The following is a 115343-nucleotide window of genomic DNA, read 5'->3' as shown; positions in this document are numbered from 1 at the left end:
TTTTGAAAAGGTGGTGCTCGCCAGGGCGACAGACGTGCAGTTTAACCAGCCAGTTAACGCCATCGCGCTGATGGCCGCCAGCCGGGCGCTGAATTTACATTGCTACCATTTCTGCATGGTGTTTGACGCCAGCAACGCGTTTCTGGGTTCCACGCCTGAACGCTTGTGGCGACGCCGGGGCGCACTGTTACGCACTGAGGCGCTGGCCGGGACGGTTGCCAGCCATGCTGAAGATAAACAGGCGCAGCGGCTGGGCGAATGGCTGATGAATGACGACAAAAACCAGCGCGAAAATATGCTGGTGGTAGAGGATATCTGCCAGCGTCTGCAACATCACACCCGGACGCTGGACGTTCTGCCCGCGCAGATTGTGCGTCTGCGCAAGGTGCAGCATTTGCGTCGATGTATCTGGACTGCGCTAAAACATACCGATGACGAACAATGCCTGCACGTATTGCAACCGACCGCCGCTGTGGCGGGGTTACCGCGTCAGGCGGCACGCGATTTTATCGAAAATAACGAACCGTTCGACAGAGAGTGGTATGCCGGCTCTGCCGGGTATTTATCACCCGGAAAAAGTGAGTTTTGTGTGGCGCTCCGCTCCGCACGGCTGCACAACGACGCGCTGAGGCTATATGCCGGGGCCGGAATTGTTAGCGGCTCTGACCCGGAGCAAGAGTGGCTGGAGATAGAAAATAAAGCCGCAGGGTTGCGCACTCTGCTCCTTAGGGATTAATACTGAGTCGCGCATTCCCGATTCATATCAAAATTCCATCTTTTTCTATTATTTATACTGTGTCGCAATATTGATACCGGACAATCTCATGTCAGTAAGTTCTTTTAACCGACGCTGGGCGACGGTGATCCTTGAAGCCCTGACCCGCCATGGTGTCAGGCACGTGTGTATTGCACCCGGTTCCCGCTCTACGCCGCTGACCCTTGCGGCAGCTGAAAACCGGACGTTTATTCATCACACCCATTTTGATGAGCGCGGTTTAGGCCACCTGGCGCTGGGGCTGGCAAAAGTCAGTAAAGAGCCCGTGGCGGTGATTGTTACATCCGGTACGGCGGTGGCTAACCTCTACCCGGCAATTATTGAAGCCGGGTTAACCGGTGAAAAATTGATCCTGCTAACCGCCGATCGCCCGCCAGAGCTTATTGACTGCGGCGCAAATCAGGCCATTCGTCAGCCGGGTATTTTTGCGTCTCATCCTTCGCAGAGTATTTCGTTGCCGCGCCCAACCCAGGACATCCCGGCAAGCTGGCTGGTATCGACGCTCGATCACGCGATGGGCACGCTGCGCGGTGGGGCATTGCATATCAACTGTCCGTTTGCCGAGCCGCTGTATGGCGAGCTGGATGACACTGGGCTTGAATGGCAGCAGACACTTGGCGACTGGTGGAACAGTGAAAAAACCTGGCTGCGCGAACAGACTCATCTGGAAAGCGCGAAGCAGCGTGACTGGTTCTTCTGGCGGCAAAAGCGCGGTGTGGTCATTGCCGGGCGCATGAGCGCGGCAGAAGGCAGGCAGGTGGCTGAATGGGCACAAACCCTCGGCTGGCCGCTGATTGGCGATGTCCTTTCACAAACCGGGCAGCCGCTGCCGTGCGCCGATCTCTGGCTGGGTAACGCAAAAGCGGTTACCGAGTTGGCGCAAGCGCAAATTGTCGTCCAGATTGGCTCCAGCCTCACGGGAAAACGCGTCTTGCAGTGGCAGGCCGCCTGTGAGCCGGAAGAGTACTGGCTGGTGGACCCGCTGGAAGGGCGGCTTGACCCGGCGCACCATCGTGGCCGTCGTCTGGTCAGCAGTATTGATACCTGGCTGGAACTTCACCCCGCAGAAAAACGTAAACCCTGGGCGGTGGAAATCCCCGAGCTTTCTCGCCAGGCGTGGGAGTTAACCAAATCACAGTGCGAAGGCTTTGGCGAAGCCGGGCTTGCGCATCGCATTCGTCAGTATCTGCCAGAGCAGGGGCAGCTGTTTGTCGGCAATAGCCTGGTGGTGCGCCTGATTGATGCATTCTCTAAGCTGCCTGCCGGATACCCGGTTTACAGCAACCGTGGCGCTAGCGGGATTGACGGGCTTATCTCTACGGCGGCGGGCGTGCAGCGCGCCAGCGCGAAATCGACTCTGGCGGTGGTGGGTGATCTCTCTGCACTTTACGATCTCAACGCGTTGGCGTTATTGCGCCAGGCTTCGGCTCCGTTTGTGCTGATTGTGGTGAACAACAATGGCGGGCAGATTTTCTCGTTACTGCCCACGCCGCAGAGTGAGCGCGAACAGTTCTATCTGATGCCGCAGAATGTGCAGTTTGAACACGCGGCGGCGATGTTCAGCCTGAAATATCACCGCCCGGAAAGCTGGTCAGAGCTGGAAACCGCGCTGAGTAGCGCATGGCGTCAGCCGGGTGCAACGTTGATTGAGCTGGTGGTGAATGATTCCGCCGGGGCACAGCAGCTGCAAAGTCTGTTGGCACAGGTAAGCCACCTGTGATCCTTGCGGGTGCGCAGCAGGCCGGAAAGCCAGGAACTCCCTGGCTGGTCTTTTTACATGGATTTTCAGGCGATTGCCGCGAGTGGCAGGCCGTCGGGGAATCGCTGTGCGACTCTCCCCGACTGTATCTTGATCTGCCCGGGCACGGGGGATCTGCGCATATCACTGTCTCTGGTTTTGAAGCGGTTAACGCGTTACTGGAAAATACCCTTCTTAGTTACAACATACTTAACTATTGGCTGGTGGGGTACTCTCTCGGCGGCCGCATTGCGATGTGCCATGCGGCTCAGCAACCTGCGGGGCTGTGTGGTTTGATTGTCGAAGGTGGGCATCCGGGGTTGCAAAATGCCGAAGAACGCAATGCCCGACGTCAGTCCGACGGGCGCTGGGCAACGCGTTTTCGCCAGCAGCCACTTGAGTCTGTTTTTGCCGACTGGTATCAACAGCCTGTCTTTGCGTCCCTCACTGACGCACAACGTCATGACCTGATTATGCTGCGCCGCCAGAACCGCGGTGCACAGCTGGCGGATATGCTTGAGGCAACCTCGCTTGCCGTCCAGCCCGATTTGCGAGCAGAACTTCGCGCCTGCGATGTCCCTTTTCACTATTTATATGGTGAACGTGATGAAAAGTTTGCCGCCATCGCGCGCGAACTGGATGCCGTTTGCCATGTGATCCCTAATGCCGGACACAACGCCCACCGGGAAAACCCGGCCGCGGTTGCTGCGAGTCTGGCTCAGATACTGCGTCTTCGAATAAAGGACTCTCTATGATCTATCCTGATGAACAAATGCTCTATACACCGGTTGAATGGCAAGACTGCTCCGAAGGCTACACCGACATTCGTTACCACAAATCCGCTGACGGCATTGCCAAAATCACGATTAATCGCCCGCAGGTACGTAACGCCTTCCGTCCGCTGACCGTCAAAGAGATGATTCAGGCGCTGGCCGATGCGCGCTATGACGACAATATCGGGGTAATCGTTCTGACCGGCGAAGGTGACAAAGCATTCTGCGCCGGTGGCGATCAGAAAGTGCGTGGCGACTACGGCGGATATCAGGATGATGCGGGTACGCATCACCTGAACGTGCTCGATTTCCAGCGTCAGATCCGCACCTGCCCGAAACCGGTTGTTGCGATGGTGGCGGGTTACTCCATCGGTGGCGGCCACGTGCTGCACATGATGTGCGACCTGACTATTGCCGCTGAAAACGCCATCTTCGGCCAGACTGGCCCGAAAGTCGGCTCTTTCGACGGTGGCTGGGGCGCCTCCTATATGGCGCGTATCGTTGGGCAGAAAAAAGCCCGTGAGATCTGGTTCCTGTGCCGTCAGTACAATGCCCAGGAAGCTCTCGATATGGGGCTGGTTAACACCGTTGTACCGAACGCTGACCTCGAAAAAGAGACTGTGCGCTGGTGCCGCGAGATGCTGCAAAACAGCCCAATGGCACTGCGTTGCCTGAAAGCCGCTCTGAACGCCGACTGCGACGGCCAGGCCGGTTTACAGGAGCTGGCGGGTAACGCCACCATGCTGTTCTACATGACCGAAGAAGGTCAGGAAGGACGCAACGCGTTTAACGAAAAACGCCAGCCAGACTTCAGCAAATACAAACGGAATCCATAATGCGTCGCGCGCAGGTTTATCGCTGGCAGATACCCATGGACGCGGGCGTGGTGCTGCGTGAACGGCGGTTAAAAACCCGTGACGGATTTTTCGTTTACTTACAGCAGGGCGACAATCACGGGTGGGGTGAAGTGTCACCGCTTCCGGGCTTTAGCCTGGAATCGCTGGATGACGCTCAGGCGGCGTTGCTGGCCTGGGTGAACGAATGGCGTGCGGGAGTTGATCCCGCGTTGCCTGACGTGCCTTCTGCGGCGTTCGGGATAAGCTGCACGCTGGCAGAGCTTGACGGCAGTCTGCCTGCCGATGCGGACTACCGCACAGCCCCCCTGTGTACCGGCGATCCTGATGAACTGTTTGCGCTACTCTCGGCCATGCCCGGCGAGAAAGTGGCGAAAATTAAAGTCGGATTATATGAAGCGGTGCGCGACGGAATGGTGGCTAACCTGCTGCTGGAAGCCATCCCCGACTTGCGTCTGCGTCTGGATGCCAATCGCGCCTGGACGCCGCTTAAGGCGCAGCAGTTTGCAAAGTACGTCAATCCTGCGTATCGCGACCGTATCGCCTTTCTGGAAGAACCGTGTAAAACCCGTGACGATTCGCGAGCCTTTGCCCAGGATACGGGGATCGCGATTGCCTGGGATGAAAGCCTGCGTGAGCCAGATTTTGTGTTTGCGGCGGAACCGGGCGTCAGCGCGGTGGTGATTAAGCCCATGCTGACCGGCAGCCTGGAAAAAGTACGCGAGCAGGTTTCTGCGGCACATGCCCTGGGAATGACGGCGGTGATCAGCTCGTCCATTGAATCCAGTCTTGGCCTGACGCAACTGGCGCGCATTGCCGCATGGTTAACGCCACACACCGTTCCCGGGCTGGATACGCTAAACCTGATGCAGGCGCAGCTTATCCGCCAGTGGCCTGGCAGCACGCTGCCGTGCCTGGGTGTTGAGGCGCTGGAGACGCTGCGATGAGTTTTAGTGACTGGCCGTGGCGGCACTGGCGTGCACAATTTGCCGATAAACCGGCGCTGCGCTTAGACGACAGCGTCCTCAGTTGGGCGATGTTGTGCGCGCGTATCGATAGCCTTGCAGCCGGCTTTCATCAGCAAGGGGTAAAAGGGGGCGATGGCGTCATGCTGCTCGCCCATAACCATCCGCAGACGTTACTGGCATGGCTGGCGCTGCTGCAATGCGGTGCCCGTATTCTGCCTGTTAATCCACAGTTGCCGCGCCCACTGCTGGATGTGTTGATCCCACAGATGACGCTTCGCTTTGCGCTGGTGCTGGACGCAACCTATGACGGACTTCCGCCACTACAGATGGAGGATAGGTCTGGCGACGATGCGGTGATGTGGCAGCCTGAGCGTCTGGCTTCCATGACGCTGACGTCTGGCTCCACCGGATTACCCAAAGCGGCGGTGCATACCTGTGCTGCCCATCTTGCCAGCGCACGTGGCGTGTTGTCGTTAATGCCGTATGGCGATGAGGACGACTGGCTGCTGTCGTTGCCGCTTTTTCATGTTTCCGGCCAGGGGATCTTGTGGCGCTGGTTGCTCTCAGGGGCGCGCTTAACCGTGCGGGAAAAACAGCCGCTGGAGCAGGCATTACAGGGGTGCACTCATGCTTCACTGGTGCCCACACAGCTCTGGCGTCTGCTCAATGTCCCGCATCATATTGCGCTGAAAGCAGTTTTACTCGGCGGGGCGGCAATCCCTGTTGAGCTGACGCATAAAGCGCGGGAGCAGGGGATCCGCACGTTCTGCGGCTACGGCCTGACCGAATTTGCCTCTACCGTTTGTGCTAAAGAGGCCGACGGTGAGCCGGATGTCGGTGTCGCCCTGCCGGGCAGGGACGTGCAGGTGGTGGAAGGTGAAGTCTGGGTCAGGGCGCAGAGTATGGCCGCAGGCTACTGGCGAGACGGCGCGCTGATCCCGCTCACCAACGGTCAGGGCTGGTTTGCCACCCGCGATCGTGGGGAGTTGCATAACGGCAGGCTGTCCATCCTTGGGCGTATGGATAATCTCTTTTTCAGCGGTGGTGAAGGGGTTCAGCCGGAATCACTGGAGCGTGTTATCGCCACCCATCCGCAGATAAGCCAGGTGTTTGTCGTCCCGCTGGATGACGCCGAATTTGGCCAGCGTCCGGTGGCGGTAGTGGAATGCGAGCCGGGCACGGATATTACGCTTTTCCCTGACTGGATAAGAGATAAGCTGGCGCGTTTCCAGCAGCCCGTGCGCTGGCTGGCGTTGCCTGCAGAGCTAAAAAATGGCGGCATTAAGGTTTCGCGCCGCGCATTGCAGCAGTGGGTCAATGCAACCTTAAAGGGATAGCCACACCTGCCAGAGTATCAAATAGTTACAATCTTCTTGTCTGGCGCACGCAGAGTGCTTGATCCCAGAGAGACTCGGTTTAAAATCTCGCGGTTTTGGGACATCTCTAATTAAACGGTGTGGGATCACGACAATGAAAAAAGTGGCATTACTGGGCCTCAGCGGCCTTATTTTTGTTTCTGCGGCGGCTAACGCCATCAGCTTTAACGGCTCGGCGGGTCAGGATTACACCCACCTGGGCTTTGGCCTGGGCACGGAAAGCTCCGGCCTGGCAATGACCGGCGGCTGGACGCATAACGACGACGATGGCGATGCGGCAAGCCTCGGCCTGGGTCTGAACATTCCTCTGGGACCATTCCTGGCGACCGTAGGCGGCAAAGGCGTTTACACCAATCCAAATGACGGTGATGAAGGCTACGCGGCGGCTGTGGGTGGCGGTTTGCAGTGGAAAATCGGCGACAGCTTCGGCCTGTTCGGCGAGTACTACTACTCTCCGGATTCGCTTTCCAGCGGCATTGAGAGCTATGAAGAAGCCAACGCCGGTGCGCGCTGGACTATCATGCGTCCGATCACGATTGAAGCAGGCTACCGTTACCTGAATCTGGCAGGTAAAGATGGCAATCGCGACAACGCCCTGGCCGATGGCCCGTATGTGGGTGTCAGCGCAGGCTTCTAATCTCTTTGGCGCGGTGTTCTGCCGCGCCAGTTTCTCTTCCCACCTATGCTCATTGCGTTATAGTGTTTTGACCATAGAAGTGGGAGAACACAATGATAAGCGTGGAAATGTTATCCACTGGCGACGAAGTGCTGCATGGACAAATTATTGATACCAATGCTGCCTGGCTGGCCGATTTATTCTTTGAGCAAGGATTACCGTTAACGCGCCGCAATACAGTGGGCGACAATCTTGAGTCACTGGTGAATATTCTGCGCGAACGCAGTGAACACGCCGATGTACTGATTGTGAACGGCGGGCTTGGCCCCACCAGTGATGATTTAAGCGCGCTGGCCGCCGCCACGGCCAAAGGCGAAGGCCTGGTGATGCATGAAGAGTGGCTCACTCAGATGGAGCGCTTCTTCACAGAACGCGGTAGGGTCATGGCCCCTAGCAACCGCAAGCAGGCTGAAATTCCCGCCAGCGCCGAACTGGTGGATAATCCGGTAGGCACCGCCTGCGGATTTGCCATCAAACTGAACCGTTGCCTGATGTTCTTCACACCGGGTGTCCCTTCTGAATTTAAAGTCATGGTGGAGCAGCAAATTCTGCCGCGCCTGCGCGAGCGCTTTACGCTGCCTGAACCGCCGCTGTGCTTGCGCCTGACCACCTTTGGCCGCTCTGAAAGCGATCTGGCGCAAAGCCTTGATCACCTGCAACTGCCGCCTGGCGTGTCGATGGGCTACCGCTCCTCAATGCCGATTATCGAGCTCAAACTGACGGGGCCGGCTACGCAAAAAGCGGCCATGCTGGCGCTGTGGCCAGAAGTACAGCGTGTGGCGGGTGAAAGCCTGATTTTTGAAGGGACAGAAGGGCTGCCCGCGCAAATTGCCCGCAGTCTGCAATCCCGCCAACTGAGCGTCACCTTAAGCGAACAGTTCACCGGCGGATTGCTGGCATTGCAGCTTTCCAGAGCCGAAGCACCGCTGCTGGCCAGCGAGGTTGTACCGTTCCAGCAAGAGACGCTGGCGCAAACGGCGCACTGGGCGTCTGAGCGCAGGGTGAATCATTTTGCCGGGCTGGCGCTTGCCATCGGCGGGATTGACGATGACCACCTTAACTTTGCGCTCGCCACCCCGGAAGGGGCGCACGCGCTGCGGGTGAAAATGAGCATTACCCGCCACAGTTTAGCCGTGCGTCAGGAGGTGTGCGCCATGATGGCGCTGAACATGCTGCGCCGCTGGCTGAACGGAAAAGAGGTAGCCAGCGAACACGGCTGGATCAACGTCGTCGAGTCGATGTTTATCGGGTAACACCTTTGCCGGGGTGAACGCACCCCGGCACTGTTTACCCCAGTGCTTTAGCCAACAAGGTAATAGGGTGTTCGCAACGTTTGCTGGTGGACATCTCAATCTGCCATTTACAGGTTTCGCAGTCGGTCACCACCAAATCCGCACCGCTCTCTTCAATCTGGCGGAACAAGGGCGCCCCAATCGCCTGCGATGTTTCGTAGTTTTCACTTTTGAACCCGTACGTTCCCGCGATACCACAACAACGTGAATCCAGCACCGTCAGTTCCAGTCCTGGGATCAGGCGCAACAGTTCGAGCGTATAGAGCGACCATCCCATTTTTTCCATGTGGCAGGGAGTGTGATAGACCACTTTCAGCGGTAATTTGCCCAGCGGCAGAGTCTGTCCGCTATCGAGCTTGCGCCACAGAAAACGGGTCGCCAGTTCGATGTGTTCACGCAGACCGCTGTTATCCACATCCAGCACGTGCGGATACTCATCGCGTAGCGTGAAGGTACAGGTGGAAGAGGTCGCCAGCACCGGAATACCTTTATCGACAATCGCCTCACGAAGCGACGTGACATTGCTTTTGGCCTGTTTACGTGCTTTATCGGTAAAACCGTTGGCAATCAACGGCACGCCGCAGCACTTCTCTTTGCTCAGCAGCTGCACGCCGGTGCCCATCGCATTCAGCACTTTCAGCAGATCTTTCCCCAGTTGCGGATGGTTGTAATTCACGTAGCAACCGTGGAAGAAGGCCACCTGTTCGGCAAACTGCGCCTGTTCTGCCGCCACGGATTTGTACCATCGCCGGAAAGTGCCGTGGGAATACTTCGGCAGGCTACGATGGTGATCGATCTTAAGCGTGGCATCCAGCAGCTGGCGCACCGGTTTGAGCGATGTGGCGGCATTTACCAGCGGAGCGAAAGGCGTTGAGACACTGCCCATCAGGTCGGTATGGCTGAGAATGGCATCGCGCAGCGTCGGCTTTTGCCGGCTGTAGCGCGCCCGCGCCCGCTGAATGATGTCGCCAATGTTGACATCTGACGGGCAGGCCACTTCACAGCGTTTGCAGTTGATACAGTACTTCAGCGCTTCATCGTACAGTGCACCATCTTTCAGGCGCAGGCGTTCACCGTCTGGCCCGGCCTGTTTTGGCCCCGGATAGGCAGGGTTAACGCCGCTTACCGGGCAAACCGTGGTGCAGACCGTACATTTAATGCAGCTTTCAAAATGGGTGTCGTTCATTGTTCCGCCTCCGCGCGCTGGCAAATCTGTTCTGCAACACTGAGCGCCGTAATGGCACAAACACCGCCGCCACAGCCCTGGGCGATGGGATCGTATCCGCCCAGAATGGAACCGATGGCGTAGAGATTATCGATGGACGCGCCTGACAACTGCGGGCGCAGGGTGTTATCGACAATGACGCCGAACTGCTGCCAGGGCTGTGGAGTGAAGAAATCGCTCTGATACCAGTCGGCACGGGACGTGCTTTGCCGGACATCCAGCCCCAGAATGGCTTCGCGGATGCCGGTGCGGCTGCTTAACAGCCCATTGCTGAAGAAACTCCCGCTGGCGAGTACGGCAAAACGGGTACGCAGGGGAATATCAGCATGGTTTCGGGTCCAGACTTCACTGACTGCGTCGTCTTTCAGGGTGATATTTTTCACCTCATCTCCCGCCATCCAGATACCGCCCTGGGCGATGAACTGGCGTTGCAACTGGTTATGCAAACGAATGCCAGGCACGGACGGAGGCAGTGTGGGAAGTAAACCAACAGGGCATGGGAGACGGTCCGACAGCCAGCGCCAGAGCCGGTTGTCCGTTAAGCCAAAGCAGGCGGGCATAAACAGAGTGTCGTATTTTTCGCTGAGGGGTTTAAGCGCTTCAAACAGCAGCGGCCATTTGTCTTCGTTATCAAGCAGCCTGGCGATGTTGACCGCCCGAAATTCGCTCGGGTTTTCCCGCAGAACATCCAGTTCGGGCAGCTCGATTTCCGCCGTGTCGGCGCTGATACCCTGCTGGTTAAGCGAGGCCGCAGCAAGATGCGGCTGGAAATCGAGAAAACCGCTGATACCCACCACCAGCACGAGTCTGGCTTTGAATGGCGCGACGGGAACCTCTTCCGGGCTAAGCCAGGCACTACGCAGCGTGCCGAGCGGCGTCACCCGCTGATGGTTGAGCTGGGCGCTGCCCTGTAAGCGCGCGCCGCAAGCCGCCAGCAGGGTTTCGGTTTGATGGGCAAAACGGGCAACATTTTGCGCGCCAATCAGGGTGTAAGGGTGTTCAGGCGGCAGATTGTCGAGGGCTTTTAGCGGCGTGTGGACCAGCGAGCCGTCAGGCAACGCGCCCAGCAGATCCAGAGAGCCTGAAGAGAAGTGCAGGGCACTTTGGCCGCGAGTAATAATCGCACAGCGCAGGCCCTGCTGTGTCAGCCGGATACCGCAAAGCACACCTGCCAGCCCGCCGCCAACGATAACCGTATCAAATTTCATCGTGTTGTTCCTTCTCCAGACCGCAAAGCCCCTGGTAGACCCAGCGGGTGAATTCGCTTTCGCGCAGGGCATCGCCCCAGGCAACAGGCTGAATGCCTTTCCAGCGTTCGTTTAAAAAATCGCTGAGCTGAGCAAGCGACTGGGTTGAGGTGGTGGCGTGAAAACGTTGCAGCAGCCCGGCCGCGCGGCAGGCGCAAAGCTCGCCCTGACAGGTCCCCATGCCGACGCGCGTGCGGCGGCGTAAATCGAGCAGGTTATTCACCGTCAGGTTTTCAACCGCGTACTGCACTTCACCAGCGGTCACCGCCTCGCACTCGCACACCAGGCTTCGGCTAAGTCGCCCCTCACCGAGCCACGCTGGTGTCCGGTCACCGTGGCGATAGACCGCAGACCCACGCAGTGGCGCGGGCAATGAGATGATTTTTTGCAGCGTTTTTTCGGTGGATTGCTGTGATCCAGGGAGGGGCCTCTCTGCGGTAACGCAGGGCTCAGTATTGCCCAGTTTGCGACACACGGCGTCTGTGGCCCACTGCGCCATCAGACGGTAGGTCATCAGTTTACCGCCGGTGATGGTAATAAAGCCTTCCATGCCGTCGCGCTGTGCGTGATCGAGCAGCACAATGCCACGGCTGACGTTACGACCGCTGGGGTCGTTATCACTGGCAACCAGTGGGCGTACACCAGCATAAGCACGAAGAATACGAGTGCGGGCCATTACCGGGGCCAGCTTTTCCCCTTCGCGCAGCAGAATATCGACCTCTTCGGCGGTCACCCGGTTGTAATCAATCTCGCTGTAGTCAACGTGGGTTGAGGTGGTGCCAATCAACGAGATTGTGTCACCCGGCACCAGAATATCGGCGTCAGACGGTTTACGGCAGCGGTTAATGACATGGTTATTGATGCGGTGATCGAGGATCAGCAGCGAGCCTTTGGCCGGGAACATGCGGATGGATAAGTCGGCATATTCTGCAATGCGCTGCCCCCAGATCCCCGCCGCATTGACCACCACGGGAGCATACAGTTCGCTGTATTCATTATATTGCGGGTCAAACACCCGCACGCCGCACACGCTATCTCCCTTGCGGATAAGGCCAGTGACTTCATGTCCGGTCAGGATGCGGGCGCCATGCTCACGGGCATCCAGCATATTGGCGGCCGTGAGACGAAACGGATCCACGGTGCCGTCGGGGACTTTAACAGCACCCATCAGCGCCGGGTTTACAGAAGGCTCAAGGCGACGCGCCATGGCGGGATCTATCGCTTCGGCGTGAATACCCGCGGCAGTACAGGCCGTAAGAAAGGTGTGCTGGAACGCGAGATCATCTTCGGGAAGGGTGATGAACAGGCCATCGGTCGGTTCAATACAGTGGCGGGCGATGCGTTTGAGGATCTGGTTTTCGGCAATACACTCGCGCGCAGATTCACCGTCTGTGACGGCATACCGCGCGCCGCTGTGCAGCAAACCATGATTACGCCCGGTTGCGCCCGTTGCGATATCGTGACGCTCGAGTAGCGTCACATTTAACCCTCGCAGGGCGCAGTCGCGTGCGATACCTGCACCTGTTGCCCCACCGCCAATGATAATCACATCGCTATAGCGGGGATCGTGAATTGTCATTGTCTTCCCTCATGTTCGTTTTTTTACCATTTAGCCACATCAATTCTGTGGTTTGTTTGATTTCGAACATAATCGAGCAAGAATCGAAAGTGAAGCGTGATTTCATGCGCTTTTTTGCGCATCCTGTTATATTTCTGTAACAATCTGTGCGTTGTTTCACAGTAACAATCACTGTGATTTTTTAACATCGCCGCCTCTCTGGAGTTAGGGGGTAGATAACCCTCTGAAAATTCAAATACGGCCACGGAGGCTATCATGCTCAGTATCTTCAAACCTGCCCCGCATCGGGCGCGTCTGCCAGAGGCAGAAATCGATCCGCTTTACCGTCGCCTGCGTTGGCAAATCTTCCTCGGGATTTTCTTCGGGTACGCGGCTTACTATCTGGTACGTAAGAACTTTGCGCTCGCCATGCCGTATCTGGTAGAGCAGGGCTTCTCGCGCGGTGACCTGGGGTTCGCGCTGTCCGGGATTTCAATTGCCTACGGTTTTTCTAAATTCATTATGGGGTCGGTGTCGGATCGCTCGAATCCGCGCGTTTTCTTGCCTGCCGGTCTGATTCTGGCGGCCGCAGTGATGTTGTTTATGGGCTTTGTGCCATGGGCGACGTCGAGCATTGCCGTTATGTTTGTGCTGCTGTTCCTGTGCGGCTGGTTCCAGGGGATGGGGTGGCCGCCGTGCGGACGTACCATGGTGCACTGGTGGTCGCAGAAAGAACGTGGCGGCATCGTGTCGGTGTGGAACTGTGCGCATAACGTGGGTGGCGGTATTCCGCCGCTGCTGTTCCTGCTGGGGATGGCCTGGTTCAACGACTGGAAAGCCGCGCTCTACATGCCTGCCTTTGGCGCAATTGTGGTAGCCATTTTTGCCTTCGCGCTGATGCGCGATACGCCGCAGTCCTGCGGTCTGCCAGCGATTGAAGAGTATAAAAATGACTACCCGGATGATTACAGCGAGCAACACGAAGAAGAGCTGACGGCGAAACAGATCTTCATGAAGTATGTGCTGCCCAATAAACTGCTGTGGTACATCGCAGTGGCGAACGTGTTTGTCTACCTGCTGCGTTACGGCATCCTCGACTGGTCGCCAACTTACCTGAAAGAGGTTAAGCACTTCGCGCTGGATAAATCTTCCTGGGCTTACTTCCTGTATGAATATGCCGGGATCCCAGGCACGCTGCTGTGTGGGTGGATGTCGGACAAAGTGTTCAGAGGCAACCGTGGTGCCACGGGCGTGTTCTTTATGACCCTGGTGACCATCGCTACCGTGGTTTACTGGCTCAACCCGCCGGGCAACCCGGGAGTGGATATGGCCTGTATGATCGTAATTGGCTTCCTGATTTATGGCCCGGTGATGCTGATTGGCCTTCACGCGCTGGAGCTGGCACCGAAAAAAGCGGCAGGGACGGCAGCAGGCTTTACCGGGCTGTTTGGTTATCTGGGCGGCTCGGTCGCGGCGAGCGCCATTGTGGGCTATACCGTTGACTTCTTCGGCTGGGATGGCGGCTTTATGGTGATGATTGGCGGTAGCGTGCTGGCAGTACTGCTGCTGATTGTTGTGATGATTGGTGAAAAACGTCACCACGCTGAAGTGCTGGCGCGTCGTCGATAAGGAATATTACGATGAAATTGACGCAACTTGCGACCGGCCTGTTGCTGGCCGGTCTGATAACAGGCTCCGCACTGGCAGCCGATAAGATTGTTATTGCCCACCGTGGCGCGAGCGGCTACCTGCCGGAACACACGCTGCCGGCGAAAGCGATGGCCTATGCGCAGGGCGCGGATTACCTGGAGCAGGATCTGGTGATGACGAAGGACGACCAACTGGTTGTCCTGCATGACCACTATCTTGACCGTGTGACAGATGTGGCCGAACGTTTCCCGGATCGCGCCCGTAAAGACGGGCGCTATTACGCCATCGACTTCACGCTGGCGGAGATTCGCTCGCTGAAATTTACCGAAGGCTTTGAGATTGAAAACGGCAAGAAAGTGCAGGTCTATCCGGGACGTTTCCCGATGGGCAAATCTGATTTCCGCATTCATACCTTCGAAGAGGAGATAGAGTTTGTTCAGGGGCTGAACCACTCGACGGGCAAAAACATTGGCATCTACCCGGAAATAAAAGCGCCGTGGTTCCATCATCAGGAAGGGAAGGACATTGCTGCCAGAACGCTGGAGGTACTGAAGAAGTACGGCTACACCAGCAAGCAGGACAAAGTCTATCTGCAATGTTTTGATGCCGCTGAACTGAAGCGCATTAAAACCGAGCTGGAGCCAAAAATGGGGATGAACCTCAATCTGGTGCAGCTGATTGCGTATACCGACTGGAATGAAACCCAGGAGAAACAGCCAGACGGGAAGTGGGTGAACTACAACTACGACTGGATGTTTAAGCCAGGTGCGATGAAGCAGATTGCGCAGTACGCCGACGGCATCGGGCCGGATTACCATATGCTGGTGGCTGAAGGTTCAACGCCGGGCCACGTGAAGCTGACGGCGATGGTGAAAGAATCACACGCCAGCAAGATGCAGGTACATCCGTATACGGTGCGTGCAGACCAGTTGCCAGAGTATGCGACGGACGTAAACCAGCTTTACGACGTGTTGTATAACCAGGCGGGTGTGGACGGGTTGTTTACGGATTTCCCGGATAAAGCAGTAACGTTCTTAAAATAGAAAAAGGGCCGTAAGGCCCTTTTTTTACATCTCGATTTCGATATCGCCTTTTGCCCGGCAGCAGCAGGGCAAAATTTCCCCTTCGTTGATAAAGGCCAGCGGTTCGGTCAGCCAGTCGACCTGGCCTGCGACCAGGCGGCAGCGGCAGGAGCCGCAATACCCGGCACGACACTGGTACTCTACCTCAACCTGATGCGCTTCAAGCGCCACCAGCAGAGAAGGGTGCTCTTCCTGGCACAGCACTTCTGTACCAGAAAGACTGAGCGTTACGCGTGTCATCAGAGCTGGAAGTTGCTCAGGTCGTCAGTATCCACTTCAGCGTCAATCTGACCGACAAGATAAGAACTCACTTCCACTTCCTGCGGCGCAACCTGCACGTTATCGGATACCAGCCAGGTGTTGATCCATGGGATCGGGTTGGAGCGGGTCTGGAACGGCAGATCAAGGCCAACAGCCTGCATACGGATGTTGGTAATGTACTCAACATACTGGCACAGAATGTCTTTGTTCAGGCCGATCATGGAGCCATCGCGGAACAGGTAATCTGCCCACTCTTTCTCTTGCTGTGCGGCCAGTACAAACAGGTCGTAGCACTCCTGTTTGCACTCTTCGGCGATTTCCGCCATTTCCGGGTCGTCCGCGCCGCTGCGCAGCAGGTTCAGCATATGCTGAGTGCCGGTCAGGTGCAGGGCTTCGTCACGGGCGATCAGACGGATGATTTTAGCGTTACCTTCCATCAGCTTGCGCTCAGCGAAAGCGAAGGAGCAGGCGAAGCTTACGTAGAAGCGAATGGCTTCCAGCGCGTTTACGCTCATCAGGCACAGGTACAGTTGCTTTTTCAGTGCGCGCAGGTTCACGGTAATGGTTTTGCCATTCACGTTGTGTGTGCCTTCGCCCAGCAGATGCCAGTAGCTGGTCATCTCGATAAGCTCATCGTAGTAGTGCGCAATACCTTCCGCACGTTTCTGGATCTGCTCGTTGGTGACGATATCGTCAAACACCACCGCAGGATCGTTAACGATATTGCGGATGATATGGGTGTAAGAGCGGGAGTGGATCGTCTCTGAGAACGCCCAGGTTTCAACCCAGGTTTCCAGCTCTGGAATCGAGATCAGCGGCAGCAGCGCTACGTTCGGGCTACGACCCTGAATAGAGTCCAGCAGCGTCTGGTACTTCAGGTTGCTGAGGAAGATATGCTTTTCGTGATCCGGCAGCGCCTGGAAATCAATACGATCGCGGGAAACGTCAACTTCTTCCGGGCGCCAGAAGAAGGAGAGTTGCTTTTCGATCAGCTTTTCGAAGATGTCATATTTTTGCTGATCGTAGCGTGCCACGTTGACCGGCTGGCCGAAGAACATCGGCTCTTTGAGCTGGTCGTTTTTCGTCTGTGAAAAGGTGGTATATGCCATGAATGTGTCCTGTGGTGTTATTTCCCCCTCACCCCGGCCCTCTCCCACAGGGAGAGGGGGAAAGAGTTCCCTCTCCCTGTGGGAGAGGGTTAGGGTGAGGGGATTTATTAGATCTTACATGCGCCGCTTTCGCAGCCATCGTCCTGAATTGACGGTACCATGTCGTCCTGGGCGTCTTCAGCACCATCACGGGTGTTGTGATAGTACAGGGTTTTCACGCCAAATTTATAGGCAGTGAGCAGGTCTTTCAGCAGTTGCTGCATCGGAACCTTGCCAGACGGGAAGCGCGTTGGGTCATAGTTGGTATTCGCAGAGATCGACTGGTCGATAAACTTCTGCATGATACCCACCAGCTGCAGGTAACCGTCGTTGTTTGGCATTTCCCACAGCAGCTCGTAGTTGTTGCCCAGCGTTTCGTAATCTGGCACCACCTGACGCAGAACGCCGTCTTTCGATGCTTTGATGCTCACATGGCCGCGTGGTGGCTCAATACCGTTGGTGGCGTTAGAGATCTGCGAAGAGGTCTCGGACGGCATCAGGGCAGAGAGCGTAGAGTTACGCAGGCCGTGCGTTTTGATGGACTCGCGCAAACCTTCCCAGTCGAGGTGCAGCGGTTCGCTGACGATCGCATCCAGGTCTTTCTTATAGGTGTCGATTGGCAGAATGCCTTTCGCGTAAGTGGTTTCGTTAAACCACGGACACGCACCTTGCTCTTTCGCCAGCTCGTTGGACGCTTTCATCAGGTAATACTGAATTGCTTCAAACGTCTGGTGGGTCAGGTTGTTGGCGCTGCCGTCAGAGTAACGCTTGCCGTTTTTCGCCAGCCAGTAGGCGAAGTTGATCACGCCAATACCCAGGGTACGACGACCCATTGCGCCACGTTTTGCCGCCGGGATTGGGTAATCCTGGTAATCCAGCAGGGCATCGAGTGCGCGTACAGCCAGCACAGCCAGCTCTTCCAGCTCGTCCAGGCTCTTAATGGCACCCAGGTTGAAAGCAGACAGCGTACACAGCGCAATTTCACCGTTTTCGTCGTTTACATCGTCCAGCGGTTTGGTTGGCAGGGCGATTTCCAGGCACAGGTTAGACTGGCGCACTGGCGCAACAGCCGGGTCGAACGGGCTGTGAGTGTTGCAGTGGTCAACGTTCTGAATGTAGATACGGCCAGTAGAGGCACGTTCCTGCATCATCAGAGAGAACAGGTCTACCGCTTTCACGCGTTGCTTACGGATGCTGTCGTCTTTTTCGTATTTGGTGTACAGACGCTCAAACTCATCCTGATCGGCGAAGAAGGCATCGTACAGGCCCGGGACGTCGGACGGGCTGAACAGGGTGATCTCTTCACCTTTCAGCAGACGGGTGTACATCAGTTTGTTGATCTGCACGCCGTAGTCCATGTGGCGCACGCGGTTGCCTTCAACACCACGGTTGTTTTTCAGTACCAGCAGGCTTTCAACTTCCAGATGCCACATTGGGTAGAACAGGGTTGCTGCACCACCACGCACGCCGCCCTGAGAGCAGGATTTCACTGCCGTCTGGAAGTGCTTATAGAACGGGATACAGCCGGTGTGGAACGCTTCGCCGCCGCGAATTGGGCTACCCAGGGCACGAATACGACCGGCGTTGATACCGATACCGGCACGCTGGGAGACGTATTTCACAATGGCGCTGGAGGTGGCGTTGATGGAATCCAGGCTGTCGCCACACTCGATCAGTACGCAGGAGCTGAACTGACGGGTAGGGGTGCGCACGCCAGACATGATTGGCGTTGGCAGAGAAATCTTGAACGTCGACACCGCATCGTAGAAACGCTTCACGTATTCCAGACGGGTATCACGCGGATAGTTAGAGAACAGGCAGGCAGCAACCAGAATATAGAGGAACTGGGCGCTCTCGTAGATTTCGCCGGTTACACGGTTCTGAACCAGGTATTTGCCTTCAAGCTGTTTCACTGCCGCATAGGAGAAGTTCATATCGCGCCAGTGATCGATAAACCCGTTCATCTGCTCGAACTCTTCTTCCGTGTAGTCTTCCAGCAGATGCGTGTCGTATTTGCCTAACTCAACCATTTTCACAACGTGGTCAAACAGCGCTGGCGGCTCAAACTGGCCGTAGGCTTTTTTACGCAGGTGGAAAATGGCCAGGCGTGCAGCCAGGTACTGATAATCCGGTGCTTCGCGGGAGATCAGATCTGCCGCTGCTTTGATGATGGTTTCGTGAATATCAGACGTTTTGATGCCGTCGTAGAACTGGATATGGGAACGCAGTTCAACCTGGGAAATAGATACGTTGTTCAGTCCTTCTGCTGCCCAGTCGAGAACTCGATGGATTTTGTCCAGATTGATACGCTCGGTAGTACCGTCGCGTTTTGTCACCAGCAGACTCTGATTCATGTGGGTTTTTACCTGTCCGTGAAATAAAAAAATATCCCCCGTTTATCCACAGGGCTGCCTTGTGACTAACTCTGTGGATAAATACTACATATAGGGGGTTTGCGATAAGAAAAACGCTATATGGTGAGTATTCTAGTATCGAATCATTTCAGCACAAGGGTTGATTTTGACGTTAAATTGAGGTTGTGAAAGGGTAAAAAAGCCTAAGTCCTCGTACCGTAAGGCCTGGAAGACATGTCAATAATTTAGAAAAAAAATTCAAAATTTGATCGAGTGCTGATTTCTTCAACGGGAGGTCAAAATTGCGCAACATGATGTCGCGCAATCTTTATAAGATTATTTGATGACGTTAGTCATTTTTGGCTGTTGTATGCAACATATAGTTAACATCAACACCCGGGGCGAGCTTGAATTTGTCTGTTAATGGATTGTAATGCAGACCCGTGATGTGCTGCTCTTTGAGCCATGTGTGATCCACCCAGCTCAGTAATTCAGCAGGCTTGATGAATTTCTTCACATCATGTGTCCCTTTCGGCACCATGCGCAGGACATATTCTGCACCGACCACGGCCATCAGCCAGGCTTTACCGTTACGGTTAATGGTGGAGAAAAACACCTGGCCGCCGGGTTTAACCAGTTTTGCACAGGCATTCACCACCGACTGTGGGTCGGGTACGTGTTCGAGCATCTCCATGCAGGTCACCACATCGTACTGATGGGCGTGCTTCGCTGCATGTTCCTCGACAGTTTCTTGCACATACTCGACCTGCACACCGGACTCCAGCGCGTGCAAGCGCGCAACCTGCAAAGGTTCAAACCCCATGTCCAGGCCGGTAACTGTTGCTCCTTCGCGTGCCATGCTTTCCGCCAGGATGCCGCCGCCACAACCAACATCGAGCACTTTTTTCCCGAACAGGCCGCCGGAACGCTCCGCGATATAGCCCAGACGCAGCGGGTTAATACGGTGCAGAGGTTTAAACTCACCTTCGAGATCCCACCAGCGGGACGCCACCGCTTCGAATTTGGCAATCTCTTCATGGTCAACGTTGTGAGCCACCGGGGATTTTTCGGCATTCATGGACGCTTTTACTCCGTAATTTAAAGACGGGGCAGTATATCAGGATAATAAACCAAATTGGTTTATAACCCTGTGGGTGTGTTATAATTTGCGACCTTTGAATCCGGGATACAGTAGAGGGATAGCGGTTAGATGAGCGACCTTGCGAGAGAAATTACACCGGTTAACATCGAGGAAGAGCTGAAGAGCTCCTATCTGGACTATGCGATGTCGGTCATTGTTGGCCGTGCGCTGCCGGACGTCCGCGATGGCCTTAAGCCGGTACACCGTCGCGTACTATACGCCATGAACGTATTGGGCAATGACTGGAATAAAGCCTATAAAAAATCTGCCCGTGTCGTGGGTGACGTTATCGGTAAATATCACCCGCATGGTGATACTGCCGTTTATGACACGATCGTCCGTATGGCGCAGCCATTCTCCCTGCGTTACATGCTGGTAGATGGACAGGGTAACTTTGGTTCGGTCGACGGCGACTCCGCCGCGGCGATGCGTTATACGGAAATCCGTATGTCGAAAATCGCCCATGAGCTGATGGCCGACCTGGAAAAAGAGACCGTTGATTTCGTCGATAACTACGACGGCACCGAACGCATCCCAGACGTCATGCCAACCAAGATCCCGAACCTGTTGGTTAACGGTTCGTCCGGTATCGCCGTCGGGATGGCAACCAACATCCCACCGCATAACATCACGGAAGTGATCAACGGCTGCCTGGCCTTTATCGACGATGAAGAGATCAGCATTGAAGGGCTGATGGAACACATCCCGGGGCCGGACTTCCCGACGGCGGCGATCATCAACGGTCGTCGTGGTATCGAAGAAGCGTATCGCACCGGTCGCGGCAAGATCTACATCCGTGCCCGCGCCGAAGTAGAAGCCGACGCCAAAACCGGCCGTGAAACCATTATTGTTCACGAGATCCCGTATCAGGTGAACAAGGCTCGTCTGATTGAGAAAATCGCCGAGCTGGTAAAAGAAAAACGTGTTGAAGGTATCAGCGCGCTGCGTGACGAGTCTGACAAAGACGGGATGCGCATCGTGATTGAAATCAAACGCGACGCGGTGGGTGAGGTTGTTCTGAACAACCTGTATTCCCAGACTCAGCTTCAGGTCTCCTTCGGTATCAACATGGTCGCACTGCACCATGGTCAGCCGAAGATCATGAACCTGAAAGAGATCCTGAGCGCGTTCGTGCGTCACCGCCGTGAAGTGGTGACTCGCCGTACTATTTTCGAACTGCGTAAAGCGCGCGATCGTGCGCACATCCTTGAAGCGCTGGCCGTTGCTCTGGCTAACATCGATCCGATCATCGAGTTGATCCGTCGTGCGCCGACGCCAGCTGAAGCGAAAGCCTCTCTGATTGCGCGTCCGTGGGAGCTGGGTAACGTATCGGCAATGCTGGAACGTGCGGGCGATGACGCTGCGCGTCCTGAGTGGCTGGAGCCAGAATTTGGCGTGCGTGACGGTCAGTATTACCTGACTGAACAGCAGGCCCAGGCCATTCTGGATCTGCGTTTGCAGAAACTGACCGGCCTTGAGCATGAAAAACTGCTCGACGAGTACAAAGAGCTGCTGGAGCAGATTGCTGAGCTGCTGCATATCCTGGGTAGCGCAGATCGCCTGATGGAAGTGATCCGTGAAGAGCTGGAGCTGGTCCGCGATCAGTTCGGCGATGAGCGTCGCACCGAAATCACCGCGAATACAGCGGACATCAACATCGAAGACCTGATCAACCAGGAAGACGTTGTTGTTACCCTGTCTCACCAGGGTTATGTGAAGTATCAGCCGTTGACCGACTACGAAGCACAGCGTCGTGGTGGTAAAGGTAAATCTGCGGCACGCATTAAAGAAGAAGACTTTATCGACCGCCTGCTGGTGGCCAACACCCATGACACGATCCTCTGCTTCTCCAGCCGTGGTCGTCTGTACTGGATGAAAGTGTATCAGTTGCCAGAAGCGAGCCGTGGCGCGCGTGGTCGTCCGATAGTCAACCTGCTGCCGCTGGAAGCGAACGAGCGTATCACCGCTATTCTGCCAGTACGTGAGTATGCGGAAGGCGTGAACGTCTTTATGGCGACTGCAAGCGGTACCGTGAAGAAAACCGCACTGACCGAGTTCAGCCGTCCACGTTCTGCCGGTATTATCGCGGTGAATCTGAACGAAGGCGATGAACTGATTGGCGTGGATCTGACCTCCGGTTCTGATGAAGTGATGCTGTTCTCCGCCGCCGGTAAGGTGGTGCGCTTTAAAGAGAACGCGGTACGTGCGATGGGTCGTACGGCGACCGGCGTTCGTGGGATCAAACTGGCGGGCGAAGACTCCGTGGTTTCCCTGATCGTTCCGCGCGGTGAAGGTGCAATCCTGACCGTGACGCAGAACGGCTATGGTAAACGTACAGCGGAAACTGAATATCCGACCAAGTCCCGTGGCACGCAGGGCGTTATCTCTATCAAAGTGACCGAGCGCAACGGTTCCGTTGTGGGCGCGGTTCAGGTAGATGATACCGACCAGATCATGATGATCACCGATGCCGGTACGCTGGTGCGTACACGTGTTTCCGAGATCAGCGTGGTTGGCCGTAACACCCAGGGCGTTATCCTCATCCGTACTGCGGAAGATGAAAACGTCGTGGGTCTGCAACGTGTGGCAGAGCCAGTGGATGACGAAGAGCTCGACTCTATCGACGGTAGCGCAGCTGAAGGCGATGATGAAATCGCGCCAGAAGCCGACACCGACGATGATGCAGCGGATGACGCTGAAGAGTAATGTCTCCTGATGCAAAAAGGGCCGGATTCCGGCCCTTTTCTTTTTCAGATGCAGACAAGTGAACGTTGCGACAAGGCGCGTTTACCGCTACCTTAAACCACATTCTTTTTGACCCCGACGGCGGAGCCTCGCCCCCTTGAAATACCTCGTTTCCTTTCGTACCACGCTAAAAGTTTCTCGCTATCTGTTCCGGGCGTTGGCGCTTTTGCTTTGGTTGCTGGTGGCCCTGTTCTCGGTGTTTTACATCGTAAACGCGCTACACCAGAAAGAATCTGAGATCCGCCAGGAGTTCAATCTCAGTTCCGATCAGGCTCAGCGTTATATTCAGCGCACCTCTGATGTGATGAAAGAGCTGAAGTACATCGCTGAAAACCGCCTGACGGCGGAAAACGGGGTGCTTGCCACGCGCGGGCGTAATGACAAAACGGAAGTGCCGGACTTCGAACCTTTGTTCCCGGACTCTGACTGCTCTGCAATGGGCAACACCTGGCGAGGGTCACTGGAATCACTGGCCTGGTTTATGCGCTACTGGCGCGATAATTTTTCTGCCGCCTATGATCTTAATCGCGTCTTCCTGATAGGCAGCGACAACCTGTGTATGGCTGATTTCGGTCTGCGTGATGTTCCGGTTGAGCGCGATGACGCTCTGAAAAGCTTGCATGAACGGATCGTGAAGTACCGTAATGCGCCGCAGGACGAGCGCGGCAACAATCTTTTCTGGATAAGCCAGGGGCCGCGTATGGGCGTGGGTTATTTCTATGCCCTGACGCCGGTCTATCTGGGGAATCGCTTACAGGCACTGCTGGGCATTGAACAAACCATCCGTATGGAGAACTTCTTCACTCCTGGCAGCCTGCCGATGGGCGTGACCGTTCTGGATGAAAATGGCCATGCCCTGATTTCACTGACCGGGCCGGAAAACCGGTTAAAAGTCGATTCCCACTGGATGCAGGAACGTTCCTGGTTTGGCTATACGTCTGGTTTTCGTGAGCTGGTGCTGAAGAAAAGTTTACCCCCGTCTTCGCTCAGCATTGTTTACTCCGTGCCAGTGGACATGGTGCTTGAGCGGATTCGAATCCTTATCCTCAACGCCATTATTCTTAATGTCCTGGTCGGGATTGCGCTGTTTACACTGGCGCGTATGTACGAGCGGAAAATCTTTATCCCGGCGGAAATTGACGCGCAGAGGCTGGAAGAGCACGAGCAATTTAACCGTAAGATTGTTGCTTCCGCCCCGGTGGGTATCTGTATTCTGCGCACCCAGGATGGTACGAACATCCTCAGTAACGAGCTGGCGCATAACTACCTGAACATGCTGACGCATGAAGACAGGCAACGGTTGACGCAGATTATCTGTGGGCAACAGGTTAACTTTGTGGATGTGCTGACCAGCACCCATACCAACCTGCAAATCAGTTTCGTCCATTCCCGCTATCGCAATGAAAACGTGGCGATTTGTGTACTGGTGGATGTTTCTGCCCGCGTGAAAATGGAAGAGTCATTGCAGGAGATGGCCCAGGCGGCAGAGCAGGCCAGCCAGTCGAAATCCATGTTCCTTGCGACAGTCAGCCATGAACTGCGAACCCCGCTGTACGGGATCATCGGTAACCTCGATCTTCTGCAAACCAAAGAGTTGCCAAACGGCGTTGAGCGCCTGGTGACGGCAATGAACAACTCGTCGAGCCTGCTGCTGAAAATCATCAGTGATATCCTCGACTTCTCCAAAATTGAATCTGAGCAACTGAAAATTGAGCCGCGCGAGTTCTCCCCGCGTGAAGTGATGAACCACATCAGCGCCAACTACATGCCGCTGGTGGTACGCAAACAGCTCGGACTTTACTGCTTTATCGAACCGGATGTGCCGCTGACGCTACAGGGCGATCCGATGCGTTTACAGCAGGTGATTTCTAACCTGCTGAGCAATGCCATTAAGTTTACCGACATCGGGTGTATTGTGCTGCATGTCGGCCACGATGGGGATTACCTGAGCATTCGCGTGCGTGATACGGGGGTGGGGATCCCGGCAAAGGAAGTCGTTCGCCTGTTTGACCCGTTCTTCCAGGTCGGTACCGGTGTGCAGCGTAACTTCCAGGGCACAGGGCTGGGGCTGGCGATTTGTGAAAAATTGATCAGCATGATGGACGGCGATATCTCCGTAGACACCGAACCCGGCATGGGGAGCCAGTTCACCATCCGTATTCCGCTCTATTCGGCGCAGTACCCGGTGAAATCAACGCTGGATGGGCTGAACGGCAAGCGCTGCTGGCTGTTCGTTCACAACGCCTCGTTGCATGATTTCCTGGTATCATTGCTGAGCAACAGCGGGATGCGGGTTTCTCGTTATGAAGGGCAAACGCCGGACGCTGACGATATACTGGTCACCGATGACGAGCTGGAACAGGCCTGGACGGGAAGAGGCGTGGTCACGTTCTGCCGTCGTCATATCGGCATCCCGCTTGAACGCGCTCCCGGGGAATGGATCCACAGTGTCGCCACGCCGCATGAAATTTTGGGGCTGCTGGCGCGTATTTACAGCGTTCAGCTGGAAGACAGCGAAGGGGCTGCGGCGCTGCCGTCACCAGAATCTCTGGCGTCTAAGAACGACGATATGATGATTCTGGTGGTGGACGATCACCCAATTAACCGTCGACTGCTTGCCGACCAGTTGGGCTCTCTGGGTTACCAGTGTAAAACCGCCAATGACGGCGTGGATGCCCTGAATGTCCTGAGTAAAAACCACATCGATATCGTGTTAAGCGACGTCAACATGCCGAACATGGACGGTTATCGCCTGACGCAGCGTATTCGCCAGCTTGGCCTGACTCTGCCGGTGGTGGGGGTGACGGCAAATGCGCTGGCGGAAGAGAAACAGCGCTGTCTGGAATCCGGCATGGATAGCTGTCTGTCGAAACCGGTGACGCTGGACGTGCTCAAGCAGACGTTGTCAATTTATGCAGATCGCGTGAGAAAAACGCGGAAATAAAAAAAGGCCCGTAAGGGCCTTTTTGTTTGTTCTCCCTCACCCACTGGGAGAGGGCATCAGGTCGCACACCCGCCGGGGATCAATCCTTGTCCGTCGCGCTCAGCGTAACGGAGGAGAGATAGTTCAGCAGTGCAATATCGTTATCCACACCCAGTTTCATCATGGCTGATTTCTTCTGGCTACTGATGGTTTTAATACTGCGGTTCAGCTTCTTGGCAATCTCGGTCACCAGGAAACCTTCAGCGAACAGGCGCAGAACTTCACTCTCTTTTGGCGACAGGCGTTTGTCACCGTAGCCACCCGCGCTAATTTTCTCCAGCAGACGGGAAACGCTTTCAGGGGTGAATTTCTTGCCTTTCTGCAACGCGGCCAGCGCTTTTGGCAGATCGGTCGGCGCGCCTTGTTTCAGCACAATCCCTTCGATATCCAGATCCAGCACGGCGCTTAAAATCGCCGGGTTGTTGTTCATGGTCAGAACGATAATCGAGATGTCCGGGAAATGGCGTTTAATGTATTTGATAAGCGTGATCCCATCACCGTACTTGTCCCCAGGCATGGAGAGATCGGTAATGAGCACGTGGGCATCAAGCTTTGGGAGGTTATTGATCAGTGCTGTGGAGTCTTCAAATTCACCGACTACATTCACCCACTCGATCTGTTCAAGTGATTTGCGAATACCGAACAGTACAATCGGATGGTCATCGGCAATAATTACGTTCATATTGTTCATGTATTAGGCTACCTTGCTACAGCAAGCTTTTGACGTAGGCGTCAATGTCGCTGATATATTTTTCAATGCCAGAGGCATCTTTCTCACGAATTAGATGTTCCAGCGTTTCACATAACTGCTTGCCGGGAACCAGATTAAGCATGGCAAACACCCCTTTAAGCCGGTGTGCTGTCTGCGCCAGCGCTGCAAAATCATTCGCAGCGGACTCAGTATACAACCGCTTAACATCATCTGGTACTGTATCAACAAAGAGTGAATAGTAGCCACTGGCATGGAGTTCGGCATTTTCGTCACCACCCAAAGGGGACTCCAGGATCTCTTCTTGCGCCAGCTGTTCTTCTATTAGTTGTAGTACAGCTTCCTGCATAGCATTGCTCATATTAAAGTTGACGCGCATCTGGCCTGGGCCGATTTTTCGCACGCCTGGCTCATCATCGCTTAAAAGCAAGCCGGAGGCTGTAAGATTAGACGGATTATCTGTTAAAAACAGATCAAATTCTTGACTCGTGAGCCTTTCATCAGGCGTGATGCACGCTGCTCCCCAGTTTTCTAACTGACGAACCACGATATTGCGGATCTCATTTGAGGTCACATCAACCATCACCGTCACTTCATCCAGCAGGCGTTCTTCATCTTCTTCTTGCGGATTCGCGGCCATTTTCACATGCAGAGAATAGCGGGTGCCGAGCGACTCCCGGGCTTTGATATTCAGATGCCCGCCAAGTTTGCGCGCCAGCTGATCGCACAGCCAGAAGGTCAGGGCATTGGCTTTGCCGTAGTGATCGTTCTGGGTATCGTTCAGGAACGGGAAGTGCAGATTATCAATTTCACTCGGGGTGACGCCTTCTCCGGTATCCAGAATACGGAACGTCAGCCTGTCGTCAGCCGATTCGTCGGTGCTGACCTCGAGCGTCACCTTGCCAATCTGGGTAGTGGTCACAGAATACTGAATCAGCATCAGCAGAATACGGCGCAGTGCTTCCCGATCGCCGTGGCGTTCGTCATTGGCAGGCAAGTGGTTGTTAATAAGCAGTTGCAGCCCTTTGCGTTTAATGACCGGCAGCACTTCAGGGACCACTTCGTCGATCAAATCCTGAATAGAGAAGAGGGTAGAGCTTCCTTTCCAGCTGTCATTTTCCAGCATATTCGCCAGCTGAATTTCATCCACCAGGCGAACCAGTGAATCCGCCTGGCTGGCTATCTGATGACCTTCAGGCGTGTTGATGCTGGCCACACCGCTCGCGAGGGCTTTCAATGGGCGTTTAAATGCCTCGCCAATATTCTGCATAAATGCCGCACGGCCCTGCTGGTTTTTCTCGTAAAGTCGCTGCGCCTGCTTGAGCTTCTTGTTGACCAGAACTTCACGATCCTGGTCGCGGATAATAAAGATTTGCGTGCGGGAAGCGACCTGGCTGCGGAACTGACGGATTTCATACAGTTCATTATTGATGGTGGCCTGAATCACACCCTGGTGCTGATCCGCCATGGTGGTGATGTTTTGCAGGTTAAGATGCGGCAGCAGGTGATCGGCAATCTTATTGCTCATCACCGTGCGGTTCGCCTCCTGGTCGTGAACCAGCACTCCAAGCGGCAGAACGGAAATAATCTCTTCATTCAACGCCCGCAGTACGCGCAGTTCATTACTGGTTCCCGCCGGGACAGACGCGGTTTCGCTCTGACGCCCGGGCTGGAAACGGAAAGTGCTGTAACCAAAAAGCGCCAGCGCCAGCAGACCAATGTTCAGCAGCAACGGCAGTAAAATGTTTTGCAGTGTATCAAGCAGCAAGGTTCCGAACGGTACTTGCCACACCAGGCGCATCCCGGTTGAATTCAGCGAGGAGGCTATCTCTATCTTCGACCCGTTGAAGGATATTGCGACACTTTCAGCGACTTCTTTATCCGGCGGCGTGCGCATGTTTTGCGTGTTGTTATCGGGGTCGAGACGGAAGCTGTCCAGCGGCATATCGGGTGGGATCAGGTCGTTGATAGGCAGATCAAATGCCACCACGGTTGCCAGATGTCCGGGCTGATTGAAGGTGGTACGAAGCGTAAAGTAGTGACCGTTTTGCCAGGCAAGGCGGCGTAATGAAGAGAAACTCTCGCGTTCATCAAGCGCGTTGGCTTGTTGCAGCATTTCCGCACGACGGGAATCCACAATGCTGCCCACCGTGGTTTCTTTAAACCCGGAGGAGAGATCTTTGAGCGGTAAGGTCGAAATCAGGATCATGCTGTTGTCCTGACCGTTCAGGTAGTACATCGACCACGGCACTGTTTCTGCACCCCAAAGGGTATCAAGGTACGAGGAGATACGCTGGGTCATCTCAAGCGTTGCGCTGTCGTGCGAACCGAAAATAAGCGCTTCTGTTTTACGCTGCGGTTTTTCCAGGTAGTAAACGTCCTGCTTCAGGCGCGTTTCCTGTAACCCTTCTCCGGATGACGTTGCGGGCGCAGCGGCAATATTGTCGTATATCTGCCAGGTGGCGTAGCGCCATGTATCGATGCGCTTATGCACCGCATGGGTGATATCCACGACCTGATAGCTTTTATCCTTCAGCCAGGCATTAACCGCACTCTGAACCATCACCCCCATCGTGACTAACAGCACGACGATCAACAAAAGAAAGAAACGGGTGATGCTCCCGGGAAGAAGGGAGAATTTGCTCGGGGCGGTGGTTTCAGACTGACTCATTGATATGTTAACCCGTGATGGCCGCGCTTTAAGGGGATAGGGCAGTATAAAGGGTAATAACTGAATTTCCAGCGCCGTAGTCTGTGAATAGATGACTTTTTCCGTGGCGATTATCCCTGCGCCACATTGCGTTAAAGGTGTACAACTCGCGAGTGTTTGTACAAATAAGGAACGACGAAGCTCAGAAAATAGCACGAATTAACAAGAAATTATGCTTTTCAGGAATGGCGAATACGGCGAAATGATTTCGGCTGAATTTAATTAATAGTCGTTATGATTTCATGGTGGTAGCACAACGAAAATATAATTACGTAAAGAAAGGTAAAAAAAAACCGAATGCTCGGCATTCGGCTCAATTAGGGATAAACAGACATTCAAAACTGAATGACGGTAATAAATAAAGTTAATGATGACAGCGCGGGTTATTTTAGTGATTTTGCTGTATTTTGTTTTGTCATTCAGTGCTGTAACATTTTTTCATGTAACTAATTGATTTTATATGGTGAAAATTTTCGTTTGATTATAAGTGCTATATTTTTAAGCTCTTCGTGCTTTGTAAAAGTTCCCTTGTTTTTACAAAATGAAACATCTTGGGTGAAAAATGAAACATCTTCAAAGTTTTCGTATCATATTCCCGTTGGATTATTCTGTAATTTTAAGGAGAATGAAATTGCCGACTGGTTAAGAGGGTTAATCAGTAAGCAGTGGTAATAATAAGGCATATAACAGAGGGTTAATAACATGAAAGTTAAAGTACTGTCCCTCCTGGTACCAGCACTGCTGGTAGCAGGCGCAGCAAATGCGGCTGAAATTTATAACAAAGACGGCAACAAATTAGATCTGTACGGTAAAGTCGACGGCCTGCACTATTTCTCCGACGACAAAGGTAACGATGGCGACCAGACCTACATGCGTATCGGCTTCAAAGGCGAAACTCAGGTTAACGATCAACTGACCGGTTACGGCCAATGGGAATACCAGATTCAGGGTAATACCTCTGAAAGCGACAACCAGTCCTGGACGCGTGTTGCGTTCGCAGGTCTGAAATTCGCCGATGCGGGTTCTTTCGATTACGGTCGTAACTACGGCGTAATCTACGACGTGACCTCGTGGACCGACGTTCTGCCAGAATTCGGCGGCGACACCTACGGCGCAGATAACTTCCTGCAATCCCGTGCTAACGGTGTAGCAACCTACCGTAACCAGGACTTCTTCGGTCTGGTTGATGGCCTGAACTTTGCTCTGCAGTATCAGGGCAAAAACGGCAGCGTAGACGGTGAGAACAACACCGGTCGTAGCACCCTGAAACAGAACGGTGACGGTTACGGTGCATCCCTGACCTACAACCTGGGTGAAGGCTTCAGCATCGGTGGTGCAATGTCTTCTTCCAAACGTACTTACGATCAGAACAACACCGAAGCACTGGGCAACGGCGATCACGCTGAAGTCTACTCTGGTGGTCTGAAATATGATGCGAACAACATCTATCTGGCCGCGCAGTACTCTCAGACCTATAACGCAACCCGTTTTGGTAACTCCCAGAACAACAGTGACGTTTACGGCTTTGCAAACAAAGCGCAGAACTTCGAAGTGGTTGCTCAGTACCAGTTCGACTTCGGCCTGCGTCCTTCCGTGGCTTACCTCCAGTCTAAAGGTAAGGACATCGAAGGTTACGGCGACGAAGATCTGCTGAAATATGTTGATGTTGGTGCGACTTACTACTTCAACAAAAACATGTCTACCTACGTGGACTACAAAATCAACCTGCTGGATGACAACAACTTCACCAAACAGGCTGGTATCGGTACTGATGACATCGTAGCGCTGGGTCTGGTTTACCAGTTCTAATCGCTTCTCAGTATTACAAAGGGGCCATCTGGCCCCTTTTTTCATACTTTTTTTGGGGTCTTACAAATGACCCTTTTTGGTGTACTCTTGCCGGCCTGGCATGAGGATAATAATGAATGGACATGACTTTTTTACGCGCCAGCTTTCTGGCTACCCTTTTTTTCCTGACAGCATGTGACTCTTCCACCCCCCCGGTGGCGAAAACAGACACCCCAGCGGCAACCGTTCTGGAAGGCAAAACGATGGGCACCTTCTGGCGTGTCAGCGTGATGCACCTCGATAGTGCACGTGCCGACGATCTGCGCGGTAAAATTCAGGCACAGCTTGATGCCGACGATCAACTGCTTTCCACATACAAAAATGACTCTGCGCTGATGCGCTTTAACCTCTCGAAAAGCACCTCGCTCTGGCCTGTAAGTGAAGCGATGGCTGATATCGTGACCGAGGCGATGCGCGTGGGTTATAAAACAAACGGCGCTATGGATGTCACAGTTGGGCCGCTGGTAAACCTGTGGGGATTTGGTCCGAATAAACAGCCGGTGACAACGCCCGATCAGGCGGCTATTGATGATGCGCGCGCCAGAACGGGTTTGCAGCATTTAACGGTGATTAATCAATACGGGCAGCAGTATCTGCAAAAAGACATTCCTGATTTGTTTGTCGATCTCTCAACGGTAGGAGAGGGCTATGCCGCCGATCACCTTGCGGTACTGATGACCCAGGAAGGGATCTCGCGTTATCTGGTGTCGGTAGGTGGAGCCTTAGTCAGCCGGGGGATGAACGCCACGGGCAAAGCGTGGCGCGTGGCCATTCAAAAACCGACCGATCAACAAAACGCCGTGCAGGCAATTGTAGATATCAACGGCCACGGGATCAGTACGTCCGGCAGCTACCGCAACTATTACGAGCTGGACGGCAAACGCATTTCACATGTTATCGATCCGCAAACGGGGCGTCCGATCGAACACAATCTGGTGTCCGTGACGGTGATCGCCCCGACCGCCCTGGAAGCCGATGCCTGGGACACCGGGTTAATGGTCCTTGGCCCGGAAAAGGCTAAAGAGGTGGTGCGTCAGGAAGGCCTTGCGGTGTACATGATAACCAAAGAGGGCGATGGGTTTAAAACCTGGAGCTCCCCGCAGTTTGAAAGTTTCCTCGTGAGCGAACAAAATTAAAAAGCAAGGTTACGGGTTTTTGTCCGGTGGCACTCAGGCAAGGTATGAGTATGCTTGTAAGAGGAGCCGATGATGAAAAACCTGACCTTTAAAACCGATGAGGATCGCTGGCAGGCCGTGCTCGCCCGCGATCCACGCGCCGATAATCAGTTTGTCTTTGCCGTGCAAACGACCGGTATCTTTTGCCGCCCGTCCTGCCGGGCACGCCATGCGCTGCGCAAAAATGTTCGCTTTTATCCTGATGCCCAACATGCGGGGCAGGATGGCTTTCGCCCCTGCAAGCGCTGTATGCCGGATAAACGTGACCCGCAGGAGCAGAAACTGGCAAAAGTCGAACAGGCCTGCCGTCTGCTGGAACAGGACTCGTCCATTACCCTTGAACTGCTTTCGCAGCAGGTGGCGATGAGTCCATTCCATTTCCATCGCCTGTTTAAATCCATCACCGGCATGACGCCCAAAGCCTGGCAGCAGGCAGCACGCGATCGTCGCCTGCGCAGTGCGCTGGCACAGGGCGATAAAATTACCGATGCCGTGCTGGCCGCAGGTTTTCCCGACAGCAGCAGTTATTATCGTAAAGCCGATAGCGCGTTGGGTATGACGGCAAAACAGTACCGTAAAGGTGACGTTGCGGTGCATTACGCGCTGAGTAACTGCACCTTAGGCCGCTGCCTGGTGGCGGAAAGCGAGCGAGGGATCTGCGCTATTTTGCTGGGTGACGACGACGCGACGTTAACGGATGAGCTGCATTCCCTGTTTCCCCATGCCCAGCCCGAGCCTGCGGACGGCGCTTTTGCGCTGCGGGTTCGCCAGGTTATCGCAAGCCTCGACAACCAAAATATCCCGTTAACGTTACCGCTGGATATTCGCGGCACCGCTTTCCAGCAGCAGGTCTGGCAGGCGTTGCGCGCCATCCCCTGCGGTGAAACGGCAAGCTATCAGCAGGTGGCGAAAACCATTGGGAAACCCGCCGCCGTGCGCGCCGTTGCCGGGGCATGTGCTGCCAATAAGCTGGCGATTGTGATCCCCTGTCATCGGGTGGTGCGCAACGATGGCGCACTTTCAGGCTACCGCTGGGGCACTGCGCGCAAGGCGCTGTTATTACAACGTGAAGCGAAAAACCGGGAGGGATAATGCTCGATCTGTTCGCAGAGGCTGAACCCTGGCAAGAGCCGCTGGCACCGGGCGCGGTGATCCTGCGTCGTTTTGCGCTATCCCGCGCGGCGGCGCTGTTAGACGGTATGAATACCGTCACGGCACGCTCGCCGTTTCGCCATATGGTGACGCCGGGCGGCTATACCATGTCAGTGGCGATGACCAACTGCGGCAGGTTAGGCTGGACGACGGACGATCGCGGTTATCTTTACGCCCCAGTAGATCCAATAACGGGTAACCACTGGCCAGCCATGCCCGATGCGTTTCTGGCGTTGTGCCATGATGCCGCCGTGGCTGCGGGTTATGCCGATTTTACCCCGGATGCCTGCCTGATTAACCGTTATGCCGTCGGCGCGAAGCTCTCGCTGCATCAGGATAAAGATGAGCCGGATTTACGGGCACCCATCGTCTCAGTCTCTTTAGGGCTGCCGGCGGTCTTTCAGTTTGGCGGATTGCGGCGTAACGATCCGCTGAAACGCCTGATGCTGGAGCACGGCGACGTGGTGGTGTGGGGCGGGGAATCGCGGCTCTACTACCACGGTATTCAGCCGCTTAAACCGGGTTTTCATCCGCAGACGCAAGCGTTCCGCTATAACCTGACCTTCCGTCAGGCAGCGTATAGCGAATAAAAATAAGAATTATTCTTGATGTGAGCACGGGGCAGTTTACACTGCTGGCTGATTTTTATTGCCTGGATTGCTCTGTATGCAACTACTTCTTCTTGTCTGGCGTCAGTACCGCTGGCCTTTTATGGCGGTGATGGCATTAAGCCTGGCCAGCGCGGCGTTAGGTATTGGCCTGATCGCGTTCATCAATGTGCGACTGATTGAAATGGTCGACACGTCATTGTCCGTTCTGCCAGAGTTTCTGGGTTTGCTGTTACTGTTGATGGCCGTGACGTTAGGCTCCCAGCTGGCGTTAACCGCGCTGGGCCACCACTTTGTATATCGCCTGCGTAGCGAGTTTATCAAGCGAATTCTGGACACCCAGGTAGAGCGCGTCGAGCAACTCGGCAGTGCTTCTCTGCTGGCGGGGCTGACCAGCGATGTGCGTGCCATTACCATCGCATTTGTGCGTCTGCCGGAGCTGGTGCAGGGGATTATTTTGACCTTTGGCTCGGCGGCTTATCTTGCCTGGCTCTCAACCAAAATGCTGGCAGTGACCGCGCTGTGGATTGTGGTCACCATCTGGGGCGGTTACCTGCTGGTGGCGCGTGTCTATAAACACATGGCGGTGTTGCGTGAAACGGAAGATAAGCTCTATAACGATTATCAGACGGTGCTGGAAGGGCGCAAAGAGCTGACGCTGAACCGCGAACGTGCCGAGCATATCTTTAATCATCTCTATATCCCGGATGCCCGCGAGTATCGCCATCACATTATCCGGGCGGATACCTTCCACCTGAGCGCGGTGAACTGGTCAAACATCATGATGCTGGGTGCCATTGGTCTGGTGTTCTGGATGGCAAACAGCCTGGGATGGGCTGGCACCAATGTTGCGGCGACCTACTCGCTGACGCTGCTGTTTTTGCGCACGCCGCTGCTTTCTGCCGTAGGGGCGCTGCCGACGCTGCTGAGCGCTCAGGTAGCTTTCAACAAACTGAAAAAATTCGACCTCGCACCGTTTAAGGCCGAGTTCCCACGTCCGCAAGCATTCCCGGACTGGAAAACCCTGGAACTGCGTAATGTGACGTTCCGCTACCAGGACAACGCGTTTTCGGTTGGTCCGGTTAATCTCACCATTCACCGGGGTGAGCTGCTTTTCCTGATTGGCGGTAACGGCAGCGGGAAATCCACGCTGGCAATGTTGCTCACTGGGCTTTACCAGCCGCAATCTGGCGAGATCCTGCTGGATGGCAAGGCGCTGAACGCAGAAAAACCGGAGGACTACCGCAAGCTGTTTTCAGCGGTGTTCACCGATGTCTGGCTGTTCGAGCAACTGCTGGGATCAGAGGGGCAGCAGGCGAATCCGGCTTTGGTGGAGAAGTGGCTTTCGCATCTGCAAATGTCGCATAAGCTGGAGCTGAAAGAGGGCAAGATCCTGAACCTCAAGCTGTCCAAAGGGCAGAAGAAACGCGTGGCGCTGCTTCTGGCGCTGGCGGAGGAGCGTGACATCATCCTGCTGGATGAGTGGGCCGCCGATCAGGATCCGCATTTCCGCCGCGAATTTTATCAGGTGCTGTTGCCGTTGATGCAGGAAATGGGCAAAACCATCTTTGCCATCAGCCACGACGATCACTACTTCATTCACGCCGATCGCCTGCTGGAGATGCGTGACGGACAGTTGAGTGAGTTGATAGGTGAAGAGCGCGATGCTGCGTCCCGTGATGCGGTGGCGCGTACGGCGTAAGAGTTTGTGTGCCGGGTGGCGGCTTCGCCTTACCCGGCCTACTTTTTATATTTCCTCGCTGCTTTTTTGCCCATCCCGTCCCGTTGTTTATTCTTATTTACATATCCCCGCGCTATGCTTGATGTCATCTCATTTCATGGATTAATGATTGATGTCGGTAATAAACAAAAACAGCGCAAGGCTGCGCGACCAGGAGCGTGCGCGGCTCATCTGGCTTCTCACGACCGATAAAGCGGTCACTTCAGCGTTATTAGGCAAACTGACCCTGGCTGAGCAATATGATGTCGGCACCTTATCCGACGATATTGCTGAGGTAGGTGCGCTGGTTGCTCATCTTCCGCCGCCTGACCTGGCGGATACTCTTGAAGCTCTCCCATCCGAAGAGCGTCACGCACTGTGGCGACTGGTTGAGGATCACGAACGTGGTCAGGTATTACTGGAAGCTTCCGAAAACGTCTGGGATGACCTCATTGATGAGATGAGTGACCGGGATATTCTCGATGCCGTGCAGACCCTGGATATCGATGAGCAGATTTACCTTGTTCAGCACCTGCCACGAAATTTGACCGGCCGACTGCTGGCGTCACTGCCAGCCGATGAGCGTGCCCGTGTACGCCAGGTGATGCATTACGAGAAAAACAGCGTCGGCGCGATTATGGAGTTTGGCGTCATCACGGTACGCCCGGACGTGACGCTTGGGGCGGTGCAGCGCTATCTGCGCCGCCTGGGCAAGATGCCGGACAACACCGATAAGCTGTTTGTGACCTCGCGTGATAAAACCCTGCTGGGTGAGCTTGAGCTGAAAACCATTCTGCTGAACAGTGCGCAGCGGCGGGTGAGTGAGGTGATGGAAACCGAGCCAATGGTCTTCTCACCTGAAGATGACGCCGAAAAAGCGGCACGAACCTTCGAACGTGACGACCTGGTCAGTGCGGCGGTGGTGGATTCCGTGGGCAAACTGATGGGGCGTCTGACCGTCGATGAGATTGTTGACGTGGTTTACGAAGAAACCGATAACGACCTGCGTGCTCTCGGGGGGTTGAGTGCGGAAGATGACGTACACGCCTCGGTGGGAAAAGCCGTTAAAACGCGCTGGGCATGGCTTGCCATTAACCTCTGTACCGCGTTCATTGCCTCCCGCGTGATTGATGGCTTTGAACACACGATTTCGCAACTGGTGGCGCTGGCCTCTCTGATGCCTATCGTCGCCGGGATTGGCGGGAACACCGGAAACCAGACCATTACTATGATTGTTCGCGCTCTGGCGCTGGAAAACATTCAGCCCGGTAACTTCGCGTTCCTCATCTTCAGGGAAATGGGGGTGGCACTGATTAACGGCCTGGTGTGGGGCGGGATCATGGGAGGGATAACATGGTGGCTGTACAGCGATATGGCACTAGGCGGTGTGATGATGCTGGCGATGGTGCTTAACCTGCTGATGGCCGCCATGATGGGGGTGATTATCCCAATGACGATGACCAGGCTTGGGCGCGACCCCGCGGTGGGGTCGAGCGTGATGATCACCGCCATTACCGATACCGGCGGTTTCTTTATTTTTCTTGGGCTGGCGACGATTTTTCTGATGTAAGTTCGTGCCTGCGCTTAATACGCCCAGGGAGGATCGCCATCACAATAATCCCGCCGAGCACGCCAATGGCCAGATTACCGGTCGATACCGTCGCGGCTACGGTGACCAGCATCACCACCGTTTCTGCGATGGGGGCGCCTTTCACCGTCGCGGGCTGAATGCTGTGCCAGCTGAAGGTTTTGATGGCGACAATCGCCATAATCCCGGCCAGAACTGCCATAGGGATGTTGGCCATCACTTCGCTCAGCGCGGTGACCAGCACCAGCAGCACAATGCCTGCAGCGAGGGTCGAAATGCGGCTACGGCCTTTACCCATCTCCACGTTGACGATGGTTTGCCCAATCATGGCACAACCGGCAATGCCCCCGTAAAGACCGGCCATGATATTACCGATGCCCAGGCCAATGCTTTCGCGGCGTTTGTCCGATGGCGTAACCGTCAGTTCATCCACCAGTTTTGCCGTCAGCAATGATTCCAGCAGGCCGACAAACGCGATACTTAACGCACAGGGCCAGATAATGCTCAGGGTTTCCAGATTCAGGGGGACAAGTAACTGAGTCAGCCCGGGAAGACCGCCACTCATTGAGCCTTCATCACCTACGGTAGGCAGGATTTGTCCGGTGGTCACCGTGAACAGGGTTAATACCACAATGGCAATCAGCGGAGAGGGAATGCTTTTTATATAGCGCGGAACCCACAGTACAATCAGCAGCGTCAGCACGAACAGGCCAAGAATTAGCGGGCTTCTGCTCCAGAAATGGGGCACCTGAGCAAAGAAAATCAAAATCCCGAGCGCGTTAACGAACCCGGTCATCACCGACTGCGGTATGAAACGCATCAACCGCGCCATCCCGAGCGCGCCAAACAGGATCTGAATCCCCCCTGCCATAATCACCGCAGGCAAAATGTACTGCACGCCGTGCTGATGCACCATCGGGCCGATAACCAGCGCCACTGAGCCCGCCGCAGCCGTGACCATGGCCGGGCGACCACCGAGTACCGAGAGTGCAAGACAGAGCACCACAGAGGCGATCAGGCTGACTTTCGGGTCAACGCCCGCAACCACGGAGAAGGAGATGACTTCAGGGATCAGTGCCAGCGCGGTAATCACCCCGGCCAGTGTTTCACGGATGAAGAGCGTCGGGGATCGCAGCACAACAGCAATGCGGCCCTCATCGGGCAGAGAAGAGTGTGGTAATGACATAACAATTCGCAGGTTAGGGCAGGCTTCCGTGCGCGCGATCACAAAGTGCAGCATAGTAGCCAGAAAAACAGCGTTTTGCCAGTTGAACCCCCAATCCCCTACAAACAATCCATCATTAAATTTCACAATTACAATAATTTCGTAACCTTTAAACAATATTTAAAAGTTGTTACCGTTCCCCCCGCAGCTTTTTTCACCTGCAATTTCCACGCATAAAGCACTATTACTCTAAGGCATAAATTATGAAAAAAATGACTGCCATGCTCTTTTCTCTGGCTATGGGGCTGAATAGCGTCTCGATGGTGGCTAACGCTGCCGCGCCAAAAGAGCAGGAAACGGACGTCCTTTTAATTGGTGGTGGCATCATGAGCGCCACGCTGGGAACCTATCTGCAAGAATTAGAGCCGGACTGGTCGATGACCATGGTCGAACGTCTTGATGGTGTGGCTCAGGAGAGCTCTAACGGCTGGAACAACGCCGGCACCGGGCACTCGGCACTCATGGAACTGAACTACACACCGCAGAAAAAGGACGGTTCCATTAGTATCGAGAAGGCGGTAGAGATCAACGAAGCGTTCCAGATCTCCCGCCAGTTCTGGTCACACCAGGTAAACAGCGGTGTGATGCACGATCCGCACGCCTTCATCAATACCGTGCCGCACATGAGCTTTGTGTGGGGCGATCAGAACGTCAACTTCCTGCGCGCGCGTTACGCGGCCTTACAGCAGAGCACGCTGTTCCGCGGTATGAAGTACTCAGAAGACCACGCGCAGATTAAAGAGTGGGCTCCGCTGGTAATGGAAGGCCGTGATCCAAACCAGAAAGTAGCCGCCACCCGCACTGAAATCGGTACGGACGTCAACTACGGCGAAATTACCCGTCAGCTGGTGGGCTCTCTGAAGAAAAAAGAGAACTTCAACCTGCAACTGAGCACCGAAGTGCGCGGCTTCAAGCGTAACGCGGATAACAGCTGGAGCGTGACGGTTGCCGATCTGAAAAACAACGACGCTGAACATGTAATTAAAGCGAAGTTTGTCTTTATCGGTGCGGGCGGTGCAGCGCTGAAACTGCTTCAGGAATCAGGCATTCCTGAAGCTGACGACTATGCTGGCTTCCCGGTAGGTGGGCAGTTCCTGGTGTCGGATAACCCGGAAGTGGTGAACCGTCATCTGGCGAAAGTGTACGGTCAGGCTTCTGTAGGGGCGCCGCCGATGTCCGTTCCGCACATCGATACCCGTATTCTTGACGGTAAGCGCGTAGTGCTGTTCGGGCCATTCGCGACCTTCTCTACCAAATTCCTGAAAAACGGTTCTCTGCTCGATCTGCTGAGCGCGACCACTACCTCCAACTTCAAACCGATGGTCGACGTGGGTCTGGATAACTTTGATCTGGTGAAATACCTGATTAGCCAGGTCATGCTTTCTGACGACGATCGTTTCGCGGCGCTGAAAGAGTACTATCCGCAGGCGAAGAAAGAAGACTGGCGTCTGTGGCAGGCGGGTCAGCGCGTGCAGATCATCAAGCGCGATCCGAAAGAGGGCGGTGTGCTGCGTCTGGGTACTGAAGTGGTGAGCGATAAAGACGGCACCATCGCGGCCCTGCTGGGCGCGTCACCGGGAGCGTCCACCGCTGCACCAATCATGCTGCATCTGATGGAAAAAGTGTTTAAAGATAAAGTAGCCAGCCCGGAATGGCAGGCGAAGCTGAAAACCATTATCCCGTCTTACGGTACAAAGCTGAACGGTAACGTGGCAGCAACGGAGCAAGAGCTGGAATACACCAGCCACGTTCTGCAACTGCAGTATGTTAAACCACAGGCTGCTGAAGCGGCGCCGAAGGCAGAGCTGAAGCCTCAGGCGGAAAACAAACCGGTTGCGGATATCGCGCTGTAAGGTAAAAGCAAAACGGTAACAGACGTTACCGTTTTTAGTGTTTTCTCCCTCTCCCGGTGGGAGAGGGGTGGGGTGAGGGCACCAGAGCGCACCCTTTCCAGGTCGGGTAAGGCGAAGCTGTCACCCGACTTATTCTTAACGTACTACCGCTTGTCCGATACTCTCATTTGCCTTCCACACCCGATATTTCACGTCGATGTTTTCAGGCGTATAGACCACAATGGGCAGCTTGCTGTTGTAGCGCAGCAGACTGTTGTCCCCAAGATACGCGGTCACAAATTTTTTCTCTTTCTTACCCTCCGGGCAGGCCATCATGGTAGAAACCGGAGAGGTGACTTTACTAAAGACGTAGTAGTCGTAACCCCAGCCTTCCAGGGTTTTACTTTCCAGCTGGCCGCCCAGGCGATGCTGGTTGCAGTCCACTTCCAGGGTCTGCCCAATCAACAGTTCCACTTTGAAATTTGCTTCATCCTGCTGAACCGGTAATTGGATCACCTGACGCTTCATGCCTTTTTCTGCTTGCGGATAAGGCGCGACTTTTTCCAGAGGCTGCTCTTTTGAGGTTTCATTGGCAAAAGCGCTGGTGCTGACGCACGCTGCGGCGATAAGGGCAATGGCAAATTTAGGTGCGTTTTTCACAGTCATTCCTTTATGTCAAAACGATCCTGTCCAGATTAGCATAACGTTAGTGAATGGTTGGACGTATTTACTTATATTTTAATTTGTTTTAGTGAAATAAACTGCATTCTAAGAGTTTTTGTGGTTGTTAATTCTGTCATGGAGTCAGGCTGGAGATCGTGTTAGTGTTAGCGCTAAATAATGTTGTTCATCTGTAAAGGAAAGAGAGACATGGTTCGCGCAAAACTGAAAACACCTGAAGGCCGGAAGTTTTTACTGGCACTGCTCGTTGTGTTTATGATTGCTGCCGCAGGCGTTGGGCGGGCAACCATTGTCGGTGTTATCGAGCAGTATAACATCCCACTTTCCGAGTGGACGACCAGCATGTATGTGCTGCAATCAGCGATGATCTGCGTTTACAGCCTGGTGTTTACCGTTCTGCTCGCCATCCCGTTGGGGATCTATTTCCTGGGTGACCGCGAAAAGCATTAAGTCCCCATATTGCTATACTAAAGCCATCCTTCGGGTTGGCTTTTTTTATGTCATTATTTTCATTAACGATATTTATTCTCATTTCCATGATGCTCTGTTTCGACCGCATGATTGTTCAACAGAAAGCAGGAGACGTTAATGCTATCCCGGTTTGCAACGCTTAGCCGGATCCCAAAGGGAGTCTGGGTGGTGGGTGGTGTCAGTATGCTGATGGACATCTCATCAGAGATTATCCATAGCCTGTTGCCGCTGTTTATGGTGACTACGCTTGGGGTCAGCGTGATTTTTATCGGCCTGATTGAAGGACTGGCAGAAGCCACCGCGTTGTTTATCAAAATCTTTTCCGGGGCGATCAGTGATTACATCGGTAAAAGAAAAGGACTAGCCGTGCTGGGTTATGGGCTGGGGGCGTTAAGTAAACCGTTGTTTGCGATAGCCTCGTCGTCCGGCATGATTTTAGGTGCGCGATTAATCGACCGCGTGGGGAAGGGGATACGCGGTGCACCGCGAGATGCGTTAGTCGCGGATGTTACGCCACCCGAACTGCGCGGTGCAGCGTTTGGCCTGCGTCAGTCAATGGACACCGTCGGCGCTTTTCTCGGGCCCTTGATCGCAGTAGGGTTAATGCTGCTGTGGAATAATGACTTCCGCACTATTTTCTGGGTCGCGGTGATCCCCGGCGTGCTCGCTGTCGCGCTGCTGTTTTTTGGGCTGCATGAGCCAAAAATGCCGGTTGAGCACAAACGGAGCAATCCGGTAAAAAAAGAGAACCTTAAGCGGCTGGGTAAAGGGTGCTGGTGGGTCATCGGTTTAGGGGCTGTCTTCACCCTTGCGCGTTTCAGTGAAGCATTTCTGGTGCTTCGGGCGCAGCAGTCGGGCGTACCGCTAGCTCTGATCCCGCTGGTCATGGTTGCCATGAACCTGCTCTATTTCCTTTCTGCCTATCCGTTTGGCAAATTATCCGATGCGATGAGTCATACCCGCCTGTTGCAGTGGGGGCTGGTGGTATTAATCGCAGCGGATATTGTGCTGGCGTTCACGACCCACTGGACAGGCATTATTCTGGGTGTTGCGCTCTGGGGCGTGCATATGGGAATGACCCAGGGACTGCTTGCGGCAATGATTGCGAAAACGGCACCCGCGGATTTGCGCGGCACGGCTTACGGTATTTTCAGTATGGTGAGTGGCGTTGGGTTATTGATTGCAAGCGTAGTGGCCGGGGTTATCTGGGAAACGTGGGGCGCGGAATATACGTTTTATACCGGGGCGGTTATCTGTCTGCTGACGCTCTGTTACCTGATTAGAACGCCGGATGAAGTGCAATAAAAAACCAGCCATATGGCTGGTTTTCAGGGATTTTTGGTCGGCACGAGAGGATTTGAACCTCCGACCCCCGACACCCCATGACGGTGCGCTACCAGGCTGCGCTACGTGCCGACGCGTAAAAAGAATACTACTCGATTCCTTTTTGAATGCAAGGGAGTCAGGCGCTAACTGGTTTATAATTAATCAGTTAGCAATGAACCGCTTCTCATCCGTCAGCACTTGCAGAAGCAGGCTGAGCTGCGGTTTCTGGTCATGCAATTTTTCACCTTGCAGATTATACGTCTGGTAATTGCCATTACTGTTCAGCACCAGCGTCAGCTCCGGTGTGGTTACCACCAGTGTATTATTCCCGGCAGCAGTCACCCAGTTATGGCGGCGAGTGGCGCTGAACAGATCCTGTCCTTGCGAGTACTCATTCGCCGGAGTGCTTACGTGCAGCAGACGTTGCATCAGGGTGGTCATCACGTCTTTATGATCGGTAAGCATATTGATGCGCTGTGCTGGCGTTCCCGGCCAGTGGATGACCAGCGGAACATGCAAGTTAGGGCGCGACCAGACCATACTTTTCGTTTCGTCACCCAGCGGGATACCGTGTCCGGCGGTAATAATGACCACGGTGTTATCCAGCTTGCCGGATTCACGCAGTGCGTTCAGCACCCGGCCAATTTGTGCATCAACGTCGCCAGCCGCACGGCTATAACGGCGTGCAAAGCCTTTCTGGTTGCTGTCATCAAGTGTGGTGCCGTTAAACGCAACCCAGGAGAACCAGCGGTTATCTTCCTGAGCATAACGCTGAAGCCAGTTCACCCACTGATTAGCGGTCTGTTCATCAGACTGGCTCTGCGCAGCAGGCAGTGAGAAATCAGACAACAGTGCCTGGCGATACAGCGAGCTGTTAAAGCCATCCGAAGAGAACAGCCCCAACTGATAACCCTGCTGGTTAAGCCCGGTAATCAGCGCCGCAGGAACGCGCGCCGAAAGCACGCCGTCCATGTAACCGGCCGAAATACCATAGAACAGGCCAAAAATACCGGCATCGGTTGAGTTACCTGAACTCATATGCTGCGTGAACGACACGTTCTTATCAGCGAACTCGGCGAGCGCAGGCATCTGCTTCTCGTAACGCGAGTAGTTCAGACCATCAACGGTTATCAGCAGTACGTTTTGACCACGTCCCATATCCCGGTAACGCAGGTCGCTCAGCGGATACTGAACGGTGACGGCTTCCGGGTTACCTTGCTCGACCAGACGACGCTGATACTCCTGCGCATCCAGCAGACCGTGTTTTTCAAGGAAACGACGTGCCGTCATCGGATAAGAGAGCGGCAGGTTAGCACGCTGCATGGTGATAGGGCGATAGAAGTTCGCATCGGCCCAGATATACATGATGTGCGAACTAATAAATGAGACAAAAAAGAGCGCAGCAACGGGCTTCGCGTAATGACGACGCCGCGTCAGACTGCGGAGCTTTTGCCAGCTCCAGGTGGCAAACAGCATCTCAATCAGCAGGATCACCGGCACGCTGATAAACATCAACTGCCAGTCACGCGCGGTTTCGTTCTGGTCCGGGTTAATCACCAGTTCCCAGACGATGGGGTTGAGATGGAGGTGGAAACGGGTAAAGACTTCGCTGTCGATAAGCAATAACGTCATGCCCGCCGTCGCAAGGATGGCGGATAAGAACCTCATCAGGCGTTGCGACATGACGATAAACGTCAGCGGGAACAGAATCAGCAGATAGGTGGCGAAAACCAGAAAACTAAAGTGGCCGACAACGCTCATCCAGGAATAGATGCGCCCGGTCAGCGTGGTTGGCCAGTCCGCCACAAACAGATAACGGCAGCCAAGCACCATGGCCAACAAAATGTTGAACAGGGCAAACCAGTGCCCCCAGCTAACCATCTGGGAGACTTTTTCACGGTAGCGCTGACGATTCGTCACCATAAACTGTTGTTCGTTTCCCTTAGTGGGCCTGGTCGTCGCTAACGGATGACTGCAAAGCCTGGGCGAAAGACCTGGCGATCGCCTGACGCTGAGCCGGAGCAACGCTGGTATTGATAAGGTTGGTAACCATATTTCCCAATACCATCAGGGAAAGATCGGTCGGCGTTTTATGTTTTTCCAGTACGTTGACCAGCTCACTGAGCAGTTGTTCAACGTGTTCGTCACTGTAGCGGGAATGTTGTGGCATAAATCAAAATCAGTTTGTTGATGAAAGGGCAACATATTACCGTAGGAACAGCTTTTTTTCCCCTTTTTTATCTCTTGTTGCACACATGCGTTGGTGGTGGTTGAATACCGCCCGGTCTAAAAGGAGAGTTTATCATGAGTCTGGATATCAACCAGATTGCCTTGCACCAGCTTATCAAGCGTGATGAGCAAACCCTTGAAGTGGTGCTGCGCGATTCGTTACTTGAACCAACGCCTACTGTTGTTGAAATGATGGCGGAATTGCATCGCGTTTATAGCGCTAAAAATAAAGCCTATGGCCTGTTCAGCGAAGAGAGCGAACTGGCGGATAGCCTGCGCCTGCAACGCCAGGGCGAAGAAGATTTTCTGGCATTCAGCCGGGCGGCTACCGGGCGTCTGCGTGATGAGCTGGCGAAATACCCGTTCGCTGATGGCGGCATCGTTCTGTTCTGCCAGTACCGCTATCTGGCAGTTGAGTATCTGCTGGTGACTGTGCTGAACAATTTAAGCAGTATGCGCGTCAATGAGCAGCTGGATATCAGCTCTACGCACTATCTGGACATTAACCATGCCGATATCGTCGCGCGTATCGATCTGACCGAATGGGAAACCAACCCGGAATCCACCCGCTACCTGACTTTCCTCAAAGGACGTGTAGGCCGTAAGGTGGCGGATTTCTTTATGGACTTCCTGGGTGCCAGCGAAGGCCTGAACGCCAAAGCACAGAATAAAGGTCTGTTGCAGGCAGTGGATGATTTCACCGCCGAAGCTCAGCTTGATAAATCAGAACGTCAGAACGTGCGTCAGCAGGTTTACAGCTATTGCAACGAACAGTTGCAGGCGGGCGAAGAGATTGAGCTGGAGTCGCTTTCCAAAGAGCTGGCGGGCGTGAGTGAAGTGAGCTTCCAGGAATTTACGGCTGATAAAGGTTATGAGCTGGAAGAGAGCTTCCCGGCAGATCGCAGTACGCTGCGCCAGTTAACCAAATTTGCCGGAAGCGGCGGTGGGTTGACGGTTAACTTTGATGCCATGCTGCTCGGGGAACGTATCTTCTGGGATCCGGCGACTGACACCCTGACCATTAAAGGCACGCCGCCAAACCTGCGCGACCAGCTTCAGCGTCGCACTTCGGGCGGTAAATAACGGCCATAAAAAAACCCCGCAGAAGCGGGGTTTTTTTTCGACAAGTTTGCGATTATGCGCGAACGAAGTCGATGTGAGACAGTTTTGGCTTGAACGGGTGACGCTGAACAGCCTGAACTTTCACTTTTTCTTCTTTACCGCCAACAACGATGGTCAGAACTTCGCTGTAGAATTCAGCTTTGTTCTGCAGGTTCCACAGTTTGTCGTGGTCCAGTTCGATTGCAACTGGAGCAGCTTCGCCACCGTAAACGATAGCTGGGAACTTGTTGGCGTTACGCAGGCGGCGGCTCGCACCCTTACCCTGAACGCTACGTACTTCTGCTTCGATAGTAAACATTGATTTCTCTCTGTATTTTAAAACCCTACTACAGGCGACCCAGCAGCAGGTGAGTGTTCTGCTTTGCGGATGCAAAAGCGGGCGGGATTATAGCCCCCAATCCCCCACGGGGCAATCAAAACCTACGGTCTGTTAATCCTAAACTGTAATGTCCCCAGACGATTCTCGGGGGGATTTTTCATGATTAAAGAGACAGCTACGCTGATTTTTTACACTTGCCAGCGAGAAATTGCGGGAGAGACACGGCTTGTCTTTATTCATCGAAACTCTCAAAAAGTGGATGGTAGAGGCTACTTTTGAAGACCACTAAATAATTCTTCTTCCTGGGCAAAATGCAATCTCAGAATCGCTTCAAGGCCATAAAGACACTGTTGAATATCCTGAACAGTACCTGAAGAGTCGTCTGTATTCTGTAGAAGGTTGCTCAACTGGCCCAGTTTTCTGACAAGCAGATAAATCTCCTGGTGACTTCGGCTCATGGCAGCCAGAGGGTCATCACCAGCCAGCATCAATGTCATGGTGGGGTACAGCCCTTGTTCGTCCTGCTGTTCATGAGCAAGAATATCCTGGGTCAGTTGTTCATGGAGTGTCTTCATGAGCGTGCGTCGTTCTTCCGGACTTGCCAGAGGTAACTGTGTTGCAACCTCGGTCAATCGCTGGAGTAGTGGTTGCAACATTTGGTGTTCATTACGCAAGGTAGCAACCTGCTCTGCACTCATTGTCCTGACCGCCTGGCGAGCTAACCCACTCGCAAGAACCCGTAATGCCGACATAATGGCAAGCAGATCTATTAACTCCTGCAAAAGGGCACCTTCAAAGGGGGGGAGCAGACCCAGGGCGGCAAAGCCCATGGCAGCACAGCACAGACCCATCCCTAGCCAGACACTTTGTCTGGCAATACGAATTGACAGTTTGGCTATGGCTTTGGCCTCAGCCAGCCGGTCTAAGCGGTCTGTCAGCAATACAACATCTGCGCTTTCCGCTGCGGCAGCCGTACCTCTTGCCCCCATTGCAACCCCGACGCCCGCAGCCGCCAGAGCTGGGGCATCATTCACCCCATCACCAACCATCATTGTGCAGTGAGCGGATGAAGCGCTTGAGACATACTTCAGTTTCATCTCTGGGGTTAATTCTGCCAGTACCTGATCTACGCCGAGACCGGTGCCAATACTATCCGCTACTTCCTGCTTATCACCTGTCAGCATGACGATCTCGTGAACGCCTGATTTGCGTAACATACGCAAAGCCCGCGGGGTCTCAAGTCGTAACTGATCAGAAAACAACAACCAGCCGACTAGTTCGGCATTCACCGCAATCGCAACGACCGTCGAGTTCTCAATAAATAAGCGCTGACGGGCAGATTCCAGCCAGCTTCCCGCGCGCGCCTTGCTCAGGACAAAATCCAGTGTGCCGAGACAAACCTGTTGTCCGTTCACTTTTCCTGTCAGGCCAGCTCCAGCCACTTCCTGTACTGACTCTGGCATCGGCAAGGATCCGAGACCTTGCTCTTGTGCAGCCTGCAAAATGGCACTGGCTATAACATGACAGGAAAGCTGGTCCATGCTGGCTGCCAGTTTGAGCAAATCAGGTTGTGAGAAATGGGGAGAGAAACTGTGAATCGACATCAGTTTTGCCATACCACCAGTCAGAGTGCCGGTCTTGTCAAAAAACAAATAATCAGCCCGGGCAAGTTGTTCCAGCGCAGTGCTACCTTTGATCAAAATTCCCCGCTTTGCACAACGAGAAATCCCGGATACCAGTGCCACCGGTACAGCCAGCAGGAGGGGACAAGGCGTTGCAACAACCAGAACGGCCAGCGCACGTATTGGATCCTGACTCACTAACCAGGCCAGCCAGGCAACAATAAGGGTGAAAGGGATGAACCAGACCGCATAGCGATCAGCGAGTCTGGCTGCTGGCGCACGAGCCTGGCCTGCTTGTTCAACCACACTGATGATACCCTGAAGTGTGCTGTCTTTAGCTGCACGGGCAGCGTGCATTTTCAGAGCATCACCGGCATTAATGGTACCACTTAGCAGTAATTCACCGGTTTGCCTCGTGACCGGCAACGATTCCCCGGTAATAGAGGATTCATTCAGCACAGCGCTCACACTCACCAACGGACCATCTACTGGAATGGTTTCTCCCAGCTTAACCAGTAGTAGATAACCAGGTTGAATGGATTCAACGGGAATGACCTGAATGCCATCCTCAGTCAGTCGGTTGGCGACACGAGGGACTCTGGACAGCAACGCAACCATTTCACGTTCTGCGCGACCCCGGGCATAGTTTTCTAGAAATCGGCCTGAAGCCGTCATCGCAGCAATGACGGCCGCAGTGGCCGGTTCATTCATCCAGAGAGCCCCTGACATTGAAAGAATGGCGAGTAAATCCACCCCAAACTTATGATTTGATAATGATTTAACCACTTCATAAATTAATAAAAGCAAAGAGGGGATAGTCGAAATGATTAATATAATGGAGGTACTCTGTGCCCAGGTAGCATCCTGATTGAAGATATAGAGCATCAAAGCCAGTAGAGGGAAAATTAACAGCATAATATCGAGTAATAATCGGCTGTTTTTCATAGGTTTTTGCCTCCAGAGCTATGCTCCTGGGTCGGTTAAAAGTAGAACATATGAACCATTAACCGTTGTCTGGTTTAACATTGCCTCCTGGGTAAACAGACATATATCTTTTAATTTTAACGAAGAACGTTATCTTATTCACATAACTGCCTCTTCGGATGTTAGCTGGTTCAACGAACTACCAGCACTGGGCATTTCGAATGTCGTACAATTGCAGATGAATTTGATCCTAAAAGATAGGTTGTCAGGTCAGGACGGTGAGAGGCAATAATGATCAACTCTGCTCCAATTTCCTCAGAATATTCGAGAATTTTATCTTTAGGCGTTCCGACGACTGCATGTGTTACAACCTTCTCAGCAGGTAACTTGAATTCTTTAACGATTTCATTGAGTTTTGCTAGTGCTTTCTGTGTCATTTCACTTATTTCCGACATTTCCGGCGCATAGCCCATCCCAAGAGAGGAGTAGTAAGGGAAAAAAGGAACGACGGTAAGAAAATGGACTTTTGTTGTATTCAGGACCGTATGCCTCTGAACATGAGGTATAACCATCTCTGTGAGACCGCTTTCAGAAATATCAATCGGTACTAAAGTAGGGTTGTACATTTGATCCTCCTGTTTGCATTTGTTCTGTACACGGTTAGTAAGCGTCTGTTTTTACCCTGTCGTTTTATCCTGGCACGTCAGCGTAGAATATCGGCCTTTGCATCTGTCAATTCCGAAAGATTCAGTCAGATACCGAAGGAAATAAAATATAAAGTATATCAGTCCTATACATTATAAATGTTTAGACCAATAAATTACCGTGACCGTTATCCCGCATTACAACCAACCCTCTTCGGGGACCAGACGCATAAAATTGATAGTCGTTATACTTTTTCAACTCCAAACAAAATTATCCCCCTGAGTAGGGGGATCTTCATTCACCTAATCGAAGGATTTTTTTCAGTCTCACTAAGAGAGAACTACTAGGGTATAAATACCCTCTCAATCAGACTAAATGATAATGAAAGTGATATTGAGAGGTGGTTTACATTTTTGAGCGTAACCATTCAAATGGCTAAAATTATTTCATGGCATGTTTATTTTAAAATAGTTATTTATATTTCGTACACCATGAGATACAACCGTTTTATCATTCACAGATTGCAATGAGTAAAGGTATGCGCATAAGTGCTGATGCTATTCTGTGCTCCCTGAAAGCGTGGCGTATCTCATTTTTCAGGATTAAATAAAGAACTATACCGCTGAGGTTGTCACCTGGCGGAGCCGCCGCTGGCTTTCGTCGTCTGCTGGGTTAATAACCATCATGATTAAGTCCGGTCGCCCATCAACGATAAATGTCGAAAACTCCAGTGCGATATCCTCCAGTTGCTTTGTCGCCAATGCCATGAACTACAACGAGATCCCACACTAGCGCATTTCATTCGCCCGGCGAAAGCGTCCTTCATAGTCAAAGACCTTTTCACGCACCTGCCAGAACTGGCCTTTCTTGCGGGCGACGACAAAATCTGGATGGCGCAACAGCACCTGTTGATGCACGATATCGGCCACCGTTATCCAGCGCAGAGGCATTCCTGGCGTACGAGTATGCGGGCGGATAAAAAGTTGTTCAAAGGCCGTTCTCTGGGCTGGTGTGTGCACCCTGAATCGCTCGCTGACGTCGGCCCCGTCCTCGTCGTAATAGGTAATTTTCAGCCACTCACCTTTTTCATCTGCACCCGGCTGTAACGCCATACCGGAACAGCGCAGCACCAGCGCATCTTTGAGCTTAAGCGCAGCCTTCAGCATATCGTCCGGGTCGACCAGTATCGTGTCACATTCCCGGCAGCGTCGGGCGGCAATGTCGTTTTCGGCATTACACTGTGGGCAGTTTTTAAAGCGGAAACGAAAATCGCACTGCTCACGATGCCCTTCGTCATCTTCAAACCAGCCCTGGCAGCGGCGCCCGAAATGTTCAATCAGCGTGCCGTCGGCAGTGGTTTTACCCCAGAAGGTATTGGCGAAACCACAGGCCGGACAAAAGACCTGAACCGGCACATTGTCACTTTTCCCTTTCGGTGTACCCACTTCCGGGGAATAGAGATCGTGCGGGTTTCCGGCGTAGTCCAGAATCAGGCAATCGGTTTTACCCGGTGCCAGACGCAGGCCGCGCCCGACGATCTGCTGATACAGGCTGACAGATTCTGTGGGGCGTAAAATGGCAATCAGATCGACGTGCGGCGCATCAAATCCGGTGGTTAACACCGAGACGTTGACCAGATAGCGGAACTGCTGTTCCTTGAAAGCGTTAATCAGCGCGTCACGTTCAGGGCCCGGGGTTTCGCCGGTAATGAGCGCAACGTCCCCTGGCGGAAGTAAGCCGGTTATTTCCCTGGCGTGCTCAACGGTGGCGGCAAAGATCATCACCCCTTTGCGCGTCTGGGCGAATTCTTCAATCTGGCTGATGATATGCGGGGTAATACGCTGTTGTTTTTTCAGCTCATGGTTGAGATCGGCTTCACTAAATAAGCCGTTGTTTTGCACCTGTAAGCGGCTGAAATCGTACTGCACCACGGGCATATCCAGGCGTTCGGGTGGCGTCAGATAACCATGTTTAATCATATAGCGCAGCGGGAGTTCATAGATGCAGTCGCGGAACAGCGCTTTCTCATCCCCGCGAACCATCCCATGATAATGAAAGTGATAAATCCAGCCTTTCCCCAGGCGAAACGGCGTGGCGGTCAGGCCGAGCAGGCGCAGGTGAGGATTTACCTCTTTCAGGTGCGAAAGGATTTGCTGATACTGACTATCGTCATCATCGCTGATGCGGTGACACTCATCGACAATCAGCAGCGAGAATTCGCCAGGAAAATGTTCCAGATTACGCGCAACCGACTGCACGCTGCCAAACACCACTTTGCCGCGGCTCTCTTTACGTTTAAGCCCGGCGGCGAAAATATCAGCCTCCAGGCCAAGCGCACAATATTTGGCGTGGTTTTGCGCCACCAGCTCTTTTACGTGCGCCAGCACCAGCACGCGCCCACGCGCCAGGCGCGCCAGTTCGGCGATCACCAGGCTTTTTCCAGCCCCCGTCGGGAGCACAATCGCAGCCGGCTCTTTATGTTTTCGAAACCAGGAGAGGGTGGCGTCGACGGCTTCCTGCTGATAGGGGCGAAGTGTAAAAGTCATGGGTTCTCTGATTAGTTAACTCTTCCATAGTATGCCACGAAACTTTTTCCCTTGAGTGGCGCAACCAGACCATTATACTGAACGACTCTTGACTGCTTCTTTTTTCGGACGCGTCGTCCGACTTCCAGCACCATTAAGGCTAAAAAGACTTCATGCGACTTGATAAGTTTATCGCTCAGCAACTCAGCGTTAGCCGCGCTATTGCCGGGCGTGAAATTCGCGCCAGCCGCGTTACCGTGGATGGCGACATTGTAAAAGACACGTCCTTCAAACTTCAGCCTGACCATCAGGTGGAGTACGACGGTAACCCGCTGACTCAGCAAAATGGCCCACGCTATTTCATGCTGAACAAACCGGAAGGTTATGTTTGTTCCACGGATGATCCCGATCATCCGACGGTCCTCTATTTCATCGACGAGCCTGTGGCGCACAAGCTACATGCGGCCGGGCGTCTTGATATCGACACCACCGGGCTGGTGCTGATGACTGATGACGGCCAATGGTCACACCGCATTACGTCCCCGCGCCATCTCTGCGAAAAAACCTACCTTGTGACGCTGGAATCGCCGGTGTCCGATGACACAGCAGAACAATTCGCAAAAGGCGTTCAGCTGCATAATGAGAAAGACCTGACGAAACCGGCGGTGCTGGAAGTGATCGCCCCGACCGAGGTGCGTCTGACTATCAGCGAAGGGCGTTATCATCAGGTGAAGCGCATGTTTGCAGCTGTAGGAAATCATGTTGTGGGCTTACACCGTGAGCGTATTGGTGCGATTGAGCTCGACCCGGAACTTGAGCCAGGTGAATACCGCCCATTGACGGAAGAAGAAATCGCCAGCGTAGGCTTGCCTTCGCGCTAATTTCAGGAGAACTCTGTGACCACCAGGCCACACTCGTCTTTCAAAATTGTTTTCATCCTTGGCCTGCTGGCCATGCTGATGCCATTGTCCATCGATATGTATCTGCCTGCGCTACCGGTGATTTCCGCGCAGTTTGGCGTACCGGCCGGCAGCGCGCAGATGACACTCAGTACCTATATTCTCGGCTTTGCAATTGGGCAGCTGTTATATGGACCAATGGCCGACAGTCTTGGCCGTAAGCCGGTCATTCTGGGTGGCACACTGGTGTTTGCGGGCGCAGCAGTCGCCTGTGCTCTGGCGCAAACTATCGATCATCTGATTGTCATGCGCTTTTTCCACGGGCTTGCAGCGGCGGCAGCCAGCGTGGTGATTAACGCCCTGATGCGCGATGTTTATCCGAAAGAAGAGTTCTCCCGCATGATGTCGTTTGTCATGCTGGTCACCACCATTGCCCCGCTGATTGCGCCGATGGCGGGTGGGGCGGTGCTGGTGTGGTTTAGCTGGCACGCGATTTTCTGGATCCTGGCGCTTGCGGCGCTGCTGGCATCGGCGATGATTTTCTTCTTCATCGATGAGACGCTACCCGTTGAGCGTCGACAGAAATTCCACATCCGTACCACACTGGGTAACTTTGCTTCGCTGTTCCGCCATAAGCGTGTGCTGAGCTATATGCTGGCAAGCGGTTTCAGCTTCGCCGGGATGTTCTCTTTCCTGAGTGCCGGGCCGTTTGTTTACATCGAGCTTAACCACGTTTCGCCGCAGCATTTTGGCTATTACTTTGCGCTGAACATCGTGTTCCTGTTTATCCTGACCATTATCAATAGCCGTTTTGTACGGCGGGTTGGGGCGCTGAACATGTTCCGTGCCGGGCTTTGGATCCAGTTTGTGATGGCTATCTGGCTGGTGGTGAGTGCGTTCCTGGGGATTGGTTTCTGGGCGCTGGTGCTGGGCGTTGCGGCGTTTGTGGGCTGCGTGTCGATGATCTCCTCAAACGCGATGGCCGTTATTCTTGATGAGTTCCCTCATATGGCAGGGACGGCCTCATCGCTTGCGGGGACGTTCCGCTTTGGTATTGGCGCTATTGTGGGGGCGCTGCTGTCGATGGCAACGTTTAACACTGCCTGGCCGATGCTGTGGGCTATCGCTTTCTGTGCGACCAGCTCTATTCTGTTCTACCTCTACGCCAGTCGCCCGCGAAAAACGGTGCACTGAAGCACTTAAAAGGCCCGTTACGGGCCTTTTTGTTGATGCATATCAACCAAAGCACCGTTCGTTTACCCCGTGTTTGTTTCTTTTATGTAAAATCTATTTATGTAAAAAGTCACATCATTGTATTTAAAAAGGTTGAGTTAGATCGCAGAAACGGGTACATATAGCGCCGACGCGAACCTGTAACTCCCTTAAAAAAGCCCGGATAAATAGGATGCTAATGCCCGTAAACTGCGGCTGTAAGCGTTTTCTTATCAAAAACAGGGCAGGTTAGCGACGATGTGTTACTATAAATGTAAATAAATTGTGAAGTAAATTTTGCTTCCGGGGAACGAACGTGAATACATTACAACTCTCCATAGTCCATCGCTTGCCCCAGAGCTATCGCTGGTCGGCGGGTTTTGCAGGTTCGAAAGTTGAACCGATTCCGCAAAACGTTGCCGGGTGCGAGAATTGTCTGGTCGCGCTCAAACTGCTGAGCCCAAGCGATGAAAGCGCATGGCCGGTAATGGAGCGCCTGAGCCAGGCGCTGACGGATATCGAAGTAGACAGTTCAGTGCTGGAGTGTGAAGGTGAGCCGTGTCTGTTTGTTAAAAGCCAGGACGAATTCGCCGCCACCTGCCGTCTGAAAAACTTCGGTGTGGCGATTGCAGAGCCATTTTCCGGGCAATATCCTTTTTAAGTGCTAGCTTAAGGCTAACAGCTGGCGCGTATAGCTCTGCGTCGGCGCAGTGAACACGCGCTGGCACTCCCCTTGCTCCACCACTTCCCCCTGTCGCAACACAATCACCTGATGGCATAGCGCACGGACGACCTGTAAATCGTGGCTGATAAAGATATAGGCCAGCCGGTGTTTCTCCTGTAACCCCTTCAGAAGCGCTAAGATCTGCGCTTGTACGGTTCTGTCGAGCGACGACGTAGGTTCATCCAGAATGATCAATTCAGGCTTGAGGATCAGGGCGCGGGCAATGGCGATACGCTGACGCTGCCCGCCAGAGAACTCCGCCGGGTAGCGATGCCGGGCCTGGGGCTCCAGACCCACTTCTTCCATTACCCTTATCACCTCTTCTTCGCGCTGCTGCGGCGTGAGGGCCGGGCGGTGAACGCGAAGTCCCTCTTCGATAATTTGCAAAACGCTCAGTCGAGGGTTGAGCGAGGAGTTGGGATCCTGAAACACCACCTGCATTCGCGGGCGAACGGGCAGCATCTGGCGGCGGTTCCAGCTGTGTAAGGGCATTCCGTCAAACTGGATTGTTCCCTGAGAGGCGATTAAGCGCAGTAGCGCCAGGCCGGTGGTACTTTTGCCCGAGCCAGATTCACCGACCAGCCCCAGCGTTTCTCCTGGCCGCAGGGAAAAGCTGATGTTTTTCAGCACCGGATTTTCATCGACAATGCGCCTCAATAGGCCTTTGCGTATCGGGAACGAAACGGCCAGATCGGTAACGCTTAGCAAGGGCACGGTGTTCGCAGGAAGCGGGACCGGGTCGCCGGAAGGCTCGCTATCAAGTAGACGTTGCGTGTAAGGGTGCTGAGGGGCGTTCAGGAGCATGTGCGCGGTGTTTTTCTCAACACAGCGCCCGTTTTGCATCACCGCAACGCTGTCTGACAGTTTTTTCACGATGCTAAGATTATGCGTGATGAACAGCAGGCTCATATTCAACTCATCTTTCAGCTCCCGCAGAAGCTGAAGGATTTGCGCCTGTACCGTTACGTCCAGTGCGGTGGTGGGTTCGTCGGCAATCAGTAGTTCCGGGCGTGTCAGCAATGCCATCGCAATCATCACGCGCTGGCGCTCTCCCCCTGAAAGCTGATGTGGGAAATCGCTCAGCCGTTTAGCTGCATGGCGAATACCCGTGCGTTCAAGACAATCCAGGATCTCGCCCCGTGCCGCCTCTTTACGCATTCCCCGGTGCAGCGACAAGACTTCGTACAGCTGTTTTTCCAGCGTATGCAGCGGATTAAGGGACACCATCGGTTCCTGAAAGATCATGGCAATCTTATTCCCGCGAATGCCACGCAGCGTGTGTTCGTCGGCATGTAACAGCGACTTACCCTGAAACAGGATATCGCCTTGGGGATAACTCACCGGCGGCGAGGGCAGCAAACGCAGTACGGAAAGGGCGGAAACACTCTTACCTGAGCCCGATTCACCCACAAGCGCCAGCGTTTCGCCCGCCTGGATGCGCAGCGACAAATTGCTGACCACGGTGCGTGTTTCACCCTGATTCGAAAACGCAATCGACAGATTATCGATACTGAGAAGGGGCTGCGTCATCTTATACCGCCTTGTTCGGGTCAAAGGCATCACGCACTGCTTCGCCAATAAAAATCAGCAGCGAGAGCAATACCGCCACAGAAAGGAAGGCTGTTATGCCAAGCCAGGGCGCCTGCAAGTTATTCTTGCCTTGCAGCAACAATTCACCGAGCGAAGGTGACCCAAGCGGCAACCCGAACCCGAGAAAATCGAGCGACGTCAGGGTGGTAATGGAGCTGCACAAAATAAAGGGCAGGAAGGTGAGGGTAGCTACCACGGCATTGGGGAGCATATGGCGGAAGATGATCCCCCGGTCACTTACCCCCAGCGCTTGCGCGGCGCGGATATAATCAAAATTACGGGTGCGTAAAAATTCGGCGCGAACCACGCCCACCAGCGCCATCCAGCCAAAGAGCACCGTAATGGCCAGTAACCACCAGAAGTTTGGCTGCACCACGCTTGAGAGCAGGATAATTAAAAACAGTGTTGGCATCCCGGACCAGACCTCAATCACTCGCTGTCCCCAGAGATCGATTTTTCCGCCGTAATAGCCCTGAACCGCACCGGCCACAACGCCCATCACGCTTGAGAAAAGCGTCAGCATCAGCCCGAAAAGCAGGGAGATACGCGTACCGTAGAGAATGCGTGCCAGAACATCACCACCGTTTGCATCGGTTCCCAGCCAGTTTTGCGTGGAAGGGGGCGACGGGAAGGGGGTGGATGTCGCATAGTTAATGCTGTTCGCACCAAAGCGGACAGGGGCCCAGAGCGCCCAGCCGTGTTGGTCTATCTGTTCGCGAAGCCATGGATCCTGATACTCCGCCGGCGTGGCAAAGGGGCCGCCAAAATCGCTTTCGCTGTAGTTTGCCAGCACGGGGACATACCATCGGTCATTAAAATGCACCAGCAGCGGTTTATCGTTAGCAATCAGTTCAGAACACATGCTGAAGATAAAGATCACGGCAAAAATCCACAGTGACCAGTAGCCGCGGCGATTGTGGTGAAAACGGCCCCAGCGGGCCTGGTTGACGGGGCTTAAACGCGGCATCAGCGACCCTCAAAATCGATTCGTGGATCAACCAGCGTATAGCTGATATCACTGATGATATTCAGCAGCAGGCCAATCAGAGTGAAAATGTAGAGTGTGCCAAACATCACAGGGTAGTCGCGCGAGACGGTGGCCTCATAACCCAGCAGACCCAGGCCGTTTAACGAGAACATGACTTCTATCAGCAGCGAACCGGTAAAAAACATACTGATGAACGTGGCAGGAAATCCGGCAATTACCAGCAGCATGGCGTTGCGGAACACGTGCTTCCACATAATCTGCTTCTCAGCCAGGCCCTTTGCGCGCGCGGTTACTACATACTGTTTGCGGATCTCATCCATAAAGGCGTTTTTAGTAAGCATTGTCAGCGCCGCAAACCCGCCAATCACCGTAGCGAGGACGGGCAGCGTGATGTGCCAGAAATAATCAGCGATCTTTTTATACCATGGCAGAGTGCTAAAATCGGCTGACACTAACCCGCGCAGCGGGAAGACGTCGAAGTAACTGCCACCGGCAAAAAAGACAATCAGCAAAACCGCGAACAGGAACGCCGGGATGGCGTAACCAATGATAATAAATGTGCTGCTCCAGATATCGAACCGACTGCCGTTGTAAACCGCCTTGCGGATCCCAAGCGGAATAGACACCAGATAGATAATCAGCGTTCCCCACAGACCGAGCGTCACGGAGACAGGCATGCTTTGTTTGATCAACGTCAGTACTGAGGCGCTGCGAAACAGGCTGTCGCCAAAGTCAAAACGTACATAGTCCCAGAGCATTTTGAAATAACGCTCATGAATGGGTTTATCAAAACCGTAGCGGTGGGTTATTTCGGCTATCACTTCGGGATCAAGCCCGCGTCCGCCCCGGTAGTGGCTTTCGCTGATATTACCTGTCCCGGTTCTGGCGTGGCTGGCGCTCAGGTTTTCACCGCCGCCGCCGGGCATTCCGCTGTTATTGCCAAACTCAATGGCGGCAATAGCCTGATCAACTGGGCCGCCTGGGGCGATTTGCACGATAAAAAAGTTAATGGTGATAATCGCCCACAGCGTAGGGATAACCAGCAATAAGCGGCGTATCAGATAAGCACCCATTTTGGTTCCTTAACGCCGCTCTGCGGGCAGTTTGGCGGCTTTATTAACGTCGTACCACCAGTTATCGAATCCCAGTGAGTAAATGGGGCGTACGGCGGGCTGCGAGAATTTGTTCCATTGGGCCACGCGGTCTTCCCCCATATACCACATCGGCAGCATGTAATAATTCCAGGTTAACACCCTGTCAAGGGCACGCCCTAAAGGTAAAAGCTTGTTCTTATCTCCCTGTGCCGCCACGATTTTGGCGATCAGCGCATCGATAACCGGACTTTTAACGCCAGGGGCGTTATAGGACGAATTGATGTAGCTGGAGGCCCACGAGATTTGCAGATCAGAGCTTGGCCACGGTTGGGCGGACCACAAACGCTGCATCATATCGTAATCGCGGTTGCGCATCCGGTTGGTTATCTGCGCGTTATCGACCTGACGAATGTTCATGGTGATGCCAAGTCTGGCAAGATTCTGTTTAAACGGCAGCACCCACTGGTCATTTCCGCCCGAAGAGAGCAAAAGCTCAAAGCTCAGCGGTTTACCTGTCTGCGTATTGATCCGTTTTTGATTTTTCAGAACCCAACCCGCGTCATCCAGCAGTTTGCTGGCTTTCAGCAGGTTTTCGCGATCAAAGCCCTTACCGTCGGATGTCGGTGGCTGAAACACGGTGGTAAACACCTCTGGCGGGATCTCCGCTTTCAGTGGAGCCAGCAGGGTGAGTTCATCGGCGTCCGGGTAATTGCGCGCGGCATATTCGGTATTCTGGAAATAGCTGTTAGCACGACTGTAGGCACCGTAAAACAGTGCTTTGTTCATCCATTCAAAATCAAATGCCAGGGTAATGGCCTCGCGAACCCGGCGATCGGTAAAGACAGGGCGCTGGATATTGAACGCCAGCCAGCGCGTATCTTGCGCAGACTCATTTTTGTGTTCGTCTTTGACGATATACCCGTTGGTGAAATTTTTGCCGATATAGCGAGTGGCCCAGTTTTTGGCGCTGTTCTCCACGCGTAAATCGAAGGCACCGGCTTTAAAAGCTTCAAACGCCACGTTGTCGTCGAGGTAATAATCGTAGCGCAGGGTATTGAAGTTCCAGCGGCCACGATTTACGGGCAGATTGGCAGCCCAGTAGTCTTTTACGCGGGAATAGACCACATATTGCCCCATGCTCCAGTCCGTAATGCGATAAGGTCCGCCCGCCAGCGGCGGTGTGGATAAGGGGTCGCTAAGTTTATGGTTTTTCCAGAATGACTCAGGCATGACGGGCAGTGAGAACAGGCTGAGCATGTTCTCTTTATTTGGTTCACTCAGTTCGATGCGCACAGTCAGCGGGGCGATGACCTTAACCGTTGCGCCTTTATACACCAGGCGGAACTGCGGAACACCTTCGGTCATAAATTTATGAAACGTAAAAGCCACATCGCTTGCCTGAACATGCGAGCCGTCATGAAAACGAGACTGAGGGTTAATCGATATTTCTGCCCAGGAGAAGTTATCGGCGTAGCGGACGTTGTCTGCCACCAGCGGATAATAGCTGCCAGGCTCGTCGTCAGAGGTGACAAAGAGCGTGTCGTAAAGTGATTCAGTACGCGCCGCCGCCACGCCACGTAACGCGAAGCGGTTAAAGTTATCAAACGTACCGGTTGCTGAAAGCGTCACTTTCCCGCCTTTGGGGGCCGCAGAATTGGCGTAGTCGAAATGATTAAAGTTAATGGCGTACTTAGGCTCACCAAGCACGGCAAATGCGTAGTTTTCTTTGATGGTTTCCGACTGACCGGAAAAACTGACGAATGCCAGCAGCAGCAACACGGAGCGCATTAACATCTTGCGGCGGTTCCCTCTTTTATTCTGACTCATGCGCGTCGGCGCACTTAGTTAAGCTGAATAATAAGTGACGCCGCCACCGTTGTGAAATTATTCACGGTCAGGGTGCATATCTGGCTGCCATTTTCTGAATTGCTCCAGCGGCATCGGGCGACTTATCCAGTATCCTTGCAGGAAATTCACCCCGTGCTCGCGCAGCCAGGCGGCCTGTTCGGGGGTTTCTACCCCTTCTGCCACGGTGGACATATTCAGGCGTCTTGCAAGCGTCAAAACGGCATCAAGCACCGGAGAGGTGACGGTTTCAGTACCAATTGCGTTCACAAAACCACGATCAATCTTGAGATAGTCCATCGTGAAACGTTCAAGATAAATCAGCGCACTGTGGCCGGTGCCAAAATCGTCAATTGCAATTTCAAACCCTTCGTTGTGTAACCACTCGAAAAGCTGGTTGGCTTCACGCTGCTGAATCATGTCGCGTTCGGTTATTTCCAGTACCGTCTGGAAATGATCCGGCGGCAGGGCGGCGTTGAAGGTGCGCATATCTTCTTTAAAGCTGTCAGCGTGCAGATGCCCTGGTGCGATGTTAATCCCCAGTTTTGCCCCCGGCGGTAGCATCGTTTGTAAAACCGGGGCATCCCGGATGATGAGATCAAAAAGATGGAGCGTGAGCGGGACAATCAGTTTCTGTGCTTCAGCAAAATTGATAAAGGCATCCGGTGGGATCTCTCCCATCGTCGGGTGTTTCCAGCGCATCAGCACTTCAACGCCGCGCATTTTGAGCTCTTTAGCATCCACTACCGGCTGGTAGACCACATAAAACTGGCCACGCTTAATGGCGGTTAAAATTTCTTTACCCGGGTTCAGGCGGATCGTCAGGATATAGTAACTGAGCGACCCGGCCGCAATCCCGCACACCAGCCCAAAAAAGAGCGCAAACAGCAGTTCATCCGTCGTCCACTGTTCGGCATACAGGTTAATGGTGAGGGGAAAATCTTTCAGTGTGGCGGTGCGGGTTGGGGGTTCACGGAGATCGCGCGCCTTGAGCAGAGAGCCAGACATCGTCGATAACGCCTGGTCGCCAATAATCACCGCAATGCCCGCAAACTCGTCCTGGCGTGCAGTGTAGAGCAGGTAAGGGGTCAGGTTGATATTGACTGACGTAAAGACACCGCCGTCTTTCACCAGTGGATTTCGATACCAGATAGCAATGGCGGGCTTATTGGGCAGCATGGGCGTGCCAGGCAACAGCACCATATCGAGTGGCTTGTTGACGTGCATCTCAGGTATTAGCTCTTCCAGTGGGACGTCCATCGGCCCGGTCGCGGAAGAGCAGAACGCGTTTTTATCCCTCACCAGCAAAAAAGCGCGAACGTTGATGCTAAAGGCGGCGCGGGAGGTTAACTCGGCGCTAACGTCGTGGCAGTTATTCAGGGTGAGCGGTTGGAGCGTATCAATTGAGGTTTTTAGCTCGTCGAAATAGCTCGCCATGTAAACGCTCAAATCCGTAATTAGGGTATCAAATTTGACTTCCCGCTTATGGTAGCTCCAGAAAAACTGCATTGTCCCCAGGAGCAGGGCAATGAAGAGACCGGCGAGAATGCTGACGGTAAGGATCTTGCGGTTACTGGACAGGTAGCGGGTGAACATAGACGTCGTTGTTCCTGGATTGCCGTGAGTGCCATCAGGACGGCCAAACTTACGTATTTACAAGACTATAGTCTGGTACAGCGTTAAGTGAATTTCGAGTGACAGGCAAAAAAAAGCACTGCCGAAGCAGTGCTTTTTTTTATCGTGTTACCAGCCAAGGGATAACCGGCAACATGACAGATTAACTGCGGGTCAGAACACGTCGCGCTTCGTTGTAGCGCTTCTTCCAGTAAGGTTCATTCATACTGGAGATAGTCACACCACTGCTGGTGGAGGCATGTACAAACTGGTCGTTACCAATGTAGATGCCAACATGTCGACCCGTAGAGCCTGCACGGAACAGGACTAAATCACCTGTACGCAGTTTGGTACGAGAAATCGACTTGCCCATCTCCTGCTGTTCATATGTTGAACGCGGAAGATCTAACCCAAACTGTTCGCGGAAAGTACGCTGTACGAAACCGGAACAATCGATACCTGTTTTGGTGCTGCCGCCCAGACGATAACGCACGCCTTTCCAGCTAGCATACTGATCCATAATTCGGGACTTCACGTCCAGGTTACGAACCATATTCTCAAATTCATCCTGAGAGGCTTGCAGTGAAGAGGAATCTTCCATTCCCACAACACGCGTCTCAGGATGCATATTCTTCGCGGTGTTAGATGTACTACATGCTGAAAGCAGTACCGCAACTGCAATCGCCGGGATCCCCCGTAAGATATATCTCAAAATCGGTTGAGATTTGACCATTTTGTTTATTTTCCCTTGAAGTCCTTAACGATAAATATCGTTATAAAAATGCCAACCGTGACGAGACTAATTATCTGTTCACAATGAGACAATTCTTTCTGGTCAGATTTGTGGCACAACGCACAAAATTATTCACCCTGAAAATAATTGTCTCTATGGGGCAAAACGAGTTCGAGATTAACCGATTGGCAGGGGCATTGCGAGCAAAAATATCCGTTTTTTTATAAGAAATTGTGATACACAAAGTGAATAAACGGAATTGCTCAAAATGACGCCAATTTAGGTTAAAAACTGTGCAACGCATTCATTTATATCACGAATAGTATTACGAGATTATGACAGGATCGGCAGGATTTGGGTGAAAATCCATCAGGGATCGAAAATGATCCCTGATGGATAACCTGAATTTAAGTTAATTATTTGTTTTGAACTTGTTGCATTCGACAGGGCAGATGGCGATCAAATAGCTCTATTATCCAGTCGCTCAAAGGTGTCATCAGGCACCACGGCAGCGCTATAAGCGCAACGGAAAGGGAGCCAACGGCAATATCAGTGAACCAGTGAGCGCCAATCATTACCCGTGGGAAGGCAAAAACCACAAAAATAATCAGGGCTACTGTGAACGCTTTTTGACCGAAATAACGAAGCATGATTGCAGCAAAAATAAGCAACATCATTCCATGATCGCCCGGGAAACTGTCTTTAGAGGCATCTTTTGTCGGAACAGACAACAGCTCGCTGACGCGATGGATATTGTCGAAAAAGAGCGTAGGGCTTGAGCGTTTCACGGGAATAATATTGGATGCCAGCTGATTAATCGCTACTGCCAGCAGTAACATCACCAGACCAATAATCAGAATACGGCGGCGTCCTGATTTATCTTCTTTCAGCCAGAAAGAGAGCATCAGGCCACCCATCGCCAGCAGCGAACAGCCATCGAAAGCGCGATTGTTGGTGAGGGCTACCAGCCACAGAAAAGCCGGGCTCTTCACTAATTCTTCGTTAAAGAAGTGGAAAATCGCGGAATCCAGCGGGAACCAGAAACCGTGATTCGCTGGAAGATACCAGGAGAAAAAGAGCGCCAGGCCGGCAACATTAAGCAATAAAATCAGGGGAAATCGAGTCGTCATCACTATTCAGCATACAGTTAAATCAGGGGCAACGTTAGCCGCCCGAACTTAAACGAAGCTTCAACAGGCTGGACTGCAAGGCGTTCCAGTCGGTGTTAACCGCACTAATTAACTCTATTCGGCTATCAGGCGGCGCGACATTTTGGGTTTCAATGAAGAAATCCTCTCCCTGACGGTTGATGCGAACCAGGCCATCCTGCGTACGCATGATCCCTTTCACGCGATCCACCGGGGCAAGTCTCGCCCACTCCAGGATCCCAATGGTGTCGAAAACCGTATCGGCATCGAAAATCCAGCCGCAGGCCTGGTGCCCCTGGCCGCTGTTCAGGTTACGACGCCAGCGCTGATGTTCAGGCAGGCTCAGTGCTGCCAGACCCTGTTTGGCGCTTTGGCTGTGGCTATGCGCTGCGCTGGCAGGCAGTTCAGCCTGATTCAGCCGGGGAAGGTCGAGCAGGGCATTGTCAATCTTGCCCTGTGTGCTGTAAACACGCTGACGTTCACCACCAAAATGTTGCCACCAGGCATCAAACGCCGCATGGCTTTCGGCGGTTGCACGATCTTCTTTGTTGGCGATGACAATATCGGCGCAGGCAAGCTGATCGCGGAAGTTTTCATTGTTAACGGCGCGTTCATCCAACAACTGACGTGGATCAAGCAGGCACAGCGTCGCCCGCAGATCGATCCACGGCTCGTACACGGGCGCGGTCAGCAAATCGAGAATTTGTTTTGGATGGCCGAGCCCGGTCGGTTCAATCAGCAGACGGTCTGGCTTGCCCTGGCGCAGCAGGGTGTTTAGTCCAACCTGCATGGGTAAACCATTTACACAACACATGCATCCGCCGGGGATCTCTTTGATCAACGCGCCGCTGTCCGCCAGCAATGCGCCATCAATACCGACCTCGCCAAATTCGTTCACCAGAACGGCCCATTTTTCTGCCGGATCTTTATTGGCCAGCAAATGCAGAATTGAGGTGGTTTTACCGCTGCCGAGAAAGCCGGTGATAAGGTTGGTTTTGGTCACGTGCGCTCCAGAAATCAGTGTGATGCTATGCACATTATCCTGACGAAAAAAGAGCGCAATGAGAAGGGGGAAAGGCGAACGGAGAACATTTCCATTCGCGTTAAGCGCAATTATCGCTAAATATTTAACGTTTCGATAACAGCCTGGCGCGCGCCATGCTGTGCAATACGCTGATAGGCCTGGTTCACCGCGTCAACAAACAGCGGCGATTGCGGCAGGTCCTGGCCGAAGATTTCATTCAGCGTCAACAGAGCATTTACGCGCTCATCATTATTGCTGGCATCGACAATCGCGCGGATCTTATCGCTGAGCGGATCGCGCACATCAATGGAGTTGCCACTGTCATCCATACCGCTGACATAACGGATCCAGCCAGCAACGCCTAACGCCAGCAGCGGCCACGCGCTGCCACTCTCCAGATGAACACGAATGCCCTCCAGCATTCGCTGAGGCAGTTTCTGGCTACCGTCCATGGCGATTTGCCAGGTGCGGTGCTGTAATGCCGGGTTGGCAAAACGGTCAATCAGACTATCGGCATACGCCGTGAGGTCAACGTCGGTGATACGCAGCGTAGGAGCTTGCTCATCCAGCATCAGTCTGCGTGCGGCTGTGCGGAAGCTGGCGTCCTGCATACAGTCACTGATATGCGCGTATCCGGCAAGATAACCCAGATAGGCCAGGAAAGAGTGGCTGCCGTTCAGCATCCGCAGTTTCATCTGTTCCCAGGGTAAAACGTCCTGCACCATCTGCACGCCAGCCAATTCCCACTCAGGGCGTCCGGCGACAAAGTTGTCTTCGACGACCCACTGAATAAAAGGTTCGCAGCTGATGGCACAGGGATCTTCAACGCCCAGTGCTAGTGTAATTTCCGTAAGCGAAGCTTCCGTAGCGGCAGGGACAATTCTGTCTACCATCGTGCCCGGGAAACTGACATGCACGCTGATCCACTCTGCGAGTTCGGCTGAGCGCTTTTGGGCCATCCCCAGTACCGCATTTTTCACGACATGGCCGTTGTCCGGGATGTTATCGCAGGAGAGTACAGTAAATGGCGGCAAGCCGCGCTCGCGACGCCTGTGCAGGGCCTCCACCAGGATCCCGGGTGCGGAATGCGGTTCGCAAGGTGTTTCCAGATCGTGAATAATGCGGGCATTGTTCAGATCCAGTTTCCCGGTGGCTGGGTCAATGCAGTAGCCTTTTTCAGTGATGGTGAGTGAAACAATGGCTACCTGCGGCTCACAGAATTTCTCAATGATGGCAGCCAGTGAATCCAGCTTTGCATTCAGGCATTCATGGACGGCACCGACAACGATCGGCTGATTTCCGTCGGCCCCTTTTTCCATCACGGTAAACAGGTGGTCTTGTGCGCGCAGCTGGCTCATCAGCACATCACCGCTGAAGAGGCTTATTTCACAAATCCCCCAGTCGCCTCCTTTCGCATTCAGTACGCGATTGGTCAATAGTGCCTGATGCGCGCGGTGAAAAGCACCAAACCCAAAGTGAACGATACGTGAGCGTAACTGCTGGCGATCGTAGCGTGGCTGCTGGACGTGGGCAGGAAGCGAGGCGGAGGCAATAGTCTTCATTAAGTACACACCTGATTAACCATTAATTAACAATGACAGTGTAAAGTTATATGACAACAAATTAAATTGGTGAGCCGTAAATATCCCTGTTATGTGAGTTTGATCAATCAATGTGTCGCGGTGTATTGACCCTTCTTATTAAACATGTATGGTAGTCGTCATTGCATTAACATATATTGGTATAACAACTTGAGAGGGTGAGGCAATGGAACAAACCTGGCGTTGGTACGGGCCGAACGATCCGGTTTCTCTTGATGATGTGCGTCAGGCTGGCGCAACGGGTGTAGTTACCGCGCTGCATCATATCCCTAACGGCCAGGTCTGGCCGGTAGACGAAATCAAAAAGCGTCAGGCACTGCTGGCTGAAAAGGGCTTAACCTGGTCTGTTGTTGAGAGTATTCCGGTTCATGAAGATATCAAAACGCATTCAGGCGAATGTGAAACCTGGATTGCTAACTATCAGCAAAGCATTCGCAACCTGGCTGTCTGCGGTATTGACACCGTTTGCTATAACTTTATGCCGATTCTGGACTGGACGCGTACCGACCTGGAATACACCTTGCCCGACGGTTCAAAAGCGTTGCGCTTTGATCAGATTGCGTTCGCGGCATTTGAATTACATATTCTGAAGCGCGAAGGTGCGGCGGCGGATTACACCGCAGAAGAGCAGCAGCAGGCGCTGGCATGGTTTAACGCCGCGAGCGACGCTGATATCGAAAAACTGACCCGCAATATTATTGCTGGCCTGCCGGGTGCCGAGGAAGGCTACACGCTGGATCAGTTCCGCGCGCGCCTGGCGGAGTACGGCAATATAGATAAGAACCAGTTGCGTGAAAACATGGCGCATTTCCTGCGCGCGATTGTGCCGGTAGCCGAAGAGGCAGGTGTGCGCATGGCCGTGCATCCTGACGATCCTCCGCGTCCAATCCTCGGCCTGCCGCGCATTGTATCCACCATTGAAGATATGCAGTGGCTGAAAGAGACGGTAAACAGCATCTACAACGGCTTTACCATGTGCACCGGTTCATATGGCGTGCGTGCGGATAACGACCTGGTGCGAATGATTGAAACTTTCGGCGATCGTATTCACTTCACCCACCTGCGCGCAACCTGCCGTGAAGATAACCCGAAAACCTTCCACGAAGCCGCACACCTGGGTGGTGATGTGAACATGGTGGCAGTGGTTGACGCTATTCTGGCGGAAGAGCAGCGCCGTAAACACGCAGGTGATTTACGTCCTATTCCGTTCCGCCCTGACCATGGTCATCAGATGCTGGACGATCTGCGTAAGAAAACCAACCCAGGCTATTCAGCCATTGGCCGACTGAAAGGGATGGCGGAAGTACGCGGCGTTGAGCTTGCACTGAAGATGACGAAGTACCCGGAACTGCTGTAGGTTCTGTTGCCCGGAGCGCGCTGCGCTTACCGGGCCTACAAAAAAACCGGCCATCGGGCCGGTTTTTTTATTCGCGCTTTCGTAGGCCGGGTAAGGCGGAGACGCCACCCGGCAAATGCCACAATCAGTCAGCACGACCCATATAACGTTTTTCTTCGATATGGATACGGATCTTCTCGCCAGCGGACAGGTATTCAGGAACCTGTACCACCAGGCCGGTGGTCAGGGTGGCTGGTTTGTTACGTGCGCTGGCGGAAGCGCCTTTGATGCCAGGTGCCGTTTCAACGATTTCCAGGTCTACTGTCTGCGGCAGCTCAAGCGCCAGCAGCACGCCATCCCAGGTCAGAACCTGCATGTCCGGCATCCCGCCTTCAGGAATGAAAAGCAACTCTTCTTCAATCTGATCTTTGGTGAAGATGTACGGGGTGTAGTCTTCTTTATCCATGAATACGTATTCGTTGCCATCGATGTAAGAGAAATCCACATAACGACGGGTCAGGGTCACGGTATCCACGATATCGTCACCTTTAAAGCGTTCTTCTACCTTCAGGCCGGTACGAACATCGGCGAAACGCATTTTGTACAGCGTTGCTGCTCCACGGGCGCTAGGGGCCTGAATATCGATATCTTTCACAATCAGCAGTTTGCCGTTGTAATTCAGTACCATACCTTTCTTAATTTCGTTCGCTCTTGGCATTGCAGTAATCCTGTTTACGGGAGGTAAAAAATATCGCGCCAAATTACTCGCGCGCGGCCTTTCAGGCAAGTGGATTTCGTGGCTTTTGCTATCAATACGCAAAAGGTGTTACTGTGCGCGCCACGCCCGATTGTGCGGGTATCCGTCGCTGAAAGAGAACATTTATGGATTGCCGTCCAGACTGTGGCGCATGTTGCACCGCACCGTCCATTTCAAGCTCCATTCCTGGGATGCCGGATGGCAAGCCTGCTAATACGCGCTGTGTTCAGCTTTCTGAAAACAACCGATGTATGATTTTTGGTTCACCCCTGCGCCCAAAAGTGTGTTCCGGGCTGATGCCGTCGGCTGAGATGTGCGGTAACACCCGTGCGCAGGCCATGACTTATCTTCTGGAGCTGGAATCCCTCACTGCGCCCTAAACATCCTTAATGCGCGTCAGGCAGCCAATCGTCAGCGTGCACATTACCAGCGCAATCCAGAACACCGTATGATAGTTCCAGATTTCGGCAACGACCCCGGCCATTGAACCGGCAATAATCCAGCCCACGCGGGTGGTATTGGTATAAAGGGTTGTTGCTGAGCCCGCCTGACCTGGCATGAGATCCTGGAAGTAGAGCATCCCAATCCCGGCGAGGATCCCGATATAAATGGCGTTCAGCAGCTGTAAAGCAAGCAGCAACGCCGGTGTGTGAGCGGTCAGCATTCCAATATAGAACAGCAATCCTGCCACTGCTGCTATGCGCATCAAAAAACGTTTTCCGAAGCGCTTTGCGTAATAACCTGCAATCAGCATGGTGGGAATTTCCAGACCTGCGGCCGTACCCATCATTATCCCGGCCAGTTTTTCCGACAGATGCAGTTCATCAATAATAAACAGCGGCATATTGATGATATAGAGGCTGTTAGTGCCCCACATTAAGGTGCAGATAATAAAGAGCAACAGTGCGTCGCGGCGGTTACGGCGGGGAGCTTCCAGTGCGCCGGTAGCCGTTTTGGGCTCTTTACGCATCGACGGCAGGAAAAACCACACCATCGCGCCACACACCACAAAGGCAACCGCCGCACTCAGGTACATCACCGTAAAGCCAAAACCCATCGCCAGCGCATAGGCCAGCGGCGGGCCAATCACCCAGGCAAGGGACACCTGCGCACGAAGAATTGAGCTGAACATGACGGCTTCACGTCCGGTGCGGTCGGCGTGCTCGCGGGCGAGGGCAAACATTTGCGGGTTGGCGGTGGAGCCAAAGCTGCTCAGGAACACGCCTACGAACAACAAAATGAAGTAGTTACGGTTCCAGGCAAACAGCACACAGGCAAAGACGCCTAACAAACAGCAGAAGACGATAAGGCTTTTGCGGTCGCCTTTTCGATCCGAACGCCCGGCCAGAAACTGGCTGACCAGAATGCCGATGATGGCGCTTCCGCTAAAAAAGAAGCCGACCATCGCCGGGCGGGCATGGACTTCGTTGGTCAGAAACAAACTTAGCGTTGGTGTTTGTAACGCACCGGCGATTCCGGTGAGGAAGGCAACAATCAAAAACGCCGTTGACGTCAAATCAAAAGGCTTTGGTGAGGCGGCAGCGGGGGTGTTATGCATGTTTCTATATCAGTGATTGCATGAGAGACGCGGAGTGTACGCCGCTTGTCAGAAAATAAACAGATGGTGCGGTCAATTTCACCACAAAAAATCAAAATGGCATTTCAACTTACAGGTCCAGGCTGACCTTAGCTGAAACTAGATTGCTGAACGTCAGCAAGTTTCAGCTGAACGAAGAAGAAATGTGCTGCATCTCTAAATTCTGAAACGAGAAATGTAACTTTCCTTGCAACACCTTGTAGAAAGAGCAAGACTTCTTGAAACGTTTCAGCGCTATCTTGTTTTAACTGAAGGAGCAGGTTAGCGCATTTTTTCTCATTTGAGCTGAAACGATTCAAGTTCAGCAGGAGAGGAGAACCATGTTCCAGTTATCTGTTCAGGATATTCACCCGGGCGCTCAGGCCGGGAATAAAGAAGAGGCCATTCGCCAGGTTGCCGCTGCACTCGTACAGGCAGGCAACGTTGCTGACGGCTACGTTAACGGGATGCTGGCGCGCGAGCAGCAAACCTCTACCTTCCTCGGTAATGGTATCGCTATTCCGCACGGGACAACTGACACCCGCGACCAGGTGCTGAAAACCGGTGTTCAGGTTTATCAGTTCCCTCAGGGCGTACTGTGGGGTGACGGGCAGGTGGCTTACGTGGCTATCGGCATCGCCGCCAGCAGCGACGAGCACTTAGGTTTGCTGCGTCAGCTGACGCATGTGCTGAGCGATGACTCAGTTGCAGAACAGCTGCAATCAGCAACCACCGCTGAAGAGCTGCGTGCATTGCTGATGGGTGAAAAACAGAGCGAAGCGCTGAAACTGGATAATGAAACGCTGACGCTGGATGTGGCTGCCACCGATCTGGTGACCTTGCAGGCACTGAACGCTGGCCGTCTGAAAGAGGCAGGTGCTGCTGATGCGGCATTTGTCGCGCACGTCATCAACGATAAACCGCTGAATCTGGGCCAGGGTATCTGGCTGAACGACAGTGCGGAAGGCAACCTGCGCAGCGCTGTCGCAGTGAGCCGTGCGGCAAACGCCTTTGAGGTTGACGGTGACCGTGCCGCGATGCTGGTGACCGTAGCAATGACTGATGACCAGCCGGTTTCCGTGCTGAAGCGTCTGGGCGATCTGCTGCTGAACAATAAAGCTGAAAAACTGCTGAACGCAGATGCGGCGACCGTACTGGCGCTGCTGACCAGCGATGATGCGCTGACTGACGATGTGCTGAATGCTGAATTCGTTGTGCGTAACGAACACGGCCTGCACGCGCGTCCAGGTACTATGCTGGTGAATACCATCAAACAATTCGACAGTGAAATCACCGTAGCGAACCTTGATGGCACAGGTAAGCCAGCGAATGGCCGTAGCCTGATGAAAGTGGTTGCTCTGGGTGTGAAAAAAGGCCACCGCCTGCGTTTCACTGCACAGGGTGCTGATGCAGAACAGGCGCTGAAAGCGATTGGCGATGCCATCGCGGCAGGTCTTGGGGAGGGCGCATAATGAGCAGACGTGTTGCGACTATTACGCTGAACCCGGCTTACGACCTGGTGGGGTTTTGCCCGGAGATTGAGCGTGGCGAAGTAAACCTCGTGCGTACCACTGGCCTTCATGCAGCAGGCAAAGGGATTAACGTCGCGAAAGTGCTAAAGGATCTCGGTATCGATGTCACCGTGGGCGGATTCCTCGGCAAAGATAACCAGGATGGTTTCCAGCAGCTGTTCAGCGAGCTGGGAATTGCTAACCGTTTCCAGGTTGTGCAGGGCCGTACCCGTATCAACGTCAAGCTGACGGAGAAAGACGGTGAAGTAACCGACCTGAACTTCTCCGGCTTTGAAGTGACCCCGGCAGACTGGGAGCGTTTTGTTAATGATTCCCTGACCTGGCTCGGTCAGTTCGACATGGTGTGCGTCAGCGGCAGCCTGCCGTCCGGCGTGAGCCCGGAAGCGTTCACCGACTGGATGACGCGCCTTCGCAGCCAGTGCCCGTGCATTATTTTCGACAGCAGCCGTGATGCGTTGGTTGCGGGTCTTAAAGCTGCGCCGTGGCTGGTAAAACCAAATCGCCGCGAACTGGAGATCTGGGCTGGCCGTAAGCTGCCAGAATTAAAAGATGTGATTGAAGCTGCACATGCACTGCGCGAACAAGGTATCGCTCACGTGGTGATTTCTCTGGGTGCAGAAGGGGCGTTGTGGGTTAACGCTTCTGGCGAATGGATCGCCAAACCACCATCGGTTGAAGTTGTGAGTACCGTTGGTGCAGGGGATTCAATGGTCGGCGGTCTGATCTATGGCCTGCTGATGCGCGAATCCAGCGAACATACTTTACGTCTTGCCACCGCCGTTGCTGCCCTGGCCGTGAGTCAGAGCAATGTCGGTATTACCGATCGTACCCAGTTAGCCGCGATGATGGCGCGCGTTGACTTAAAACCTTTTAACTAACAGCAGGAGAGGAATAATGAAAACGCTGCTGATTATTGACTCCGGTCTTGGACAGGCTCGCACTTATATGGCGAAGACCTTGCTGGGAGCGGCGGCAAGCAAAGCACATCTGGAGTTTATCGATAACCCGGGCGATGCCGAACTGGTAGTTGTTCTTGGCGATAAAATCCCGGCGGATAGCGCGCTGAACGGTAAAAAAGTGTGGCTGGGCGATATTAATCGCGCAGTGGCACACCCGGAACTGTTCCTGAGTGAAGCGAAAGGTCACGCGTCTGTTTACAGCGCACCTGTTGCGGCCGCTCCAGTTGCCGCCTCTGGTCCAAAACGCGTTGTCGCAGTCACCGCGTGCCCGACCGGCGTTGCACATACCTTTATGGCTGCTGAAGCCATTGAAACTGAAGCCAAAAAACGCGGCTGGTGGGTAAAAGTTGAAACCCGCGGCTCCGTGGGTGCGGGCAATGCGATTACCCCGGAAGAGGTGGCTGAAGCCGATCTGGTGATTGTCGCGGCCGATATCGAAGTGGATCTGGCGAAGTTCGCCGGTAAGCCAATGTACCGTACCTCTACCGGCCTGGCGCTGAAAAAGACCGCTCAGGAGTTTGATAAAGCGCTGGTGGAAGCCAAACCTTATCAGGCAACCGGTGCTGCACAGAGCGCGACTGAAGGTAAGAAAGAGTCTGCGGGGGCCTACCGTCACCTGTTGACTGGTGTTTCCTACATGCTGCCGATGGTGGTGGCTGGCGGTCTGTGTATCGCGCTGTCGTTTGCGTTTGGTATTCAGGCGTTTAAAGAACAAGGCACGCTGGCGGCTGCGCTGATGCAAATCGGCGGTGGTTCAGCCTTCGCACTGATGGTTCCGGTTCTGGCAGGCTTTATTGCCTTCTCCATTGCGGACCGTCCGGGCCTGACCCCGGGTCTTATCGGCGGTATGCTGGCGGTGAGCACCGGTTCCGGCTTTATTGGCGGTATCATTGCGGGCTTCCTGGCCGGTTATGTTGCGAAGCTTATCAGCTCGAAACTGAAACTGCCGCAAAGTATGGAAGCGCTGAAACCGATCCTGATCATCCCGCTGATTTCCAGTCTGGTGGTGGGTCTGGCGATGATCTACCTGATTGGTAAACCGGTTGCTGGCATCCTGGCGGGTCTGACCCACTGGCTGCAAACGATGGGTACGGCGAACGCGGTTCTGCTGGGTGCTATCCTCGGCGGTATGATGTGTACCGACATGGGTGGGCCGGTGAATAAAGCGGCATACGCCTTTGGTGTGGGCCTGCTGAGTACTCAGACCTACGCTCCGATGGCGGCGATTATGGCTGCGGGTATGGTGCCTCCTCTGGCACTGGGTCTGGCGACCATTATTGCGCGTCGTAAGTTCGATAAAGCGCAGCAGGAAGGTGGCAAAGCCGCACTGGTGCTGGGTCTGTGCTTCATTACTGAAGGTGCAATCCCGTTTGCAGCGCGTGATCCGATGCGTGTACTGCCATGCTGTATCGTCGGCGGTGCGGTGACAGGTGCAATCTCTATGGCGATTGGCGCGAAACTGATGGCACCACACGGTGGTCTGTTTGTTCTGCTGATCCCCGGCGCGATCACCCCGGTTCTGGGTTATCTGATGGCGATTATTGCCGGTACGCTGATAGCAGGTCTGTCTTATGCCGTGCTGAAACGTCCAGAAGTGGAATCCGCAGCAAAAGTTGCCTGATCCCACTCCACTTCACAAGGGCAGAGATTTCTCTGCCCTTTTTTTATGCCTTTATGCCAGGAAACCTGCCGATAGCGCCGGGTTTCCTGGCATGAAGGGAATTCATTCTGGACATCATGAGAAGTGTTGTGGGGATGGTGGTATTACTGGCAATTGCTTTCCTGTTGTCAGTAAATAAAAAGCGAATCAGCTTGCGAACCGTGGGCGCTGCGCTGGTGCTACAAATCGCTATCGGCGGGGTTATGCTCTATTTCCCACCGGGGAAATGGCTGGTGGAGCAGGCCGCGTTCGACGTTCACAAGGTGATGTCCTATAGCGACGCGGGAAGTGCCTTTATTTTTGGCTCGCTGGTGGGGGTCTTCGGTTACATGCTGGCTCCACTGGCCAGGATTATGGGCGTGGACTGGAGTGATGCCACTATTGCAGGGTTCTTTATTGTTTTGTAACGAAACTGCCCGGGCATTACGCCTGGGCGGTTTGCAGCAGATAAAGTGCGTTATCCGCGGAAAGTGTCGGGTTGTTAATGCTGACGCTGGCGCGCGATAACGCGGCGCAGGCCATGGCGAAGTGCGCGCTGTCGCGAAAATCGCTCCCTTCCAGAAAACTGTAGATAAGCCCGGCCATAAAGCCATCATCGGCGCCAAAGCTGTCCACTACCGTGTGAGCTGGGGGCGTAAGCAGAAACTGTTCGCCATTCTTCTTGCTGCAAAAGACCGACTCATCTTTCAGGCACACATAAATGTGCTCAACACCCTGCTGATGGAGTGCATTCACCGCTTTTATGCGGTCGGCATCGGAGTGAATTGGCTGGCCCCACAGGATCTCCAGCTCTTTTTGCGTCGGTTTCAGGGTGTGGATCCGCGAATACCAGGTCTTGATTTTTGCTGCTTTGAATTCAGAAACGGTATCAATAAAGACCGGGATATCGTCCGCAATGGTAAATACCCACTCGATAGCTTCAGCCGTCAGGTTGCAGTCAGCCAGCACGACTCCGGCGTGGCGGATAAGATCCCTGGAGCCGTTCAGCAGTTGCGGGGTCAGTTTTTCCAGAATGTGGGTATCGTTAATTGCCAGAACCGTCTCTTCCTGCTGGTTGGCAATGGAAAGATAGGTGGAGGTATTATGCCCATGCAGACGGATACAGCTTGAGATATTTACCCCTGCCAGACGAGTCTGCTCCAGGAGGGTTTCGCCGTAAAAATCGCTGCCTACGGCGGAGATCAAATGCACATCGCGCCCCAGCAGGGCCAGGTTATGCGCAATGTTGCGGCCCACGCCGCCCGCCGAACATTGAATGTTCCCGGGGTTTGATGCAGCCTGCGGATAATGGATATCCGCCACGCCGCGAATATCCATGTTAATCGCGCCGACCACCACACAGTACTCTTGCTCGGTCAGGATGTAGCCTTTCCCTTTGATCATCCCTTTGCGCATTAAATCCATGATGTGTGCCGCCACACGTGAACGGCTGATCTGCAAAATATCGGCGATCTCGTTTTGCTGGATAAGAGGATTACGACGCAGGATTTTGAGTATCTGCTTCTCTCTGTCGTTCATTATTACGCAACCGCCTTATCAGTCTGCTGTGCTTTCAGCCAGGCTATCTCTTCTGCCCAGATATCCGGGTTAATGGTTTCCAGCACCATCGGGATACCATCAAACCGGGCGTCCTGCATGATAAAGCGGAAAGCATCATGACCGATATTGCCTTCACCCAGACTGTGATGTCGGTCAACGCGGCTGCCAAAGGTGCTTTTGGCATCGTTTAGGTGCATCCCGCGCAGGTATTTAAAGCCGACAATGCGCTCGAATTCGTCGAAGGTCTTTTTGGTCTCTTCGAGGGTGCGCAGATCGTACCCGGCGGCGAAGGCGTGGCAGGTATCAATACACACACCGACGCGGGTCTTGTCTTCCACGCCGTCGATGATGGCCGCCAGATGCTCGAACTTAAATCCGAGGTTACTGCCCTGACCGGCAGTATTTTCGATAACCGCCGTCACGCCTTTGGTTTTATCCAGCGTAATGTTGATGGATTCCGCAATACGCGCCAGGCAGGCATCTTCATCTATTTGCGTCAGGTGGCTGCCCGGGTGGAAGTTCAGCAGCGTCAGGCCGAGCTGTTCACAGCGTTGCACTTCATCGAGGAAGGCTTCACGGGATTTCTCCAGCGCCTCTTCAACCGGATGGCCAAGGTTAATCAGGTAACTGTCGTGGGGAAGGATCTGGCCCGGCCCGAAGTGATATTTCTCACAGGCGGCTTTGAAATCATCAATCACGTCACTGGTGAGCGGGGCGGCGCGCCACTGGCGCTGGTTCTTGGTGAACAGAGCGAAAGCGGTCGCGTCGATTTCAGCAGCACGAATGGCGGCATTCGCAAGGCCACCGGCAGCGCTTACGTGCGCTCCAACATATTTCATACAAGAACTCCTGTTAACCCGAAATGCTTATGATAGCGGGTTAACAGGAGAAGGACGAGGTGGTTTATGCCATCAAACTGTGAACGACCAGATTAATTGCGCCGCCGCCCACAATCAGCCAGATAAAGAGCACCAGCGCCATCAGCAGCGGCTTAGCACCGGCTTTTTTCAGCGCGCTGACGTGCGTGGTGACACCCAGCGCCGCCATCGCCATCGCCAGTAAAACCGTATCCAGCGTAACCAGCATATCAACCACGGCTTTAGGCAGCAGATGGAAGGAGTTAAACACTGCCACCACAATAAACAGAATGGCGAACCACGGAATAGTGATTTTGCTTTGCTGGCTACTGCCTGCCGGAGCCAGCTGTTTAACACGCGCCGCCAGGATAATCAGGAACGGTGCCAGCATCATCACGCGCAGCATTTTGGCAATCACCGCCGCGTTCTCTGCATCCGGATTAATGGCGTGACCGGCGGCCACCACCTGTGCAACCTCATGCATTGTTGAACCAATGTAGATGCCATAGGTTTCAGGTGTAAACCAGTGCGCGACCAGCGGATACATGGCCGGATAGAGGAATATCGCCAGCGTACCGAAGATAACAACGGTCGCCACGGCCACAGTCACTTTGCTGGATTCAGCCTTAATCACCGGCTCGGTTGCCAGCACGGCTGCGGCGCCGCAAATACTGCTGCCTGCCCCGATAAGCCAGCTGGTTTGTTTATCCAGCCCGAAGACTTTCTGCCCAATAAAGCAGGCCAGTAAAAAGGTACTGGTCAGCGTGAGTACATCGATGGCGATACCGCTGACACCGACATCTGCAATCTGCGAAAAGGTCAGGCGGAAGCCATACAGGATGATCCCCAGACGCAACAGGTGTTGCTTGGCGAAGATAACGCCGCCGTCGCAGGATTTCCAGATATGTGGATAGACGGTATTCCCGACGACCATGCCAAGCAAAATAGCCAGCGTTAATGCGCTGAAACCTGCGCCAGCAACCGCCGGAATGCTGCCGCCCCATAATGCCACGCCCGTGATAACGGCACTGAGCGCAAGGCCGGGCACGAAGTGCCACACTGTACGATGATTCTGTAGGGTGAGTTCTGTCATAACCTTCTCCTTTATCTGGCTAAAAGGTTACGGCGGTCTGGCTTAAAAATAAAATTGATTATATATTTATAATTAATCTTTATAAGTGGTAAGCAACCATGCACATTACATTGCGTCAGCTGGAAGTTTTTGCCGAAGTGCTGAAAAGCGGGTCAACAACCCAGGCTTCGCAGATGCTGGCTTTGTCTCAGTCTGCGGTCAGTGCGGCGTTGACCGATCTTGAAGGGCAGCTCGGCGTTCAGCTCTTCGACAGGGTAGGGAAGCGCCTGGTGGTGAACGAACATGGTCGTCTGCTTTACCCGCGCGCGCTGGCATTGCTGGAGCAGGCGACAGAAATCGAGCAGCTGTTCCGCGAAGACAACGGCGCGATCCGCGTTTTCGCCAGCAGTACCATTGGTAACTACATTCTCCCGGAAGTGATTGCCCGCTATCGCCGTGATTTCCCCACTTTGCCGCTGGAGATGAGTGTGGGAAACAGCCAGGACGTCATTAATGCGGTGATCGATTTCCGTGTGGACATTGGTCTTATCGAAGGACCTTGTCATAACGTGGATGTGATTGCTGAACCCTGGCTGGAAGATGAGCTGGTGGTGTTTGCATCTCCTGCCTCTCCTTTATTAGAAGGAGAGGTAACCCTGGAGCGTCTGGCCCAGGCGCAGTGGATCTTACGTGAACACGGTTCCGGGACACGCGAAATAGTTGATTATCTGTTGTTATCCCACCTGCCGCAGTTTCAGTTGGGGATGGAGCTTGGGAATTCCGAAGCCATCAAGCACGCGGTGCGCCACGGATTAGGGATCAGCTGCCTCTCCCGGCGAGTGATTGCAGAACAGCTTGAATCCGGCACCCTGGTCGAAATTCCGGTGCCGTTGCCTAAACTGGTGAGAACGCTGTGGTGCATTCACCATCGTCAAAAGCACCTTTCCAGCTCGCTCCAGCGTTTTCTGCGTTACTGCGAAATCTGAATTTCTCTCCCCGGTGGCGCTTCGCGGGCCGGGGAAGGGCCTCTTTTTGTCCTGCCTTTTTCTACGTTACTTATAATCCAGGCCGAGTCATGAAGCTCTCTTATAACTGGGCATTTCTGCCAGAAGGAACGCTTATCGTCTGTTACAATCGCGCCTCATTTATTAAATGGACAGCATTTTCACATGGTTTCAGAAATTAAAACCACAGAAGCGCCCGCGCTACGTCGCGAACTTAAGGCGCGCCACCTGACGATGATCGCCATCGGCGGTTCTATCGGTACAGGTCTTTTCGTTGCCTCTGGCGCAACGATTTCCGCGGCAGGCCCGGGTGGGGCACTCTTTTCTTATATCCTGATTGGCCTGATGGTGTACTTCCTGATGACCAGTCTGGGTGAACTGGCGGCATACATGCCAGTGTCGGGTTCGTTTTCAACCTACGGTCAAAAATACGTTGAAGAAGGCTTTGGCTTCGCGCTGGGCTGGAACTACTGGTACAACTGGGCGGTGACTATCGCCGTGGACCTGGTGGCCGCACAGCTGGTCATGAACTGGTGGTTCCCGGATACGCCGGGCTGGATCTGGAGCGCACTTTTCCTGTGCGTAATTTTCCTGCTGAACTACATCTCCGTTCGCGGTTTTGGTGAAGCAGAATACTGGTTCTCTCTGATCAAAGTGGCGACCGTCATTATCTTTATCGTTGTCGGTGTGGCAATGATCGTCGGTATTTTCAAAGGTGCTGAACCTGTGGGCTGGAGCAACTGGACGATTGGCGATGCGCCGTTTGCTGGCGGGTTTTCAGCAATGATTGGCGTGGCGATGATTGTTGGCTTCTCCTTCCAGGGGACAGAGCTTATCGGTATCGCCGCAGGGGAATCAGAAGATCCAGAGAAGAACATTCCGCGCGCGGTGCGTCAGGTGTTCTGGCGTATCCTGCTGTTCTATGTGTTCGCCATCCTGATTATCAGCCTGATCATTCCTTATACCGATCCGAGCCTGCTGCGTAATGATGTGAAAGACATCAGCGTGAGTCCGTTTACGCTGGTCTTCCAGCACGCGGGCCTGCTCTCTGCGGCTGCGGTAATGAACGCCGTTATCCTGACCGCGGTGCTGTCTGCGGGTAACTCAGGTATGTACGCCTCAACCCGTATGCTCTACACCCTGGCGTGCGATGGTAAAGCGCCACGCATCTTCGCCAAATTGTCCCGTGGCGGCGTGCCGCGTAACGCGCTGTATGCCACCACTGTGATTGCGGGTCTGTGCTTCCTGACCTCGATGTTCGGCAACCAGACGGTCTACCTGTGGCTGCTTAACACGTCCGGTATGACGGGCTTCATCGCCTGGCTGGGGATTGCTATCAGCCATTACCGCTTCCGTCGCGGTTATGTGATGCAGGGGCATGACCTTAACAACCTGCCGTACCGTTCAGGTTTCTTCCCACTGGGGCCGATTTTCGCCTTCATTCTGTGCCTGATTATTACGCTTGGTCAGAACTATGAAGCCTTCCTTGCGGACACCATTGACTGGGGCGCAGTAACGGCCACGTACATTGGTATCCCGCTGTTCCTGGTCATCTGGTTTGGTTACAAACTGACGAAAGGAACCCAATTCGTTCGCTACAGCGAAATGGATTTCCCGGAACGATTTAAAAAATAATCGCACTTCCTCTCTTTTAACCCGCTCAACTGAGCGGGTTTTTTTATCTCCACATTATGAAGAACAGATATATTTCTTAACAATTAAATTGATAATAGCTATCGTTTGCTTTATCGTTACGGAAAAATAAGCAGCAACCCGACCAGCCGGAGATGCGGGCGGGCAGCAAGGCATTGCGAGCAATAATTATTTGTTTTAATTGTATTTACCTCATGGAGATATGGAATGTTTAGGTTGAATCCCTTCGTCCGGGGAGGACTTTGTGCGTCCGCAATGTCCCTGGCACTGCCTGTCATCGCAGCCGAATCCGGCGACACTATGGTGGTGACGGCCGCCGCTACCGAGCAAAACCTGAAAGATGCACCGGCCAGTATCAGCGTCATTACTCAGGAAGATTTGCAGCGTAAACCCGTCCAGAACCTGAAAGATGTGTTACAGGACGTGCCGGGTGTACAGCTCACCAACGAAGGGGATAACCGCAAAGGAGTCAGCATCCGTGGCCTGGACAGCAGCTATACGCTGATCCTGGTCGACGGAAAACGTGTGAACTCCCGCAATGCGGTTTTCCGTCACAACGATTTTGACCTGAACTGGGTCCCGGTAGACGCCATCGAGCGTATCGAAGTGGTGCGCGGACCAATGTCTTCGCTGTACGGCTCTGATGCCCTGGGCGGGGTGGTGAACATCATCACCAAAAAAATCGGCCAGAAATGGACGGGGACCCTGAGTGCAGATTCCACCATTCAGGAACACCGCGATCGTGGCGACACCTATAACGGCCAATTCTATACCAGCGGTCCGCTGGTGGACGGCGTTCTGGGGCTGAAAGCCTACGGTAGCCTGTCTAAGCGCGAAAAAGACGACCAACAACAATCTTCCACGTCTGCCACTGGGGAAACGCCGCGTATTGAGGGCTTCACCAGCCGCGATGCCAACGTTGAATTCGCCTGGACGCCAAATGAAGATCATGACTTTACCGCGGGCTATGGTTTCGATCGCCAGGATCGTGACTCCGATTCGCTGGACCAGAACCGTCTGGAGCGCCAAAACTACTCCCTGAGCCACAATGGTCGCTGGGGGATGGGCAATAGTGAGCTCAAATTCTACGGTGAGAAAGTTGATAACAAGAACCCGGGGAACACCGGCACTATTACGTCCGAAAGCAATTCTGTTGACGGTAAATACGTGTTGCCGCTGTCTGAGATTAACCAGCTTCTGACCTTCGGCGGGGAGTGGCGTCACGACAAGCTTAAAGACCCGGTTAACCTGACGGGCAGCTCCAGCAGTGCGACATCTGCGAGCCAGTATGCACTCTTCCTGGAAGACGAATGGCGGATCTTTGAACCGCTGGCGCTGACCACCGGCATCCGTATGGATGACCATGAAACTTACGGCGATCACTGGAGCCCGCGTGCCTATCTGGTCTATAACGCGACCGATACCGTCACGGTGAAAGGGGGGTGGGCAACCGCATTTAAAGCGCCATCGCTGCTGCAACTTAGCCCGGACTGGGTGACCGGTTCGTGTCGCGGCGCCTGCGAAATTGTGGGTAACCCGGATCTGAAACCGGAAACCAGCGAAAGCGTCGAACTTGGGCTGTACTACAGCGGGGAAGAGGGCTGGTTAGAAGGTGTGCAGGCCAGCATTACCACGTTCCAGAACGACGTGGATGACCGGATCAGCATCAGCCGTACCGCTAACGTAAACCAGGCTCAGAGCTACCCGAACTATGTCGGGCTGAACGCCGATGGCGAACCTATTTTCCGATATTACAACGTCAATAAGGCCCGTATCCGTGGGGTAGAAACTGAGCTGAAGTTCCCGGTTGCAGAAGACTGGAAAGTGACGCTGAACTACACCTATAACGATGGCCGTGATATCAGCAACGGTGGTAACAAACCGTTGTCCGAACTGCCGTTCCATACCGCCAATGGTACCGTCGACTGGAAGGCAACGCAGGACTGGTCGTTCTATGTTCAGGGGAACTACACCGGTGAGAAGCGTGCGCTGACGTCGGGAGAAGCGACGCCGGGTGGTTATGTTATCTGGAACACCGGCGCGGCATGGCAGGCAACGAAAAGCGTGAAGCTGCGTGCCGGCGTGCAGAACCTGCTGGATAAAGACCTGAGCCGTGACGATTACAGCTACACGGAAGATGGCCGCCGTTACTTTGTGGGCGTGGATTATAAGTTCTGATGCGGTAATGTGCCGGGTGGCGGCTGCGCCTTACCCGGCCTACAAAACAGCACAAACTCGTAGGCCCGGTAAGCGAAGTGTATGACCGGATACATAGGTGACAGATCAGACCGGGAACATAGGTAACACTTTTAGTCTATCCGGAGCACACTCTGGGTTTTACTGTCGTAGTACGCAAGTGTTATTCCATTAAAGATGATGGCTTCCAGGCCATCATCTTGTTCTTTCAGCATTATGTACTCACCAGTCAGTGCTTCACTCAGGAACACGGTCCCCTTTTTTCCCATATACAGTGTTCCCCTCGATTTCACCCTGTAGACCATGCCCCCTGTCGGATAAACATATTCAGGCACTCTGCCATCCCAGTGTCGGCCCGAGGGTTGCCACACCGTTCCGGGCGTTGCACCTGCCAGGGCTTCATGCGGCCTCTCGTGGTTAAACTCTTCCCGGTAGTCACTGAACCACCGCTGTTGTTCTTCCATCGTCATGAAGGTGTTGCCATATTTCACCGCACTTTTCAGGGAGCGGTGCATTCGTTCATGGCGGCCATTCTCTTCCGGGTGTCCCTTTCTGATACGTTCCGGCCTGATGCCCAGCTTGATTAGCCAGACTGCAAGACGGCTTAATCCGGCTATGCCTGTTCCCGCGAAAGGTTGACCGTTATCGGTTCTGAGCACTTCCGGCAGACCATATTCCAGGAATGCATCAGTCAGGCACGCTCTGACAAAGGGCTCACTCTCCCGGTGTGTTCCCCGGCAGCACAGCAGATACCGGCTGTGATTGTCGGTCAGAGTGAAGGGATGGCAGTACTCCCCGCTCAGCAACCTGAATTTGCCTTTAAAATCAGCACTCCAGACCTGATTGTTCTCACTGATGGTGGTCAGCGGCTGGCGATTACCCGGTGTTCTGCGTTTTCTCTTTTTATCCGGAACCAGCCCTTCACGCTTGAGGATATCGCCGATAGTACTGGCGGCAGGTACGGCAAAATCGACATGGTGATTGAGCAACCACATCCGCAGTTTTTTCGGCCCCCAGTCAGGGTGTTTCTGACGCAGGGCAGTCAGATGCCCGACGATATCATCAGGAACTGTCCGGGAGTGGGAATGCGGAGCGCGCGACTGGTCAGAGAGGGATGACAGGTCAGAAGGGTCAAAACGTTCAAGCCATTTGTAGCCGGTTTTACGGCTGATACCAAAAAGACGGCAAAGAGCGGAGAAGGAGGCCGTACCTGCATGGCAGGCACGGATAAAATCAAGGCGTTGCATAGGTTGGGTCTCAGTCCAGGGCATAGCGAGTCTCCTCTTCTATGCCAGTTATAACTGTTACCCATGTATCCGGTCTAAAGTGTTACCCATGTTTCCGGTTCATACCGAAGCGCCACCGGGCATGAAAGGCCGCACTTACCCGAACAAATGCTCCGCATGAAAGCGGAGATGATCCTCAATAAAGGACGCAATAAAGTAATAGCTGTGATCGTACCCCGGCTGAATACGCAGCGTCAGTGGCCAGTCTTTCTGGCGTGCTGCTTCAGCAAACACCGCAGGTTGTAGCTGTCCGGCCAGGAACTGATCGGCATCCCCCTGATCGATAAGCGTCGGGATCGCATCTTCAGCATTGCTTGCCAGTAGCAGCGCGCAGCTATCCCATGCCTGCCATTTTTCGGCATCATTCCCCAGATACTGCGTAAAGGCTTTCTGCCCCCACGGTACGTGCGTTGGGTTCACAATGGGCGCAAATGCCGAAACGCTGGTGAACTTACCGGGATTTTTCAGCGCCATGATCAGCGCGCCGTGCCCGCCCATCGAATGACCGCTGATAGCGCAACGCTCGCTTAGCGCAAATTCCGCCTGAATCAATGCCGGTAGCTCATCACGGACATAATCATACATGCGGTAATGGCTGGCCCACGGTTGCTCGGTGGCGTTCAGATAAAACCCTGCGCCTTTGCCTAAGTCGTATCCGGCGTCATCGGCTACATCATCACCGCGCGGGCTGGTGTCCGGCATCACCAGGGCAATGCCCAGTTCAGCGGCAATGCGCTGTGCACCCGCTTTGGTGGCGAAGTTTTCGTCGTTACAGGTTAGGCCAGACAGCCAGAACAGAACGGGTGGTTTCGCTCCCTGTTCAGTCGGCGGTAGGAAAATGCTGAACGTCATGGCGCAGTTCAGTACGGTGGAGTCGTGCCGCCAGCGCTGCTGTCGACCTTCAAAACAACGGTGCTCTTCGAGCAGTTCCATGCAAGGATCCTTATACGAAGTGGTATTCATTAGACCCATAATACAGAGTTTTCATTTACCTGTGAGTAACTTTCACTTCCGCTTAGCAGCAAGATACTGCATCATAAATTAACTTATTTTTAACAACTGGAGTGGTCATGGCGCTGCGGATTGCGCTCAGCGGATTTGTCGTTCTGGTCGTTGCGATGGGAATTGGGCGCTTCGCCTTCACCCCGCAGGTACCGCTGATGATTGCGGACGGACAACTTACGTTGACGAGCGCCGGGCTGGTGGCGGCGATGAACTACCTCGGCTATCTGGCGGGGGCCTGGGATGCCATGCGAGCGCATCGTTTCGTGGAAGCGCGACTCTGGGCCGGGATCACCGGTGCGGTTGCACTGACGTTGCTCTCAGCGGTTGCGGATAATGCCGTAGCTCACGGCGTGCTGCGCTTTGCCATCGGCTGTATGAGCGGCTGGTCAATGGTGCTGATTGCGGCGTGGACCAACGAGCGGCTGGGACATCTGGGGAAACCGGGACTGAGCGCGGCGGTGTTTGCCGGACCGGGTGCGGGTATCGCCCTTAGCGGCTTGCTGGCGGTCTATATTCAGAGCAGGGCGATCCCGGCAGGGGCCGCATGGCAGATTTATGGCGTTCTGGCGCTTACCCTGGTGACGCTGGTCGCGCGCTATCTTCCCCGTGGCGGCCAGCTTCACCGTCCTGAGACGGCACCTGAACCGCTGGTCCTGACCACCAATCTGCGGCGTCTGGTGTGGAGCTATAGTCTGGCGGGCTTCGGGTATATCCTTCCGGCGACATTTTTATCGCAAATGGCGGTCGCGCGTTTCCCGGGCAGCCTGTTTGCGCAGTTTGTCTGGCCGCTCTTTGGCGCGGCGTCCGTGGTGGGGATTGCGCTCAGCATTGTGTTACGTCACTTCTCATCCTCTAATCGCAGGCTGGCCATTGTGCTGTGGTTGCAGGGTTTCGGCGTGCTGGCTGCCTGGCTTGTGCCGGGCATCATGGGCTTTTTGCTGGGCGGATTACTGGTAGGCGGTGGGTTCCTGTGCGCTGTTCAGCTTTCTCTGTTGTATGGCCGGGAACTGGCGCCTCAGCATACGCGCTATATGGCAGGGTTGCTCACCACGGGCTATGCTGTTGGACAACTCGTTGGCCCCGTGACCTCGGCATTATCTACCTGGTTTTTGCATCAGCTGGAGCCTGCGTTAGGGCTTGCGGGTATTGCACTGTTTATCGGCGGTGCGCTAGTCTGGAACCGCAAGGCCGAAAGGCAACAGCAATTGCAATAATTATCGTCGTGAATACTGGATTATGTGCGCCGCCTCACGCACAATGAGCGCACACTTTTGCCACAACGAGGGCAGAAGACAGCCACACCTGCGGGAGAAAATAAATGTCATCACTCAGTAAAGAAGCTGCCCTGGTTCATGAAGCCCTGCTTGCGCGCGGCCTTGAAACGCCTCTGCGTCCACCCGTTCAGGAGATGGACAATGAAACACGTAAACGTCTGATTTCCGGCCATATGACCGAGATTATGCAACTGCTGAATCTCGATCTGAGCGATGACAGCCTGATGGAAACCCCTCACCGCATCGCGAAAATGTATGTCGATGAGATTTTCTCAGGCCTGGACTACGCTAACTTCCCGAAAATCACCGTTATCGAAAATAAGATGAAGGTTGATGAGATGGTAACGGTTCGCGACATTACGCTGACCAGCACCTGCGAGCATCACTTCGTCACTATCGACGGTAAAGCCACCGTGGCTTACATTCCGAAAGATACGGTTATTGGTCTGTCGAAAATCAACCGTATCGTGCGCTTCTTTGCGCAGCGCCCGCAGGTACAGGAACGTCTGACGCAACAGATCCTGACTGCGCTGCAAACATTGCTGGGAACCAATAACGTGGCGGTGTCTATTGATGCGGTTCACTATTGTGTGAAAGCGCGCGGCGTTCGTGATGCGACCAGTGCGACCACCACTACGTCTCTGGGCGGCCTGTTTAAATCCAGCCAGAACACTCGCCAGGAGTTCCTGCGCGCGGTACGTCACCACAACTAATCAGGCAGGGCAGGGTACATGGAGCGAAATGTCACGCTCGATTTTGTTCGCGGCGTCGCCATTCTCGGTATCCTGCTGCTTAATATCAGCGCCTTTGGTTTGCCAAAGGCCGCTTATCTCAACCCGGCGTGGTACGGTGACATCACCCGTAGCGATGCCTGGACATGGGCCTTTCTCGATCTTTTCGCCCAGGTTAAATTCCTCACCCTCTTCGCGCTGTTGTTTGGTGCCGGGCTTCAGTTGCTGTTAAAGCGCGGTACGCGCTGGATACAGTCTCGTCTGACTCTGTTAGTGATTCTTGGTTTTATCCACGGCCTGCTTTTCTGGGACGGCGATATTCTGCTGGCTTATGGATTAGTCGGTTTAATCTGCTGGCGACTGATCCGCGATGCGCACAGTGTGAAAAGCCTCTTTAACACCGGCGTTATGCTGTATCTCATGGGCATCGGTGTGCTGATACTGCTGGGGATGATTTCAGGTGACGCTACCAACCGTTCGTGGATCCCGGATGCGGCGAACCTCCAGTATGAACAGTTCTGGAAGCTGAAAGGTGGCGTGGAAGCAATAAGCAACCGTGCAGATATGCTCGGTGACAATCTTCTGGCGCTGGGGGCGCAGTATGGCTGGCAGCTGGCGGGAATGATGCTGATGGGCGCCTCGCTGATGCGAACGGGCTGGCTGAAAGGCGAATTCAGCCTTCGCCATTATCGTTGTGTCGGGGCCGGGCTGGTTGCGGTTGGTGTGCTGATTAATGTTCCGGCAATCGTGATGCAGTGGCATCTTGACTGGAATTACCGCTGGTGTGCCTTCCTGCTTCAGGTGCCACGCGAGCTTGGCGCACCGTTCCAGACCATTGGCTATGCGGCGCTGATTTATGGCTTCTGGCCGCAGCTGTGTCGCTTCTGGTTAGTCAGTGCCGTTGCCTGTGTCGGGCGAATGGCACTGAGCAATTACTTACTGCAAACGTTGATTTGCACCACGCTTTTCTATCGTTTTGGTCTGTTTATGAAATTCGACCGACTCGAACTGCTGGCGTTTGTTATTCCGGTCTGGGTCATCAATGTGGCGTTTTCGGTTATCTGGCTGCGTTATTTCCGCCAGGGACCGCTGGAATGGCTATGGCGGCAATTAACCGCACATGCTTCGGGTGTATCATTGAGTAATACATCCAGATAACGATCTGGATCACAATCATTAACAAAACGGATGTAAACGTTTTCATCTGTGTGAGCTTCTTCACGTAGTCCCCTTTCTCTCGCTGCCAAAATAGCCACCTTGCTTAACACAGGGGGTGTCTGTGAGTTGCTGCAATCCTATTAAGGATGGTGAATATGATCACCATTCGTGACGTCGCCCGCCAGGCGGGCGTTTCTGTTGCTACTGTCTCGCGCGTGCTGAACAACAGCGCGCTAGTCAGCCCTGAAACCCGTGAAGCCGTGATGAAAGCCGTCACGCAACTGGGATACAGGCCGAATGCCAATGCCCAGGCGTTAGCCACCCAGGTAAGTGACACCATTGGTGTGGTGGTGATGGATGTATCGGACTCATTCTTTGGCGCACTGGTCAAAGCGGTCGATGTTGTCGCCCAGCAGCACCAGAAGTATGTGCTGATTGGCAATAGCTATCATGAAGCTGAAAAAGAGCGCCATGCGATTGAGGTTCTGATTCGCCAGCGATGTAACGCATTGATTGTTCACTCAAAGGCCTTGAGTAACGAGGAGCTGGCAGGGTTTATGGAACAAATCCCTGGCATGGTGCTGATCAACCGAATTGTGCCGGGTTACGCCCACCGTTGTGTCGGGCTGGATAACGTCAGCGGTGCCATGATGGCCACGCGGATGCTGATTAACAATGGCCATCAGCGCATCGGCTTTCTGGCGTCCAGCCATCATATTGAAGACGATGCTATGCGCCGCGAAGGGTGGCAGAGGGCGCTAAAAGAGCACGGCATTACGCCTCTGGAAAGCTGGGTGGGCACGGGCTCGCCGGATATGCAGGGTGGGGAAGCGGCGATGGTCGAACTGCTGGGGCGCAATCTTCACCTTTCTGCTGTCTTTACCTACAACGATAACATGGCCGCGGGTGCACTTACAGCGCTGAAAGACAACGGAATTGCGGTGCCACAGCATTTGTCGCTGATTGGTTTTGATGATATCCCGATTGCGCGTTACACCGATCCGCAGCTGACCACGGTGCGATATCCGATTGCTTCAATGGCAAAACTGGCGACTGAGTTGGCGTTACAAGGCGCGGCAGGGCAGTTGGATCCGGGAGCAACACACTGTTTCATGCCGACTTTAGTGCGTCGCCATTCGGTATCTATTCGGCAAACTGTGGTTCCGATCACTAACTGATTACGTAGGTCGATGTAACCGTTTTCAATCTGTGAGTAAATTCACAGTATCTTAACAAGGCGCTTACTATGATGTCAGCGTTTTAGGAGCTGAAACGCTATGTAACGGTGATTAATCACTTTCACTATAGCCAAAGTGCCGCAAACAACCAATAAAACGCATTTCTGGAGCGTTACCGAACACGGAAGATAGAAATTTTATAAGTGAACTTCGGCTGTCAGTAACGTTTTTTTAACACCTGCCCGCCGACCGTTATTCACAAGAACTACCCTGCATAAAAAAACCGGAGATACCATGAATAAGAAGGTGTTGACTCTGTCTGCTGTTATGGCAAGTATGCTTTTTGGTGCAACAGCGCACGCTGCGGATACCCGTATTGGTGTGACAATCTATAAATACGACGACAACTTCATGTCTGTTGTTCGTAAAGCTATCGAGAAAGATGCTAAAGCAGCGCCAGACGTTCAGCTGCTGATGAATGACTCCCAGAACGACCAGTCCAAGCAGAATGATCAGATCGACGTACTGCTGGCGAAAGGCGTGAAAGCACTGGCAATCAACCTGGTTGACCCAGCTGCGGCAGGCACAGTTATCGAGAAAGCGCGTGGCCAGAATGTGCCAATCGTTTTCTTCAACAAAGAACCTTCTCGTAAAGCGCTGGACAGCTATGACAAAGCGTTTTACGTGGGTACTGACTCTAAAGAGTCCGGTATTATCCAGGGCGATCTGATTGCTAAACACTGGGCGGCAAACCCTAACTGGGACCTGAACAAAGATGGTCAGATCCAGTTCGTTCTGCTGAAAGGCGAACCAGGCCACCCGGATGCTGAAGCACGTACCACTTACGTTATCAAAGAACTGAACGACAAAGGCCTGAAAACTCAGCAGCTGGCGTTAGATACCGCAATGTGGGATACCGCTCAGGCGAAAGATAAGATGGACGCGTGGCTGTCTGGCCCGAATGCTAACAAAATCGAAGTGGTTATCGCCAACAACGATGCGATGGCAATGGGTGCAGTAGAAGCGCTTAAAGCACACAACAAATCTTCCATTCCTGTGTTCGGTGTGGATGCTCTGCCAGAAGCACTGGCGCTGGTTAAATCTGGCGCAATGGCCGGTACCGTTCTGAACGATGCCAACAACCAGGCGAAAGCCAGCTTCGATCTGGCGAAAAACCTGGCCGAAGGTAAAGGTGCAGCTGATGGCACCAACTGGAAGATTGAAAACAAAATCGTTCGCGTTCCATACGTGGGCGTAGACCAGTCCAACCTGGCTGAGTTTATCGGTAAATAAGTCATTAGTACTGTCTCCACTGGGCGCAATTCGTTGCGCCCTTTTATAACGCGATATGCGAGGCCAACAAGGTATAATTATGGTCAGCACAAATACTCAGTCGTCCGGTGAATACTTGTTGGAAATGACCGGTGTCAACAAGTCTTTTCCCGGTGTTAAGGCACTCGATAATGTTAATTTAAAAGTTCGTCCTCACTCTATTCATGCCTTAATGGGTGAAAACGGTGCGGGGAAATCAACATTGTTAAAATGTCTTTTTGGGATCTATCAAAAAGATTCTGGCAGCATTCTTTTTCAGGGGAAAGAGATCGATTTCCATTCAGCTAAAGAAGCACTGGAAAACGGTATCTCGATGGTTCACCAGGAATTGAACCTGGTACTGCAACGTTCAGTTATGGATAATATGTGGTTGGGTCGTTATCCAACCAAAGGTGTGTTTGTCGATCAGGATAAAATGTATCGCGACACCAAAGCCATTTTCGATGAACTGGATATTGATATCGATCCGCGCGCCCGCGTCGGTACATTATCGGTATCCCAGATGCAGATGATCGAAATTGCAAAAGCGTTCTCCTATGATGCAAAAATCGTCATCATGGATGAACCAACATCGTCATTAACGGAAAAAGAGGTTAACCACCTTTTTACCATTATTCGTAAACTCAAAGATCGCGGCTGCGGTATTGTCTATATCTCGCACAAAATGGAAGAGATCTTCCAGTTGTGCGATGAAATCACCATCCTGCGTGACGGTCAGTGGATTGCCACTCAGCCGCTCGAAGGCCTGGACATGGACAAGATCATTGCCATGATGGTTGGCCGCTCGCTGAACCAGCGCTTCCCGGACCGTGAGAACAAACCGGGTGAAGTGATCCTTGAGGTGCGTAACCTGACCTCGCTGCGTCAGCCGTCCATTCGCGATGTCTCATTCGACCTGCATAAAGGCGAAATTCTGGGGATCGCAGGGCTGGTCGGTGCCAAACGTACCGATATCGTGGAAACCCTGTTTGGTATTCGCGAAAAAGCCGACGGCACTATTACGCTGCACGGTAAAAAAATTAACAACCACAACGCTAACGAAGCCATTAACCATGGTTTTGCGCTGGTGACAGAAGAACGTCGTTCTACCGGTATTTACGCTTATCTGGATATTAACTTTAACTCGTTAATTTCGAATATTCGTAATTATAAGAACAAAGTCGGTCTGCTGGATAATTCCCGTATGAAGAGTGATACCCAGTGGGTTATTGACTCCATGCGTGTTAAAACGCCAGGCCACCGTACACAAATCGGCTCTCTGTCAGGTGGTAACCAGCAGAAAGTGATTATCGGTCGTTGGTTATTAACCCAGCCAGAAATTCTGATGCTGGATGAACCAACCCGCGGTATCGATGTGGGTGCAAAGTTTGAGATTTATCAGCTGATTGCTGAGCTGGCTAAAAAGAATAAAGGGATCATTATCATTTCTTCCGAAATGCCGGAATTGTTAGGGATCACAGATCGTATTCTGGTTATGAGCAATGGTCTCGTTGCCGGTATTGTTGACACCAAAACGACAACGCAAAACGAAATTCTCCGTCTTGCGTCTTTGCACCTTTAAGATCAGGGGCTCCTCATGAGTGCGTTAAATAAAAAAAGTTTTCTCACTTATCTGAAAGACGGCGGTATTTACGTTGTTCTTTTAGTGTTACTGGCCATTATCATTTTCCAGGACCCTACGTTCTTAAGCCTGCTGAACTTGAGTAACATTCTGACCCAGTCTTCCGTGCGTATTATTATTGCACTCGGCGTGGCAGGTCTGATTGTGACCCAGGGTACTGACCTTTCCGCAGGGCGTCAGGTTGGCCTTGCCGCGGTTATCGCCGCCACCATGTTGCAGTCGATGGAAAACGCCAACAAAGTGTTCCCGGAAATGGCAACCATGCCAATTTTCGTGGTGATCCTGATTGTGTGTGTCATCGGTGCAATCATTGGCCTGATTAACGGCATCATCATCGCTTACCTGAACGTAACGCCATTCATCACCACCTTAGGTACGATGATCATCGTTTACGGTATCAACTCCCTGTATTACGACTTCGTGGGTGCGTCCCCAATTTCAGGCTTCGACAGCGGCTTCTCGACCTTTACGCAAGGGTTTATCGCGCTGGGCAGCTTCCGCCTGTCTTATATCACCTTCTATGCACTGATTGCGGTGGCCTTCGTCTGGGTTCTGTGGAACAAAACCCGTTTCGGTAAGAACATCTTCGCAATCGGTGGTAACCCTGAAGCGGCGAAAGTATCTGGCGTAAACGTGGCTCTGAACCTGCTGATGATTTATGCCCTGTCTGGTGTGTTCTACGCCTTCGGCGGGATGCTGGAAGCAGGTCGTATCGGTTCTGCAACCAACAACCTCGGCTTCATGTACGAACTGGATGCGATTGCAGCGTGCGTGGTCGGCGGCGTTTCCTTCAGCGGCGGCGTAGGTACGGTGCTCGGCGTGGTAACCGGTGTAATTATCTTCACCGTTATCAACTACGGTCTGACCTACATCGGCGTGAACCCGTACTGGCAGTACATCATCAAAGGCGCAATCATCATCTTCGCGGTTGCGCTGGATTCACTGAAATACGCCCGTAAGAAATAAAGACACCTTGCATTATCAGGCCCGCTCTTTGAGCGGGCTTTTTATTTCACGCAAGCGTCAATTCTTGCTCGGTGACGATACGTTCAAACCCTTCGAGCTCAGAAAGTTTGCAGGCAATCCACTGCTGTGAAAAGGCCTCGCCCAGGCTATCAATGAGATATTGGTTGCCGGAAAATGCCTCGATAGCTTGCTGCTGGAAAAGCGGCAGTACAGGTTCATCATGTTGCGTCTCTTGTAAATCTTGCTCATCGACGTTTTCTAGTCCATACAACATACCGGTCAGGATGGTAGCGACCACCAGATAGGGGTTGGCATCTGCGCCGGCCAACCGATACTCAATACGACGATTGCCTTCGTCCGAGCAGGGTATGCGTAGCGCGGCGGAGCGGGTGTTATAGCCCCAGGAATTGAACAACGGCTCGGTCAGGTTTTTACGCAAACGGCGGAAGCCGTTAACGCCCGGAGCAAGAATGGCAATGGATGCGGGCATCAGCGCCAGCTGGCCCGCGATACATAAGCGCATCATGCCATTGAGTTCCTCGGCGGGTGAGGCAAACACGTTTTCGCCGTGAATATTATTCAGACTGAAATGGAAATGCAGACCACTACCGGACTGAAGGCTAAAGGGTTTAGCCATAAAGCTGGCCTGAAGACCGTTTTTGTCGGCGACAAAGCGGGTCAAACGGCGTAACGCCAGCACGTTATCGCACGTCTCAACCACCCGATGACTGTGCCTGAGGTTCAGTTCGAACTGGCCGGATTCAGCCTCAGCTACGATCCCGGTGAGTGGGATATGCTGGCAATGTGCCAGCTGTTCCAGCTCATCAAACAGTGCCGCGTGTGCCGCTGAGGTGTCCATATGAAAGCAGCCCTGATTTTGCGGATCCTGAGCGCCTTTCCCCGTCAGATAGAACTCAACTTCCGGCGCAATCACCGGGAAAAGCCCATGCTGGTGGAAGCGTTCAAGGACATTCTGCAATATCACGCGGGGTTCAAACGGACAGTCTTCCCCGTTAGCGTCTTTCATCGTCAGGAGGATCTGCGCGCTGTGCTGCGGATCGTGCAAAGAAGGGCGTAGGGAGCCGGCGACCGGAAGGCATAGCCGGTCTGGCTCATCATGAAGAGGTGCGGAAATCTTCCCTTTCTGATCCATCGAATAGACCGAGAGGGGGAAATAGCAGCCGTTTTCGAGACTCAGCATGTTATCCACTGAAAGCCGCTTACCGCGCATAATGCCATTGATATCGTTCAGGTAAACGTCAATGTGTTTTGTCTGCGGGTAACGCTCCAGATAATCCGCCACTTCCACCGAAAACGTGTGCTTCATGGCAGCCATTTTCTCATCGAAATAGAGGCCGGAATTATGGGGCCCCGGAAGAGATAAGCCCGGAAAGTTGAAGTAGTGGCGGATATTTTTCAGGAAAAAAGCGTTCATTATTGAGTTCATAGTCATTCTTCAATGAAGCCGTAACGGCAGTGAACTCAGCTTAAAAGGGCGGGTGTAAAGGAGGGATAAAAAGAGTGGCTGGTGTCGTAAAGAAAGAATAAAAGAGGGCTATTTTTTCTCTTTTTTCTGCATATCCAGCAATTGCTCAGGTGTCACCGCCGGGTAACCTTGCGCATCTTCGGGGACTTCGTGCATCGCCGGGATCGGCACCAGCGGGCCTAAGAAGCGCGGTTCACGTTTGAATATGTACAGGTCGGCCAGCGCGCCAAAACGGGCTCCAAACTCACGTACGCGTACGCTAAGCATGTCTTTAGGTGATGGCACGGCGTAACACTGGGCCTGAATACCCATATGCAGCGCGATAAACAGCGCCCGTTCGCAGTGGAAACGCTGGGTGATGATGATGAAGTCGTTAGTGTCGAACACCTTGCGAGTCCGCACGATAGAGTCGAGGGTACGGAAACCGGCATAGTCGAGCACGATATCGGCCGGATCGACGCCTGCGGCAATCAAATCCTTACGCATCGTTACCGGCTCGTTATAGCTTTGCAGTGCGTTATCACCGCTGAGCAGCAGGTAATTCACCTTGCCGCTGTTGTAGGCGTTAAGCGCGCCCTGAATACGGTAACGGTAATACTGATTGATAACGCCAGTGCGATAGTACTTGGCGGTGCCGAGCACCACGCCAACCTGGCGGTAAGGGAGGTCTTGCAGGTCATCAAAGATGTAGGGGGCGGTTTTCCAGCTCATCCAGCGGTCGAGGCCAAGCGCAGTCAACAGCAGTATGCCGACCAGGACAGACAGGCTGTAAAAAACGCGCTTTAACATGCAGATGGCTCGTTCCGAAGATGGGATTTCACTCAGGCTACTTTACCCGTCCGGTAAGAGCAAGAAACAGCGATTCAACTGAGGGGTTTTTCATCAGATATGCGGGCATTTCTGCCCGCACTCAGTATTACGCAAGCAGTACACGATCAATGGTGGTACAGCCGAGCGCTTTCAGCGTGGCGGCGGTCGCATCCCACTGGATCAGCGGTGCATCGGCAATTTCTGCCAGAATCGCGCGCTGGATATCAGGGTAATCGTATCCGTTCAGGTTCAGCAGGTTCAGTGCGCCTTGCAGAGGCGGCAGCGTTGGGTTGAATGCCGCATTTTCAGCGTAACTGCCGCTAAAGATGCGGCCATCACGGCACTGAAGCGCCACACCGCTTGGTGATTTGCTGTATGGGGTATGGCTTTTATTTGCAGCAGCAATTGCCGCTTCACTCAGCGCGTCACCGGAAAGCGCAAAGCCATGATCCTGCTCGTCCATCAGCAGTGTTTTGATATCGAGATCTTTTGGACCGAAGGCGTCTGGCAGGTAATCTCCCAGGGTGTGCGGTGCACGGCCTGGCAGGTTGATACGCAGTTGCAGCCCGCTGTTCAGTTCATTCATAAACTGGCGACAGTGACCACACGGGGTGTAGTTTACGGTAATGGCACTCAGCGCTGTTTCACCACGAAGCCAGGCGTGGCTGATGGCACTCTGCTCTGCATGAACCGTTTGCTGCATGGTCGCGCCGAGGAATTCCATATTCCCGCCGAAATACCAGGTTCCGCTCACGCCGCGAGCAATGGCACCAACGTTGAAGTGGGAGAGATCGGCGCGGGCACAGGCGGCAGCCAGCGGCAACAGTGCGAAAGCCAGCGCGTCTTCGTCCAGCCCCGTCGCCTGTTTAAGCGTCGTGACGTGCTCTGCCGTCAGCAGGGCGGGGAAATGCTCATCCGCCAGAACCGGGGCCAGGGCTGACTGCAAATTCTCTGCAAGCTGGGCGAAAGCGGCTTGAAAACGTGGATGCATGGCGATGCCTCATAAAGGTTAATGGATCGGTAGTGTACGGAGCCGTCAGGGCTTAATATGTGATCCAATTCTCATTATGTATGCAACTTATGAAAACAAAATGAAATTTGCGCGACGCATCGCAAATTTTACCCCACAACGGCCAGAATAATCGGGAACAGGAATGGCGCAATCAGGGAGGTCATGATCCCGCAGATCACCAGCGCCAGCGAGCTAAATGCACCTTCCTGATAATCCATCTCAGCGCAGCGCGCGGTGCCCAGGGCGTGTGAGGCGGTACCCATCGCCAGGCCACGGGCGGCCTTAGTCCGGATTTTCATGAGATTCAGCAGAGTATGGCCAAATACCGCACCCAGAATACCGACAAAAATGACGCACATGGCGCTGATCGCCGGAATGCCGCCGATGCTGCCACCTACGGCCATCGCAATAGGCGTGGTGACGGATTTCGGCAAAATAGAAGCGGCAATTTGCGCAGATGCCCCCATCAATAGCGCGACGGAAGTCCCGGTGATCATCGCTACCAGGCTACCGACAAAACAGATGGTGATGATGGATTTCCAGCGCGCGCGGATCTGATGTAACTGTTCATATAAAGGAAAGGCGAGTGCGACAACGGCAGGTTGCAGCAGGTCGTTTAAAATTTTGCTGCCAGCGAAATAGCGCTCATACGGGATGCCCGTCAGCAGCAGAAACGGAATAATCACCACCATTGCTACCAGCAGTGGGTTAAGTAATGGCATCTTAAAACGTACGGCAAGTTTACGTGCGGCGAAGAACACGACCAGCGTTAACGGCAGCGACCACCAGATATTGGCCATCATTTTTTTGTTTTCTCCCCAACCACTTTACGTTCGCCGTGAACCAGATGCGAACTCCAACTGACTACCAGGAAAACCACCAGCGTGCTTATCGTGCAAGACACAACGATGGGGCCGAACTGGGCTTTGAGCAAATCAAAGTACTGCATCACCCCGACACCGATAGGCACGAACAGCAGGGCCATATAGCGGATGAGCACAAAGCAGCCAGGGTTGACCCATTTTGCCGGCAGGATTTGCAGCGCCAGCAGAACAAACAGGATCAGCATCCCGATAATGCTGCCAGGAATGGTGATAGGAAGCAGCGACGCGAGGAAAATCCCGGCGTAGAGGCAAGCGTAAATCAGGACGAATGCGCGCAAGTACTGCCAGATGATATTCAATGATTTGCTCATGGTGAAAGTCCTTGATGAAACGCATTCATCATACAATTAAACCCGGAAATGTGCCACGGATCACATCATGAATTTTGAGCATACCAGACATTCCTGAATGGAACGTCGGGCATTTCCACAAATGGACAGGGCGCCGGTTAAATGAGAATATATGATTCATATATGAATCGTAACGGTATGTATAAATGGGAATCGTAAAAATATCTGACCTGCTGCATGACGACATCCGCGATGCCAGCAAGGCTATGTCGCGCTCGGTGAACGCGCAGGCCGAATACTGGCTCCGTCTGGGGATGCTGTGCGAACTCTATCCTGAACTCAATTACCAACAAATTAAGATGATGATGCTGAAATCAGGATCCGACCGTCTGCTGGAGGTGATCAATGCCGTCAATAATCATTAAAACGGCTGATGAGCTTGCAACGCAGCGCCATGCCGGCGAACTGCTTGCCTCCGTGTTTACCATGTTAGACGGATTTATCCAGCCCGGGGTCACGACGATGGCAATCAACAACCGGGTGGAAGATTTTATTGTTAATGAGCTGCACTCCCGCCCGGCCAGTAAAGGGCAGTATGACTTTCCGTACGTGCTGAACACCTCGGTAAACGAGGTCGTCTGCCACGGGATCCCGAAAGAGTCGGAGCACCTGAAAATCGGGTCAATTGTCAACGTGGATATCACCCTTGAGAAAGGCGGCCTGATTGCCGACTCCAGCAAAATGTACCTGATTGGTGACGTGTCACCGCTGGCGCGTCGGCTGGTGAAAAAAACCTATGAGGCCATGTGGAAGGGGATCAAGGCGGTGAAACCTGGCGCAACGCTTGGGGACATTGGCCACGCCATTCAGTCGCATGTTGAAGGCAACGGCTACAGCGTGGTGCGCGAATATTGCGGACACGGTGTGGGTAAAGAGATGCACGAAGATCCGCAGGTGCTGCACTACGGCAAACCGGGTGAAGGCGCGGTGCTGAAAGAGGGAATGGTGTTTACCATTGAGCCGATGGTGAACCAGGGTGACAGCCGGATCAAAACCAAAAAAGATGGCTGGACGGTGGTCACCCGCGATAAAAAACTGTCGGCCCAGTGGGAGCATACCATTGCCGTCACAGCCGATGGTTTTGACGTCCTTACTCTGCGGCCTGACGAGACGATCCCGGATTAACCTCCGGGCTTTCAACATACCTGGAGAGCGGCTACTATAGCGCGTCTTTTTTCACAGGTACTGATATGCGTGTTTTACTGGCCCCAATGGAAGGCGTGCTCGATTCCCTCGTACGCGAACTTCTGACCGAGGTGAACGATTACGATCTCTGCGTGACGGAGTTTTTGCGCGTGGTCGATATGTTGCTGCCAGCAAAATCATTCTACCGACTCTGCCCGGAGCTGCATCGTCAGAGCCGTACCACCTCTGGCACGCTGGTGCGTATTCAGCTGTTGGGTCAGTATCCTGAATGGCTGGCGGAAAACGCCGCCCGCGCGGTTGAGCTTGGCTCGTATGGGGTTGATCTCAACTGTGGCTGTCCGTCTAAGCTTGTGAACGGCAGCGGCGGCGGGGCGACCTTGCTCAAAGATCCGGAGCTGATTTACCGTGGCGCGAAAGCCATGCGTGAAGCCGTGCCCTCACATTTGCCGGTGACGGTAAAAGTGCGCCTGGGCTGGGACAGCGATGCACGGCAGTTTGAAATCGCCGATGCGGCGCAGCAGGCCGGGGCCACCGAGCTGGTGGTGCATGGTCGCACCAAAGAAGATGGCTACAAAGCCGAACGCATCAACTGGCAGGCAATTGGCGAGATCCGCAAAAGACTCACCATTCCCGTTATCGCCAACGGCGAAATCTGGGATTACGCCAGCGCGCAGGCCTGTCTGAAAGAGACCGGCTGTGATGCGGTGATGATTGGGCGTGGCGCCCTTAACGTGCCGAACCTCAGCCGGGTGGTGAAATACAATGAGCCACGCATGGCCTGGCCGGATGTCGTCACCTTACTGCAAAAATATACCCGCCTGGAAAAGCAGGGGGATACCGGTTTGTATCACGTCGCGCGGATTAAACAGTGGCTGAGTTATTTGCGTAAAGAATATTCTGAGGCGCTGGGATTATTCCAGGAGATCCGCACGTTACAGACATCGGCGGATATTGCACGCGTCATTCAGTCAAAATAATAAGCGTTAATTTGCTCACACTTTTTTAATATATAAAACAAATCCGGTTTTCAATGTGGCACGAGGGTGTTAAGGTGCCACTGTTTTCAACGCAGGATTGTTACTGGTTAACAGGCAAAACCTAAGCGTTCCACGGCACTCATCGCTGTGGAACGCTTAGGTTTTTTTTTGCCTGTCATTTACGCAGGAGAGACATTTGCCTTAACGCGATACGCAGAAATAAAGCAGGACACCATTTGTGGTTATTGAATAACTGCACGGGCTGCTATTACCAAAATAAATTTAATGATGACAGGCGATATATAAATTGCCTGCGACCGGTTACGCACTAAATACTCAATCACAGGTTTAATTATGGCATATAAAAATATTCACTATAAGCTGTGCGCACTTGCCTTATTGACGGTTTCTCCTTTGTCGATGGCGCAGGAGTGGAACGGGACGGTGTTAGGTTTTGAAGCGCCGCCCGACCCGATCCTGGGCGATATGCTCGGTATTCGTAAGATCCTCAATGACAACGGGTTTACCTACAATCTGGGCTATCTGAATGAAATCGGCTGGAATGGCGGCGGCGGTTACAACCACGACTCCCATGTGGCCTATATTGACCAGTTTGCATTGACCTTCAATCAGGATCTGGAACGCTGGACCGGCATCCCGGATGCACGCATCGAAGGGAATATCGTCAACCGTAATCACAACGACGATCTCACCACCAAACGTGTGCAGGATCCGCGCGTCAACTTTAATGACCTGACCCAGGAGAGTTGGGGAGGGCAGTCCATTACCCGTCTGGGCTGGCTGACCTTTGCCCGTAGCTTTGATGACCGTCGCCTGACCTGGCGTATCGGAATGATGAACAAGGTGCAAACCTTCGACCAAATCATCCCGTGTGATTTCCAGATGCTCTCCCAGTGCGGCGGGAAATCGGCCAACTCGCTGACCTGGAACAACTGGAACGTCCACACCTGGGGCACCACGCTTGAGTATAAAGTGACGCCAACCGTTACCTTAAAAGGCGGTGTGATGGAGCAAAACCCGGATGCCTCCAGCCGTAACCACGCCTGGAGCTGGTCAACGAAGGGCAGCCAGGGCGTCTTACTGCCGGTTGAAATCGAAGCCCGTCCGCTGATTAACGGGCTGCCGGGGGCGTACAACCTGGGCGTGGTGTTTACCAATGCGCCACAGGCTGACCTCTATCGCGGAAAATCGGGTGGTGCAGGGGCAAGTGACCCTGAAGGATACGAAGAGCATAACCGGACCTGGTTTATGTATGCCGGGCTGAACCAGCAGCTGACGCGGCATCAGGACGATCCCAATCGCGGTCTGAGCACCTCTGTCAGCATGAGCCTTGCCGATCAAAGCAGTAACTATATGCATCAGGTCTACGCCGCCTCGCTACGCTACCGCGGGCTGTTTGATGCCCGACCGGATGACTGGATTGGCTTTGGTCTGACCTGGATTGATATGAGCAGCCAGTACGCGCGTAACCAGCGCTATCTGAATTCCCTGAGCGGGGTTTCGGACTATAACGATCCGGCGTATCACCCGGTTCCGGGTCACTCGGTGAACGGTGAATTCTATTATCGCTTCCGCCCGGTATCCTGGCTGGAGCTGCAACCGGGTATTCAGTACTGGCACCATCCGGGCGGGGTTGCCCGCACTCAGGATGCATGGGTAACCGAACTGAAAACCGTTGTGACCTTCTGATTAAAGCGTAGCAAGTACGATCTGCGTCACGTTTTTGCTCGTGACACATTGAGGCTACGAATGAAACTGATAGAGTGCCAGAACTGGATTGTTACTGCTTAGGCAGGCAAAACCTGATTTTCTGGCATCTGCCGGAGGTCAGGTTTTTTTGTTTCTGGGGTTCCGATGAAAATCGCCAAAATTCTTAATAATAATGTGGTGGTTGTTCAGGATGAACGCGGGCGCGAACAGGTTGTGATGGGGCGAGGACTTGCCTTCCAGAAGCGCGTCGGTGAAGAGTTGGATACTGCGCTTGTCGAAAAAGTGTTTGCACTGCAAAGTGACGAACTGGTGCGTCGGCTTGGGGAACTACTGAGCCAGATCCCGCTGGAAGTGATGACCACCTGTGACCGCATCATTGGACTGGCAGCGCAGCGGTTAGGGAAATTGCAGGACAGTCTGTATATCACCTTAACGGACCACTGCTACTTTGCGATTGAACGGCAAAAGAAAGGGCTGGCAATCAAAAACGTGCTGCTGTGGGATATTAAACGCCTGTATCCAAAAGAGTTCGAACTGGGGCAAGAGGCGCGGGCCATTATCGCCAAACGCCTGAATGTCGAACTGGCAGAGGATGAGGCCGGGTTTATCGCGCTGCATCTGGTGACCGCGCAGCTGAACAGCGAAATGCCGGAAGTGATGCACGTTACCCGGGTCATGCAGGAGATCCTGCAACTGGTGAAATACCAGCTGCACCTGGAGTACGACGAAGAGTCGTTAAGCTATCAGCGTTTTGTTACCCATCTGAAGTTCTTTGCCCAACGGATGCTCACCCGCACTGTGGTGGAAGACGATGATGTATCTCTGCATACGGCGGTGAAAGACAACTACGCGAAAGCCTGGAAGTGCGCCGAGAAAATCGCGCAGCATTTGCAGAAAAGTTATCAGCGTGAGCTGACAACCGAAGAAATTATGTTCCTCGCCATTCATATTGAACGGGTGAGAAAAGAGGGGCGTTAAGCCTCAAAATCTGGATTGTTACTGCATAACGCAGGCAAAACCTGAGCGCGGCCTTCGAAAGGAGGACGTTCTCGGGTTTTTTTATTTTTATACTCAGTCAACAGGTGCCTGCGGGCATCGGATGTAAGGAAATCGAGATGGAATACCAGGCTTTAGCGAAGGATATTCTCGGCCACGTTGGCGGAAAAGAGAACATTGTCAGTCTGGTGCATTGTGCCACCCGACTGCGCTTCAAACTGAAAGACAATCAAAAAGCGAACGCCGAAGGGCTGAAGAAAAATCCGGGCGTGATTATGGTTGTCGAAAGCGGCGGCCAGTTTCAGGTGGTGATTGGTAACCATGTGAACAGCGTCTGGAAGGCGGTACGAAGCGAAGCAGGGCTGACGGATGATACGCCCGTCGTGGAAGAGAAGGGTGAAAAAGGCAATCTGCTGGGGCGTCTGATTGACATCGTCTCCGGGATTTTCACTCCGTTTATCGGCATCCTGGCGGCTTCAGGGATCCTGAAAGGACTGCTGGCCCTGGCGGTGGTGTGCGGCTGGCTCACCACCGACAGCGGGACTTATAAAATCTGGTTTGCGGCCAGTGACGCGCTGTTCTTCTTCTTCCCGCTGGTGCTGGGCTACACCGCCGGGAAGAAGTTTGGCGGCAACCCATTTATCACCATGGTGATTGGTGGCGCACTGACACACCCATTGATGATCTCGGCGTTTAACGCGAGCCAGCAGTCGGATGCGGTGGCTGATGCATTCCTCGGTATTCCGGTGACCTGGTTCAACTACAGTTCGTCGGTGATCCCGATTATCCTCGCGGCCTGGGTGAGCTGCTGGCTGGAAAAACAGAGCACGAAGCTTCTGCCGCCGTCGATGAAAAACTTCTTCGCGCCGCTGATCTGTTTAGGTATTACCGTGCCTCTGACCTTCCTGGTGATTGGCCCGCTGGCGACCTGGCTGAGCCAGATGCTGGCGAACGGCTACCAGTGGATTTACGTGCTGGCACCGTGGCTGGCGGGGGCGGCAATGGGTGCGCTGTGGCAGGTCTGCGTGATCTTCGGCCTGCACTGGGGGCTGGTACCGCTGATGATCAACAACCTGGCCGTGCTGGGTCACGACTCCATGCTGCCGATGCTGTTGCCTGCCGTGTTCGGGCAGGTTGGCGCAGCGCTCGGCATCTTCCTGCGTACCCGTGATGCACGCCAGAAAATGCTGGCGGGGTCGTCTGTCACGGCGGGGATTTTCGGGATTACCGAACCGGCGGTGTATGGCGTTAACCTGCCGCTGCGCCGCCCGTTTATCTTTGGCTGTGTGGCGGGGGCGATCGGTGGGGCGATTGTCGGCTTTAGCGATACCCATGTCTATTCGTTCGGCTTTGCCAACATCTTTACCATCGCGCAGATGATCCCGCCAGGCGGCGTGGATGCAACTCTGTGGGGCGGTATTATCGGTACCGTCGTGGCGCTGGTGCTGAGCTGCGGCCTGACGCTGGTGGCGGGGATGCCACGGCGTACCGCGCCAGAAACGGCAGTACCGGCGAGCGTAGGCGAAAACGAAGTCTTGTCGCCGATGACCGGTACCGTGCTGGCGCTGGACCAGGTGCCGGACGCCACCTTCGCCAGCGGCCTGCTGGGCAACGGTGCGGCCATCATTCCCGCGGATAACAAGGTAATTGCGCCGTTTGCCGGCGAGGTGGCCTCGCTGTTCCAGACCAAACATGCCATCGGCCTGCTCAGTGAAAGTGGCATTGAAGTGTTGATCCATGTGGGGATCGACACCGTGAAACTCGACGGCAAGCCATTTACCGCCCACGTGAAGGTGGGAGACAAAGTACAGCCAGGCGACCTGCTGCTGGAGTTTGATCGTCAGGCCATTCTTGATGCCGGATACGATCTGGCGACCCCGATTATTATCAGTAACAGCGACGAGTACCGCGAAGTGGTGACCGTGGCGGCGACGTCCGTCAATGCCGGAACCCCGTTACTCAGCGTAAGCCATCAATAACAGGAGAACGTGATGAAAACTTTCCCGGATGATTTTTTATGGGGCGGCGCGGTTGCCGCGAATCAGGTAGAAGGCGCTTACCTGACCGATGGCAAAGGGTTGTCCACCTCTGACGTCCAGCCACAGGGGGTGTTTGGCCCGGTGGTGGAGCGCGTGGCGGGTGACAACGGCATTAAAGATGTGGCGATCGATTTCTATCATCGCTACCCGGAAGACATTGCCCTGTTTGCCGAGATGGGCTTTAGCTGCCTGCGTGTCTCGATTGCCTGGACGCGCATCTTCCCGAACGGGGATGAACAACAGCCAAACGAAGCGGGCCTGGCGTTTTACGACAAGCTGTTCGACGAACTGGCCGCGCACAACATCACGCCGCTGGTCACCCTGTCGCACTATGAAATGCCGTGGGGACTGGTGAAGCAGTATGGCGGCTGGGGCAGCCGTCAGGTGATTGGTTTCTTCGAACGCTACGCCCGTACCGTGTTTGCGCGTTACAAAGAGAAAGTCAAACTGTGGCTGACCTTCAACGAGATCAACATGTCGCTGCACGCGCCAATGACCGGTGTTGGCCTGCCGGAAACCAGCAGTAAAGGCGAGGTGTATCAGGCTATTCACCACCAGTTGGTGGCCAGCGCGCTGGCGGTAAAAGCCTGCCATGACATTATTCCTGATGCCAGAATTGGCAACATGCTGCTGGGCGGCCTGATGTATCCGCTGACCTGTAAACCAGAAGATGTGCTGGAAGCACTTCAGGAAAACCGCGCCTGGCAGTTCTTCGGCGACGTACAGTGCCGTGGCGCCTATCCGGGCTACATGCTGCGTTTCTTCCGTGATAATGGCATTCAGCTGGAGATTACCGATGCAGATCGCGATGCGCTGAAATCGACCATCGATTTTATCTCGTTCAGCTATTACATGACCGGCTGTGTGACCACCGATGAAGAGCTGAACCAGCAGGCGCGCGGCAATATCCTGAGCATGGTGCCAAACCCGCACCTCGCAAGCTCTGAGTGGGGCTGGCAGATTGACCCGGTTGGCCTGCGCACCCTGCTGAACGTGCTGTGGGATCGCTATCAGAAACCGCTGTTTATTGTGGAAAACGGTCTGGGCGCGAAAGACAAACCGGATGCTGAAGGCGTGGTGCAGGACGACTACCGTATCAGCTATCTCAACGATCACCTGGTCCAGGTGCGTGAGGCGATTGACGACGGCGTTGAGGTGATGGGCTATACCAGCTGGGGGCCAATCGACCTGGTAAGCGCCTCTAAAGCGGAACTGTCTAAACGCTATGGCTTTATTTATGTCGACCGTGACGATAGCGGAAAAGGGACGCTGGCGCGCAGCCGTAAGAAAAGTTTCCACTGGTATAAAGAAGTGATTGCCACAAAAGGCGCGTCACTGAAAGTGTAAAACACTGGTTATTAACCCGGCAGATTTTATTTCTGTCGGGTTAATAATTAGTTTGGGTATTAAATATATTTAATTAATTTGTTCGCTGAATATTTTTCTAAACGTGAATTTGTATAACAAATTACGGATTGCCACGGTTTCCTAAAAAAAAGAAGTTTTACAGGGGTAATTTGCGCCTTTATTTTTTGAGTGAATGGCGTAATGAAATCGTCTCTTTTTATATCTCTGAGTGCTCCTCTTTTATTCATTCTTACTGCCTGCGCACCGCAACATTCCACGGTAGCCCCCATCGGAACACAAGCGGTAAACGCGACGGTGGCAACACAACTTAGCCATACCCACTGGCCGAAAAGTGAATGGTGGACAGCCTATGGCGATCCGCAGCTTAATGCGCTGATTACGAAGGCCCTGAATGATGCGCCAGATATGCAAATCGCCCGGCAGCGCATTACGCTTGCGGAAGCGCAGGCTAAAGCCACCATGGCCGCCGACAGCCCGCAGATCGATTTATCTGCAGATGTCGAACGGCAAAAAATGTCCGCCGAAGGGTTAATGGGGCCCTTCGCGATAACCGATCCGGCCGCAGGCACTACCGGGCCGTGGTATACCAACGGCACCTTTGGCGTGACGGCGGGCTGGGACCTGGATCTGTGGGGTAAAAACCGCGATCTCGTTGAGGCGCGTATCGGGAAAGTTAACGCCCAGAAAGCCGAGCTGGAACAGACCCGGCAACTGCTGGCCAGCAGCGTGGCAAGGCTTTACTGGGAGTGGCAGACCGAGTCGGCGATCAACAGCGTGTTAAGCGACATCAGGCAGGAACAAAATTCGATTATCTCGGCGGATAAAGAGCTTTATCAGCACGGGATCACCTCATCCATCGAAGGGGTGGAGACGGATATCAACGCCAGCAAAACTGATGAACGTATTGCCGAAGTGAGCGGCAAGATGAAAGTTATTGAAGCGAGATTACAGGCGCTGACCAACTCGTCGTCGGTGAAACTGGCGCACCATGATTTGCCTGCGGTCGACGCCGCGTTACCGACAACGCTGGGTTATGAGTTGCTGGCACGTCGCCCGGATCTTCAGGAAGCACACTGGTACATTGAAGCGTCCATGAGCAATGTTGATGCCGCCAAAGCGGCCTTCTACCCGGACTTCAACCTGATGGCGTTCCTGCAACAGGATGCCCTGCACCTGAGCGACCTGTTCCGCCATTCTGCACAGCAGATGGGCGTCACCGCCGGGTTTACGCTGCCCATCTTCGATAGCGGCCGGCTTAATGCCGGGCTGGATATTGCCCAGGCGCAAACCAACCTGAGCATTGCCGATTACAACAAAGCGGTTGTTGATGCGGTCAATCAGTTAGCGCGAACCGCCAGTGAAGTTGAAACGCTGGCCCACAAAAATCAACAGCAGCAGAAAGTGGAACACGATGCCGCGCGGGTGGTGAACCTTGCACAGGCGCGCTTTAGCGCCGGGTTGATTGCCGGTTCACGCGTCAGCGAGGCCAAAATCCCCGCATTACAGGAACACATTGCCGGGCTGACCCTGAAAGGGCAGTACCTTGACGCATCGCTCCAGCTGACCTCCGCGCTGGGTGGGGGCTATCACCACGGGTAACAGCAACGGCGGGAGCGCATTTTCACTCCCGCTTATTTTCCCGACGTTTGAGCCAAATCCGTACGGCAATCACCGCCCCAACCACCAGAATCAACCATGCCCAGTGCTTAACGTGCTGATCAAGATTGTGCAGCCATGGGCCAATGACCTCACCGCCGAGATAACCCAGCGTGGTAAAGATCAACGCCCACCCAATGGCGCCAAGGATATTTAACGGCAGGAAAATTTTAGGCGGCAGGCGGCTGGCGCCAATCAGGATCGGCCCGATAATACGAAAGCCGTACATAAAGCGCGTGCCAATCACAAACAGGTACGGATGACGCTGGATGAGTCGCTGGGCACGGCGGATTTTCTTACGGTGTTTTGAAAAACGTTGCAGCAGGGCAGGGCCGTAGCGCAGCCCCAGAAAATAGAGCAGCTGATCGCCAATCATGCCGCCCAGTGCCACGGCGGCCACCACCAACGGGAAACGTAATAACCCCTGATGCGCGATCACACCGCCAAGCAGCGTGATGGTTTCACCTTCAGCCACGCTGCCTATCACCAGCGCTGCGTAGCCGTACTGTTCAATCAGACCATTGATATCCATAAAGTCAGCGTAGTCTCCCTGCCAGTGCCTGCATTAATCATATACCCCATGAATCAATATTGATGCAATGAATGCAGATTGCCCGCAGCGGCATTTTTAGCGTTGTACATAAAATAATCTGAAGCCTGCATTATACTTGAAGTATCGCTGACGGGCCGACAACAAGGGGGCGCTATGAACCATGTCTGGGGACTCTTTTCCCATCCCGACCGTGAAATGCACGTGATAAGAGGCGAGAATGAAACGGTTGCGCATCACTACACGCATCATGTGCTGCTGATGGCGGCAGTGCCGGTGATCTGCGCATTTATCGGCACCACGCAAATTGGCTGGAACTTCGGTGATGGCACCGTTGTGAAACTTAACTGGTTTACCGGGCTGTATCTCGCCGTCCTGTTCTACGGCATTATGCTGGCAGGGGTGGCCGTCATGGGGCGTGTCATTCACTGGATGGCGCGTAACTATCCGCAACGCCCGTCGCTGGCACACTGTATGGTCTTTGCCGGATATGTCGCGACCCCGCTTTTCTTAAGCGGTATTGTTGCGCTCTATCCACTGGTCTGGCTGTGCGCGCTGATCGGTACTGTTGCTCTCTTTTACACAGGTTATCTGCTGTATCTGGGGGTTCCAACCTTCCTCAATATCAACAAAGAAGAGGGGCTTAGCTTCTCCAGTTCAACACTCGCGATTGGTGTGCTGGTGCTGGAAGCCTTACTTGCCCTGACAGTTATTCTTTGGGGTTATGGATATCGTCTCTTTTAAGTTCACTGCATTGCTGGCGTAAATGCCAGCAATGCAGCATCTGTTCATGATTCTTCGCTGGCGACAAAGCACGGTGACCGCTATGATGCCGAAGCCAGCCTGTGCTTATCCTTCAACACAGGCGGTGTACGTCATTACGTGCGTGAATAATTATCAGAAGTCTCACCATGCTGAAATTCCGAGTTTCTTTACTTAGCCTTGCGCTGATCCTGGGCGCATCTGTTGCTGTGCCAGCGTTAGCCAAAACGCCCGCAGTGACCACCGCTGCACAGCCGGAAATTGCCTCCGGCAGCGCGATGATTGTTGATCTGAACACCAACCAGGTGATCTACGCCAGCCACCCGGATCTGGTGCGCCCGATCGCGTCAATCACCAAATTAATGACCGCGATGGTGGTGCTTGATGCACGACTGCCGCTGGATGAAAAACTGAAGGTAGACATTAGCCAGACGCCAGAAATGAAAGGGATTTACTCTCGCGTGCGTCTGAACAGCGAAATCAGCCGTAAGAATATGCTGCTGCTGGCGCTGATGTCCTCTGAAAACCGCGCAGCGGCGAGCCTGGCTCACCATTATCCGGGCGGTTATGACGCGTTTATTCGCGCAATGAATGCAAAAGCCAAATCGCTCGGCATGACTAACACCCATTATGTTGAGCCTACCGGGCTGTCGATTCGCAACGTCTCTACCGCACGCGATTTGACGAAGCTGCTGATTGCCAGCAAACAGTATCCGCTGATTGGCCAGCTCAGCACCACGCGTGAAGAGATGGCAACCTTTGCCAACCCTGCGTATACGCTGCCGTTCCGCAATACTAACCATCTGGTGTATCGCGAAAACTGGAATATCCAGTTAACCAAAACGGGTTTTACCAATGCGGCGGGTCACTGTCTGGTGATGCGTACCGTATTTAACGGTAAACCGGTGGCGCTGGTGGTGATGGATGCGTTTGGCAAATATACCCACTTCGCGGATGCAAGCCGCCTGCGTACCTGGATTGAAACCGGGAAAGTGCAGCCGGTGCCGGCTGCGGCACTGAGTTACAAAAAGCAGAAAGCTGAACAGATGGCCACCGCGCAAAACGACTGAGTCGTTTGTCTGTGCCGGGTGGCGGCTTCGCCTTACCCGGCCTACAAAACCGTAGGTCCGGTAAGCGTAGCGCCACCGGGTAACAGCGGCTTATTCCGGCAGCGTCCAGTCACCATCGTTCAGTGAGCGCTGCATAATAATCGTATCGCGCCAGTCACCTTTTTTATAACCCACACTGCGCAACTGCCCGACCACCTCGAAGCCATGTTTTTTATGCAATCGCAACGAGCCGGGGTTGTTATTTCCGTCGCCGACAACGGCGATCATTTGCCGCCACTGCCCCTCTTCACAACGCGCAATCAGAGCGTCCATCAGCGCCGTGCCAAAACCGCGACCTGTGGTGCTGGCATCCACATAGATAGATTCTTCAAGGGTATATCGGTAGGCCTGACGTGGGCGATAAGGGGTAGCATAGCAATAGCCCACCACAATGCCGCGATACAGCGCTACCAGCCACGGAAGACCGCTGTCAGCAACACTTTTCATTCGCTGGCGCATTTCGTCAATCGCAGGGGGGACTTCCTCGAACGACGCGCGTCCGTGAAGCACATGCCAGGCATAGATAGCCGAGATAGCGTGCACATCGTCGGGTAGTGCATCGCGCACTTCAACTTCGGTTTCGGATAAAATTTCGACGGCCGACATGATGTGCTGGCTCCTCGTCATAAAAAGCCGGAGAAACGTTTCTCCGGCGTCGGTCATTTACTCTAGTACGATTGAGGAACGCTTAACAATCTCTTAAAAATGGCTGTACACATTAATCAATGTGTTGTGTATCAGGATCCACGGTTTCAGTCCGCTCTTTCCAGTGTTTATGCCGTGTAGTTTTACCAATGCCGGGGTTCATACTGTTAGTTGGGTCGTTCTCGCGATAAAAACGCTTTAACGTTTCCGGTGCTTTATACAGATGCCCGACGTTATGTTCGGCAGGATATTGCGCGCCACGCTCATGTAACAGGGCGAGCATTTGCTCTTTCAGCTCATGCGCGTCCACCCCTTTTTTGACAATGTAATCCTGATGGAAGACATAACACATAAAGTGGCCGTAATAGAGCTTATGTACCAGCTTGCTATCAATTTCCGGCGGCAGATGCTCATACCATTGGGTGTCGTTACGGCGCAGGGCAATATCCAGCGCCAGAATATCTTCCACCTCTTCAGCGTGAACGGCCTGATAACGAATCGCTGCGCCCGCTGCGGCAAAACGGTGCAGGAAGGCTTTGCTGCCTTCTTCTGGCGTACAGGCAAAGAAATCACCCTCGGCGGTTTTGAAGAATTCCGTCAGCCAGGTTTGCGCCTCTTCGATACCATCCCCGGCCATTTTCAGCAACAGGTGGTGCTCGTATTTATCGCGCCAGGTCTTCATCCGCTCCGGTAAATGTGCCGGGAAGACGTTGCCCAGTTTCTGCATAAAACGGTCGGTGAAGTGGGGCTTGAACAGCGACACTTTATCGAGCATCGCGTCGGTGCGGCCCTTCATGGTGAAGAAGAATGGCATTTTGTCGGTGCCGAGTTTGTCGATCATCAGGAAGGTGTCCTTCCCGTAACGCTCGGCGATGTCGTAAATATCCCGGTGCATATACTCGCCCGCCACCGGCAGGTGGGTGAATTCCCCCAGAATATGACGACGGATCTCGGTCAACACGTCCGGCTGATTGGTGCCGATATAAAACACCTGCTGTTTTTTCTCTGCCGGGAAGGTGTCCAGACGCACCGCAAATACCGCCAGTTTGCCTGCGCAGCCGGAAGACTCAAACAGCCTGTCCGGGTCGGCGTTGTAGCGCGCTGGTGTATCGGCGTCGATATCTCGCACGCGCGTTACGTAGTCATGATCGTGGGCGTGGCGGCCATCATGCTGAACGTCGGTGTCTTTTACGCGGTCATCATCGAGCTTGCTGAGGATCTGTTCCGGGGTCGCACCCAAATCAATCCCCAGATGGTTAACCAGCGTCAGCTTGCCGTTTTCATCAATACGGGCATATAGCGACATTTCGGTATAGGCAGGGCCGCGCTGCACCAGTGAGCCGCCGGAGTTATTACAGATGCCGCCAATAACCGAGGCACCAATACAGGAGGAACCAATCACCGAATGCGGTTCGCGTCCCAGCGGCTTCAGGGCTTTTTCCAGCGAATAAAGCGTGGTGCCCGGGAAGGCGAGGACCTGTTCGCCTTTGTCCAGCAGGTGCAGTTTGTCCAGGCGCAGGGTGCTGATTATCACGATGTCGCGATCGTAATCGTTGCCGTTTGGCGTCGAGCCTTCGGTCAGGCCGGTGTTGGCAGCCTGCATCAGTATAATCTTGTCGGCATCCACGCAGACGCTTAGCACACGCCACAGTTCCAGCAGCGTGCCGGGGAACACCACCGCCAGCGCTTCGCCCTGACCGGAACGAAAGCCCTTGCGGTAGCGGGCCGTTTTGGCCGGGTCGGTGAGCAGGTGAGAGTGACCAACCAGGCGCGACAGTTCGTTAATAAAAGTATTGTTATCGTAGGTTCGAACAGAAGACATCTTCCACTCCTTGTGGTGGGGCAAATTTCTCGCTGTAAAGCATAGCGCGATAAACTGTTAAGCGGTCGAGTATTCATGAGAAAAATCAGAGAATAACCCTGCAAGGTTCAGAGGGTTTGTGGCAAACTGCGCTTTTCGCACGGTTTGGCCGAGATCTTCCGGCGGTTATTGATGAGAGAGTAAAACAACATGAAATGGCTTTGTTCTGTAGGGGTCGCCGTCAGTCTGGCGTTACAACCTGCACTGGCAGATGATTTGTTTGGCAATCACCCGCTAACGCCGGAAGCTCGTGATACATTTGTCACTGAATTGCTCAAGAAGATGACGGTCGATGAAAAAATCGGTCAGCTTCGTCTTATCAGCGTTGGCCCGGATAACCCGAAAGAGGCCATCCGCGAAATGATTAAGGATAGCCAGGTCGGGGCGATTTTTAACACCGTCACCCGCCAGGATATCCGTAAAATGCAGGATCAGGCGATGGAACTCAGCCGCCTGAAAATCCCACTGTTCTTCGCCTATGACGTGCTGCACGGCCAGCGTACCGTCTTCCCGATTAGCCTGGGCTTAGCCTCCTCATTTAACCTCGATGCGGTCAAAACCGTCGGGCGCATTTCTGCTTATGAAGCGGCGGATGACGGCCTGAACATGACCTGGGCACCGATGGTGGATGTCTCGCGCGATCCGCGCTGGGGGCGTGCTTCCGAAGGTTTTGGTGAAGATACTTATCTGACCTCGACGATGGGCAAAACCATGGTCGAAGCGATGCAGGGCAAAAGCCCGGCGGATCGCTATTCGGTCATGACCAGCGTCAAGCACTTCGCGGCTTACGGCGCAGTTGAAGGCGGGAAAGAGTACAACACCGTCGACATGAGCTCGCAGCGCCTGTTCAACGACTACATGCCGCCGTACAAAGCGGGCCTGGATGCGGGCAGCGGCGCGGTAATGGTGGCGCTGAACTCGCTCAACGGCACGCCTGCTACCTCGGACGCCTGGCTGCTAAAAGACGTGCTACGCGACCAGTGGGGCTTTAAGGGCATCACGGTGTCTGACCACGGCGCGATTAAAGAGCTTATCAAGCACGGTACGGCGTCCGATCCTGAAGATGCGGTGCGTGTGGCGCTCAAGTCTGGCATTAACATGAGTATGAGCGACGAGTACTACAGCAAATACCTGCCGGGGCTGGTGAAGAGCGGCAAAGTGACGATGGCCGAGCTGGACGATGCCACCCGCCACGTGCTGAACGTGAAATATGACATGGGGCTGTTTAACGACCCGTACAGCCACCTGGGGCCAAAAGAGTCAGACCCTGTTGATACCAACGCTGAAAGCCGCCTGCACCGCAAAGACGCGCGTGACGTTGCGCGCGAAAGCCTGGTGCTGCTGAAAAACCGTCTGGAAACGCTGCCGCTGAAAAAATCCGGCACTCTCGCCGTGGTTGGCCCGCTGGCCGACAGCAAGCGTGATGTGATGGGAAGCTGGTCGGCAGCTGGTGTAGCCGATCAGTCCGTGACCGTTCTGACCGGCATTAAAAACGCCATTGGTGACAACGGTAAAGTGGTGTACGCCAAAGGGGCGAACGTCACCAACGATAAAGATATCGTCACCTTCCTTAATCAGTATGAAGAGGCGGTGAAAGTTGATCCTCGCTCGCCGAAAGAGATGATCGACGAAGCCGTGGCCGCTGCGAAGCAATCCGATGTGGTGGTTGCCGTTGTTGGGGAAGCACAGGGTATGGCGCATGAAGCGTCCAGCCGCACTGACATCACCATTCCGCAAAGCCAGCGTGACCTGATTGCAGCGCTGAAAGCCACTGGAAAACCGCTGGTGCTGGTGCTGATGAATGGCCGCCCGCTGGCGCTGGTGAAAGAAGATCAGCAGGCTGACGCCATCCTGGAAACCTGGTTTGCTGGTACCGAAGGCGGTAACGCCATTGCCGACGTGCTGTTTGGCGATTACAACCCGTCAGGCAAGCTGCCGATGTCCTTCCCGCGCTCGGTTGGGCAGATCCCGGTTTACTACAGCCACCTGAACACCGGTCGTCCGTATAACGCTGACAAGCCGAACAAGTACACCTCGCGCTACTTCGACGAAGCCAATGGCCCGCTGTATCCGTTTGGTTATGGCCTGAGCTACACCACCTTCAAGGTTTCTGACGTGAAAATGTCTGCGCCAACACTGAAGCGTGACGGCAAAGTGACCGCCAGCGTAGAGGTGACCAACACCGGCAAACGTGAAGGGGCAACGGTTATCCAGATGTACGTTCAGGACGTCACTGCATCAATGAGTCGTCCAGTGAAACAGCTGCGCGGCTTTGATAAGGTGAGCCTGAAACCGGGTGAATCCAAAACCGTCAGCTTCCCGATCGATGTGGATGCATTGAAGTTCTGGAACCAGCAGATGAAATACGATGCTGAGCCGGGCAAATTCAATGTGTTTATCGGGGTGGATTCAGCTCGCGTGAATAAAGGCGAGTTCGAATTGCAGTGATTTTCCCGCCGCTCTCTCCTTTGGGGAGAGCGGACTGACAACCCCCGATCTGTTCTCATTCCTCCTGTTCCG

91 protein-coding genes, 1 tRNA gene and 2 pseudogenes (1 of these 94 only partly in view) are annotated in these 115343 nt (G+C 53.7%); 52 read left to right on the top strand and 42 right to left on the bottom strand.

Annotated elements, in window-relative coordinates:
* The 8 genes from menF to ACT9TW_RS21145 form a co-directional block, all read left to right on the top strand.
* Positions 1-736, top strand: the 3' portion of a protein-coding gene (menF, locus tag ACT9TW_RS21180) for an isochorismate synthase MenF (RefSeq protein WP_446493621.1). The gene continues 560 nt to the left of window position 1, outside the view; 736 of the gene's 1296 nt are visible here — the last part of the coding sequence; its start codon lies beyond the left edge, outside the window; it ends in the stop codon at positions 734-736.
* An 88-nt stretch (positions 737-824) separates the two neighbouring features.
* Positions 825-2495, top strand: coding sequence for a 2-succinyl-5-enolpyruvyl-6-hydroxy-3-cyclohexene-1-carboxylic-acid synthase (menD, locus tag ACT9TW_RS21175; protein WP_446493620.1), 1671 nt, complete (start codon positions 825-827; stop codon positions 2493-2495).
* Entirely contained in the window at positions 2492-3268 is a 777-nt protein-coding gene (gene menH / locus ACT9TW_RS21170; protein ID WP_446493619.1) for a 2-succinyl-6-hydroxy-2,4-cyclohexadiene-1-carboxylate synthase, read from the top strand. The genes menD and menH overlap by 4 nt, the downstream gene beginning before the upstream one ends.
* Positions 3265-4122 (top strand): 1,4-dihydroxy-2-naphthoyl-CoA synthase, encoded by an 858-nt coding sequence (menB, locus tag ACT9TW_RS21165; RefSeq protein WP_446493618.1) that lies wholly within the window; start codon positions 3265-3267, stop codon positions 4120-4122. Before menH ends, menB begins: the two co-directional genes overlap by 4 nt.
* Positions 4122-5087, top strand: coding sequence for an o-succinylbenzoate synthase (menC, locus tag ACT9TW_RS21160; RefSeq protein WP_446493617.1), 966 nt, complete (start codon positions 4122-4124; stop codon positions 5085-5087). Before menB ends, menC begins: the two co-directional genes overlap by 1 nt.
* The gene (menE, locus tag ACT9TW_RS21155) at positions 5084-6445 is read left to right on the top strand and encodes an o-succinylbenzoate--CoA ligase (RefSeq protein ID WP_446493616.1); all 1362 of its coding nucleotides are present in this window, start codon (positions 5084-5086) and stop codon (positions 6443-6445) included. Before menC ends, menE begins: the two co-directional genes overlap by 4 nt.
* Before the next feature lie 133 nt (positions 6446-6578).
* A complete protein-coding gene (locus ACT9TW_RS21150; protein ID WP_182061846.1) occupies positions 6579-7121 on the top strand; it encodes a YfaZ family outer membrane protein in 543 nt (180 codons plus the stop codon).
* 92 nt (positions 7122-7213) lie between these two features.
* Complete coding sequence (locus ACT9TW_RS21145) at positions 7214-8413, top strand: nicotinamide mononucleotide deamidase-related protein YfaY (RefSeq protein WP_446493615.1); 1200 nt, start codon at positions 7214-7216, stop codon at positions 8411-8413.
* 34 nt (positions 8414-8447) lie between these two features.
* Here ACT9TW_RS21145 and glpC read toward each other — a convergent pair whose 3' ends face one another.
* Genes glpC through glpA form a run of 3 tightly spaced genes read right to left on the bottom strand, consistent with a single transcriptional unit; the run spans position 8448 to position 12503 of the window.
* On the bottom strand, positions 8448-9638 hold the full coding sequence (gene glpC, locus ACT9TW_RS21140; RefSeq protein ID WP_446493614.1) for an anaerobic glycerol-3-phosphate dehydrogenase subunit GlpC: 1191 nt from the start codon (positions 9636-9638) through the stop codon (positions 8448-8450).
* A complete protein-coding gene (gene glpB, locus ACT9TW_RS21135; protein ID WP_446493613.1) occupies positions 9635-10885 on the bottom strand; it encodes a glycerol-3-phosphate dehydrogenase subunit GlpB in 1251 nt (416 codons plus the stop codon). The genes glpC and glpB overlap by 4 nt, the downstream gene beginning before the upstream one ends.
* Positions 10875-12503, bottom strand: coding sequence for an anaerobic glycerol-3-phosphate dehydrogenase subunit A (glpA, locus tag ACT9TW_RS21130; RefSeq protein WP_446493612.1), 1629 nt, complete (start codon positions 12501-12503; stop codon positions 10875-10877). Before glpA ends, glpB begins: the two co-directional genes overlap by 11 nt.
* Positions 12504-12758: 255 nt before the next feature.
* Here glpA and glpT point away from each other — a divergent pair, with 255 nt between their 5' ends.
* Positions 12759-14111, top strand: a complete 1353-nt coding sequence (gene glpT / locus ACT9TW_RS21125; RefSeq protein ID WP_182061841.1) for a glycerol-3-phosphate transporter — start codon at positions 12759-12761, stop codon at positions 14109-14111.
* Positions 14112-14122: 11 nt separating this feature from the next.
* Positions 14123-15175 carry a glycerophosphodiester phosphodiesterase gene (glpQ, locus tag ACT9TW_RS21120; protein WP_446493611.1) on the top strand — a complete coding sequence of 351 codons (1053 nt, stop codon included), beginning with the start codon at positions 14123-14125 and terminating at the stop codon, positions 15173-15175.
* Between the two features lie 24 nt (positions 15176-15199).
* Here glpQ and yfaE read toward each other — a convergent pair whose 3' ends face one another.
* The 4 genes from yfaE to ubiG form a co-directional block, all read right to left on the bottom strand.
* Positions 15200-15454: a class I ribonucleotide reductase maintenance protein YfaE gene (gene yfaE / locus ACT9TW_RS21115; protein ID WP_182061839.1), complete on the bottom strand. Its 255-nt coding sequence runs from the start codon at positions 15452-15454 to the stop codon at positions 15200-15202.
* Positions 15454-16584, bottom strand: coding sequence for a class Ia ribonucleoside-diphosphate reductase subunit beta (nrdB, locus tag ACT9TW_RS21110; RefSeq protein WP_182061838.1), 1131 nt, complete (start codon positions 16582-16584; stop codon positions 15454-15456). Before nrdB ends, yfaE begins: the two co-directional genes overlap by 1 nt.
* Before the next feature lie 107 nt (positions 16585-16691).
* Positions 16692-18977 (bottom strand): class 1a ribonucleoside-diphosphate reductase subunit alpha, encoded by a 2286-nt coding sequence (nrdA, locus tag ACT9TW_RS21105; RefSeq protein ID WP_182061837.1) that lies wholly within the window; start codon positions 18975-18977, stop codon positions 16692-16694.
* Between the two features lie 349 nt (positions 18978-19326).
* A complete protein-coding gene (gene ubiG, locus ACT9TW_RS21100; RefSeq protein ID WP_182061836.1) occupies positions 19327-20055 on the bottom strand; it encodes a bifunctional 2-polyprenyl-6-hydroxyphenol methylase/3-demethylubiquinol 3-O-methyltransferase UbiG in 729 nt (242 codons plus the stop codon).
* A 132-nt stretch (positions 20056-20187) separates the two neighbouring features.
* Between ubiG and gyrA the strand changes: the two genes are divergently transcribed.
* On the top strand, positions 20188-22824 hold the full coding sequence (gene gyrA / locus ACT9TW_RS21095; protein WP_395675375.1) for a DNA topoisomerase (ATP-hydrolyzing) subunit A: 2637 nt from the start codon (positions 20188-20190) through the stop codon (positions 22822-22824).
* 136 nt (positions 22825-22960) lie between these two features.
* A complete protein-coding gene (rcsC, locus tag ACT9TW_RS21090) occupies positions 22961-25807 on the top strand; it encodes a two-component system sensor histidine kinase RcsC (protein WP_446493610.1) in 2847 nt (948 codons plus the stop codon).
* Between the two features lie 79 nt (positions 25808-25886).
* Here the strand turns inward: rcsC and rcsB are convergent, their stop codons facing one another.
* Together rcsB and rcsD are read right to left on the bottom strand one after the other, a co-directional pair.
* On the bottom strand, positions 25887-26537 hold the full coding sequence (rcsB, locus tag ACT9TW_RS21085; RefSeq protein ID WP_003859405.1) for a response regulator transcription factor RcsB: 651 nt from the start codon (positions 26535-26537) through the stop codon (positions 25887-25889).
* A 16-nt stretch (positions 26538-26553) separates the two neighbouring features.
* Entirely contained in the window at positions 26554-29226 is a 2673-nt protein-coding gene (gene rcsD, locus ACT9TW_RS21080) for a phosphotransferase RcsD (RefSeq protein WP_446493609.1), read from the bottom strand.
* 741 nt (positions 29227-29967) lie between these two features.
* Here rcsD and ACT9TW_RS21075 point away from each other — a divergent pair.
* The 6 genes from ACT9TW_RS21075 (at position 29968) to mgtE (ending at position 37338) form a co-directional block, all read left to right on the top strand.
* Positions 29968-31074 carry a porin OmpC gene (locus ACT9TW_RS21075; protein WP_446493608.1) on the top strand — a complete coding sequence of 369 codons (1107 nt, stop codon included), beginning with the start codon at positions 29968-29970 and terminating at the stop codon, positions 31072-31074.
* 116 nt (positions 31075-31190) lie between these two features.
* The gene (gene apbE / locus ACT9TW_RS21070) at positions 31191-32249 is read left to right on the top strand and encodes an FAD:protein FMN transferase ApbE (RefSeq protein ID WP_446493607.1); all 1059 of its coding nucleotides are present in this window, start codon (positions 31191-31193) and stop codon (positions 32247-32249) included.
* Positions 32250-32321: 72 nt separating this feature from the next.
* Positions 32322-33380, top strand: a complete 1059-nt coding sequence (gene ada / locus ACT9TW_RS21065; RefSeq protein WP_446493863.1) for a bifunctional DNA-binding transcriptional regulator/O6-methylguanine-DNA methyltransferase Ada — start codon at positions 32322-32324, stop codon at positions 33378-33380.
* Positions 33380-34030, top strand: a complete 651-nt coding sequence (gene alkB / locus ACT9TW_RS21060) for a DNA oxidative demethylase AlkB (protein ID WP_446493606.1) — start codon at positions 33380-33382, stop codon at positions 34028-34030. Before ada ends, alkB begins: the two co-directional genes overlap by 1 nt.
* A 76-nt stretch (positions 34031-34106) precedes the next feature.
* Positions 34107-35750, top strand: a complete 1644-nt coding sequence (locus ACT9TW_RS21055) for a multidrug ABC transporter permease/ATP-binding protein (protein ID WP_446493605.1) — start codon at positions 34107-34109, stop codon at positions 35748-35750.
* A gap of 151 nt (positions 35751-35901) precedes the next feature.
* Positions 35902-37338, top strand: coding sequence for a magnesium transporter (mgtE, locus tag ACT9TW_RS21050; protein WP_182061827.1), 1437 nt, complete (start codon positions 35902-35904; stop codon positions 37336-37338).
* Here the strand turns inward: mgtE and ACT9TW_RS21045 are convergent.
* The gene (locus tag ACT9TW_RS21045) at positions 37301-38596 is read right to left on the bottom strand and encodes a SulP family inorganic anion transporter (RefSeq protein WP_446493604.1); all 1296 of its coding nucleotides are present in this window, start codon (positions 38594-38596) and stop codon (positions 37301-37303) included. The two genes, mgtE and ACT9TW_RS21045, sit on opposite strands and share 38 nt — an antisense overlap.
* A gap of 188 nt (positions 38597-38784) precedes the next feature.
* Between ACT9TW_RS21045 and mqo the strand changes: the two genes are divergently transcribed.
* Positions 38785-40434 carry a malate dehydrogenase (quinone) gene (gene mqo, locus ACT9TW_RS21040; RefSeq protein ID WP_446493603.1) on the top strand — a complete coding sequence of 550 codons (1650 nt, stop codon included), beginning with the start codon at positions 38785-38787 and terminating at the stop codon, positions 40432-40434.
* A 135-nt stretch (positions 40435-40569) separates the two neighbouring features.
* Here mqo and eco read toward each other — a convergent pair whose 3' ends face one another.
* A complete protein-coding gene (gene eco, locus ACT9TW_RS21035) occupies positions 40570-41079 on the bottom strand; it encodes a serine protease inhibitor ecotin (RefSeq protein WP_446493602.1) in 510 nt (169 codons plus the stop codon).
* A 204-nt stretch (positions 41080-41283) separates the two neighbouring features.
* Between eco and ACT9TW_RS21030 the strand changes: the two genes are divergently transcribed.
* Together ACT9TW_RS21030 and ACT9TW_RS21025 are read left to right on the top strand one after the other, a co-directional pair.
* Positions 41284-41544, top strand: coding sequence for a DUF2534 family protein (locus ACT9TW_RS21030; RefSeq protein ID WP_014071065.1), 261 nt, complete (start codon positions 41284-41286; stop codon positions 41542-41544).
* A gap of 138 nt (positions 41545-41682) precedes the next feature.
* Positions 41683-42870, top strand: coding sequence for an MFS transporter (locus tag ACT9TW_RS21025; RefSeq protein ID WP_446493601.1), 1188 nt, complete (start codon positions 41683-41685; stop codon positions 42868-42870).
* 34 nt (positions 42871-42904) lie between these two features.
* On the opposite strand, the gene ACT9TW_RS21020 is transcribed toward ACT9TW_RS21025, so the two are convergent.
* From ACT9TW_RS21020 to ACT9TW_RS21010, 3 genes are all read right to left on the bottom strand, one after another.
* Positions 42905-42981 (bottom strand) — tRNA-Pro (locus ACT9TW_RS21020).
* Between the two features lie 72 nt (positions 42982-43053).
* A complete protein-coding gene (gene yejM / locus ACT9TW_RS21015; protein WP_182061788.1) occupies positions 43054-44814 on the bottom strand; it encodes an LPS biosynthesis-modulating metalloenzyme YejM in 1761 nt (586 codons plus the stop codon).
* A gap of 19 nt (positions 44815-44833) precedes the next feature.
* Complete coding sequence (locus tag ACT9TW_RS21010; protein WP_182061787.1) at positions 44834-45061, bottom strand: YejL family protein; 228 nt, start codon at positions 45059-45061, stop codon at positions 44834-44836.
* A 134-nt stretch (positions 45062-45195) separates the two neighbouring features.
* Between ACT9TW_RS21010 and yejK the strand changes: the two genes are divergently transcribed.
* Positions 45196-46203: a nucleoid-associated protein YejK gene (gene yejK, locus ACT9TW_RS21005; RefSeq protein WP_014071063.1), complete on the top strand. Its 1008-nt coding sequence runs from the start codon at positions 45196-45198 to the stop codon at positions 46201-46203.
* Positions 46204-46255: 52 nt separating this feature from the next.
* On the opposite strand, the gene rplY is transcribed toward yejK, so the two are convergent.
* From rplY to ACT9TW_RS20985, 4 genes are all read right to left on the bottom strand, one after another.
* Positions 46256-46540: a 50S ribosomal protein L25 gene (rplY, locus tag ACT9TW_RS21000; protein WP_182061786.1), complete on the bottom strand. Its 285-nt coding sequence runs from the start codon at positions 46538-46540 to the stop codon at positions 46256-46258.
* Between the two features lie 290 nt (positions 46541-46830).
* Complete coding sequence (locus ACT9TW_RS20995; protein ID WP_446493600.1) at positions 46831-49128, bottom strand: heavy metal translocating P-type ATPase; 2298 nt, start codon at positions 49126-49128, stop codon at positions 46831-46833.
* A 170-nt stretch (positions 49129-49298) separates the two neighbouring features.
* A complete protein-coding gene (gene uspF / locus ACT9TW_RS20990) occupies positions 49299-49733 on the bottom strand; it encodes a universal stress protein UspF (protein WP_446493599.1) in 435 nt (144 codons plus the stop codon).
* An 807-nt stretch (positions 49734-50540) separates the two neighbouring features.
* On the bottom strand, positions 50541-52298 hold the full coding sequence (locus tag ACT9TW_RS20985; protein ID WP_446493598.1) for a DEAD/DEAH box helicase: 1758 nt from the start codon (positions 52296-52298) through the stop codon (positions 50541-50543).
* A 152-nt stretch (positions 52299-52450) separates the two neighbouring features.
* Between ACT9TW_RS20985 and rsuA the strand changes: the two genes are divergently transcribed.
* From rsuA to ACT9TW_RS20970, 3 genes are all read left to right on the top strand, one after another.
* Positions 52451-53158, top strand: coding sequence for a 16S rRNA pseudouridine(516) synthase RsuA (rsuA, locus tag ACT9TW_RS20980; RefSeq protein ID WP_446493597.1), 708 nt, complete (start codon positions 52451-52453; stop codon positions 53156-53158).
* 15 nt (positions 53159-53173) lie between these two features.
* Positions 53174-54370 carry a Bcr/CflA family multidrug efflux MFS transporter gene (locus ACT9TW_RS20975; RefSeq protein ID WP_446493596.1) on the top strand — a complete coding sequence of 399 codons (1197 nt, stop codon included), beginning with the start codon at positions 53174-53176 and terminating at the stop codon, positions 54368-54370.
* A gap of 334 nt (positions 54371-54704) precedes the next feature.
* Entirely contained in the window at positions 54705-55049 is a 345-nt protein-coding gene (locus ACT9TW_RS20970; protein ID WP_014071058.1) for a YejG family protein, read from the top strand.
* Between the two features lie 3 nt (positions 55050-55052).
* Here ACT9TW_RS20970 and yejF read toward each other — a convergent pair whose 3' ends face one another.
* From yejF to ACT9TW_RS20925, 9 genes are all read right to left on the bottom strand, one after another.
* Positions 55053-56642, bottom strand: coding sequence for a microcin C ABC transporter ATP-binding protein YejF (gene yejF / locus ACT9TW_RS20965; protein ID WP_446493595.1), 1590 nt, complete (start codon positions 56640-56642; stop codon positions 55053-55055).
* Position 56643: 1 nt separating this feature from the next.
* Entirely contained in the window at positions 56644-57669 is a 1026-nt protein-coding gene (locus tag ACT9TW_RS20960) for an ABC transporter permease (RefSeq protein WP_446493594.1), read from the bottom strand.
* Entirely contained in the window at positions 57669-58763 is a 1095-nt protein-coding gene (locus ACT9TW_RS20955; RefSeq protein WP_182061778.1) for a microcin C ABC transporter permease YejB, read from the bottom strand. The genes ACT9TW_RS20960 and ACT9TW_RS20955 overlap by 1 nt, the downstream gene beginning before the upstream one ends.
* A 9-nt stretch (positions 58764-58772) precedes the next feature.
* Entirely contained in the window at positions 58773-60578 is a 1806-nt protein-coding gene (locus ACT9TW_RS20950; protein ID WP_446493593.1) for an extracellular solute-binding protein, read from the bottom strand.
* Between the two features lie 90 nt (positions 60579-60668).
* Positions 60669-62225, bottom strand: coding sequence for a cyclic di-GMP phosphodiesterase (locus ACT9TW_RS20945; protein WP_446493592.1), 1557 nt, complete (start codon positions 62223-62225; stop codon positions 60669-60671).
* A gap of 181 nt (positions 62226-62406) precedes the next feature.
* Positions 62407-62976 carry a bifunctional murein DD-endopeptidase/murein LD-carboxypeptidase gene (mepS, locus tag ACT9TW_RS20940; RefSeq protein WP_014071052.1) on the bottom strand — a complete coding sequence of 190 codons (570 nt, stop codon included), beginning with the start codon at positions 62974-62976 and terminating at the stop codon, positions 62407-62409.
* Between the two features lie 416 nt (positions 62977-63392).
* A complete protein-coding gene (locus ACT9TW_RS20935) occupies positions 63393-64106 on the bottom strand; it encodes a phosphatase PAP2 family protein (RefSeq protein WP_446493591.1) in 714 nt (237 codons plus the stop codon).
* A 34-nt stretch (positions 64107-64140) separates the two neighbouring features.
* Positions 64141-65127 (bottom strand): CobW family GTP-binding protein, encoded by a 987-nt coding sequence (locus tag ACT9TW_RS20930; RefSeq protein ID WP_446493590.1) that lies wholly within the window; start codon positions 65125-65127, stop codon positions 64141-64143.
* Between the two features lie 116 nt (positions 65128-65243).
* Entirely contained in the window at positions 65244-66710 is a 1467-nt protein-coding gene (locus ACT9TW_RS20925) for a mannitol dehydrogenase family protein (protein ID WP_446493589.1), read from the bottom strand.
* A gap of 205 nt (positions 66711-66915) precedes the next feature.
* Here ACT9TW_RS20925 and uxuA point away from each other — a divergent pair, with 205 nt between their 5' ends.
* Positions 66916-68106, top strand: a complete 1191-nt coding sequence (gene uxuA, locus ACT9TW_RS20920; protein WP_446493588.1) for a mannonate dehydratase — start codon at positions 66916-66918, stop codon at positions 68104-68106.
* A gap of 124 nt (positions 68107-68230) precedes the next feature.
* Here the strand turns inward: uxuA and yeiP are convergent, their stop codons facing one another.
* Positions 68231-68803, bottom strand: a complete 573-nt coding sequence (gene yeiP / locus ACT9TW_RS20915; RefSeq protein ID WP_008500940.1) for an elongation factor P-like protein YeiP — start codon at positions 68801-68803, stop codon at positions 68231-68233.
* Between the two features lie 164 nt (positions 68804-68967).
* Here yeiP and ACT9TW_RS20910 point away from each other — a divergent pair, with 164 nt between their 5' ends.
* Positions 68968-69222, top strand: a complete 255-nt coding sequence (locus tag ACT9TW_RS20910) for a YkgJ family cysteine cluster protein (RefSeq protein WP_446493587.1) — start codon at positions 68968-68970, stop codon at positions 69220-69222.
* Here the strand turns inward: ACT9TW_RS20910 and setB are convergent.
* Positions 69219-70400, bottom strand: a complete 1182-nt coding sequence (setB, locus tag ACT9TW_RS20905; protein ID WP_446493586.1) for a sugar efflux transporter SetB — start codon at positions 70398-70400, stop codon at positions 69219-69221. The genes ACT9TW_RS20910 and setB overlap by 4 nt on opposite strands.
* Positions 70401-70759: 359 nt before the next feature.
* Here setB and fruB point away from each other — a divergent pair, with 359 nt between their 5' ends.
* The 4 genes and pseudogenes from fruB to ACT9TW_RS20885 all read left to right on the top strand — a co-directional run.
* On the top strand, positions 70760-71890 hold the full coding sequence (gene fruB / locus ACT9TW_RS20900; protein WP_446493585.1) for a fused PTS fructose transporter subunit IIA/HPr protein: 1131 nt from the start codon (positions 70760-70762) through the stop codon (positions 71888-71890).
* On the top strand, positions 71890-72828 hold the full coding sequence (gene fruK / locus ACT9TW_RS20895) for a 1-phosphofructokinase (protein ID WP_014071044.1): 939 nt from the start codon (positions 71890-71892) through the stop codon (positions 72826-72828). Before fruB ends, fruK begins: the two co-directional genes overlap by 1 nt.
* Before the next feature lie 16 nt (positions 72829-72844).
* Positions 72845-74530: a PTS fructose transporter subunit IIBC gene (fruA, locus tag ACT9TW_RS20890; protein WP_446493584.1), complete on the top strand. Its 1686-nt coding sequence runs from the start codon at positions 72845-72847 to the stop codon at positions 74528-74530.
* A 107-nt stretch (positions 74531-74637) separates the two neighbouring features.
* A pseudogene (locus ACT9TW_RS20885) lies at positions 74638-74886 on the top strand (Na+ dependent nucleoside transporter N-terminal domain-containing protein); the annotation flags it as partial.
* A 106-nt stretch (positions 74887-74992) separates the two neighbouring features.
* Here ACT9TW_RS20885 and ACT9TW_RS20880 read toward each other — a convergent pair.
* The 3 genes from ACT9TW_RS20880 to ACT9TW_RS20870 form a co-directional block, all read right to left on the bottom strand.
* Positions 74993-76087, bottom strand: coding sequence for a sugar kinase (locus tag ACT9TW_RS20880; protein WP_446493583.1), 1095 nt, complete (start codon positions 76085-76087; stop codon positions 74993-74995).
* Positions 76088-76089: 2 nt separating this feature from the next.
* Entirely contained in the window at positions 76090-76947 is an 858-nt protein-coding gene (nfo, locus tag ACT9TW_RS20875; RefSeq protein WP_315686202.1) for a deoxyribonuclease IV, read from the bottom strand.
* A 64-nt stretch (positions 76948-77011) separates the two neighbouring features.
* Positions 77012-78058, bottom strand: coding sequence for a YeiH family protein (locus ACT9TW_RS20870; RefSeq protein ID WP_315686199.1), 1047 nt, complete (start codon positions 78056-78058; stop codon positions 77012-77014).
* Between the two features lie 98 nt (positions 78059-78156).
* On the opposite strand from ACT9TW_RS20870, the gene yieE reads away from it, so the two are divergent.
* The 3 genes from yieE (at position 78157) to cirA (ending at position 82872) form a co-directional block, all read left to right on the top strand.
* Positions 78157-79023 (top strand): DNA-binding transcriptional regulator YeiE, encoded by an 867-nt coding sequence (yieE, locus tag ACT9TW_RS20865; protein WP_182061763.1) that lies wholly within the window; start codon positions 78157-78159, stop codon positions 79021-79023.
* Positions 79024-79206: 183 nt separating this feature from the next.
* Positions 79207-80676 (top strand): amino acid permease, encoded by a 1470-nt coding sequence (locus tag ACT9TW_RS20860; RefSeq protein ID WP_182061762.1) that lies wholly within the window; start codon positions 79207-79209, stop codon positions 80674-80676.
* 225 nt (positions 80677-80901) lie between these two features.
* Entirely contained in the window at positions 80902-82872 is a 1971-nt protein-coding gene (gene cirA, locus ACT9TW_RS20855; protein ID WP_446493582.1) for a catecholate siderophore receptor CirA, read from the top strand.
* Positions 82873-83003: 131 nt separating this feature from the next.
* On the opposite strand, the gene ACT9TW_RS20850 is transcribed toward cirA, so the two are convergent.
* Both ACT9TW_RS20850 and fghA read right to left on the bottom strand, forming a co-directional pair.
* Entirely contained in the window at positions 83004-84161 is a 1158-nt protein-coding gene (locus ACT9TW_RS20850; protein WP_315685889.1) for a DDE-type integrase/transposase/recombinase, read from the bottom strand.
* 111 nt (positions 84162-84272) lie between these two features.
* A complete protein-coding gene (fghA, locus tag ACT9TW_RS20845; RefSeq protein ID WP_446493581.1) occupies positions 84273-85109 on the bottom strand; it encodes an S-formylglutathione hydrolase in 837 nt (278 codons plus the stop codon).
* A gap of 137 nt (positions 85110-85246) precedes the next feature.
* Between fghA and ACT9TW_RS20840 the strand changes: the two genes are divergently transcribed.
* From ACT9TW_RS20840 to mglC, 7 genes are all read left to right on the top strand, one after another.
* Positions 85247-86395 carry a YbfB/YjiJ family MFS transporter gene (locus ACT9TW_RS20840; protein ID WP_446493580.1) on the top strand — a complete coding sequence of 383 codons (1149 nt, stop codon included), beginning with the start codon at positions 85247-85249 and terminating at the stop codon, positions 86393-86395.
* A 104-nt stretch (positions 86396-86499) separates the two neighbouring features.
* Positions 86500-87168, top strand: coding sequence for a GTP cyclohydrolase I FolE (gene folE, locus ACT9TW_RS20835; protein ID WP_014071031.1), 669 nt, complete (start codon positions 86500-86502; stop codon positions 87166-87168).
* An 18-nt stretch (positions 87169-87186) separates the two neighbouring features.
* Positions 87187-88344, top strand: coding sequence for a DUF418 domain-containing protein YeiB (gene yeiB / locus ACT9TW_RS20830; protein ID WP_446493579.1), 1158 nt, complete (start codon positions 87187-87189; stop codon positions 88342-88344).
* A 155-nt stretch (positions 88345-88499) separates the two neighbouring features.
* Positions 88500-89522, top strand: a complete 1023-nt coding sequence (gene galS / locus ACT9TW_RS20825; protein WP_446493578.1) for an HTH-type transcriptional regulator GalS — start codon at positions 88500-88502, stop codon at positions 89520-89522.
* 294 nt (positions 89523-89816) lie between these two features.
* Positions 89817-90815 (top strand): galactose/glucose ABC transporter substrate-binding protein MglB, encoded by a 999-nt coding sequence (gene mglB / locus ACT9TW_RS20820; RefSeq protein ID WP_446493577.1) that lies wholly within the window; start codon positions 89817-89819, stop codon positions 90813-90815.
* A 79-nt stretch (positions 90816-90894) separates the two neighbouring features.
* Positions 90895-92415, top strand: a complete 1521-nt coding sequence (gene mglA, locus ACT9TW_RS20815) for a galactose/methyl galactoside ABC transporter ATP-binding protein MglA (protein ID WP_014071027.1) — start codon at positions 90895-90897, stop codon at positions 92413-92415.
* 15 nt (positions 92416-92430) lie between these two features.
* Positions 92431-93441: a galactose/methyl galactoside ABC transporter permease MglC gene (mglC, locus tag ACT9TW_RS20810; RefSeq protein WP_182061756.1), complete on the top strand. Its 1011-nt coding sequence runs from the start codon at positions 92431-92433 to the stop codon at positions 93439-93441.
* A gap of 46 nt (positions 93442-93487) precedes the next feature.
* On the opposite strand, the gene ACT9TW_RS20805 is transcribed toward mglC, so the two are convergent.
* From ACT9TW_RS20805 to ACT9TW_RS20785, 5 genes are all read right to left on the bottom strand, one after another.
* Positions 93488-94876 carry a glutamine synthetase family protein gene (locus ACT9TW_RS20805; protein ID WP_446493576.1) on the bottom strand — a complete coding sequence of 463 codons (1389 nt, stop codon included), beginning with the start codon at positions 94874-94876 and terminating at the stop codon, positions 93488-93490.
* Positions 94877-94996: 120 nt separating this feature from the next.
* Positions 94997-95716, bottom strand: a complete 720-nt coding sequence (gene sanA / locus ACT9TW_RS20800) for an outer membrane permeability protein SanA (protein WP_182061755.1) — start codon at positions 95714-95716, stop codon at positions 94997-94999.
* A gap of 127 nt (positions 95717-95843) precedes the next feature.
* Entirely contained in the window at positions 95844-96728 is an 885-nt protein-coding gene (gene cdd / locus ACT9TW_RS20795; protein WP_315686186.1) for a cytidine deaminase, read from the bottom strand.
* A 128-nt stretch (positions 96729-96856) separates the two neighbouring features.
* Positions 96857-97552: a CidB/LrgB family autolysis modulator gene (locus ACT9TW_RS20790; protein ID WP_446493575.1), complete on the bottom strand. Its 696-nt coding sequence runs from the start codon at positions 97550-97552 to the stop codon at positions 96857-96859.
* Positions 97549-97944 carry a CidA/LrgA family protein gene (locus ACT9TW_RS20785; protein WP_182061752.1) on the bottom strand — a complete coding sequence of 132 codons (396 nt, stop codon included), beginning with the start codon at positions 97942-97944 and terminating at the stop codon, positions 97549-97551. The genes ACT9TW_RS20790 and ACT9TW_RS20785 overlap by 4 nt, the downstream gene beginning before the upstream one ends.
* Before the next feature lie 185 nt (positions 97945-98129).
* Here ACT9TW_RS20785 and ACT9TW_RS20780 point away from each other — a divergent pair, with 185 nt between their 5' ends.
* The 8 genes and pseudogenes from ACT9TW_RS20780 to mdtQ all read left to right on the top strand — a co-directional run bounded on the left by ACT9TW_RS20780 (position 98130) and on the right by mdtQ (position 107839).
* Entirely contained in the window at positions 98130-98348 is a 219-nt protein-coding gene (locus ACT9TW_RS20780; protein ID WP_014071020.1) for a ParD-like family protein, read from the top strand.
* On the top strand, positions 98329-99108 hold the full coding sequence (gene map, locus ACT9TW_RS20775) for a type I methionyl aminopeptidase (RefSeq protein WP_446493574.1): 780 nt from the start codon (positions 98329-98331) through the stop codon (positions 99106-99108). The genes ACT9TW_RS20780 and map overlap by 20 nt, the downstream gene beginning before the upstream one ends.
* 65 nt (positions 99109-99173) lie before the next feature.
* Positions 99174-100106, top strand: a complete 933-nt coding sequence (dusC, locus tag ACT9TW_RS20770) for a tRNA dihydrouridine(16) synthase DusC (RefSeq protein WP_446493573.1) — start codon at positions 99174-99176, stop codon at positions 100104-100106.
* 354 nt (positions 100107-100460) lie between these two features.
* The gene (locus ACT9TW_RS20765; protein WP_182061749.1) at positions 100461-101816 is read left to right on the top strand and encodes a carbohydrate porin; all 1356 of its coding nucleotides are present in this window, start codon (positions 100461-100463) and stop codon (positions 101814-101816) included.
* A gap of 165 nt (positions 101817-101981) precedes the next feature.
* On the top strand, positions 101982-102815 hold the full coding sequence (gene bglG / locus ACT9TW_RS20760) for a transcriptional antiterminator BglG (RefSeq protein ID WP_014071014.1): 834 nt from the start codon (positions 101982-101984) through the stop codon (positions 102813-102815).
* A gap of 25 nt (positions 102816-102840) precedes the next feature.
* A pseudogene (bglF, locus tag ACT9TW_RS20755) lies at positions 102841-104812 on the top strand (PTS beta-glucoside transporter subunit IIABC).
* A 12-nt stretch (positions 104813-104824) separates the two neighbouring features.
* The gene (locus ACT9TW_RS20750) at positions 104825-106219 is read left to right on the top strand and encodes a glycoside hydrolase family 1 protein (protein WP_182061748.1); all 1395 of its coding nucleotides are present in this window, start codon (positions 104825-104827) and stop codon (positions 106217-106219) included.
* A 201-nt stretch (positions 106220-106420) separates the two neighbouring features.
* Positions 106421-107839, top strand: coding sequence for a multidrug resistance outer membrane protein MdtQ (gene mdtQ, locus ACT9TW_RS20745; protein ID WP_446493572.1), 1419 nt, complete (start codon positions 106421-106423; stop codon positions 107837-107839).
* 22 nt (positions 107840-107861) lie between these two features.
* Here mdtQ and ACT9TW_RS20740 read toward each other — a convergent pair whose 3' ends face one another.
* Positions 107862-108428: a DedA family protein gene (locus tag ACT9TW_RS20740; RefSeq protein WP_315686179.1), complete on the bottom strand. Its 567-nt coding sequence runs from the start codon at positions 108426-108428 to the stop codon at positions 107862-107864.
* Positions 108429-108602: 174 nt separating this feature from the next.
* Here ACT9TW_RS20740 and ACT9TW_RS20735 point away from each other — a divergent pair, with 174 nt between their 5' ends.
* Together ACT9TW_RS20735 and pbpG are read left to right on the top strand one after the other, a co-directional pair.
* A complete protein-coding gene (locus ACT9TW_RS20735; RefSeq protein WP_446493571.1) occupies positions 108603-109190 on the top strand; it encodes a Yip1 family protein in 588 nt (195 codons plus the stop codon).
* Between the two features lie 167 nt (positions 109191-109357).
* A complete protein-coding gene (pbpG, locus tag ACT9TW_RS20730; RefSeq protein ID WP_182061744.1) occupies positions 109358-110278 on the top strand; it encodes a D-alanyl-D-alanine endopeptidase in 921 nt (306 codons plus the stop codon).
* Between the two features lie 90 nt (positions 110279-110368).
* On the opposite strand, the gene ACT9TW_RS20725 is transcribed toward pbpG, so the two are convergent.
* Both ACT9TW_RS20725 and dld read right to left on the bottom strand, forming a co-directional pair.
* On the bottom strand, positions 110369-110923 hold the full coding sequence (locus ACT9TW_RS20725) for a GNAT family N-acetyltransferase (protein ID WP_182061740.1): 555 nt from the start codon (positions 110921-110923) through the stop codon (positions 110369-110371).
* 112 nt (positions 110924-111035) lie between these two features.
* On the bottom strand, positions 111036-112784 hold the full coding sequence (gene dld, locus ACT9TW_RS20720) for a D-lactate dehydrogenase (protein ID WP_446493570.1): 1749 nt from the start codon (positions 112782-112784) through the stop codon (positions 111036-111038).
* A gap of 189 nt (positions 112785-112973) precedes the next feature.
* Here dld and bglX point away from each other — a divergent pair, with 189 nt between their 5' ends.
* Positions 112974-115271: a beta-glucosidase BglX gene (bglX, locus tag ACT9TW_RS20715; RefSeq protein WP_446493569.1), complete on the top strand. Its 2298-nt coding sequence runs from the start codon at positions 112974-112976 to the stop codon at positions 115269-115271.
* Positions 115272-115343: the final 72 nt, after the last annotated feature.

The organism is Enterobacter sp. C4G1 (assembly GCF_052886895.1).
This window is presented reverse-complemented; position numbering and strand designations above follow the sequence as displayed.

Bases quoted from the DNA above. Each gene is read 5' to 3' on its own strand.
- eco (WP_446493602.1), bottom strand. From the start codon at position 41,079: ATGACTGTGAAAAACGCACCTAAATTTGCCATTGCCCTTATCGCCGCA.
- ACT9TW_RS21145 (WP_446493615.1), top strand. From the start codon at position 7,214: ATGATAAGCGTGGAAATGTTATCCACTGGCGACGAAGTGCTGCATGGA.
- ACT9TW_RS20995 (WP_446493600.1), bottom strand. From the start codon at position 49,128: ATGAAAAACAGCCGATTATTACTCGATATTATGCTGTTAATTTTCCCT.
- fruA (WP_446493584.1), top strand. From the start codon at position 72,845: ATGAAAACGCTGCTGATTATTGACTCCGGTCTTGGACAGGCTCGCACT.
- mqo (WP_446493603.1), top strand. From the start codon at position 38,785: ATGAAAAAAATGACTGCCATGCTCTTTTCTCTGGCTATGGGGCTGAAT.
- nrdA (WP_182061837.1), bottom strand. From the start codon at position 18,977: ATGAATCAGAGTCTGCTGGTGACAAAACGCGACGGTACTACCGAGCGT.
- apbE (WP_446493607.1), top strand. From the start codon at position 31,191: ATGGACATGACTTTTTTACGCGCCAGCTTTCTGGCTACCCTTTTTTTC.
- bglG (WP_014071014.1), top strand. From the start codon at position 101,982: ATGAAAATCGCCAAAATTCTTAATAATAATGTGGTGGTTGTTCAGGAT.
- mglA (WP_014071027.1), top strand. From the start codon at position 90,895: ATGGTCAGCACAAATACTCAGTCGTCCGGTGAATACTTGTTGGAAATG.
- dld (WP_446493570.1), bottom strand. From the start codon at position 112,784: ATGTCTTCTGTTCGAACCTACGATAACAATACTTTTATTAACGAACTG.
- ACT9TW_RS20960 (WP_446493594.1), bottom strand. From the start codon at position 57,669: ATGCCGCGTTTAAGCCCCGTCAACCAGGCCCGCTGGGGCCGTTTTCAC.
- ACT9TW_RS21075 (WP_446493608.1), top strand. From the start codon at position 29,968: ATGAAAGTTAAAGTACTGTCCCTCCTGGTACCAGCACTGCTGGTAGCA.
- ACT9TW_RS20785 (WP_182061752.1), bottom strand. From the start codon at position 97,944: ATGAGCAAATCATTGAATATCATCTGGCAGTACTTGCGCGCATTCGTC.
- uxuA (WP_446493588.1), top strand. From the start codon at position 66,916: ATGGAACAAACCTGGCGTTGGTACGGGCCGAACGATCCGGTTTCTCTT.
- menB (WP_446493618.1), top strand. From the start codon at position 3,265: ATGATCTATCCTGATGAACAAATGCTCTATACACCGGTTGAATGGCAA.
- mepS (WP_014071052.1), bottom strand. From the start codon at position 62,976: ATGGTCAAATCTCAACCGATTTTGAGATATATCTTACGGGGGATCCCG.
- ACT9TW_RS20740 (WP_315686179.1), bottom strand. From the start codon at position 108,428: ATGGATATCAATGGTCTGATTGAACAGTACGGCTACGCAGCGCTGGTG.
- ACT9TW_RS20780 (WP_014071020.1), top strand. From the start codon at position 98,130: ATGGGAATCGTAAAAATATCTGACCTGCTGCATGACGACATCCGCGAT.
- ACT9TW_RS20870 (WP_315686199.1), bottom strand. From the start codon at position 78,058: ATGACAGAACTCACCCTACAGAATCATCGTACAGTGTGGCACTTCGTG.
- nfo (WP_315686202.1), bottom strand. From the start codon at position 76,947: ATGAAATATGTTGGAGCGCACGTAAGCGCTGCCGGTGGCCTTGCGAAT.
- gyrA (WP_395675375.1), top strand. From the start codon at position 20,188: ATGAGCGACCTTGCGAGAGAAATTACACCGGTTAACATCGAGGAAGAG.
- uspF (WP_446493599.1), bottom strand. From the start codon at position 49,733: ATGTACAACCCTACTTTAGTACCGATTGATATTTCTGAAAGCGGTCTC.
- ACT9TW_RS21150 (WP_182061846.1), top strand. From the start codon at position 6,579: ATGAAAAAAGTGGCATTACTGGGCCTCAGCGGCCTTATTTTTGTTTCT.
- ubiG (WP_182061836.1), bottom strand. From the start codon at position 20,055: ATGAATGCCGAAAAATCCCCGGTGGCTCACAACGTTGACCATGAAGAG.
- rsuA (WP_446493597.1), top strand. From the start codon at position 52,451: ATGCGACTTGATAAGTTTATCGCTCAGCAACTCAGCGTTAGCCGCGCT.
- ACT9TW_RS20910 (WP_446493587.1), top strand. From the start codon at position 68,968: ATGGATTGCCGTCCAGACTGTGGCGCATGTTGCACCGCACCGTCCATT.
- bglX (WP_446493569.1), top strand. From the start codon at position 112,974: ATGAAATGGCTTTGTTCTGTAGGGGTCGCCGTCAGTCTGGCGTTACAA.
- ada (WP_446493863.1), top strand. From the start codon at position 32,322: ATGAAAAACCTGACCTTTAAAACCGATGAGGATCGCTGGCAGGCCGTG.
- ACT9TW_RS20765 (WP_182061749.1), top strand. From the start codon at position 100,461: ATGGCATATAAAAATATTCACTATAAGCTGTGCGCACTTGCCTTATTG.
- yejF (WP_446493595.1), bottom strand. From the start codon at position 56,642: ATGACGCAGCCCCTTCTCAGTATCGATAATCTGTCGATTGCGTTTTCG.
- menD (WP_446493620.1), top strand. From the start codon at position 825: ATGTCAGTAAGTTCTTTTAACCGACGCTGGGCGACGGTGATCCTTGAA.
- ACT9TW_RS21025 (WP_446493601.1), top strand. From the start codon at position 41,683: ATGCTATCCCGGTTTGCAACGCTTAGCCGGATCCCAAAGGGAGTCTGG.
- yejK (WP_014071063.1), top strand. From the start codon at position 45,196: ATGAGTCTGGATATCAACCAGATTGCCTTGCACCAGCTTATCAAGCGT.
- glpA (WP_446493612.1), bottom strand. From the start codon at position 12,503: ATGACAATTCACGATCCCCGCTATAGCGATGTGATTATCATTGGCGGT.
- ACT9TW_RS20750 (WP_182061748.1), top strand. From the start codon at position 104,825: ATGAAAACTTTCCCGGATGATTTTTTATGGGGCGGCGCGGTTGCCGCG.
- rplY (WP_182061786.1), bottom strand. From the start codon at position 46,540: ATGTTTACTATCGAAGCAGAAGTACGTAGCGTTCAGGGTAAGGGTGCG.
- glpT (WP_182061841.1), top strand. From the start codon at position 12,759: ATGCTCAGTATCTTCAAACCTGCCCCGCATCGGGCGCGTCTGCCAGAG.
- mglC (WP_182061756.1), top strand. From the start codon at position 92,431: ATGAGTGCGTTAAATAAAAAAAGTTTTCTCACTTATCTGAAAGACGGC.
- mglB (WP_446493577.1), top strand. From the start codon at position 89,817: ATGAATAAGAAGGTGTTGACTCTGTCTGCTGTTATGGCAAGTATGCTT.
- dusC (WP_446493573.1), top strand. From the start codon at position 99,174: ATGCGTGTTTTACTGGCCCCAATGGAAGGCGTGCTCGATTCCCTCGTA.
- ACT9TW_RS21045 (WP_446493604.1), bottom strand. From the start codon at position 38,596: ATGCTGCACTTTGTGATCGCGCGCACGGAAGCCTGCCCTAACCTGCGA.
- ACT9TW_RS20850 (WP_315685889.1), bottom strand. From the start codon at position 84,161: ATGCCCTGGACTGAGACCCAACCTATGCAACGCCTTGATTTTATCCGT.
- ACT9TW_RS21030 (WP_014071065.1), top strand. From the start codon at position 41,284: ATGGTTCGCGCAAAACTGAAAACACCTGAAGGCCGGAAGTTTTTACTG.
- yejM (WP_182061788.1), bottom strand. From the start codon at position 44,814: ATGGTGACGAATCGTCAGCGCTACCGTGAAAAAGTCTCCCAGATGGTT.
- ACT9TW_RS20955 (WP_182061778.1), bottom strand. From the start codon at position 58,763: ATGGGTGCTTATCTGATACGCCGCTTATTGCTGGTTATCCCTACGCTG.
- fruK (WP_014071044.1), top strand. From the start codon at position 71,890: ATGAGCAGACGTGTTGCGACTATTACGCTGAACCCGGCTTACGACCTG.
- ACT9TW_RS20840 (WP_446493580.1), top strand. From the start codon at position 85,247: ATGGCGCTGCGGATTGCGCTCAGCGGATTTGTCGTTCTGGTCGTTGCG.
- ACT9TW_RS20805 (WP_446493576.1), bottom strand. From the start codon at position 94,876: ATGAACGCTTTTTTCCTGAAAAATATCCGCCACTACTTCAACTTTCCG.
- ACT9TW_RS20925 (WP_446493589.1), bottom strand. From the start codon at position 66,710: ATGAAGACTATTGCCTCCGCCTCGCTTCCTGCCCACGTCCAGCAGCCA.
- fghA (WP_446493581.1), bottom strand. From the start codon at position 85,109: ATGGAACTGCTCGAAGAGCACCGTTGTTTTGAAGGTCGACAGCAGCGC.
- glpC (WP_446493614.1), bottom strand. From the start codon at position 9,638: ATGAACGACACCCATTTTGAAAGCTGCATTAAATGTACGGTCTGCACC.
- ACT9TW_RS20945 (WP_446493592.1), bottom strand. From the start codon at position 62,225: ATGTTCACCCGCTACCTGTCCAGTAACCGCAAGATCCTTACCGTCAGC.
- cirA (WP_446493582.1), top strand. From the start codon at position 80,902: ATGTTTAGGTTGAATCCCTTCGTCCGGGGAGGACTTTGTGCGTCCGCA.
- rcsD (WP_446493609.1), bottom strand. From the start codon at position 29,226: ATGAGTCAGTCTGAAACCACCGCCCCGAGCAAATTCTCCCTTCTTCCC.
- ACT9TW_RS20735 (WP_446493571.1), top strand. From the start codon at position 108,603: ATGAACCATGTCTGGGGACTCTTTTCCCATCCCGACCGTGAAATGCAC.
- menC (WP_446493617.1), top strand. From the start codon at position 4,122: ATGCGTCGCGCGCAGGTTTATCGCTGGCAGATACCCATGGACGCGGGC.
- glpB (WP_446493613.1), bottom strand. From the start codon at position 10,885: ATGAAATTTGATACGGTTATCGTTGGCGGCGGGCTGGCAGGTGTGCTT.
- map (WP_446493574.1), top strand. From the start codon at position 98,329: ATGCCGTCAATAATCATTAAAACGGCTGATGAGCTTGCAACGCAGCGC.
- setB (WP_446493586.1), bottom strand. From the start codon at position 70,400: ATGCATAACACCCCCGCTGCCGCCTCACCAAAGCCTTTTGATTTGACG.
- yieE (WP_182061763.1), top strand. From the start codon at position 78,157: ATGCACATTACATTGCGTCAGCTGGAAGTTTTTGCCGAAGTGCTGAAA.
- ACT9TW_RS20790 (WP_446493575.1), bottom strand. From the start codon at position 97,552: ATGATGGCCAATATCTGGTGGTCGCTGCCGTTAACGCTGGTCGTGTTC.
- ACT9TW_RS20725 (WP_182061740.1), bottom strand. From the start codon at position 110,923: ATGTCGGCCGTCGAAATTTTATCCGAAACCGAAGTTGAAGTGCGCGAT.
- ACT9TW_RS20950 (WP_446493593.1), bottom strand. From the start codon at position 60,578: ATGTTAATGCGCTCCGTGTTGCTGCTGCTGGCATTCGTCAGTTTTTCC.
- glpQ (WP_446493611.1), top strand. From the start codon at position 14,123: ATGAAATTGACGCAACTTGCGACCGGCCTGTTGCTGGCCGGTCTGATA.
- folE (WP_014071031.1), top strand. From the start codon at position 86,500: ATGTCATCACTCAGTAAAGAAGCTGCCCTGGTTCATGAAGCCCTGCTT.
- nrdB (WP_182061838.1), bottom strand. From the start codon at position 16,584: ATGGCATATACCACCTTTTCACAGACGAAAAACGACCAGCTCAAAGAG.
- yfaE (WP_182061839.1), bottom strand. From the start codon at position 15,454: ATGACACGCGTAACGCTCAGTCTTTCTGGTACAGAAGTGCTGTGCCAG.
- cdd (WP_315686186.1), bottom strand. From the start codon at position 96,728: ATGCATCCACGTTTTCAAGCCGCTTTCGCCCAGCTTGCAGAGAATTTG.
- galS (WP_446493578.1), top strand. From the start codon at position 88,500: ATGATCACCATTCGTGACGTCGCCCGCCAGGCGGGCGTTTCTGTTGCT.
- pbpG (WP_182061744.1), top strand. From the start codon at position 109,358: ATGCTGAAATTCCGAGTTTCTTTACTTAGCCTTGCGCTGATCCTGGGC.
- yeiB (WP_446493579.1), top strand. From the start codon at position 87,187: ATGGAGCGAAATGTCACGCTCGATTTTGTTCGCGGCGTCGCCATTCTC.
- ACT9TW_RS21010 (WP_182061787.1), bottom strand. From the start codon at position 45,061: ATGCCACAACATTCCCGCTACAGTGACGAACACGTTGAACAACTGCTC.
- alkB (WP_446493606.1), top strand. From the start codon at position 33,380: ATGCTCGATCTGTTCGCAGAGGCTGAACCCTGGCAAGAGCCGCTGGCA.
- ACT9TW_RS21055 (WP_446493605.1), top strand. From the start codon at position 34,107: ATGCAACTACTTCTTCTTGTCTGGCGTCAGTACCGCTGGCCTTTTATG.
- rcsB (WP_003859405.1), bottom strand. From the start codon at position 26,537: ATGAACAATATGAACGTAATTATTGCCGATGACCATCCGATTGTACTG.
- fruB (WP_446493585.1), top strand. From the start codon at position 70,760: ATGTTCCAGTTATCTGTTCAGGATATTCACCCGGGCGCTCAGGCCGGG.
- mdtQ (WP_446493572.1), top strand. From the start codon at position 106,421: ATGAAATCGTCTCTTTTTATATCTCTGAGTGCTCCTCTTTTATTCATT.
- ACT9TW_RS20985 (WP_446493598.1), bottom strand. From the start codon at position 52,298: ATGACTTTTACACTTCGCCCCTATCAGCAGGAAGCCGTCGACGCCACC.
- mgtE (WP_182061827.1), top strand. From the start codon at position 35,902: ATGTCGGTAATAAACAAAAACAGCGCAAGGCTGCGCGACCAGGAGCGT.
- menE (WP_446493616.1), top strand. From the start codon at position 5,084: ATGAGTTTTAGTGACTGGCCGTGGCGGCACTGGCGTGCACAATTTGCC.
- ACT9TW_RS20860 (WP_182061762.1), top strand. From the start codon at position 79,207: ATGGTTTCAGAAATTAAAACCACAGAAGCGCCCGCGCTACGTCGCGAA.
- ACT9TW_RS20880 (WP_446493583.1), bottom strand. From the start codon at position 76,087: ATGAACGACAGAGAGAAGCAGATACTCAAAATCCTGCGTCGTAATCCT.
- yeiP (WP_008500940.1), bottom strand. From the start codon at position 68,803: ATGCCAAGAGCGAACGAAATTAAGAAAGGTATGGTACTGAATTACAAC.
- sanA (WP_182061755.1), bottom strand. From the start codon at position 95,716: ATGTTAAAGCGCGTTTTTTACAGCCTGTCTGTCCTGGTCGGCATACTG.
- ACT9TW_RS20935 (WP_446493591.1), bottom strand. From the start codon at position 64,106: ATGACGACTCGATTTCCCCTGATTTTATTGCTTAATGTTGCCGGCCTG.